The sequence below is a fragment of the Streptomyces sp. NPDC050287 genome (genome assembly GCF_044459385.1).
Lineage (GTDB): Bacteria > Actinomycetota > Actinomycetes > Streptomycetales > Streptomycetaceae > Streptomyces.
This window is the reverse complement of sequence record NZ_JBITIY010000005.1, coordinates 283,233-398,575: the sequence shown is the minus strand read 5'-3', so window position 1 is coordinate 398,575 and position 115,343 is coordinate 283,233. Positions and strand designations below refer to the sequence as shown.

The following is a 115,343-nucleotide window of genomic DNA, read 5'->3' as shown; positions in this document are numbered from 1 at the left end:
GGCGGTCGGCGCGCATCGCCTCGTGCACCAGGGCCTTCACCACCAGGATGGCAGCCGCGGAGGTCGGCCCGCCGGCGCCCCCGGCCTTGCGGAAGGCGTCGGCCAGCGCGAGCGTCCAGGCTTCGGCGGCGGCCTTGGCTGCGGCGTACGCGGCGTTGCCCGCGCTGGGCTTCGTGGCGCCGGCCGCGCTGATGAGCAGGTACCGCCCGCGCTCACTGCGCTGAAGGGGCTCGAAGAAGGCCAGCGAGGTGTGCTGCACGGTGCGGATGAGCAACAGTTCCAGGAAGTCCCAGTCGTCCAGGCTGGTCTTGATGAACGTCTCACTCCCGCGCCAGCCGCCGACCAGGTGGACCAGGCCGTCGATCCGGCCGAACTCCTTCTCGGTACGCACGGCCCAGTCATGGGTCGAGTCCAGGTCGAGCAGGTCGACGGTCTCGCCGGTGACCATGGCGCCGCCTGCGCTGTAGCGGGCCGCGTCGACGGCCTCCGCCAGCCGCTCGGGATCGTTGTCCGCGCCGACGACGGTCGCCCCCGCCTCGGCGAGCCTGAGCAGTGTCGCGCGCCCGGCGGGTCCGCCCGCGCCGGCCACCGCGATCACCGCGCCGCTGAGAGCCCCGTTCCTCATGTCCTTCGCCTCCTGAGCAGTGTTCTCGGTACGCAGGTCGCTCACGCGGCGATCCGCTCGGCACTCTCCGCCGTGATGCCCTTCGTGGAGGCGATCACGTTCTTCAGCTTCTTGGAGAGGGCCTCATAGAACATGCTCAGCGGAAACTCGTCCGGAAGCACCTCATCGACGAGTTTCCGCGGCGGCAGGCTCAGGTCCAGCGCGTCGGGACCCTTGGCCCACTTGGATCCTGGGTGCGGGGCGAGGTAGGTGGCGACCAGCTCGTAGCCGGCGAACCAGTGCACGAGCTTGGGGCGGTCGATGCCGTCGCGGTAGAGCTGCTCGATGTCGGCGCACAGCTGGTTGGTGACCTGCGGGGCGCGCTGCCAGTCGATGAACAGCTGGTTGTCGGTCCAGCGGACGACATCGTGCTTGTGGAGGTAGGCGAAGAGCAGCTGGCCGCCGAGGCCGTCGTAGTTGCGTACCCGCTCCCCGGTGACCGGGAAGCGGAACATGCGGTCGAAGAGCACCGCGTACTGCACGTCACGGGCCTGCGGGACACCGTCCGCCTGCAGCTTCACGGCCTCCTTGAAGGCGGTCAGGTCGCAGCGCAGCTCTTCGAGGCCGTACATCCAGAACGGCTGGCGCTGCTTGATCATGAACGGGTCGAAGGGCAGGTCGCCGTGGCTGTGGGTGCGGTCGTGGACCATGTCCCACAGGACGAAGGCCTCCTCGCAGCGCTTCTGGTCGTGGACCATCGCGGCGACGTCCTCGGGGAGGTCGAGGCCCAGGATGTCGACGGCGGCCTCGGTGACCCGGCGGAAGCGGGCGGCCTCGCGGTCGCAGAAGATGCCGCCCCAGCTGAACCGCTCGGGAGCCTCGCGCACGGCGATGGTCTCGGGGAAGAGGACGGCGGAGTTGGTGTCGTAGCCCGCCGTGAAGTCCTCGAACGTGATGCCGCAGAACAACGGGTTGTCGTATCGGGTGCGTTCCAGCTCGGCCAGCCAGTCGGGCCAGACCATGCGCAGCACGACCGCTTCGAGGTTGCGGTCCGGGTTGCCGTTCTGCGTGTACATCGGGAAGACGACCAGGTGCTGGAGGCCGTCCGCGCGGTGGGCGGCGGGCTGGAAGGCCAGCAGCGAGTCGAGGAAGTCCGGCACCTGGAAGCCGCCCTCGGCCCAGCGGTGCAGGTCCTTGACGAGAGCCTGGTGGTAGCCGCCGTCGTGCGGGAGCAGCGGGGAGAGCTCCTCGACGGCACGCACGACCCGCTGCACGGCGAGTTCCGCGACCTCCGGTTCCGGGGCGCCCTCGGCGTCGAAGTCGATGGAGCCGTCCTTGGACTGCCAGGGCCGGATCTGCTCCACGGCATCCTTGAGCACGGGCCAGGCCGGGTGCTCCACCACCCTGACCACGGGAGGAACCTGCTCCTCCGAACCCACCTGCACAAGAATTTCCGTCATGACCCATCCTCCACGGGAGAACCTCGCGTAAGGAGACCGTATACATACGCGGTTTCGGTCAGCAAGTGCAGGATCGGGAGATTATCCGGCACACACTCATCGTCACAGAACTTTTTCCTGCCGGATACCCCACCGACAGCTGCTTCCGCTTCACCCGCCCGCTTCCGGCGCAGGTGCGGGTTCATCGCGGGGCGAGGCCGTTAGGCTGCTGCGGACCTGCCCGCGCGGCCGTCCGCCCCGGCCCGCGCCGGGAGCCGAGCCGCCGTCGACGGAAGCGAGTCGAACGTTGAACTTCCTCACCATCGGTCACCGCGGAGTCATGGGTGCCGAACCCGAGAACACCCTCCGGTCCTTCGTCGCCGCCGAACAGGCCGGCCTCGACGTCATCGAACTCGATCTGCATCTGAGCAAGGACGAGGCCCTCGTCGTCATGCACGACGCCGACGTGGACCGTACGACCGACGGAACCGGCCCGATCGCCGAGCAGACCCTCGACGAGCTGCGCGCCCTGGACGCCGGGCGGGGCGAGCGGGTCCCGGTGTTCGAGGAGGTCCTGGACGCCGTACGGCTGCCGTTGCAGGCCGAGATCAAGGACGTGGCCGCGGCCCGGGCACTCGCCGAGGTCATGGAGCGCCGGGACCTGACCGGACGGGTGGAGGTGTCCTCGTTCCACGACGAGGCGATCGCCGAGATCGCCCGTCTGCTGCCGGGCGTCCGCACCGCGCTGATCGCCAGCCGGTACGGCACCGACATCGTGGACCGCGCGGTGGAAGCAGGCGCCGCGACCGTCTGCCTCAACATCCGCCGCCTCACGCTGGAGGTCGTGGAGCTCGCCCGCAAGGCGGACCTGAGGATCATCGGCTGGGTCGTGAACACACAGGAGCACCTGCGGCTGGTGCGCGCGCTGGAGCTGGACGGCGCGACCACCGACTACCCGGAGATCAAACGCACGGGCCGCTTCACCGCGTGACGGCCGGCTGAGCGCGGTATCGCCTACGCGAGCTCCTTGACCAGCAGCTCGAACTGCAGGTCGTCGCGCTGCGGAATGCCGAAGCGCTCGTCGCCGTACGGGAAGGGCGTCGTCTTTCCCGTACGGCGGTAACCGCGGCGCTCGTACCAGGCGATGAGCTCCTCGCGTACGGAGATCACCGTCATGTGCATCTCCGTGGCGCCCCAGGTCTCACGGGCCTGCCGCTCCGCCTCCGCGATGATCAGCTTGCCGAGTCCGCCGCCCTGCTGCGCGGGGCTGACCGCGAACATCCCGAAGTAGGCGTGGTCGCCGCGGTGTTCGAGCTGGCAGCAGGCGATGACCTGCCCGTCGCGCTCGACCGTGAGCAGTCGGCTGTCGGGCGCCTTGATGACCTCCAGCACACCCTCCGGGTCGGTCCGCTGCCCTTCGAGGATGTCCGCCTCGGTGGTCCAGCCGCCGCGGCCGGCGTCCCCTCGGTACGCCGACTCGATCAGCGTGACCAGTGCGTCCACGTCGGCATCGGTGGCGTCACGGAAGGTCAGTCGGGTGGCGGTGGTTCCCATGGCTCGGTTCTCCGGTTCTACGGCGCGGCTCGGGCACCGATGAGAGTAGCGCTGCCACTAGGCTCCGGGTGCATGGTGCACGTACTGAGTGGCCGGACCCTGTTGCGGCCCACTGATCCCGAACGGTCCCGTGTCTTCTACGGCGAGCAGCTGGGGCTCGCCGTCTACCGCGAGTTCGGCGAGGGGCCGGAGCGCGGCATCGTGTACTTCCTCGGCGGCGGGTTCCTGGAACTCTCGGGGCGGTCGGAGGTCCCGCCGTCGCCGGCCGTGCGGCTGTGGCTCCAGGTGGCGGACGTGGCCGCGGCCCACGAGGAGCTGCGGGGCAGGGGCGTCGAGATCACGCGGCCGCCGGTGAAGGAGCCGTGGGGGCTCATCGAGATGTGGATCACGGATCCGGACGGCACACGGATCGTCCTGGTGGAGGTGCCGGCCGACCATCCGATCCGGTACCGGCCCGGGATCTGAGCTCAGCCCGCCTGGTACTCCCAGCGGCGGTCCATCGTCGCGGCGGAAGCGGCGCACCGTGAGCGCGGACCTGCGGGGACCTCCGGGCCCTGAGTGGTGTGCGCTGGAGGCCGCCATACGGTGCGGTTTGGACGAGGGTACGGCGGTCCGCGCGCCGCGCGTCGCCCTGTCGCCGCCGGATGGCCGCGGCCGTGGCCCGGGCTTAGCGTGCTGGAGGGGGCCACAGAGGGACTCGCTGCGGGAGGAACGCCATGAAGTTCGACAAGCCGGTGACCGGCGGCCCCTGCTGGACGGAGCTGGGGACCGACGACATGGAGGCGGCCAAGCGGTTCTACACGCAGCTGTTCGGATGGCGCCCCGAGACGGATCCGCGTACGGAGGCCGGGGGCTACACCGTCGCGCACCTCGGCGACGCGGCCGTCGCGGCACTGACCCCGCTGTACCAGGAGTCGCAGCCGGTGGCCTGGAACGTGTCGTTCGCGGTGACGGACGCCGACGCCGCCGCGCGGAAGGTCACCGAGGCCGGCGGCACGGTCCTGGTCGGCCCGATGGACGTGCTCGACGTGGGCCGTTTCACCGTGGCCCTCGATCCGGCCGGCGCGGCCTTCCAGCTCTGGCAGGCCCGGTCCTTCCCGGGCGCGGGCCTGTTCAACGCGCCCGGTTCGCTGGGCTGGGTGGAGCTTCTGACCCGGGCCCCCGAGCGGGCCGAGGCCTTCTACACGACGGTGTTCGGCTGGAGCGTCAACGCCTCGGAGCACTACACCCAGTGGGGTCTCGACGGCGCCGACTTCGGCGGCATGGTGACCATGGACGACAAGTTCCCGCCCGAAGTGCCGCCGCACTGGCTGCCGTACTTCGCCGTCGAGGACGTGGACGCCACGACGGCCACCGCGACCTCGGCGGGCGGCACCGTCCTCATGGAACCCACCTCCGTTCCCGACGGCCCCCGGATCGCCGTACTGCGGGACCCGCGGGGAGCGGCGTTCGGCGTGTACCTCGCGGGGGACGAGGGTTGAGAAACGGGGCACCGACAAAGGGATGCGGACAGCCGCCGAGGCCGGATAACGTCTCAGGCGTGCGTTGATCCTCGGTGCGGCGGCACACGGCCCGCCGCAGACGGAGCGGCCACCCTCCCGTCGACGTGACGGCGAGGGCGGTCCGCGTTTCCTGCCCCGTCGCACCCGGGAGATCCCCCATGACGCACATGACGCACCGACCTCCGCTGCCCTACGACACGTTCCTCGCCCGTGCCACCGCCGACCCGGCCGTCGCCGGCCTCCTTCTGAAGGGCTCACGCGCCCACGACGGCATGACCACCGAGCACTCCGACCACGACGTGTACGTGATCCTCGCCGACGGGCCCCCGAGCGAGCTCGCGGCACTCGACGGCCATCGCTCCGCGGACCTCGATCTCGTCGTCACCACGGTCGACGCTCTGCGCCGGCTCGGCGGCTGGGAGCGGTACGCCCTCGCCCGGGCCCGGGTCCTGCTCGACCGGCTCGACGGGGAGATCGCGGCCATCGTCGCGGCCAAGGCGCTCCTGGGCGAGGACGAGGCGTTCGACGCGGCGGCCGGCTCGCTGGACGCCTACGCCAACTCGCTCTACCGGTCCGTCAAGAACGCCCGCGACGGCCATCCGCTGGCCGCCAGGCTGGATGCCGCCGACAGCATGGGGCAGCTGCTGGAACTGCTGTTCGCACTCGACCGGCGTCCACGGCCCTACAACAAGTACCTGGTGTGGGAGCTGGAGCGGTTCCCACTGCCCGGGTGGGAGACGGACACCCTGCTGGATGCCATCGGACGCATCGCGGCCACCGGTGAAGCGGGGCCGCAGCAGCGGCTGTTCGCGCGGGTCGAGGAGGTGGCACGGCGGGCCGGTCACGGCCCCACGCTCGACGCGTGGGGTGAGGACCTCCGGCTCATGCGGCCCCAGGAGCCCGGGCCTGGAACAGCCGCGTCACCGTCGCCCGGTCGATGACGGGGGCGTACGCGGAACGCTGACCGGCGGCACGTCGCCCGCGAGACCTGCGGAACCGGAGGGCGCCACAGTCGCTCAGGGGCGCAGAACTCCCGCCAGGCCCTCCAGCCGGCCCAGCAACCCCGCGAGCAGCGAGGCCAGTTCGTCCTGCTGGGCGGGGTCGATGCCGGACAGCACCGAGGTCTCGTAGGCGAGTTGCTCGGGCAGGATGCCGTTGACCAGGTCACGGCCGGCGTCCGTGAGGCGGACGTGGGCGACGCGGCGGTCACGGGCGTCGCCGCGTCGCTCGACCAGGCCGCGCTCGGTCAGGGCCTTGAGCCGCTTGGTGACCGCGGCGCCCGAGGAGAAGGTCTCGCGGGCCAGTTCGCCGGGGGTCAGCTCGTGTCCGGTGCGGCGCAGCGCGCCGAGCAGGTCGAACTCGGGGCGGCTGAGGCCGGCCCGGCGCAGTGGGGCGTCCTCGGCCTGCTGGAGGAGGGCCGCGCAGCGGTTGACGCGGCCGATGATCTCCATGGGGCCGGTGTCGAGGTCGGGGTGGACGGTCTGCCACTGCCGGACGACCGCGGCGACCGTGTCGTTTCTTCTCACGTCCTGTGTCGTGGTCGGCCGTCCGTCGGTCCCCGTCATGGCCGTACGCCCTCCGTCGTGTCCGTGTGCCGGTCCGGGTTCGGTCCCTGGCGCCGAACCGTCGCCGCGAGCGTACGGTGTCCGGACTGTTCGGCGCGCAGGACCCTCTCGTGCGGCAGGGCACGCTGCCACCACTCGCCGGACGCGGCCTCGACCGTGCCGCGCAGCTCGACCAGGGCGGCGGCCAGGCTCCGGCGGGCCGCCTCGATGGCGGCGGGGGCGGGGTGCGGCTCCGCCAGGAGCCGTGCCGCACGTTCGCGGGCCCGCTCGACGCCGGTCAGGGCGTGGCCGACACGGTCGCCCGCGCGTCGGTTGGTGACGGCGACAGCCGCGACCAGCCCCACCAGGGCGCCGACAACGGTGTCCGCGGCCCGCTCGACGATCAGCCGACCGGGCTGCTGGTAGCCGGCGAACTCGGTGATGAGCAGCGCCATCGGGGTCACGCAGACACTGCCGAGCCAGTAGTTGCGGCTGATCAGCGCCTCCGCGCCGAAGTTGAAGGCGAGACAGCACAGGACCAGCGCCGCCGGGCCGAGATGGGCCAGCGGGGCGACGGCGGCGAAGAGGAGGACGCCGACCAGGTTGCCGACGACACGCTGGACACCCCGGCTCCAGGTGAGGGTGAGGTTCGCCTGGTAGAGCGAGGCGGCGGTGACCAGGGCCCAGTACGGCCGGCCGGCACCGAGGGCGAGGGAGACGTAACCGGCCAGGGCGCAGCCGAGCGCGGTGCGCAGGGCCAGCGGGGCCAGGGGGCCGAGGCGGGTCCACCACGGGCGGCCGGGGGCGGCGAGCTCGGCGTCCAGACCGAGGAGTTCGGCGGCCTCGTCGGACGTCGTCCGGACTCCGGCAGCGGGCTTCCCCCGCTTCTCACCGGACATCGGTCCGGCTCCGGGAAGGCTCTCCTCACGGTGCTCGTCGGACTTGCCGGACATCGGCCCGGCACCGGCAGGGGTCTTTCCTGGCTGCTGGTCGGCCTTGGCCGGTGCTCCGGCGGTCGGCTCGTTCTGCGCCTCGTCCGGGCGGGCGCCCGCCCGCGGGACCGGTCCGGCGCCGCGCAGGGCGCGGGCCCAGGAGCGCAGCCGCTCCGGGTCCGTGTCGGCGGGGGCGGCGAGGGCCACCTCGGCGCGGACGAGGAGTCGTTCGAGGGTGCGGTGGGTCGCGGTGCGGCCGCCGGCGGACAGCAGGGACTGCCAGGCGGCCTGCACGGCGGCGGCCGCGGCGGCCCGGGCCCTGGCGTGGCCGTCGCCGGTGCCGCCCGTGTCGGCGTAGGCGGCGGCCGTGTTCAGGGCCTGCGCGGTGGCACGGCGCTCCGGGCCGTGCGGACGCAGCAGCCCGGGCGCCATGCCGACGGCCCAGGCCCACAGGCCGGTCGCGGCGGCCAGCCCCAGATGGCCCGGCACCTGTCCGAGGGTCTGCGGCGCGAACAGCGCGGCGGAGCTGATGAAGGTGAGGACCACGTTCCCGGGCGGCCCGACGCGGGTGGCGTCGCACAGCGTCTTCTGAACTGCGGCCAGGACGGCACCGACGGTCACCAGGACGATCGCGCTGCCGGTGAGCGAGGCCGCGACCAGGGCCGTACCGAGACCGCCGAGCATACCGAGGACGACCCACGCCAGGGCACGGGCCCGGGCGGAGTACGGGCGGTTGTGGGCGTACAGGGCGCACAGAGACCCGGCCATCGTGTACATCGCCAGGTCGAGCCGGCCGAGCGCCAGGAGGATCAGATTGGGCGGCGCGACCGCGACGACCACGCTCAGGGCGGGCTTGAACCAGATGTCGGAGGGCCGGCCGAGCCGCAGCACGCCGACCAGCGGAAGTCGGCGGGCGGGCGGGGCGTCGGTGGCGGGGGTGGCACGGCTCATAAGAGAAAGTTTAGCAGGTATTTTACATGTAAAACATATCCCCCGGGTCACCTCCCGGATCACGTTCCGGATCACGTACCCGAAATGCCCGCCGCCTTGCCGTGCTCCGTCGAGTGCTCCCCACGTACACCCTTGCGCTCGCTTGCGCGCCGCGCGGCCCGGGCATCCCTTGACCGACCGTCGAGCGATCGTCGAGCGGGGAGGTGGGCGTGCACGGACCGGCTTCGTCAGGCTGGCTGCTGGTGGCGTTGTGCGCGGCGACGGGGGCGTACTGCCTGCTGCGGATGCGCAGCCGCGTGGAGGAGCAGCGCCGGGCCGCGGGCGGCGAGGCGCTGATGGGGTTCGGGATGGCCGCGATGGCCGTACCGGCGGCCGTGTTCACACCGCCGTCGTGGACCTGGCCCGCCTATGCCGTGGTGTTCGGCGTGGCGGCGCTGCACGCCCTGTGGGCGGCCCGGGCGTGCACCCGTCATCTGCACCACCTGGTGGGGGCCTCGGCCATGGTCTACATGGCGGCGGTGATGGCCGCCTCCACCGGACAGCACTCCGGGCACGGCGGCGCCGGGATTCCGCTGGTGACCGGGACGCTGCTGTTCTACTTCACGGGGTACGTGCTGCTGTCCGGCGTACGGCTGATACCGGCCGCCACGGCGGGCGGGGCCGTGGGATGGGGGGACCGGCCGGAGCTGGCGCGGGCGTGCCGGCTGTCGATGGGGATCGCGATGGTGGCGATGCTGCTGACGCTGTGAGGCGGGACGCCGGGGATCCCGAGACGCCGGGGATCGCGAGACGCGGAGGATCACGGCTGGACTCCGGGGAGCTGGTACTGACCCTGTCTTCGTACGCGACCGTTGCCTGCGTCACTTCGGCGTCGCGGTCCGTACCCCTGAGCGGCTCGGCGCTCATAAGCTGCCTTCATGATGCTCCCCGCGGCACTGTTGCTGCTCGGCGCCCTGACCGCCGTCGTCGCTCCCCGGCTGCTGGCCCGGGCCGACTGGACGGACCGCGAACCCGTCCTCGCGCTGTGGGTGTGGCAGTGCGTGGTGGCAGCCGTCCTGCTGTGCTGCGCGCTGTCGATGACGCTCAGCGCGGCGGTGGCCTGGCAGGCGGTGCGGGGCCAGGTCTTCGCCCCGGCTCCGCGCGCCGTGGTGGGGGCGTACGCGCTGGGTACGGCCGGTCCGTGGGCCGCGCCGACCGCGGTGGTGCTGGCCTGCGGCGGGGTGTGGAGCGCGGTGATGCTGGTGCGTGAGGTCGTACGGGCGCGGGCCCGGCGTCGGCTGCGACGCGCCGAACTCCTCGTACGCGCGCCGCTGTTGCCCGGCGAGGATCCGGGCAGCCGGCTCGTGGTGCTGGAGGGTGAGCGGTCCGACGCCTGGTGGCTGCCTGGTGCGGCACCTCGCCTCGTCGTCACCACGGCCGCGTTGCGGCGTCTGCGGGGGCGACAGTTGGACGCCCTCGTCGCGCACGAGGAGGGGCACGCCCAGGCCCGGCACGACTGGCTGCTGCACTGCTCGGCCGCGCTGGCCGGCGGGTTTCCGCAGGTTCCGGTGTTCGCCGCGTTCCGTGACGGGATGCACCGGCTGGTCGAACTGGCCGCCGACGACATGGCGTCCCGCCGCTTCGGCCGGCTGACCACCGCGCTCGCCCTGGTCGAACTCAACGAGGACCGGGGTGTGTTCGGCCCCGCCCCGACCCCGCACGCCCATCTGCCCGAGCGGGTGCACCGGTTGCTCGCTCCCCCGGACCGGCTCACGGCGGCCCGCCGCCTGCGGCTGACCGCCACCGCCGCGCTGGTCCCGGTCGTCCCGCTGCTGGTGGCGTTCATGCCGGGGCTGCGGGCGCTGGGGTGACCGCCGGGGCACCCCAGCGCAGGAGTGCGGATATCGGGCGCCGTGTCAGGGCCCCCGAAACAGACTCTCCGCAGCAGGGCCTTCGCATGCGGCCCTCCGAATGCGTACCCCCGAATCAGGCCTCCGCATCAGGCCGTCCGCATCAGTAGCCCCGAATCAGGAGGCCAGACGCTTCCGGTGACACTCCGACGTCATCCCGCGGCCGCCGCCATGTCGATCCGGCGTTGCACGGGATTGGCCTCGCGCCCCACGGGTCGGCGAGGATCGCAGCATGCACACCCCGCACGTCGACTCCCCGCCCCGCCGTCCGGCGCACCGCGCCGCCGCCCGCGCGGCCGGTGCCCTCGCGCTGTGCTCCACGCTGCTCCTGGTGCTGGTCGCGGCCGCGTGGCCGCCCCTGATCAGCTTCGACGGGGACATCGCCCGCACCACCCACCGCTGGGCGGTCGACGAGCGCGGCGTCACCCACGCCTTCCGCATCCTGACGGACTGGGTATGGGACCCGTGGACGCTGCGCATCGTCGTCGCGGCCGTCGTGGTGTGGCTGGTGTGGCGGCGGGCCGACTGGTGGACGGCCGCGTGGCTGACGGTGACCTGCGCGCTGGGCACGCTGCTGCAGCAGTTCCTGAAGGCCGCGGTCGGGCGCTCGCGGCCTGTCTGGTCCGACCCCGTCGACACGGCCCACTACGCGGCCTTCCCGTCGGGCCACGCCATGACCGCCATGGTGGTGTGCGGTCTCCTGCTGTGGCTGCTGCACCGCCACGGCGTCGCCCGCGCCCTGTGGCTCACGGCCCTGGCCGTGTCCGTGGTCTGCGTCGTCGGCGTCGGCATGACGCGGATCTGGCTGGGCGTCCACTGGGCCACGGACGTGATCGGCGGCTGGCTCCTCGGCGCTCTGACGGTGGCCCTCGCGGTGCTGGCCCAGCTGCGGTGGCGGCCCTGACCGGCTCGTAGGATCACGCCATGCCTGCCGTGTTGTTCGACTTCTCAGGAACCCTCTTCCGCATCGAGTCCAGCGAGTCGTGGTTGCGAGCCGTCCTGACGGAGGCCGGACTCTCCCTCGCCGAAGCCGAGTTGCTGCGGGCCGCGCGGGCCCTCGAGGACCTGGGTGCCCTGCCCGGCGGGGCCCCCGCCCCGCAGCCGGTCCCCGACGACCTCGCCTGCGTCTGGGAGATCCGTGACCAGAGCTCCGAGCTGCACCGGGCCGCTTACACCGGACTCGCCCGGCACGTACCCCTGCCCGACCCGGCGTTGCACGACGCGCTGTACGACCGGCACATGACCCCGGCCGCCTGGTCCCCGTATCCCGACGCCGTCGAGGTGCTGCGCACTCTGCGCGAACGCGGGATCGCCGTCGGCGTGGTCAGCAACATCGGCTGGGACCTGCGACCGGTGTTCCGCGAGCACGGGCTCGACGCCTACGTCGACACGTACGTCCTGTCGTACGAACACGGCATCCAGAAGCCGGACCCGCGGCTGTTCGAGAAAGCCTGCACGGCCCTCGACGTGGATCCCCGGGAGGTCCTCATGGTCGGCGACGACCGGCGGGCGGACGGCGGCGCGGCGGCCCTGGGCTGTGCGGTGCACTTCGTGGACCACCTGCCGGCGCCGCAGCGACCGGACGGACTACGGCCGGTGCTGAACCTGGTCGGCTGACCCGGGTGCCCCTCGGGTGGGGCTCGTGACGGTGGGCTCGGTCCGGCTCGGCGACGTCGCCCACCCGTGCCCCTCGGCGACGTCGCCCGCCCGTGCCCCTCCGCCACGTGCCGTCGAGCGGCGCCGTGCCACGATCAGTCCACCCCACCAGGCCCCGAGCGGCACCTCACGTGACCGTAGACGCATGACCTCCACCACAGCCGTCATCGTCTACCCGCCCGCCGAAGACGGCGGCCGGCGCGTCCGAGTGGGCGGCCACTTCGTCGGGATCGCGTACGGGCTGGTGGACATCGCCGCCTTCCTCCAGGAAGCCGGCCTGCAGGACTGGGACGAGATGGACGTCGTCCGGTCCCCGCTCATCGAATGGCGCGGCGGCGGGCCCGACGCGTGGGAACACTGAGGCGGCGCTGTCAGCGCCGGCGGCGATGGCGTCGAGTCGCAGACAAGCAGGACGTCGGCCGTGGACCGGCCCCGTGGATCCCCTGTACGACTCGGAGGGCGCCCGCCGCATCCGGGCAGCGAGCGGATGCGAGGCTGGTCGGGCCCGTGGCCCACCTTGCCTCGCCCACCCTGGACGATCCCCCGCGTCGCCCAGGGCAGACGGCAACCCGGGCAGTTCCGCTGAGGAACCGCCCCGGGTGTCCTGAGTATAGTTGGCTGGCAGCCAGTCAACACAGGAGTTACAGCATGTCTCCGCGCAGCGCCTCGGTCAATGAAGAGTTGCGCCGGCGTTCCCGGGAGCGGCTCCTGCAAGCGGCGGTCGAGCTGGTGAGCGAGCACGGGTACGAGGCGACGACGCTCGGCGACATCGCGGACCGGGCCGGATCGGCGCGCGGCCTGGTGTCGTACTACTTCCCCGGCAAGCGCCCGCTGGTCCAGTCCGCCGTCCACCGGCTGATGCACCGCACGCTGGAGGAGGCGCTGGAGCGCGAACCGCGCACCGAGGACGGCCGGGAGCGGATGGCGCGGGCCATCGACGCGATCCTGGGCCTGGCGCGGGAGCGGCCCGTCCTGATGCGCCAGCACATGGCCGGGCTGCTGCAGGCGGAGGGTTTCGTACCGTGCCCGGAGCAGCGGCGGCTGGCCGAGCTGCTGCGCGACACCGTGGAGCGCAACGGCTCGCAGGATGTCGACACCGACTACCCGATGCTGCGCGCGCTGCTCATGGGGGCCGTCTACGCGGCGCTGCTGCCCGGCGCGCCGATGCCCGTGCCGGAGCTGCGGGCCGAGTTGTTCAAGCGCTACCGGATCGACTGGGAGCAGGGGGTCCCGCCGGACACCACGGCGGTGTCCGGCGGGGCCTGCGACACGGATCTGTCGAGGTTCTTCGCGACCGGGGCCGCACCGGAGTACGGCCCGGGCGGTCAGTCGAAGTAGTCCGGCTGCGTCTGGACGTTGAGCTCGCCCAGCCGGACCCGCTTGGCCGGGTCGGTGCGCCGGTCGCTGAGCTTCAGCACGTCGAAGCCCTTGGCGATGTCGTTCGAGTAGATGTAGCCGTTGTAGTAGTACGCCGACCAGGAGCCGCCGACGGTGAGCGCGTCGGTGGTCAGCGGGCCGCGTTCGAAGTAGGCGATCTCCTTGGGCTTCGAGGAGTCGGTGAAGTCCCAGACGGAGACGCCGCCCTGGTACCAGGCCTGGACCATGAGGTCCTTGCCCTTGACCGGGATCAGCGAGCCGTTGTGGGCCACGCAGTTCTCGGTGGCGGCCTGGTGGCGGGGGATCTTGTAGTAGCTGCGGAAGACCAGCTTGCGGTGGTCGCCCCGGCCGACGATGTCGTAGATGCCGTCGGCACCGCGGTTCGGGCCGATCTCCGCGTTGCAGGTGGCGGCGCCGCCGCCGCCCAACTCGTCGGTGAAGACGACCTTGTCGGCCCTCTGGTTGAAGGTCGCCGAGTGCCAGAACGCGAAGTTCACGTTGTCCTGGACGCGGTCGATGACCTTGGGATGCTCCGGGTCCTTGATGGAGAACAGGATGCCGTCGCCCATGCAGGCGCCCGCCGCCAGGTCCTTCGAGGGCAGCACGGTGATGTCGTGGCAGCCGGTGGTCTTGGAGACGCCCGGGTTGGTGGGCGAACCGGGGTTGCCGCCGCCGTCCGGGCCCTCACCGGGGAAGAGCACCGGGAAGTTCACGACCGCCGCCTTCTCGGGGGCGCTGCGCGGAACCTTGATGACCGAGATGCCGTCGTGCGGCGGCTGGCAGTCGGGGTACGTGGCGCTCGGCGAGTACGAGGAGACGTAGACGTAGACGTTCCTGCGCTCGGGCACCAGCGTGTGGGTGTGCGAGCCGCAGGCGGTCTCGACGGCGGCGACGTACTTCGGGTTGGTCTTGTCGCTGATGTCGAAGACCTTCATGCCCTCCCACGACGACTTCTCGGTCGCGGGCTGCGTGGTGCTGTTGCAACTGCTGTCGCTGCGCGAGGAGTCCGTGGACAGGAACAGCAGGTTCCCGGAGACGGAGATGTCGTTCTGCGAGCCCGGGCACAGGACCTGGGCGACGGTCTTCGGCGCCTTCGGGTTGCTGATGTCGAAGACGCGGAAGCCGTCGTAGTTGCCGGCGAAGGCGTACTTGCCCTGGAAGGCGAGGTCCGAATTGATGCCGGGCAGCACGTCCTTGGGGACGTTCACGAGGTGCTCGATGTTGGCGGAGTGGACGACCTCGCCAGGGGCCGGTATCTCGTCCTCGGCGATCGCCGCCCGGACCTGGGCCTCGACGCTCTTGGACACCTCTTTGCCCGCGGCCGGAGAATCCCCGGGGTCGGGGGTCGCGGCCGCCGGAACAGCCGTCAGCAGCGCGCCGAGCAGGCCTGCCGCCGCCGCCACAACTCCCAGGCGTCTGCGCCGCGTTCGGGGGTTGTTCAACAAGATCACTGCTTCCTCTCTGGTTCCGTTCAGTGTGAACGGATCATCCACCCCGCAGTATCGTCTTCACCATGCACATATCAACAGAGGGCAACGAACCTGTAATGAAGGTTTTCGATCATTCACGCGCTCAAGCGTGCTAGGACGGTCGTCAGCACTCACGCGGTGCCCCTCATCCCGCCTGCCACAGGAGGTCGTTGTGCCCTTCCACCGCGCGTTGCGCGTCCCCCTCGCCACGGCCGCGCTGACCGCCCTCGCCACGCTCGCGCTCGGGGCCTGCGACGCCGGCCCGGACGACCCCGCGCAGGCCGCCGCCGGCGGCCCTTCGGTCCTGGTGCCCGGCAAGCCCGGCGAGGCCAACCGGACGATGTCCGCCGAGGACGCGCAGGCGCAGCGCGTCGACGACGACACCCCCAACACGGCGGATGTCGACTATGCCCGCATGATGATCGCCCACCACACCCAGGCCCTGGAGATGACCGAACTCGTCCCGGACCGCGGCCGGTCCACGACCGTTGAGGCGCTCGCCGACCGGATCGCGGCCGCGCAGGGCCCGGAGATCAGCAGCATGCGGGGCTGGTTGAAGGAGTACGGCAAGGACGAGACAGCGGGGAACGGTGAATCGGGCGAGAACGGCGAGATGGAGGGGCACGGTGAGAAGGGCGAGAGCCACACGCACACCCCGATGCCCGGCATGGCGACCGAGGCGCAGCTGAAGAAGTTGCGCGCGGCCCGGGGCGCGGCCTTCGACCAGCTCTTCCTCACCCTGATGATCACCCACCACGAGGGGGCGATCAGGATGGCCACGGACGTCAAGGGCCAGGGCAACAACGTGCGGATCGAGGAGATGGCCGACGACGTGATCGCTCAGCAGACTAGCGAGATCACGCGGATGCGGACCATGCTGTGACCTGTCGCTTCACAGCGACCGACTGCGGTGCAGTGGTCGGCGAGTCCCCAACGACCCTGCTCAGCGCCGAGCATGACGTGGCGTCAGGAAACCCTCGTCCCGCGCCTGCGCGATCAGCCTGAGGGACTTGCGGCGGCTGTGTCCGGTCGCGGACATCACCGCGACGACGGGATCGGCGCCCCCCTCCTGGGCCGCCCGGTACTCCCGCGCGACGAGCCACCGCCCCTCGACGCCCCGCGGCCACGCGGGGCGGGCCCTGCGTGGCCCGGACGTCTCGCCGGGCGCGGGCCCGATGCCGCAGGCCTCGCAGAGGGGCCCCTCGATCCAGTCGGCGAGGACGGACAGGTCGTCGAGCGAGAGCGCGGGCCGGGCCCGGACGTCCTCGACCGAGAGGCCCTCGCCGGACACCACGGCGAGCGCGTCGACCCGGGCACCGTCGGCGAACTCCAGCCGGACGTCGAACCACGAGGTCGCCGCCCCGTCCTCCCGCACTTCCCACGCGCGCCGCACGGACACGGCGCCGTCCGTCGGACAACGATCAGAAAGATGAAGAAAGGATGCGTCTAGCACACACGCAACGTAACCGCATGATCACATTCCATACGAACGGACACGCGTGTCCGCACCGCGCGCGGCACCCTGACAGCGGAGCGGCGACGGTGCGATCCTGGGAGCGTCAGCGATCTCCTGCGGATCCACGGGATCCCTCAGATTAGGAGTCGGCCGTGCTCCGTGTCGCCGTCGTGGGTTCCGGGCCGAGCGGGTGCTACACCGCCCAGGGCCTGGTCCAGCAGGATCCCGAGGTGCTCGTCGACGTCCTGGACCGGCTGCCGTGCCCCTACGGGCTGGTGCGGTACGGCGTGGCACCGGACCACGAGAAGATCAAGTCGCTGCAGAACAATCTGCGCACGGTCCTGGAGCACGAGCGCGTGCGGTTCCTGGGGGGCGTGCACATCGGCCCCGACGGAGTACCGGCCGCGCGGCTGCGGGAGCTGTACCACGCCGTCGTGTACTGCGTGGGCGCCGCCACCGACCGGCATCTGGGCATTCCCGGGGAAGATCTGCCGGGCAGCTGGTCGGCGACGGAGTTCGTGTCCTGGTACAGCGCGCATCCGGACTCCGCGGCCGACGGTTTCGTCGTCGGAGCCCGCTCCGCGGTGGTCATCGGCGTGGGAAACGTCGCCGTGGACGTCACCCGGATGCTGGCCCGGGGCCTGGCGGAGCTGAACCCGACCGACATGCCGCAGGGGGCGCTGGCCGCGCTGGCGGCGAGCCAGGTGACCGAGATCCACATGGTGGGCCGGCGCGGCCCCTCCCAGGCCCGCTTCACCACCAAGGAACTGCGTGAGCTGGGCGGCCTGCCGGGCACCCAGGTGACGGTCGATCCGCAGGAGCTGGCGCTGGACCCGGGCTATGAGGATCCCTCCGGGTTGCCCGCCACGCAGCGCCGCAACGTGGAGGTGCTGCGGGGCTGGGCGAACGCCCCGGCCCAGGAGGCCGCGTCCCGCCGGATCCGGCTGCGGTTCTTCCTGCGGCCCGTCGAGCTCCTCGCCGAGCGGGGGCGGGTGGGCGCGGTGCGCTTCGAGCGGACGGTTCCGGACGGGCAGGGCGGGGTGACGGGCTCGGGGCGGTTCGAGGAGATCGAGGCGCAGTTGGTGCTGCGCTCGGTGGGTTATCGCGGGGTGCCGCTGAAAGGGCTGCCGTTCGACTCGAGGAACGGGACGGTGCCCCATCTGGCCGGCCGGGTCCTGCGGCAGGGCGTGGTCGCGCCCGGCGAGTACGTGGCCGGCTGGATCAAGCGGGGTCCGACGGGTGTCATCGGCACCAACCGGCCGTGCGCCAAGGAGACGGTCGCCTCACTGCTGGAGGACGCCCCCGCCCTCGTACACAAAGATCTTCCCGAGGACCCTCTGGAGGCACTGCGCGCCGACGGGATCCAGCCGGTCGAGTGGGCGGGATGGCAGGCGATCGAGCGGGCCGAGGCGCAGCTCGGGGCCTCGCTGGGGCGAAGCGTGGTCAAGCTGCCGGACTGGGAATCACTGCTGACAGCGGCGCGGTCCATGGCTCCCGAGCGGCGCGGTCCATGACCCCTCAGCGGTGTGGCGCAGACTCCACAGCGGCGCGGCGGGCAACTGGGTGGGCATGACACATATCGGCAACACCACCGACATCAACAAACTGTTCAAGACCTTTACGGTCTCGTGCTGTTCGCATGTTCCCAGCCATCCGCCGCTCTGGAGTCCCCATGGCAACCACCGCATCCGTGCATCCCGTGGACGAGGTCCCACCCGTACGGCAACTCGCCGCCTTCGGCCTCCAGCATGTGCTCGCGATGTACGCGGGCGCGGTGGCCGTGCCGCTGATCGTCGGCGGGGCGATGAAGCTGTCGCCGGCGGACCTGGCGTATCTGATCACCGCCGACCTGCTGGTGTGCGGGATCGCCACGCTCATCCAGTGCATCGGGTTCTGGCGTTTCGGCGTACGGCTGCCGATCATGCAGGGCTGTACGTTCGCGGCCGTCTCGCCGATGGTGCTCATCGGCACCACGGGCGGCGGCCTGCCCGCGATCTACGGGTCGGTGATCGTAGCGGGGCTCGCGATCATGCTGCTCGCGCCGGTCTTCGGCCGGCTGCTGCGGTTCTTCCCGCCGCTCGTCACCGGCACGGTGATCCTGATCATCGGTATCTCGCTGCTGCCGGTCGCGGGAAACTGGGTCGCGGGCGGCGCCGGGGCCAAGGACTTCGGCGAGCCGAAGAACATCGCGCTGGCGGCCTTCGTGCTGGCGGTGGTGCTGGGCGTGCAGCGGTTCGCGCCGGCGTTCCTGAGCCGGATCGCCGTGCTGATCGGCATCGCCGTGGGCCTGGCGGCCGCCGTCCCCTTCGGCTTCACGGACTTCGGCGGGGTCGGGGACGCCGACTGGGTCGGCATCAGTACGCCGTTCCACTTCGGCGCGCCCGCCTTCGAGGCGTCGGCGATCATCTCGATGCTGGTCGTGGCCCTGGTGACGATGACCGAGACGACCGGTGACCTGATCGCGGTCGGCGAGATGACCGACCGGAAGGTCGAGCCGCGCTCCCTGTCGGACGGTCTGCGCGCCGACGGCCTGTCCACCGTCCTGGGCGGCGTCTTCAACACCTTCCCGTACACGGCGTACGCGCAGAACGTGGGCCTCGTCGGCATGACCCGGGTGCGCAGCCGCTGGGTCGTGGCCGTCGCGGGCGGCATCCTCGTGCTGCTCGGGCTGCTGCCCAAGCTGGGCGCGGTGGTGGCGGCGGTACCGGCGCCGGTGCTGGGCGGTGCGGGCCTGGTGATGTTCGGGACGGTCGCGGCGAGCGGCCTGAAGACCCTGGCCCAGGTGGACTTCAAGGGCAACAACAACCTGACCGTGGTGGCCGTCTCGGTGGCGATGGGTGTGCTGCCGGTCGGCGTGCCGACGATCTACGAGAAGTTCCCGGACTGGTTCCAGACGGTGATGAACAGCGGCATCAGCGCGGGCTGCCTGACCGCGATCGTGCTGAACCTGCTGTTCAACCATCTTCCGGCGAGGGCGGATTCAGGCGTCCCGGAGCCGGACGGCCTGCCGGTCGGCGGCGGCGAGCAGGGCGTCGAGAAGTCCCGGGAAGAGATCGTCTAGGTCGTCCCGGCGCAGGCCGTTCATCTTGGCCGTGCCCCGGTAGACCTGTCGGATCACCCCGGCCTCCCGCAGCACCCGGAAGTGGTGGGTGGTCGTCGACTTGGTGACCGGCAGGTCGAAGTGCGAACAGGAGAGCTCGTCGCCGTCGGCGGCGAGCTCTCGCGCGATCCGCAGCCGCACGGGGTCGGAGAGCGCGTGCAGCACGCCCTCCAGCCGGATGTCCTCGCGCACCGGATGCGGCAGGTCGCGGCTGCTGACGGCGGGGGTGGTCACGGTGGCTCCACTCGCTCGGGGGATCTCATTGTACGAGAGTCATCGTAGTTTGACATCCGGCGTACTACGATGCCTATCGTACGAGTCGTGCATCGCCCCGCGACGATTGGAGCAGCTCACCATGAGCGCCCTCTTCCAGCCCCTGAGCCTGCGTGACGTGACCATCCCGAACCGGGTCTGGATGCCCCCGATGTGCCAGTACTCGGCAGCCCCGGAGGGGCCCGACACGGGCGCCCCGAACGACTGGCACTTCGCGCACTACGCGGCCCGCGCGGTCGGCGGTACGGGGCTGATCATCGTCGAGGCGACCGGTGTCAGCCCCGACGGCCGGATCTCCCCGTACGACCTCGGCATCTGGAACGACACCCAGGTCGAGGCGTTCCGCCGGATCACCCGCTTCCTGGTGTCCCAGGGCACGGTGCCGGGTGTCCAGTTGGCCCACGCCGGCCGCAAGGCCTCGACCGGCCGGCCCTGGAAGGGCGGCGCGCCGGTCGGTCCAGAGGAGTACGGCTGGCAGCCGCTGGCGCCCAGCGCGCTCGCCTTCGACGAACGGCACCCGGTCCCGACCGAGTTGACGCCCAGTCAGATCCAGGAAGTCGTCGGCCGGTTCGCGGACGCGGCCGGTCGCGCCCTCGCCGCCGGCTTCGAGGTCGCTGAGATCCACGGGGCCCACGGATACCTGATCAACGAGTTCCTCTCCCCGCACTCCAACCACCGCACCGACGCTTACGGCGGCTCGTACGAGAACCGCACCCGCTTCGCCCTCGAGGTCGTCGACGCCGTGCGCGAGGTGTGGCCGGACGACAAGCCGTTGTTCTTCCGCATCTCGGCGACGGACTGGCTGGAGGACGGCGGCTGGACCCCCGACGACACGGTCCGCTTCGCCCGCGACCTCCAGGACCACGGCATCGACGTCCTCGACGCCTCCACAGGCGGCAACGCCTCCGGCGTCCGCATCCCGACCGGCCCGGGTTACCAGGTGCCCTTCGCCGCTCGCGTCAAGGCGGAGACGACTTTGCCGGTCGCCGCCGTCGGCCTGATCACCGAGGTCGAACAGGCCGAGAAGATCCTGGTCAACGGAGAGGCCGACGCGGTGCTGCTCGGCCGGGAGCTGCTGCGCAACCCGTCCTGGGCCCGGCACGCGGCACGTGAGCTGGGGGCGGAGGTGCATGTGCCGGACCAGTACCACCGGTCCGTGTGACCCGAGAGCCGCGTTCACGCGTGTGGTCGGAGAGCCTGGGCGTCGGGTGATCCGAAGGCCTGGGCGTTATGGGATCCGAGGGCCTGGGCGTCATGGAATCCGCGGGCCTGGGCGTCATGGAATCCGCGGGCCTCGGGATCCTCGTGCTCCACGGAACCCGGCGGCGGAGTGACCCCGGAACCAGCACCGGAGTCACCTCGCTCGGACCTCAACTCACCGTGCACGCCGTCCCGTTGAACGTGAACGCCGTCGGTGCCGCGCTGTTGCCGGAGTGGTTCGCCTGATAGCCGATGGTCACGCTGCCGTTCGGGGCCAGCGTCGCGTTGTACGCCGCGTTCGTCGCCGTCACCGCACCCGACGCCGGGGCGTAGGTGGCGCCCCAGCCGTTGGTGATGGTCTGGCCGGCCGGGAGGGTGAACCCGAGTTGCCAGCCGTTGACCGAGGTCGTGCCGGTGTTGGTGAGGGTCACCGAACCGGTGAGGCCGGTGCTCCAGGCGTTGGTCGTGGCCGTCACCCTGCAGGCGCCCGGCTGTGGTTGGGGCGCGGGGCCGGAGCTGTCGAGGCCGAAGAAGGTGAGGGCGCGGGATGCCATGCCGTCGGCGTAGAGGTTGTGGCCGACGCCCTGGAGGCTGATCGCCTCGACGGGGGCCCGGTCACCGGTGGCGCCGTAGCGGGTGCGGGTCCAGCCGGAGACGGGTGAGTCGGTGGCGGCCGGGGTCTGGCCGGCACCGAGCACGTTCGTCCACTGCTTGATCTCCTCGCCGAAGTTGGGATAGCGCAGCACGTCGTCCTCGGTGCCGTGCCACACCTGCATCCGCGGCCGGGGCCCGGTGTAGCCGGGGTAGGCGGAGCGGACCAGGTCGCCCCACTCCTGCGGGGTGTGGGTGACCGTGCCGTTCGCGCAGGCACTGTTCCACTCGGAGCCGTCGGTGGTGGCGAAGCAGCCGAAGGGCACGCCGGAGAAGGCGGCGCCGGCCGCGAACACGTCGGGGTAGTCGCCCAGCAGGACGTTCGTCATCATCGCGCCGGAGGAGATCCCGGTGGCGTAGATCTTCGACGTGTCGGCGCTGTAGGTGCGGGTGACCCAGTCGATCATCGACTTGATGCCGACGGGATCGCTGCCGCCGCCCCGCTTCAGGGCCTGCGGCGAGGCGACGTCGAAGCACTTGCTGGCGCGGGTGACCGACGGGTACACGACGACGAAGCCGTAGCGGTCGGCCAGTCGGGCCCATTCGGTGCCGTTGTACATGGCCGGTCCGGAGCCGGTGCAGTAGTGCACGGCCACCACGACCGCCGGGTGCGCGGTGACGCTGTCGGGCACGTACAGGTACATCTGGAGGTTGCTCGGGTTGGTGCCGAAGTTCGTGACTTCGGTGAGGGCCGCGGTGGGGGCCGCGGCGGCCTCCCGGGGGCGGGCGGTGGCCGCCGGAGCGGTGAGGACGGTGACCGCGAGCAACGGCACCAGCGCTCCGAGGAGCGCCACGAGCACCGAACGCAGCGGTCTCCGTGCGGTGTTGCGGGGGGTTGCGCGGGGGGTGTCGTGAGCGGTGGTGGACACGTCCTTGCCCCTTTCTCAACAGGTTGGGTTCGTCCTGCCTCGAAGCTCACCTTGTGGGCTCGACGGCACGACGGCGGTGTCGCGGAAGCCGCTCGGGAACTCGGCGAGCGTGGCGGTGCCGGCGGTCGTGGCGCAGACGTGCCAGCGGTTCCCGCATCGGAAGACCGCCGGATCCTTCACCGGGACCATCGGGTGCGTGGCGTCCGGCTCGAGGCTGATCGGCGGACCGGTGGACGCCGAGCTGAAGGAGTCGGGCAGCGGCCCCTGCCGGCCGGGGCGGGAGTCCTCAGCGGCGGCCGGGCCGGGCGCCAGGGCGGTCAGACCCACCGCGAGTGACACCGGGACCAGCCCGCTGATGAACGTACGCATACGTGGAGACGTCATCGACTCGCCCCTCTCGAAGGGAAGCGCCCGCCGAGCATCGTGGCATGCACATGGCCGCCATGGAAGCGCTCCCACGCTTCGAAAGAATTCGCTCCCGCGCTCGCCAGGCGTGGCCGAAAGTGTTCTGCACGAGGCGTTGACTAGAAAGCGCTTGCCCTCTACGTTCCGTTCAGCAGTGTGACCGACCGGCGCCACCTCACCCCCACATGGTCACTCTGCTCACGCGCAGCGATCAGAATGGAGAACAACGTTCATGTACTGGGCCAGGTAGGTACTTTCAGGCACCTTTGAAGGGACGCACCCGCAATGCGCACTCTCCCCCCACGTACACATGCGCAAAGAAGGCACCGGCAGCCGGCGCGGCCACTCTCGCCCCTGCACGGAAACGACCTGGGTGGAGCCGCCACCGAGGTCTCGCGGGTCGGCACCTTCACCACCTCGCCCTCCAGCTGCTCCGCCGAGCCCGCTTCCTCCGTCGTCGCCCCGGTGACGAACGGTGCGGGCACCGGAAAGCTCTGACCGTCCCCCACACAGGAAGAAGGAACAGGGACATGACTTCTTCAGCACGTCCGCGCGTCCGCATGCGCGCGCTGACCGGCGCGATGGCCGCCCTCGGCCTATCGGTTGGCATGATCATGACTAGTGGAGCCCTGACCCCGGCGGCCGCCGCCACCTGGCCCACCGCGAACGGCAGCCAGGGGGTGTCCGCCACCATCTCGGTCTCGGGCACCAAGGACTACGGGATGAAGCGCCTGTACGGCACCGGCGCACTGGGCAGCGACAGCCAGGACGAGGACCAGGGACCGATCCTGGAACTGGCCGCCGGTGCCGTGCTGAAGAACGTCATCATCGGCGCCCCGGCGGCCGACGGCGTCCACTGCAAGGCCAGCTGCACGCTGCAGAACGTGTGGTGGGAGGACGTCGGTGAGGACGCGGCCACGTTCCGCGGCTCCTCGTCCTCCAACGTGTACACGGTCTCCGGCGGTGGCGCGAAGGAAGCCAGCGACAAGGTGTTCCAGTTCAATGGCGCCGGAACGCTGAACGTGTCGAACTTCGCCGTGAAGAACTTCGGCACCTTCGTCCGCTCCTGCGGCAACTGCTCGACGCAGTACAAGCGGACGATCAACCTCAACACCATCGAGGCGACCTGGCAGGGCAACAAGCTCGTCGGTATCAACACCAACTACGGCGACAGCGCGACCCTGAGGGGCATCACGATCGTCGGAGACAGCAGCAAGAAGATCATCCCGTGCCAGAAGTACATCGGCAACAACTCGGGCAAGGAACCGACCACCAACGGTTCCGGCCCCGACGGCACCTACTGCAAGTACTCCACCTCGGACGTCACCTACAAGTGATCCGTCGAGGTCACGTGTGAGGTGAGAGGCGGCCGTACGAAGCGTCCCTGCACGGCGCTTCGTACGGCCGCCGCGTCATGGGGGCAGAGAGTGCCGCCCTCGCCGTGCGCGCGGGGGCACGGGTCGCGTCATGCGCCACGCGCGACCTGGGGCACCGTGTCCGCCAGTTCCTCCTGGTAGTCCGTGTACGCGGTGCGCAGTTCCGTCCCCGGCCAGTCCTCCGGCAGGAGTGCGGGAGGCAGGACGGGATCGGCGAGCAGATGGCGTACGACGGCCGCGAACGCGGTGAGCCGGTCGGCCGGCCGGTCCGTACGGGCCACGTGGGCGAGCAGGGCACGGGCTGTTGCGGCCCAGATGTCCAGGGGCCACAGGCTCGCCGCCAGCTCGGACGCGGGCCGCTCGGGACGGGCCGTGTAGCACTGGGCCACCGGGGCGAGGTCGGCCGGGAGCGGTCGGCGCAGGTTGGCGGGCCGCAGCCAGACTCCCTCGCGGAGTTCGGCGAGCCGGAGCGCGGTCAACCGGGCGCGCAGCTCGGCGCGTTCGGCGGGGCCGCGGCCGGTCGCGGTGACCACCACCATCTCCCAGTCGCCGTCCCACGCGCGCGTGCGGGGGTGTACGGCGTCGTCCTGACGGCGCTGACGCGCGAGCAGGCGGTCACTGAGGCGGTGCACGGAGTCCGTGCGCTGCAGATCACCGGCGGCCACCATCCGGCTGAGCGCGGCCCGCAGCGTGGATCCGCCGACACCGAAGGGCTCCACCGCCCGCACCAGGTCCTTCACGGCGAGCTCCGGTGGATGCGCGCCGAGCAGCAGGCTCAGCACGACCGACCGGGCGGACAACGGCCGCAGGTCGACCTCCCCCGGCTCCACCGACACGTTCCTCCGCATGGTCACGTACTGTACGGGCGCCTCTTGTGTTGCATCATTGCTACAACCGCAGCGAGAGTGCAACATGGATTCCATGGTCTCGATTCCCGTGCACGAGCATGCCGCCACCCACGACGTCACCAACCAGCCCCCTTTGCTCGCCCCGTACGACGCGTCCGCGGACACAGCCCTGCTGGAGGGGCTGCACCGGGAGGGCGCCGGCTGGGCCGAGGAGGACATCCGGCGGCTCGGGCTCAGGTCCGGCAGCGCCGAGGCCCAGGAGTGGGGTGAACAGGCCAACACCCACGAGCCCGTCCTGCGCACGCACGACCGGTACGGCCACCGCGTCGACGAGGTCGAGTTCCACCCGAGCTGGCACCACCTGATGCGGGTCGCGGTCACCGAGGGACTCGCGGGAGCACCCTGGGCGGACGCCCGGCCCGGAGCCCACGTGGCGCGTACGGTGGGCGGCCTGGTGTGGGGGCACACCGACGCCGGGCACGGGTGCCCGACGTCGATGACGTACGCGGCGGTCCCCGCGCTGCGCAAAGAGCCGGAGCTCGCGAAGGTCTACGAGCCCCTGCTCACCGGCCGCGCGTACGAGCCGGAGCTCAAGGTGCCGACCGAGAAGCGCGGCCTGCTGGCGGGCATGGGGATGACCGAGAAACAGGGCGGCTCGGACGTCCGGACGAACACCACGGCGGCCACACCCACCGCCGAGCCCGGCATGTACACGCTGCGCGGGCACAAGTGGTTCACGTCGGCGCCGATGTGCGACCTTTTCCTGGTGCTGGCGCAGGCTCCGGGCGGCCTGTCCTGCTTTCTCGTGCCGCGTGTCCTGCCGGACGGCAGCCGCAACACCTTCCGCATCCAGCGGCTCAAGGACAAGCTGGGCAACCGGTCCAACGCCTCCTCCGAGCCCGAGTTCGACGGGACCGTGGCCTGGCTGGTCGGGCCGGAGGGCCAGGGCGTCAAGACGATCATCGAGATGGTCAACTGCACGCGCCTGGACTGCGTGATGATGTCGGCCACGCTGATGCGCAAGACGCTCGTCGAGGCCGGACATCACGTGCGTCACCGCAGCGCTTTCGGGGAGCGGCTGCTCGACCAGCCGCTGATGCGCAACGTCCTGGCCGATCTGGCGCTGGAGTCCGAGGCGGCGACGACACTCACCCTGCGGCTGGCCGGAGCGGCCGACCGTGCGGTGCGCGGGGACACCGGGGAGCAGACCTTCCGGCGGATCGCCACCGCCGTCGGCAAGTACTGGGTCACCAAACGGGGGCCGGCCTTCACCGCGGAGGCCCTGGAGTGCCTCGGCGGCAACGGCTACGTCGAGGAGTCGGGCATGCCACGCCACTACCGCGAGGCTCCCCTGCTGTCGATCTGGGAGGGCTCGGGAAACGTCAACGCACTCGATGTTCTACGGGCGTTGCGGCGACAGCCGGAGGCCGCCGACGCCCTGTTCGGCGAACTCGCCCTGGCGCAGGGGGCGGACGCCCGACTGGACGCGGCCGTGACGCGGCTGAAGGGGCAGTTGACGCAGGCGTCGGAGGGGGGTGCGCGGCGGCTGGTGGAGCTGATGGCCCTCGCCCTGCAGGCCTCCCTCCTGGTGCGGCACGCCCCGCCCGCCGTCGCCGACGCGTTCTGCGCGACCCGGCTCGGCGGCGACTGGGGCCACGCCTTCGGCACCCTTCCCGAGACGGCCGATCTGGACGGGATCCTGGGGCGGGCGCTGACCTTCGGACACTGAATCCCTGCACACCGTCACGCACCGGTTCCGCTTCGTTGTCAGTGCCGTGGTGAAGACTCACGATCAGGTGGTACTTCGCCTGGGGAGGACAACGTGTTCACGGGGATCGACGACGTCGACTGGGCCGCGCTGCGCCATGCGCACGGCAGCGCGGAGGACGTGCCCGGACTTCTGCGGGGGCTGGCCTCGCCGGACCCGGCCGAGAGGGGGGAGGCGCTGGACCGGATGTACGGCACGGTGCACGACCAGGGCACCGTGTACGACTCGACACTGGCCTGCGTTCCGTTTCTGCTCGCGCTCGCGGGCAACGAGACCGTGCCGGAGCGGGACGGGATAGTCGAACTGCTGGTGAGCATGGGGACCGTGGGCCAGGAGGCGGAGGTCGGTCCGGAGCGCGGGAGCGGTGGGCCCCCGGGGCAGCTGAACGGGTTCAGAGGCAGCGGGGCGTCGGCTGCTCGCGTGATCCGGGCCGGGGCCGAGGTCTTCGTGCGGCTGGCCGGGGACGCGGACGCCGCGGTGCGCCGGGCTGCCGCGGGCGCGCTGGTGCGGTTCCTCGACGAACCGGCCCGGGTCCTGGATGTGCTGCGGAAGCGGATCGCGGCGGAGCGCGACGACGGAGTGCTGCTCGCGCTCACCGAGAGCCTCGGAGTGTTCGTACGACGGCACCCCGCGTACGCCGGTGAGGCGCTGGAGCTGCTGGTGGCGCGGTGCGGGCCGCCGTACCAGCCGGGGCTGCGGCTCGCGGCGCTCGGTCAGCTCGTGGGCTGTGCTCCCGACCGGGCCCCGTCCGACCTGGTGCCCCTCGCGGTCCGGCTGCTCAGGGAACGCTCAGCGCGGCGCACCGTGCGGCGGGAGGTGGCCGGCGGATCCGGCAAGGAGACGCTCGCCCGCCGTCTGTACCGACTGCGGCCGGTGGACGAGGAGGGCTCCCATCTGCTGCGCTCCCTGCACACCGCGCTCGACGACCGGGTGGCCGACCGGATCGCCCTCCTCGACGGGCAGTTGACCAGCCCGGACCCGACCGACCGCTGCAACGCCGTGTGGATGGCGGCCGGGTTGCTGCGCGAGTGGCGGACCGGCCACAGCGGCCTCGTCACCCTGATCGGGGCCCAACTGGACGAAGAGGTCGGCTGGTTGTCCGATGCGGCGGTGTCCGTCCTCATAGATCTGTTCGGCCTGGCCGCGCTGGCCGCCGATCGTCTCGCCGCGCTGGTGGCTTCCCGGCCCGACCGGTGGGTGCGGCGATGTCGGTGCGGGACGCTCCTGCTCGGCGACCCGCTCAAGGCCCTGGCCAGATGCGGGGATCCGCGGGCGGTGCCGGTTCTCGCGGAGGTGCTGGCGGGGCCGGTCGTCCCCGGTGATCTGGGGCAGGCGATCGGCCACCTGGGCCGGGCAGCGGCGTCTCTCGCGCCCGTGGTGCGGCGCCGGCTCGGCGCGATACCCCTCGGTTCACCGCGGGCCCCGGACCTCGCCGTACCTCTTCTGTCGGCGCTTCTCACCCTGGGTGACCGGGATGCCCTGCCGGAGGTGATGCGGCTGGTGCGCGGACCGTCGGACGGGCTCCGGCCGGACGACGCGCACCTGGGGCACCTGGTCCGCGCGCTGGGCCTGTTCGGGCCCGCCGCGCGGGAGGCGGTGCCGGTGCTGCGGGGGCTGCTGGACACCGAGCGGGCGAGCGCGGCGGCGGGTGCGTTGTGGGAGGTGGAGGGGGAGGCGGCCGTCGTGCTGCCCGTCCTGCTGCGGGAGATGGCGGGTGGGGACCACCGTCGTCGCCGGCAGGCCGTGGAGGTGCTGTCGCGGATGGGGCCGGCCGCCCGTCCGGCACCGGCCGCGCTGCGAGGCGCCGTGGCGGACGGGCCGGTGCGGGAGCGGGTGGCGGCCGGGTGCGCACTGTGGCGGATCGACGGGGACGCCGAGCCCGTCCTTCCGGTGCTGCGGACGGGCTGGACGGAGCACCCGCACACCCGCGCCGACGTCGCCGAGTGCCTCGTGGACATGGGACCGGCCGCCGCGCCGCTACGAGACCTGCCGGAGGCGGAACTGGCCTCGCGGCGACGCCACCTCGCGCTTCCCGGCGGTCACGGAAGCCACGACATCCCCAAGGACGAGCGGCTGGTCGGACTGTGCCGGGCGGCACTGGCGGGCGGGTAGGACAGCAGCACGGGTGCCGCCTCCCGTCGACAGCGAGTGGCCGACTCCCTGGCGACAGCGGGTGACCGACTCCCCCGACAGCGGGTGGCGGTCTCCCTCTCCCTCGGCAGCAGGCGATGGACTCCCGCTCAGCCCGTCGTGCGCCCCCACAGGGGACCGAACCGTGCCCACTCGGCGTCCCACTGATCCATACGCCGGCGTTCCAGGCGCCCGCGCAGCACACGGCCGCCGACGAAGGGCATGGCCGCGGCGCCGACACCGATCAGGACGCCGGTCAGGGCGGCCCGCAGACGGGCCTGGCCGGCGGTGGCGGGCTTGGTCACCAGGCGGCCCTCGGGGTCCGTCCAGACGGCGACCGCAGTCCCGGGGCTGCTGCCGGGGTCCACGCGGGCCTGGCCCGTGTGTTCGGAGCCGTCCGGCGCCGTCCAGCGCACCTTGGCCCACACTCGCTCGCCGCTCGCCCTGCTGGAGGGCGCGGCCGCCGTTCCCGGCGCCTTTTCGCTGAGGTGCGCCATGACCGAATGCCACTCGACGCGTTCCCGGGCCAGGCTGTGCTCCACGGTCCGGGCGACGCCCAGACCCGCGAGCACGCCGGCGACCACGGTGAGCGCCCAGGCACCGAGCACAAGCCAGGCCTCCACCGCGTCGGCGCGCCGCTTGAGCGGATTGCGCCGCCAGCGCCACAGCCACACCTTCGGACCACGGAACGCCATCGCAGGCATCCTCCTCATCAGCGCACGAACATGCCGGACCGCCCTCCCATACGGGAGCCGGGTCCTGGATGCTCACGGCGGGTTTCCCGACTGGACGGTCGCGCGCGTCCCGATCCCGCGCGACACCTTCGCGAAAACGGCCCGCGGGTTCCGCGGCACCGTTACCATCGCCGCGCTGACCTGCGGCGGAGCCGGTTCCGGGGGTGACTGTCAGTGGTGGGGTGCAAACTGTCGAGTGGCTGGGACAAAGACGTCGCGGAGGTGACCGGCATGACCGAGGTACTGCTCGCCGTAGGCACGCGCAAAGGCCTGTTCATCGGGCGCAGACGAGGTGCGGCCTGGGAGTTCGACGAAAGCCCTTACTTCAACGCACAGGCGGTGTATTCGGTCGCCATCGACACCCGCGGGGACCGTCCGCGGCTGCTGGCCGGCGGTGACAGCGCGCACTGGGGCCCGTCCGTCTTCCACTCGGACGACCTGGGCCGGACCTGGACCGAGCCGGCCCAGCCGGCGGTCAAGTTCCCGCCCGACACAAAGGCCTCGCTGGAGCGGGTCTGGCAGCTGCACCCGGCGGCCGCCGAGCCGGACGTGGTGTACGCGGGCACGGAACCGGCAGCGCTGTACCGCTCCGAGGACCGCGGGGAGAGCTTCGACCTGGTCCGACCCCTGTGGGAGCACCCCACGCGGTCCAAGTGGGTGCCGGGCGGCGGCGGCGAGGGTCTGCACACCGTCCTCACCGACAAGCGGGATCCGCGCGCGGTCACGGTGGCCGTGTCGACGGCGGGGGTGTTCCGCACCAAGGACGGCGGCGTGAGCTGGGAGCCCTCCAACTCCGGTGTCTCCGCGGTGTTCCTGCCGGACCCGAACCCGGAGTTCGGCCAGTGCGTGCACAAGGTCGCACGGGACGCGGCCACCCCGGACCGGCTGTATCTGCAGAACCACTGGGGCGTGTACCGCAGCGACGACGCGGGCGCGCACTGGACGGACATCGGCAAGGGACTCCCGTCCACGTTCGGCTTCGCGGTGGCGGCGCATCCCCGTCGCGGCGACACGGCCTATGTGTTCCCGATCAACGCCGACGCGGACCGGGTGCCGGCGGGCCGGCGATGTCGGGTCTTCCGGACGGCGGACGCGGGCAAGAGCTGGGAGCCGCTGACGGCGGGCCTGCCCCAGGAGGACCACTACGGCACGGTGCTGCGGGACGCGCTGTGCACGGATGACGCCGACCCGGCCGGCGTCTACTTCGGCAACCGCAACGGCGAGGTGTTCGCGTCGGCCGACGACGGTGACAGCTGGCGGCAGTTGACCTCGCATCTGCCGGACGTGCTGTGTGTGCGGGCCGCGGTGGTCGGATGAGCCTGAAGCGCTTACCGCCCGGCCCGCCGTGCGGCCTTGGCCACCGGTTGATCTCCGTTGCCCGTACGGCTGTAGGTGGCGCTTGTCCCGGTGGGCGGCCTGGTCCTCCTTCTCCGGGACGACTGCCTTGATGTGTGGCGTCAGCGCAGGTGCGCGCAGTTGCCGCGGGGCGAGTACGCCGGGTCCTGGAGAGCGAGTCCTCCACCCGGTTCGCAGACCCTCGACGTCGACCATCGCGTCGCGAGGCGCCGTGGGCCGCTGTGCCGGACCCGTTCGGGTGGCCCGCACCAGCTCTGGACCCTGGCACGTGGTCATGCCGGACCAGGATCGGGCTCCCGCCCTGCGTCGTTTCCCCTTCTGCGCGGGCGCATGGCTCGTTCCTGTCCGCACAGCCGGGCCGGTTGCCCGTTGATCCACATCCGTAGCGGGTAGTCGGGTCCGCATGGCTGAAGTCGTTCAGGCAGGACTGTGGGGGCTGGTGGCGGGCTCGGCGCTGCTGCTCGGTGCCGCGCTGGGATACGGGCTACGGGTGCCGCAGAAGGTGATCGCGACCGTGATGGCCTTCGGTGCCGGGGTGCTGATCTCAGCGGTCTCCTTCGAGCTGGTCGGGGAAGCGTACGAGCAGGCGGGGCTCGCTCCCGCGGCTGTCGGCACGCTCGTCGGCGCGCTGGCCTACACCGGGGGCAATGTGTGGCTGGCCCGCCGGGGCGCCCGGCACCGCAAGCGCTCCGGTAACGCACGGGCACAAGCGCAGCCCTCAGAGACCGAACAGGGCGGTTCCGGGACGGCGCTCGCACTCGGTGCCCTGCTCGACGGCGTACCGGAGTCCGCGGTCATCGGCGTCAGCCTGCTGGACGGCGGTGCGGTCAGCCTGGTGACCGTGGCCGCGGTGTTCATCAGCAACGTCCCTGAGGGTCTGTCCAGTTCGGCGGGGATGAAGCAGGCCGGCCGCACCAAGAGGTATGTCTTCGGCGTCTGGGCGGCGATCGCCGCAGCCAGCACGGTGTCGGCCGTCCTCGGTTACACGGTGGTCGGTTCCTTCTCGCCCGCCGTGATCGCCGCGGTGACCGCGGTCGCCGCCGGTGCGATCCTCGCCATGATCGCCGACACGATGATCCCCGAGGCGTTCCAGGACGCCCACCTGGCCATCGGACTGATCACCGTGAGTGGCTTCCTCGTCTCGTTCGCACTCTCCCACACCTGACCGCTGGGGTTGGGGCGGGTGGACCGTGCGGTGGCGCTGTGGTCGACGGCACGGATCTGGTCCGTGGTCACCCACGCGAGTCCATGATCGCCCGGCTCTTGTCGATCAGCCCCGGGTGTGGCTGAGCTGGGCGGACGGCTTGAGCGTGCAGTTGATCCGGACGCTCGGGGCACCCCCGCCCGGCTTCACGCCCGGGGCGGGGAAGGCGGCTTCCACCGGCCGGCCGCCTCCCACACCGAGAAGGCGGGGGTACCCAAGAACCAAATCCGGACCAGGAGCGGGCCAACTCGGGTTCTTTCCCTGCCTTCCAGCCGTTGGCGCAGGTCCGACGCGGCCGCCCCGGCGTACCCCCAGCAGACGAAGAACCGCCGGCACTTCGGAAAGAGACCAGGCCTTCGCAACCGCGTTGCCCTACGGCAGCCGCCAGTCCACCGGCTCGGCACCCTGCCCGGCCAACAGGTCGTTCGCCCGGCTGAACGGACGCGAACCGAAGAAGCCGCGGTCCGCCGACATCGGGGACGGGTGAGCGGACTCGATCGCCGGAAGATCCCCGAGCAATGGCCGCAGATTACGCGCGTCACGCCCCCACAGGATCGACACAAGGGGCTTCCCGCGTCCGGCCAGGGCGCGAATGGCCTGCTCGGTGACCTCCTCCCACCCCTTGCCCCGGTGCGCCCCCGGACTGCGCGGCGCGGTGGTGAGCGCCCTGTTCAGCAGCAGCACCCCCTGCTCCGTCCACGGCGTCAGATCACCGTTGGACGGCCTGGCCAGCCCCAAGTCCGTGTGCAGTTCCCGGAAAATGTTCTCCAGACTGCCCGGCAACGACCGCACCTCCGGCGCCACCGCGAAACTCAGCCCGATGGCCATCCCCGGTGTGGGATAGGGATCCTGACCGACGACCAGGACGCGGACGTCATCGAACGGCTGCTGGAAGGCCCGCAGGACGTTCGCTCCGGACGGAAGGTAGGTCCGGCCGGCCGCTATCTCGGCCCGAAGGAAGTCCCCCATCGCAGCGATACGTTCGGCCACAGGTTCAAGGGCCTTCGCCCAGCCTGCTTCAACAAGTTCATGCAAGGGTCGTGGTGCCACAGCGCGTCACCCTACTGGCACACCCCGGGCTTCCGCACAGATGCGGAAGCCACCACGCACGGACGCCGCCCTCGGCGCTACTCTTCCTCCGGATCAAGGTCATCGAGCCGGTCCCGCAGCTCGCGCAGTCGGTCACCCGGAAGGAGGGGAGCCTGTTGCCTCCAGTGATCAAGCCACTCCGCCATGGGCGTCGCGCCTCGCCAACCCCTCGTGGCGGGAACAGAGGTCTCGGAACTCTCGCACGTGCGGCGGGGCCGTCGTTCTCGGTCGCGCACGAGGTGCGTCCGCTGCCGGGCAGCCTGACCGACATCATCCGGGAGCCGACCGCCGCACCGCGCAATCCGGGGGCGCACCGGGACACGGGCCGGCGCTTCAGCCGGGCCGACGGCCTGTTGATCGGCCAGGGCGGACAGCCGGTGGACAGGCGTCTGCCGTGACCGGTGCGGCGGACGGGTTCCTCGCCGTCGACTCCGGCGGCTCCGGCCTCCGTGCCGTCGTCGGTACGGCCGCGGGCACCCGGCGGGCCGAGCGGCAGGCCCGGGAGCCGGTGCGCACGGGTGACCGGGGTATCGACCCGGTGCACTTGATGGAGCAACTGGTGCCCCTGGTCCGCGCGTTGACCAGCGAGACCGGGATCGGCGGGCTGGGCACCGCGGTGATCGGTGCCGCCGGTCTCGCCACCCTGGGTGAGGCGCTGCGTGCCGAGCTTCCCGGCGCGCTGGCGCGGGAGTTCGGTGTCCGTCAGGTCGCGCTCGTCGCCGACGCGGTCACCGCCTACACCGGTGCGCTGGGAACACGGCCAGGTGCGGTGGTCGCCGCGGGCACGGGGCTGATCGCGATCGGTACGGATCTGACCCGCTGGCACCGGGCGGACGGCTGGGGGCATCTCCTCGGCGACTGCGGCGGCGGCGCCTGGATCGGGCGGGCCGGACTGGAGGCGGCGCTGCGGGCCCACGACGGTCGGGAGGGCGGCTCCGCTCGGCTGCTGACCTGCGTCGAGGAGGTGTTCGGGCCCGCCCGGGAGCTGCCCGGCAAGCTGTATCCGCGTGCTGACCGTCCCGCCGTGCTGGCGTCCTTCGCGCCCCAGGTGGCGGCCTGTGCCGCCGACGATCCCGTCGCCGCGGACATCCTGCGTGCCGCGGCCCGGCACATGGCCGACTCCGCGGCCGCCGTCTGCCCGCCCGCCGGCGCACCCCGGGTCGCCCTCACCGGGGGCCTGTTCAGGATGGGTGACCCGCTGGTCGTACCCCTGGAGGAGGAACTGGCGAGGCGGCTGCCGCATGCGCGGCGGGTGGCCGCCGAGGGCGATCCGTTGCGAGGGGCGGCCCGTATCGCCGCGGCTCTGGCCACCGGCTCGCTCGCTCTGCCGCGTGATGAGGCGATGCTGTCCGTGGTTGACACAAAAGGGGAAACTGCGCCCGGAACAACCGCTGATCAGTTTTGATCCGTACGTAACTCATCAGACAAAACAGGACGGATACCGCTCACCTGCACCCTCCCCGAACAGGGGAGCCCCATATGCCAGTAACATGCGACGCCATGAGCTCCCCCACTGGGCCCGCGTCCGGCCTGCCAGTACGAATGCCGCGACCTCGCCAGCCCGGGCGGCACCGCCGACCCGAGCCGCTGGCGGCTCCCGAGGGCGCCCCCGCGCTGGTTCTGGCGGTTCCGGGCACCCCGGGCGCCGCCACGCGCAGTCTTGCCGACGAGGTCGTGAGCATCGCACGCTCCGAACTCCCCGGCCTCGACGCCCGGATCGGGTACCTGGACGGGGACGACGCGGAGTTCCCCACCCTGCAGGCCGTGCTGGCGCACGCCGCGGAGGAGCGCACCGGCCGGTACGAGCAGGCCCGGGCCGCCGGTCTGGACGTCAAGGAGCCCGACGGGCCGGTGGCCGTGGTCGTGCCGCTGCTCGCCGGTCCGGACAGCGCGCTGTTGCGCCGGGTCCGCCAGGCCGTGATGGAGAGCCGGGTCGCGGCCGACCTCACCGATGTGCTGGGCCCGCACCCGCTGCTCGCCGAGGCGCTGCACGTACGGCTGTCGGAGGCCGGGCTGGCCCGCGCCGACCGCGCCCGGCTGTTCACGGTGGCGACCGCCGCGGACGGCATCATCCTGGCATCCGTGGGCGGTGACGAGGCGGTGCAGGCGGCCGGGATCACCGGCATGCTGCTCGCCGCGCGCCTGGCCGTGCCGGTGATGGCGGCCGCGCTCGACCAGGACGGCTCCATCGCGTCCGTCGCCGAGCAGCTCCGTTCCTCCGGTTCACAGCAACTGGCGCTCGCGCCGTACCTGATAGGGCCGGAGATCGAGGCCGGTCTGATCGAGGAGGCGGCCAGGGAGGCGGGCTGTTCCGCCGCCGAGGCCCTCGGCCCGTACCCGGCGATCGGCAAGCTCGCCCTGGCCAAGTACACGACCGCGCTGGGCATCGCGCCGCAGCAGCCGCAGGGCGCGCCGGTCCGCTGACGCGCACCGCACGTCGGTACGGCGAAAGGGCCCGCTCCGCGCAGGAGCGGGCCCTTCGCCGTGCGGGCGCCGGGCCGGTTCAGCCGATGACCACGCAGGACACGGCGGTCACCTCGATCGAACCCTCGAAGCGCGGCAGTCCGGTCGCCGGATCGACGGCGAACCAGGCGACGTCGCCGGAGCGCTCGTTGGCGACGTAGAGACAGCCGTCCGCCTCGGTGAGCGCTCGAGGCCAGCGGCCGCCGCAGGGCACCGTGCCGACCAGCCGCAGACCCTCACCCTCGCCCTCGACGGCGAACGTGGAGACGACGTCCTCGCCCCGGGTGGCGGTCCACACGAAACGGCCGTCGGGTGAGGCGACGATGCCCGAGGGGTAGGCGTCGCCGGCCGGGGCGCCGGGCAGGACCGGAGTCTCGGCCAGCGGCTTCAGCGTGCCGTCCGCCGCGTCCCAGCGGCAGACGGTGACGGTCGGGACGAGCTCGTTGACGACATAGGCGTACGAACCGTTGGGATGGAAGACCAGATGGCGCGGGCCGGAGCCGGGCCGCAGGGGCGCCTCCCGGTGGAGTACGAGGCCGCCGTCGGTCAGCGTGCAGACGCGCACCGAGTCCGTGCCGAGGTCGACGCTGACGACCCAGCGGCCGGTCGGATCGGACTGGACCTGGTGGGCGTGCGGGCCCTGCTGGCGGGGGGTGTACGGGCCCGAGCCGGTGTGCCGGAGCACGGCGGACGGGGCGGCGGCGAGGGCCCCGTCGGGGCGAAGCGGCACCGCTGTGACGCTGCCGGAGCCGTAGTTGGCGGTGAGGACGTGGCCCGCGTGGACGCCGAGGTGAGTGGGGCCGTCCCCGTCGACCGGCACCGGAGAACCGGTCGGCTCGGGCTGGTCCTCGGTGACGCGGTACGCGGCCACGGCACCCTCGGCCGTCTCGCTCACCGCGTAGAGCGTGCCGCCGTCGGGCGCGAGGGCCACGTAGGACGGGTCGGGGAGATGGTCCAGAGTGCTGAGCAGGGTCAGCGCGCCGCTGCCCTCGTCCACGGCCGCCGTCACGATGCCGGGCCCTCCGGCCGCCGTGAAGGACCCGATGAAGGCCCGCCGTCCCCGCCTGCCGCCGTATGTCACCGCGGTCCCCTTTCGGTGCTGTGCCGGTGCAGTGCCAGTGCCGCGCCGTCGGGGTGACCGTAGCAGTCGATCACGCAAGGTCTAGACCAGATGGGGGAGATTCGGCTGCCGTCCGCGCTCGTAGGCCCTCCTCGGGGCCGGAATCACTCCCGCCACGCCGCCGCGCCGCCATGCCCAGCCCCGCCATGCAGAGCCCCGCCCCGGGCGGGCGTCTCAGGCGCCGACGAGCGGCGAGCCCGAGGGGGCCCGCAGGGGTGTGGCCAGTTCCGCGAGGGCGCGCTCCAGGCCGTGCAGGTGGGCCAGCGCGGGTAGTGGGGCCCGGCCGCCTTCTCCCTCCGCACCCGGCACACCGCCGTCCGCCCGAGCGCCCTCGGCCACCCCACCTCCGGTGAGCGCCTCCACCGCCCTCTCAACCCGTCGGCACGCCATGGCCAGGCGGGCGTCGTGGGAGGCCTCCGGGTGTGCGGCGATGGTGGTCAGCCCGTGGATCTCGTGGGCGCAGGCGTCGAGGAGGGCCAGGACTCGGCGGGCGCGGCATTTGCGGGCGCGCATCGGGTTCAGAGGGTGGACCAGCGGGGCGGTCGAGAGGCGTACACGGCCGAGGAGCCGCTCCAGTTCGGCCACGCGGGGTGCGGGGTCGGCCGTGGGAGAGCCGGCCAGGCGGGCCGCCGCCTCGGCCGTGCAGGCGTGGACGCAGTGCAGGGCCCGCTGGATCCAGGCGTCGGTGACGGTGTGCGTGGAGATGGGCAGGACGAGGAGCACCGCGAGCCCGGCACCGACCGCGCCGACGCCGGTCTCCGCCAGGCGGAGGGCCAGCAGGCCTGGCTCCAGGACGCCCAGGAGGCCGTAGAGCAGCTCGGCGAGCAGGGTCACGCAGAGCATCATCCAGGTGTAGGACACGGCGGCTGTGTAGAAGATTCCGAAGACGCAGGCGGCGAGGAGCACGGCCGTCGGGACCGGGGCCCCGGCAAGCGGGACGGCCATGAGCAGGCCGAGGCCGATGCCGATCACCGTGCCGAGGACCCGGCGGAAGCCGCGGACCAGGGTCTCGCCGCGCGAGGTGGTGTTGACGAAGATCCACCAGGTGGCGCCGACGGCCCAGTACCAGCGCTGCCCGGACACCAACTGGCCCACGACCAGGGCGAAGCCCGCGCCGCTGGTCGCCTGGATCGCCTGGCGGGTGGTCACGCGGGCGAGGCCGGTGCCGCCCGGCGGGGCGGGTGCGGGGGCGGGCGGGAGGCGGCGCTCGTAGCACCACAGGCCGAAGCGGGTCGCGGCGGCGGTGAGGACGGACAGGACGACGGCCGCGTACAGCTCGGGCAGTTGGCCGGTGGTGGCGTGCAGGAACTGCGCCACGAAGAAGGTCATGAAGGCGAACACGCCGAGGCTGTGCCCGCGCGGGCCCCAGCGCCGCGCGTACACGCCCGCGCCGACCACGGCGAGGAAAGTGAGGTCGCGGGCGACGGGCTGGTCGTGCAGGGCGGCCGCGGCGGCGAGCACGGGCAGGCCGACTGCGGGCAGCAGCGCGGTGGTGACGGCCTGGCCGCGGACGGTGGCGTCCGTGACGGTGAACAGGGCGAGCAGGGCGGCCAGTCCACCGGTGACGGCGCCGATGAGCGAGTGTCCGGCGAGCCCGCACAGGACCACCGCGAGCCAGATGCCCAGCACGGCCCGCGCGGCGAACCGCAGCCGCACCCGCCCCGGGTCCGGCGCCACGAACGTCCGCTTCAGCACTGCTTCCCGCCCCTTCGCCCCTGGCATGCAAAAGGCGCCGCGGGGTCCGCAGCGCCATCGACGCACCCATTGCAGCACCAAGTCCTCACTTGGCTCAAGCGGTGCGTGAGATGCTGGGCCATTGGTACAGGAACAACGGTACTGGCGCGTCCATCGGCGGGCCAACGGACCATGGACGAGGAGGCCGGCGCGATGTCCGTGGACGAGCTGGACACCCGCATCCTGCGGCTGCTGCTGGAGCAGCCGCGTACGAGCGTGCGCGAGTACGCCCGGATCCTCGGGGTCGCCCGCGGCACGCTGCAGGCCCGTCTCGACCGGCTGGAGCGGGAGGGGGTGATCACCGGTACGGGACCGTCCCTGTCCCCCGCCGCGCTCGGCCACCCGGTGCTCGCGTTCGTGCACATCGAGGTCACCCAGGGGCATCTGGACGACGTGGGGGACGCGCTGGCCGCCGTACCCGAGATCGTGGAGGCCTTCTCGATCACCGGCGGCGGCGATCTGCTGACGCGGGTCGTGGCACGTGACAACGCGCAGTTGGAGGACGTGATCCAGAAGCTGATCAGCCTGCCGGGAGTCGTTCGCACCCGTACCGAGGTGGCCCTGCGCGAGCGGGTCCCGTACCGGCTGCTGCCGCTGGTGGAGTCGATGGGACGAGCGGCCCGGAAACCCGGAAAAGATCTTTGACATCCTGGAACCATGAGCAATCTCGGCGACACCGCGGTCATCTTCGATCTCGACGGAACGCTCGTGGACAGCGAGCCGAACTACTACGAAGCGGGCCGGCAGGTCCTCGCCACGTACGGCGTCTGTGACTACACCTGGTCGGACCATGAGCGGTTCGTCGGCATCAGCACGCTGGAGACGGTCGCCGTCTGGAAGGACGAGTACGGTCTGCGGGCGTCCGTCGACGAGATCCTCGCCGCCAAGAACCGTCTCTATCTGGAGCTGGCCCGCGCCTCCACGCGCGCCTACCCCGAGATGCGCGCCTTCGTGGAACTGCTCGCGGCGGAGGGCGTCCCGACGGCGGTGGCCTCGGGTTCGTCGCCCGAGGCCATCGCGGCGGTGCTGGCCGGGACCGGCCTGGGCGCCTATCTGCGGACGTCCGTGTCGGCGGACGAGGTCGCCCACGGCAAGCCCGCTCCGGACGTGTTCCTGGAGGCGGCCCGCCGGCTCGGCGCGGCCCCGGCCGACTGCGTGGTCGTGGAGGACGCGGCGCCGGGCGCCGCCGCCGCGTACGCGGCCGGGATGCGCTGCATCGCGATCCCGTACGTCGCCGCGCAGGCCGGCGGTCCGGAGTTCGCCACCGCGGATCTGCTGGTGGCGGGCGGTCAGGCCGCGTTCACGGCCCGGACCGCCCACGACTGGCTGGTGCGCACGGTGCCGGTGGCGTGACCGTGCTCCCGGTTCAGGGGCGCGGCCCCGGCGCCGGCCGGATGTTCTGGTTGAGATGGAAGAGGTTGTCCGGGTCGAGGTCGGCCTTGACGGCGGCCAGGCGGTCGTAGTTGCCGCGGTAGCTTGCCCGGACGCGTTCCTGGCCCTCGTCCATCATCATGTTGACGTAGGCGCCGCCCGCCGAGTACGGGTGCAGGGCGTCGAAGTAGTCGACTGTCCACCGCCTGACGAGCTCGGCGTTGGCCGGGTCGGGGTCGACGCCGGCGTAGACCGAGGCCCAGGTGGAGTCGCGGTAGGCCCAGGGGGTCTCGTCGGGGCCGACGTCGTGGGCGGCGCCGTCGATCGGGTAGAGGTGCATCGTCGACTGCATGGTGGGCACCTCGGCGCCGAACTTGGCGTGGAGTTGGACGGCGTCGTCGGGGATGGTGTCGACGAAGTCGGCGCGCCAGTACCACTGGTGTCCGGGCGGGTAGAGCCCGTCGAACATGGCCTGCATGTCGGGGTGCGGCATCGCCGACGGCGCGTGCAGCAAGGGCGTGGGCAGGGCGTCGAGCAGCGGGGCCATCTGCCACGCGGCCGCCTCGGGGTCGTCGCCCGTGTGGCACCAGACCACGCCGGCGATCTTGCGCAGCTGGATGTCCTCGGGGAACGGCGGGGCGGGCGGGACCGTGCCGTGCAGGAAGAAGGCGTTGAGCTCGCGGGGTGCCTGCGGGAGGAAGTCCCGGTAGGCGGCGAGAACGTCGGCGCTGGTCTCGACGGGCCAGAAGGTCGGTCCGGCGATCACCGTGCTGACGTCGTGCAGGCGGAACAGGAACGAGGTGACGACGCCGAAGTTGCCGCCTCCGCCGCGGATCGCCCAGAACAGGTCGCGGTTCTCGTCGGCGTTCGCCCGCACCCGGCTGCCGTCGGCGAGGACGACGTCGGCCTCCAGCAGGTTGTCGATGGTCAGGCCGCACTTGCGGGTGAGGTGGCCGAGCCCGCCGCCGGTGGCGATGCCGCCGACGCCGGTGGTGGAGATGATGCCGCTGGGGGTGGCGAGGCCGTGGGCGTGGGTGGCGCGGTCGACCTCGCCCCAGACGCAGCCGCCTCCGACCCGGACCGTGCGGGCCTCGGGGTCGACGTGTATGTCCTTGAGCGGGGAGAGGTCGGCGACCACTCCCCCGTCGACGGTGCCGAGTCCGGCGCCGTGGTGGCCGCCGCCCCGGACCGCGAGCGGCAGGGCGTGCGAGCGGGCGAAGCCGATCACGCGGGCGACGGCGTCCGCGTCGGCGCAGCGGGCGACGAGGGCGGGGCGCCGGTCGATCATCGCGTTGTAGACGGCGCGGGCCTCGTGATAGGCGGAGTCGTCCGGGCCGATCAACTCGCCGGTGAAGTCGGTGAGTTCACGGCGAGCGGCGTGGACGGGTGTGCTGGTCATGCGGGTCCCCCGTTGTCGTTTCGGGTCGATCCGCCCGTTCTATCCGCTCGCACCGGTGCGGGTATCCGTGGCGGTCACCCAGCTCGGGCCCGCCGCATACCTACGTTTCGCGGCCGTCGATCAGTCCGAGTTCCGTGGCGCGGACGGCGGCGTGGCGCCGGGTCGGCGCGTCGAGTTTGTCGAGCACCGCACGGACGTGATTGTCGACCGTACGCACCGACACCACGAGCCGTTCGGCGATCTCGGCGTTGGTCAGTCCCTCGGTCAGCAACCGCATGACCTCAAGCTGGCGTTCGGTGAGTCCGGCGGGATTGCGACGGGTCGCCGCGAGCGGGCCGCGGGGGATGTGGGGCACGCCGAGGCGGCGCAGGTCCGCGCGGACCAGCCGGGCGGCCGGTTCGGCTCCGAGCGCGTCGAAGGCGGCGAGCGCGGTGAGCTGGTCGGCTGCCTCCGGGCTCTCCGCGAGCGCGGCGGCGTGTTCGTAGGGGCAGCCCGCCCGCTGCCAGAGCGCGGCGGCCCGCCGCCACTCGCCGCGAGCCTGGAGCGCGTACGGATGGTCCGAGTCGTCGGTGCGGACCGGGTGGCCGGCCTTGGTGAGCCAGTAACCGAGTTCGTCGCGGTGCGGGGCGCCGGGCAGTCGGCTCGCCTGGGCGTGGACCGGTTGGGCGGCGGCGACCACAGCGGCCGGGTCCCCGCACAGCCAGGCCGCCTCGGCCCGGGCGGCCGCCACCGGCCCGGTGCGCTGCAGTTCCTTGGTGCGTACGGCGATCTCCCAGGCCTCGGCGAGGAGTTCACCGGCGCCGGGCAGACCGCGGCGGGCGCGGATGCGGGCGAGGACGGTCAGGGCGGGGCAGCGGGCCGGGACGAAGTCGTGCATGCCGAACTCGGCGTGCTTCTCGGCCTCGTCCCAGTCGGCGGCGGCCAGGCGTCGCATGGCCAGTTCGACGTGCAGGTAGTTCAGGAATCCGAGGTGTCCGGCGCGGTCGGCCAGGTCCATGGCCGGGGGCAGGAAGCGGTCGGCCTCGGCGAACCGGAGGCCGTCGAGCAGGTTCCAGATGATGTTGGCGTAGGCCCGGCAGGCGTGTTCGACCTCGCCGGCGGCGAGCGCGACCTCCAGGCTCTCCTCCAACTGGTGGCGTCCGGCCGGCTCGCCGCCGCGCCAGCGGGCCGTGCCCACGTTGTTGAGGGCGTGCGAGAGGATCGCCGGATCGTCGACCTTGCGCGCCAGGACGATGGCGCGCTCACCGTGTTCGACGGCCTCGGCGTACCGCTCTGACAGCATGCGCAGTTGGGCCGTGTTGCTGTGGGCGAGGGCCAGCAGCCGGTCGTCGCCCGCGTGTTCCAGGACGGCCACGGCCTCGCGGGCCGCCTCCTGCGCGTGTTCGGCGTCTCCGGCCCACCAGTGGATCCGGGACAGCCAGCGCAGGTCGGCGCCGAGGGCGAGGGTGTCACCGAGGGTGCGGCGCAGGGCGACGGCTTCCCGCTGGGCGGGCACGGCCGCGGCGGTGTCGGCGATGGTGTAGCTCTCCACGGCGTACCGTTCGAGCAGCCCGGCGAGTTCGGCCGGGGCGTAGCGGTGCCGTTCACGCAGGACGAGCCGCAGGTGGGCGGCGGCCTCGCGGTGGGCGCCGGCGCCGGAGGCGTCCTGGGCGGCGTCGGGTCCGTAGCGGGCGACGGCGTCCTGGTCGCCGGCCTGTGCGGCGTGGTGGACGAGGCGGGCGGCGTCGGTGCCGGGGCGGGTGACGAGGGCCGCGAGGACGGTGCGGTTGAGCTCGATCCGCCGGGCGGCGGGCAGGGAGTCGGCCACGGCCCGCCGGATCAGCTCGTGCCGGAACGTCACCCGTTCCGGGGTCACGGTCAGCAGTCCGCGCTGTTCGGCCGGCGCCAGCACGGCAACGCCCTCCGTCAGCAGGGCGTCGACGAGCGGGCGTTCGACGGCCGAGGGGACGACGGCGAGCCGCTCCAGTGCGGCCAGGGCGGCGGCGTCCAGTCCGCGCAGCCGGGCGAGTACGGCGTCGACGACCGTCGGGGGCACGTCCCCGGTGTCGCCGGCGGCCACGACCTCGGTGACGAAGAAGGGGTTGCCCGAGGTCACCTGGTGGACGTGCGCCGCGTCGAGCCGCCCGGTGGCGCTGAGGGTGCGTACGGCGTCGAGGGAGAGCCGGGCCAGGGGCATCCGGTGCATCCGGGCTGCGCGGGAGACCTGTCCGAGCAGGTGGCGCAGGGGGTGCCCGGTGCTCAACTCGTCGTCGCGGTAGGTCAGGACGAGCAGTGCGGGCAGCCGCTCGATCCGCCGTACCAGGAAGCGCAGGGCGTCCAGGGACGCCTCGTCGGCCCAGTGCACGTCCTCGATGACGAGCACCGCCGGATGGGGGGCGCCGGCCAGCTCGGTGTGCAGGGCCTCGTGGACGCGGTACCGGTCGCCGCCCTCCAGGACGGCCCGCGCCAGCTCGCTGCCGACACTGCCGACGAGGTCGCGGAACGGGCCGAGGGGGCGGCGGGTGTCCAGGTCGTCGCAGGCGCCGACGAGGATCCGGGCACGGTCGGGCAGCACCTTGGGCATGGCCCGGACCAGGCTCGACTTGCCGATGCCCGCCTCGCCGAAGACGAGGACCACGGAACCGGCCCCGTCGGCCGCCTCCCGCGCCGCCCGGGCCAGTCGTTCCAGCTCGGGCTCCCGCTCGAGGATCCCCTGGTGCACGGCCCAGATTCTGCCACTCGCGGGACCGCCCCGGACCGTGCACGACCGGACGCCTGTGCACTGCCGGCAGGACATCGGGCTGCGAACGGCCGGAACTGGTGGCTCGTGTCCCTCGGCACTCTTCTGATCCCTTGGCGCTCTTCTGTCCCGGGGTGGCTCTCCCGTCCCGCCCACGGTCTTTCGCCGCGTTCTCCGGTGGGACCGACGCCGGTGTGGCCCACCCCGCGCAGGCGGACGGGACGACCCCCACGGGGGCATGGGTGGCCATGGCACTGCTCGGCGCGTCGGGCGGACAACGGGTTGTGCGTACGGCGCAGAGGGCCACGTACGCGCAGTGACCCCGTCGGGAGACGGCCGCCCACGGGCAGTGACCGCATCGGGAGGCAGCGACGTACGCTCCGTGAGGCATCGGGACGGCCGCCCGCGCGCGCCGAACGATCGGGTCGGCGGGCCGCCCGCGCCCCGGGTGACCGCGTCAAAGACGGCGACCGGTGATCTGCGCAGCCGCCAGGAGGACCTCGTACCCGTCACGCCGCGCTCGGCGCCTGCTGACCCCGCCCGACGCTAGGAACGGCGGCGGGGCTTGCCGCGTCTGCCTCCGGTCGCGCCGCCGGAACCGCCCCGCGGGTTGCGGGCCGTCGCCTTGCCGGGCACGGGCTTGCGGCGGGCGGGGGGCTTGTCCTTGGCCTTGGCCTTCTCCTTGGGCTGCGCTGCCTGCGCCGGACGGCCCCGGGTACTGTTGACCGTGCGGCCGCGGACGATGCCGATGAACTCCTCGACCAGGTCGGTGGTCGCGTCCTCCGGCCAGGAGAGAGCGACGCCGGACTCGGGGGCGTCGACGACCGGGCGGTAGGTGAGGTCCCGGCGGTGGTGAAGGCGGGCCAGGGACTGGGGGACGACGAGGAGGCCGATGCCGGCCGCCACCAGTTCGACGGCGTCGGCCGCGGTGGCGGGCCGCTCGAACGCGGGCTCTCCCGGCGGCGCCTCCCAGTCGAGGACGTCGTCGAGGGGGTGCAGCACGGTCTCGTCCGCGAGATCGGCGCACTCCACTTCGTCCGCCGCCGTCACGACGTGGTCCTTGGGGACCACGACGACCGTCGTCTCGGTGTAGAGGGGGATCGCGCTGAAGACCGTACGGTCGACGGGGAGCCGTACCAGCGCCGCGTCCGCGCGGCCGTCGCGCAGCACGTCAGGTGCCTCGGCGGCCGACACCGCGACCAGCTCCAGGGGGACGTCGGGCAGGCGTTCGTTCCATATCCGCACCCACTTGCCGGGGGTGACTCCCGGGACGTAGGCGAGCCGGAAGGAAGGGGATGCCGCAGTGCCTGTCACCTGGCCAGGCTACCGGGCGTGGTCTCAGGGCTCGTGCGCGGTCGTTAGTCTGGACACCATGAAGTCGCACCAGACCACCCAGACGATGAAGCCCGCGACCGCGGCGAAGAAGCTGGGTGTGTACCTCCCGGCCACCCCCGCAGAGTTCCAGGAGGGCGTCGTCACCCGCGCCGAGCTGAACGAGCTCCAGGCGAACCCGCCCGAGTGGCTGCGGGAGTTGCGACGCACCGGACCGCACCCGCGCCCCGTGGTCGCGGCGAGGCTCGGTGTCTCCATCGCCGGGCTCGCGCGCGGCGGCGTCACCGAACCGCTCACCACCGAGCAGATCGACGCGCTCAAGCAGGAGCAGCCCGAGTGGCTGGAGAAGGAGCGCGCCACGCAGGCCGACGTCCGCAAGGAGGCGGCGCGCATCAAGGAGAAGAAGGACGCCGAGCGCGCCCAGTCCTCCTGACCTCGGCGTAGGCTGCCGCCTCCCTCTCTTGTTCCCGGCGCGGAAACTCCCGTGCGCCGGCGCCCGTCGTCCTGCGACCATGCCGGGATGGGCCACCCTCTGGAACCGCTGGTCGTCCGGCACACCCACCGTCTCCCCTCCCCCGCGGGACCCGCCGGGGAGGGCACCGTCGCGGCGCGGCAGTTCGACGCGGCGCTGATGTCCGTGGGCTTCAAGCTCTCGACCGAACTGCTGGAGCAGTTGTCGGCGCTGTCGGAGGGCACGGTCGTCGACACCGCCGCGCGCACGCTGCGTATCGTCCGCGAGATGGTCGGCGACCACGTCCGCCACAACGCCTACTTCGTCGACTTCCCGGCCAATGTGCCGGACACGCTCGACTTCTGGATGCGCTGCATGCGCGAGGCCCTCGACGACGAGTCCACCCGCGCCGGCACGCTCGAGCAGCTGAGCCGCGGCGTCGTGAACCTGCTCACCCTGCCCTCGTACGGCCGCTACCAGCACACGTACGCCGAGATGCTCGCCGCCCACGACGAGCTGATCGCCGCCGCGGGTGACCGGCTGACGGTTCTGCACCCGGGCGGCGCGGCGGACGACGAGGTGAGCGCCCTCTACCTGGCGCTGGCCGGCAGCGTGACCCCGCTGGGCGAGGAGGTCCTCGCCGACCTGACGGCGCTCGCGGCACACTGCGCGGACGGACCGCAGCCGGAGTCGATCCCGGTCCGGGAGAACCGCGCGGTCGTCAACGAGGCCCGGCTGACGGTGGGCGCGAGCCCGCTCCTCGACACCGTCACCGATGTGCTGCGCCTGGCGTGCGCGCTGTCGGGCGGCGACGTGACCCTGCGGGAGCCGACGCGGTTCCGGGCGCTGTCCCGGCCGGTGCGGCGCGCGTTGATGGCCGGGCTGGACGACGTCGTGGCCGCGGCTCCCGCCAAGCTCGCGGACGTCCTGGCGCACCGCGAGGCCTTCAAGCGGCTCGGGGAGCGGCTGCACCCGCACGAGTACCCGGACCGGCCGTACGCGGCCCAGGTGTTCGCCGTCGCGCGCGGCGAGCGAAAGGTCCGTTCGTTCGAGAGCCAGGTGGAGGAGCTGCTCGACCGGGACGAGGTCACCGCGGCGGCCGAGTTGCTTGCGTCGGCCCCCGGCAAGCTGCTGCGTTCGCTGGACCGGCTGCTGCGCAGGGCCGCCACCGCGGGTGAGCGCGATGCCGTCGTGGCCGCCGTCGAGCGGGCCGCGCCCTCGGTCTCCGGCCGGGTCTTGCTGTCGGTCCGCGAGCACCTGCACAACCGGGACCGGGAGACCGGCGAGCGGCGCGTGTTCATCAACCGCCTGGGCCGGGCCTGGGTCGCTTCCGATGACCGTGCGCCCGTACCGGCGCCGGACCGGGAGCGTCTGACGGCCGCGCTCGACGCGGAAGTCCGGCGCCGGCTCCCGGCGCCGGACACGCTGTTGATCGACCCCCAGGTCCTCGACGTGGCGCTGCCGCTGAGCGGGCGGGCGACCGCGGCCGGTCTCGGTGTGCTGCCGCGCGGGTCGGTCTCCCCGGTCGACGGTGAGCTGCTGCGTTTCTTCGTGTACTGGAAGCAGACCGAGGAGACCACCGACTACGACCTGTCGGCACTGATCTTGGACGCCTCCTACAAGACCGTCTCGTGGCTGTCGTACACCGAACTGTCCAACCTGGACGGCGAGCACTCCGGCGACATCGTCGAAGCGCCCGAGGGCGCCTCGGAGTTCATCAACCTGCCGCTCGGTGCTGTGCGCGGCACGTTCGTCGTCCCGCAGGTCAACATCTTCTCCGGGGAGGGCTTCGAGGAGGTCGAGGAGTCGTTCTTCGGCTTCATGCTGCGCGAGGCCGAGCAGCAGGGGCGGCCGTTCGAGCCGCGGACGGTGCGGATGAAGTCGGAGCTGCGCGGTCCGGGGCGGGTGGCGCTGCCGCTGGCGTTCCGGCGCGGCGACGACGGTCGGTGGCACGCCAAGTGGCTGCACCTGTATCTGAAGGGGATGCCGACGTCCAACCGGGTCGAGGAGAACCGGGTGTCGGTGGCCACGCTGGTGCGGGCCGTCGTCGAGCGTGAGCAGCTGACGGTGCGGTACCTCGCCGACGTGTTGGCCGACGGCTCGGTGGGGGTGACGCTGTGGGACGGCTGTTCCGTCCCGGACGGGCCCGTCACCTATGTCGGTCTCCAGCGCCCGGAGGGGCTGCACCCGGACTCCCAGGTCATCACCCTCGAAAATCTGCGCGACTTGATCCCGGACTGACTGTTACCGTTGATCACGGCGAGGCCATGAAGGGGCTTCCTTCTCTCAACTCTGCAAAAGTTCCGTAGTCCCTTCGCTTTCCTCGCATCGATCTCGGATCGGACGGCCCTGCGGCGCGGCTCAGCGCGCCAGGGCCGTTCGTGCTTCCGCGAGTGCCTGTTCCGCGTATCCGCGGCCGAAGAGCACGGCGTGCACCAGGAGCGGGAAGAGCTGGTGCAGACCGATACGGTCCCGCCAGCCGGCGGCGAGCGGGGCCGCCTGCTGGTAGCCCTCCAGCACCCGGTCCAGGTGGGGGCAGCCGAAGAGGTGGAGCATCGCGAGGTCGGTCTCGCGGTGGCCGCCGTGCGCGGCCGGGTCGATCAGCCGGACCTGGTCGTCGTCGCCCCAGAGCACGTTGCCGTTCCACAGGTCGCCGTGCAGCCGGGCCGGCGGTTCCGCCGGTCCCGCGAGCTCGGGCAGCCGTACGCAGACCTCTTTGACGACAGCGGCTTCGGCGGGGCGCACCGTGCCGTCGTCGACCGCGTGGCGCAGGTACGGCAGCACCCGGTGTTCGGCGTACCAGGCGGGCCAGTCGGTGCCCTCGATGTTCCGCATCGGGGCGCGTCCGATGTACGCGTCCGTCGGGCCGCCGGGCGGTGGGGCGCCGAACGCGGGTGCGCCACAGGCGTGCAGGGCGGCCAGGTCCCGGCCGAACCGGACCGCCGCGCCGGTGCTCGGCCGTCCTTGCTGCACCCGGCCGATCACCAGGTGGTGCGGGTCCTCGCCGTGCAAGGTCGGCACGCGGACGGCTCCGGCCTCGGCCAGCCAGCGCAGCCCGGCGGCCTCGGCCTGCACAGCGCCGGGGCCGTCACCCCGCTTGACCACGACCGACCGGCCGTCATCGAGGGTGACTTCGGCGAGCCCGCCGGACAGTGGCCGTTCGCCGGTCACCGGCCGTCCGGTGAGCCGGGCCGCCACGGCGCCGGGAGTCTCATCGCCGTCGGGCGTCGTACGAGTGGTCATGCGGTACCGAACCATGTCTCGGCGAGCGCGGGAAGCGAACCGTCCGCTCCTGCCCGCGTCAGCCTCTCGTCGGGGACGATCGCGTCCCGCCCCTCGTCCGTCTCCACCACAGACAGCATGATCCGGACCGTAGGCACACGGCTCGCCGACGGACAAGGGCATTCCCGAGGAACGTCTCCCTCGTGTGGGGCATCGGTGAATTGTTCCAGCCATGTCTTGACATTCTGATGAAACGATTCGTAGCTTGGGCGATCATTTAGATTCGTGAAGAAAGTTCATGAATGTGAACGGAGGGTGTCCATGGGCGATCGCCGACGACGCCGCCGCCTGGCCGCCGTGGCCGCCGTCACGGGATTGATGTGCGCAACGGCCGCCTGTGGCCCGGGGTCCGAAAGCGCCGGTGCCGGTGACCCGAACACACTGGAGGTGTGGACCCGGAGCAATCCGGACGACGCCGCCACCTACGACCGGGTGTTCGCCGCTTTCACCAAGAGGACCGGGATCAAGGTCGACTACCAGCCGGTCGTCAACTTCGACCAGCAGCTCCAGAGCCGGGCGTCCACCAAGGACCTGCCCGACGTCATGATCAACGACACGGCTCTGATGGGCAGTTACCAGAGCCAGGGCCTGCTCAAGCCGATCGATCCCGCGTCGATCGCGGGCGGCGACCAGATCACCGGCAAGAGCTGGTCGTCCACGGTGGGCATCGACGGCAAGCACTACGGCATCCCGTACTCCCGCCAGGCCATGACCCTGATGATCCGCAAGGACTGGCTGAAAAAGCTCGGTCTCCAGGCGCCGACGACCTGGCTGGAGATGCTCACCGTCGCCAAGGCCTTCGCCACGCGGGACCCGGACGGCGACGGCAAGGCCGACACCTACGGCATGGTCGTCCCCGGCAGCGCCCAGAACGGCTACGCCGCCTGGTGGGGCGCCAGCTACCTCTGGCAGGGCGGCGCGAAGATCATCGAGTCGGACGGCCAGGGCGGCTACCGCCCCGCCATGGATTCGGCGGCGGCGGTGAAGACCGTCACCTGGCTGAAGGACAACCTCTTCTGCGGCGCCAAGAACGTCGTCCAGCCGGGCGCGCTCACCGCCGTCACCGGCAACGCCACCAACTTCCAGGACGGCAACGCCGGCATGTACCTCACCGGCCCCTACAACATCACCACATTCGACGCGACGCCCGGCAAGAACACGTACGAGGTCGTCCCCGCCCCCTCCGGCCCGGCCGGGTCCGATGTGCTGGCCGAGGGCGAGAACGTGTACTTCGGCGCCAGGACCGGCAAGACCGAGCAGGAGCGGACGCTGGCCGCGTTCCTCGTCTCCCCCGAGGGTCAGCGAATCGCCATGACCAGCGTCGACGGCCACCAGCCGGTCGTCCGTATCCCCGTCAACTCCACACTGGACGCCGCCGAGGTGCGCGACGACGCCCGCTGGAGGGTCGTGCAGAAGGCGTACGAGGAACGCTCGGAGCAGTTCCCGAACGCGCCGGACTTCGCCCCGGTCAAGCAGGACACCGCCGACAGTCTCAACGCGATCTTCACGTACTGCGGCAGCGACGTCCGCTCGGGCCTGAAGGAACTCAACGACACCCTTGCCGGTGACCTCAAGGACCAGGACCTGTTGAAATGACCGCGACCGTCACCGCGCCCCAGCGGCGCCGAGTGCTCAGCAAGCGGGCGGTGCTGCCCTGGGTGTTCCTCGCCCCCGGACTGCTGCTCGCCCTCGTCTTCAAGTTCCTGCCCATGGGCAAGGGCATGTGGCTCAGCTTCTTCAAGGTCCGGCCGTTCCTCGGCGACCAGTGGGTCGGGCTCGACAACTACACCCGGGTGCTGACCGACCACCGCTTCCAGGAAGCCATCGGCCACACCCTGGTTCTCGGCCTCGGCCAGTCGGTCGGCGCGATCGTCGTCGGCTTCCTGCTGGCACTGCTCCTCGAAGGCCAGGCCCGCTCGCTGAAGATCATGCGTACGGCCGTCTTCCTGCCGGTCGTCACCGCGACCGCCGTCGTCGGCGAGTTGTGGCGGCTCATGTACTACCCGACGTCCGACGGCCTGATCAACCACGGTCTGAGCTTCCTCGGCCTCGGGCCCGTGCAGTACCTGGACAACCCCAGCACCGCGCTGTGGGCGACGATGGTGATGAGTATCTGGATGATCGCCCCGTACAACATGGTGATCATCCTCGCCGGTCTCGCGGGCGTCGACCGGACCCTGTACGAGGCCGCCGCGATGGACGGCGTCTCCCTGTGGCAGCGGCTGCGGTATGTGACTCTGCCCGCGATCCGCCCCGCGCTCGGCATCGTCCTCACCCTCGCCGCGATCCGCGGACTGCGCGTCTTCACCGAGGTGTACGTGCTGACCGGCGGCGGACCTGCGGGGTCCACGGAGGTCTGGATGACCCGCGCCTACACCCTCGGCTTCACCCGCAACGACATCGGCGGCGCCTCCGCGGCCTCCGTGGTGCTGCTCTGCGTGACCCTGCTGCTGACCGTCACGGTCAACTACTTCCGCAAGAGGGGAGACGTCCGATGAGCGCACCCGCCATCGAGCCCGTCCGGGCCCCGGCGCCGTCCGCCGCGACCGGCAAGGCCGCCGCCTCCCGGCGCGCCACCCCCGCCCGCTTCGACACCGCCCTCGGCTGGAGCGACCGACCCGGCGTCTCCTGGGCGCTGAGGATGCTGCTCTGCGCGATCGCACTGGGCGTCTTCGCGGCGCCGTTCCTGACGATCCTCTCCGGCGCCTTCACCGCGCACGCCAGCGGCTCCTCCCTGTCCTTCCTGCCGCACGACAGCACGCTGCAGAACTTCGAGGTGGCCGGCGAACGCGGGATCTGGGACTACTTCACCAACTCCCTGGTCATCGCGGGCGGTGCGCTGCTGCTCCAGCTCGCGGTGTCGGTGCTCGCCGCGTACGCGCTGGCCCGGCACAGGTTCCGCGGCCAGGCCCTGATCCTGACCCTGTTCATGCTGACGATGATGCTCCCCGAGGAGGTCATCGCCATCCCGTTGTCCCTGGTCCTCGGGCACGTCCCGGTGGTCGGCCTGGATCTGAAGGGCACGGCCTGGGGTGTGATCCTGCCGCTCGGAGCCTGGGGCTTCTCCGTGATGCTCCTGACCGAGTTCATGAAGGACGTCCCCACCGAGATCGAGGAGGCCGCCCGTCTCGATGGCGTCGGCGAGTTCCGGATGCTGTGGCAGGTCGTGCTGCCGCTGTGCAAGCCCGCCCTCGGCGTGGCCGGCGTGCTCGGTTTCGTCATGATCTGGGACCAGTACCTGCTGCCCCTGATCGCCTCCAAGGACCCCACCGACTACACGGTCACCGTGGCCCTGTCCATCCTGCGCACCGACCCCGAGGTCGGGTCCGGAGTGGTGCTGGCCGGTGCGGTCATCGCCCTGGTCCCCAGCCTGATCGTCTATCTGCTCCTCCAGCGCTCGCTGGTCACCGGAATCGCCGCCGGTGCCACCAAGGGCTGATCCCGCCCCCACCTTCGAGGGAGACATGAAGTTCCAAGGAGTGCTGTTCTTCCCGGTCACACCGTTCGCCGCGGACGGTTCGCTGGACGAGGAACGGCTCGGCCGGCATATCGAGGCCGGTGTCGCCGCCGGCGCGGGCGGCGTGTTCGTCGCCTGCGGGACCGGCGAGTTCCACGCCCTGACACCCGACGAGATCGAACGGGCCACGCAGGTCGCCGTCGACACCACCGCCGGTCGCGTACCCGTCCTGGCGGCGGCCGGCGGCCCGGTCCCGGTCGCCCGCGACCAGGCCGCCCGTATCGAGCGGGCCGGCGCCGACGGCATCCTGCTGCTGCCGCCGTACCTGGTGACCGCTCCGCAGCGGGGCCTGGTGCGGTACGTCGAGGAGATCACCGCGGCCACCGGCCTGCCCGTGATCTTCTACCAGCGCGGCACGGCACGGCTCACCGAGCCGACGGCCGCCCAACTCGCCGCCCTGCCGCACGTCGTCGGCCTCAAGGACGGCATCGGTGACATCGAGCGGATGCACCGCATCGTCCGGGCGGTCCGGGCCGTGCCGGGCGCGGAGGACTTCCAGTTCTTCAACGGCCTGCCCACCGCCGAGATGACCGCGTCCGCCTACCGCGCCATCGGCGTCGGCCTGTACTCCTCGGCGGTCTTCGCCTTCGCCCCGGAGATCGCCCTGGCCTTCCACCGGGCGCTCGCCGAGAACGACGAGGCGCTCCTCACCACGCTCCTCGACGAGTTCTACGGCCCTCTCGTGGCCCTCCGCGACGAGGTCCCCGGATACGCTGTGGCCCTCGTCAAGGCCGGAGTGACCCTGCGCGGCCTGGACGTGGGCGGTGTACGGGCGCCCTTGCTGGATCCGACACCGGAGCATGTCGCCCGGCTGGCGAAACTCCTCGACCACGGCCTGGAGGTGATCGGCGCGTGAGTTCTACCAGGAACGGTATGAATCCCACCAGGATCAGGGAGCTGATCGTCACCCCGATCGCCTTCGGCGACCCGCCGCTGCTCAACTCCAACGGCGTCCACGAACCCCTCGCCCTGCGCGTGATCCTCCAACTCGTCCTGGAGGACGGCACGGTGGGCCTCGGCGAGTCGCCGGGCGGCACCGAGCGGCTGGAGCGGCTTCAGGTGGCGGCGAAGGTGGTCGTCGGCATGGACGTCTTCGACACCACGGCACTCGCGGCCGCGATCGACGCCGTCCTGCTGCCGACCGTGCCCAGCTCCCACGAACGCGGCTGGACCACCTCCGCGGTGGAGGTGGCCTGCCTGGACGCGCAGGGCAAGCTGCTCGGGCGGCCGGTCAGCGACCTGCTCGGGGGCACGGTCCGCGACTCCGTGCCGTTCGCCGCGTACCTCTTCTACAAGTGGGCCGAGCACCCCGCCCTCGACGGCCGCGCGGCCGTCGGCGACGACTGGGGCGCGGCCCTGGACCCGGCCGGGATCGTCGAGCAGGCCCGCCTCATGCAACAGCGCTACGGCTTCCGCTCCTTCAAGCTGAAGGGCGGTGTCTTCCCGCCCGACGAGGAGATCGCCGCGATCAGGGCGCTGGCGGAGGCCTTCCCCGGGCAGCCGCTGCGGCTGGACCCCAACACGGCCTGGACGGCGGAGACCTCCACGTACGTCGCCCGCGAACTCGACGGCGTGCTGGAGTACTTGGAGGATCCGACCGGGGGCATCTCCGGGATGGCGGAGGTGGCGAAGGACTCGCCGCTTCCGCTCGCGACCAACATGTGCGTGATCGCCTGGGAACACCTGAAGCCGGCGATCGAGCAGAACGCGATCCAGGTCCTGCTCACCGACCACCACTACTGGGGCGGGCTGCGCCGCACGCGGGAACTGGCCGCCGTCTGCGAGGCGTTCGATCTGGCGCTGTCGATGCACTCCAATTCGCACCTCGGGATCAGCCTCGCCGCCATGACCCACGTGGCCGCGGCCATCCCGAACCTCGACCACTCCTGCGACACGCACTACCCGTGGAACTCGGCGGACGACGTGATCGTCCCCGGCGTTCTGGAGATCCGCGACGGCGAGGTCAAGGTCCCCACCGGTCCCGGTCTCGGCGTGGAGCTCGATCACGACGCCCTCGACCGGCTGCACCGGCTGTATGTGGACTCCGGTGTGCGGTCGCGGGACGACACCGGGTACATGCGGCGGATCCAGCCGGAGTACGAGCTCAGACTGCCTCGGTGGTGAGGATGGCCGGGGCCGCGGTGAGGCGCGGGGCGCGCCGGTGTCTCAGCCGGCGTGCAGGGCCGTACGCAGGGTGCTGCTCGCCTGCTTGACGGCGGCCTCGGCGGCGCGCGTCCCACGCAGGGCGTCGAGCATCACGAAGTCGTGGATGATGCCCTGGTAGCGGACCGCGGTGACGGGGACGCCGGCCTCGCGCAGCTTGCCCGCGTAGGCCTCGCCCTCGTCGCGCAGGACATCGGCCTCGGCGGTGATGACCAGGGCCGGGGGCAGTCCGGTCAGCTGCTCGGTCGTGGCGCGCAGCGGGGACGCGGTGATCTCGGCGCGCTGCTTCTCGTCGGTCGTGTACTGGTCCCAGAACCACTGCATGCCGTCGCGGCGCAGGAAGTAGCCCTCCGCGAACTGCCGGTAGGAGCCGGTGTCGAAGGCGGCGTCGGTGACCGGGTAGAAGAGCACCTGGTGGACCAGCGGCACGTCACCGCGTTCCTTGGCCATCAGGGTCAGCGCGGCGGCCATGTTGCCGCCGACCGAGTCCCCGGCCACCGCGATCCGCGTGCCGTCCAGGTAGTGAGCGGTCCCTTCGGCGACGATCCACTGGGCGACGGTGTAGTTCTGCTCGACGGCGACCGGGTAGCGGGCCTCGGGCGAGAGGTCGTACTCCGGGAAGACCACGGCGGCGTCGGCGCCCACGGCGAGTTCGCGGACCAGGCGGTCGTGGGTGTGGGCGTTGCCGAAGACCCAGCCGGCGCCGTGGATGTAGAGGATGACCGGGAGGACACCGGTGGCCTTGGCCGGGCGGACGACCCGGACGCGGACGCTGCCCGTGGGCCCGCCGGAGACGGTGATCCACTCCTCGTCGACGGCCGGCTTCTCGATCTCGCCGGACTGGACCTCGTCGACCGCCTTGCGGCCCTCGGCGGGCGGCAGGTCGAAGAGGTACGGCGGGTTCGCGGTGGCCTCGGCGAAGGCCTGTGCGGCGGGTTCCAGAACGGGGCGGGTGCCGGTCATGGCGATCTCCTCGGATCGGGTGCCGCGGTGGCCTCCGGCGGGGGTTCCGGACCGGAGGAGCGGCACACCAAGGACAGTAGCGCCCGACTAAGTCGTGCGCAACTTATTTGGCCTCGATAGAATCGAGGGGACTCGAAGGATAGGGTGGTGTTCGTCATGTCGAGCACGTTGAGCACAGAGACCGGGAGCCGCACCGTGGAGGCAGCCGCTGAACCGGCCGAGGGGTCACTGCTCCTGGACGACCAGCTCTGTTTCGCCCTGTACGCCGCCTCCCGCGCGGTGACCGCGCGCTACCGGCCGCTGCTGGACGAACTGGGGCTCACCTATCCGCAGTACCTCGTCATGCTCGTGCTGTGGGAGCAGGACGAGATCTCGGTGCGCGAGCTGGGCGCCGCGCTGCAACTGGAGTCCAGCACCCTGTCGCCGCTGCTCAAGCGCCTGGAGGCGAACGGCCTGCTGCACCGTGAGCGGCGGGCGGACGACGAGCGGTCCGTGTCGATCCGGCTGAGCGAGGCGGGGGCGCGGCTGCGGGAACGGGCGGGCAGGGTTCCCCTGGCCATCGGAGCGGCCATGGGGCTCACACCCGAACAGGACGCCCTGGCCAAGCAGTTGCTCCGCCTGCTCACCGCGAACGTCAGCGCCGGCTGAGGGCGCGCTCGCTGAGTGCGGGCGGAGCAGTCGTACCGCTGATGGGTCACGGGGTGCGGATGGCCTTACCCCGTCACTGCCTGCGGAACTCCTCCGCTCACTCGTTGCGCAGTACCTCCGCCACCGGGCCGCTCTCCAAGCCGGGATGTACGCGCCCAGGACCGCGATCGTGACGCCCGTGGACGCCAGAGCGAGCGGGGCGGCGCCCTGCCAGACGTCCGTCATGTACGCGGCAGGGTGATGTCGATCGCCTCGGCCGTCCTCGGGACGACCAGCCGGTGGCCGACCATACCCAGCGGGATGCCGAGCAGGGAGCCGCACGTGCCGAGGACCGCCATCGATGTCACCGTCATCACCTGTCGAGCGCCGACAGGTCGTCGACCAGGTTGAAGAACTGGAAGACCATGCCGATGCGGCGCCGCCGGTACAGCGCGAGGCCCTTCTCGCTCGACTCCCCCACGTTCTCTCCGTGGACGACGACCGTGCCACCGCTCAGCCGGTCCAGCCCGGCGATCATGTTGAGCAAGGTCGACTTGCCGAACCCCGAGGGCCCCATCACGGCGACCGCCTCCCCCGCCCGGATCGCCAGCGTGACGCCGTCCAGCGCGGTCGTCTCGGCCGTACTCCTTGCGCACACCGTCGAGTCGTGCGACGGCCTCTCCCCTGCTCTCCCAGTGATCATGTCCAAGACGCTACGGAGGAGAGCGCTGCCTGAACATCCCTCCGGGGATGGCAGAGGGCCGGGCGTTTCGCAGTGCGCGCAGTCCATCGTGGTATGCGCGGGGTGGACCAGGCGGACGTCCCGCCCGTGCTTGCGGCCCATCTCGATCAGGGCGGCCTTGGTGGCGCCGATGGCGGCGTCGGCGGCCTTGCGGGCCATGGTGGTCCTGGCGAGGAACCTCGGGCGAAAGTCCTCGACCGCGATGGCGTCGTGGTCACGGACCACCTTCTTGGCCCACTTACGGCCGGTGTCCTGACGCTGCCTGGCGACCTTCTTGTACGCCTTCGCCCGCAGTCTCTTCGCCTCGCGGTAGCCCTTCGACGCCGGTTGTCCCTTCTTCGGCTTGCGGCGGGCCATCATCCGGTCGTACCGGGTCAGCTTCGCCCGGGCCTTCTGGCCGTGCCCGGCGTGTGGCAGGTCGTGGGTGTCGGAGGTGGTGGTCGCGGTCTGTTTCACGCCCCAGTCGACGCCGAGTGCGCGGCCGGTCTGCGGCAGGGGCTGGACCTGGGCGGGGACGACGAACGAGGCGTACCAGTGCCCGAGGCTCCGGGCAGCCGCGCCCGCTGCCGCAGGGCATCGACGTGACGGCGTACCGCATCGTGCAGGAGGCGCTGACCAACGCGCTCCGGCACGGCGACGGCGGCAAGGCCGAGGTCACCGTGCGGTACGCCGACCACGCGCTGCGGGTGGAGGTGCTGAACACCGGCCCGAGCGTCCTGACCGGCACCGCTCCGGCGCGGACGCGACCACGCCACGGGCAGGGTACGGGACGCGGGCTGCTCGGACTGCGCGAGCGGGTCGCGGTGTACGGCGGGGACCTGGACGCCCGCCGTCGCCTCGGCGGCGGCTACCGGGTCCGGGCGCGCATCCCCCTGGACCGCCCGTGACGGCGCCCCGCGTCCTCGTCGCCGACGACCAGACCCTCATCCGGACCGGGTTCCGGCTGATCCTGAACGCCCGCGGCATCGAGGTGGTGGGCGAGGCGGCCGACGGCGTGGAGGCGGTGACGCGGGCCCGCGAACTGAAGCCCGACGTCGTGCTGATGGACATCCGCATGCCGGCCATGGACGGCCTGGAGGCCACCCGGCGCATCCTCGGACAGGCGCCGGACTGCCGCGTGCTCATGCTGACCACCTTCGACCTGGACCGCTACGTCTACACCGCCCTCTCGATCGGGGCCAGCGGCTTCCTGCTGAAGGACGTCACCCCGAGCATCTGGCGGCAGCCGTACGGCTGGTCGGCACCGGTGACGCCCTGCTGGCCCCGTCCATCACCCGGCGTCTGGTCGAGCGCTTCGCCTCCGACCCCGGCCGCCCGCCGGCCGTGCACGCCGACCTCGCCGCCCTGACCCCCCGTGAGCTGGAGGTCCTGACTCTGCTGGCCCGCGGCCTGTCCAACTCCGAACTCGCCGCCGAACTGACCTTGAGCGAGGCCACGGTGAAGTCCCACGTGGCCCGCGTCTTCGCCAAGCTGGCCCTGCGGGACCGCGCCCAGGCGGTCGTCCTCGCCTACGAGACGGGGCTGGTCCGGCCGCGCGGGCTCAAGGAACGGTGATCCGCGGTCTTCCCCGCGCGGCGGTGGCCTGCCTAGCGTGCCTGTCATGGATCACCGACCCGAGCAGTCCGTACGGCACTTCGACCACTGTCCCTGGCTGTTCGCCGACGAGGCGAACGGGGACCAACGGCTGGCCCAGCGCAGGCGGCAGGAGGCGATCGGCGGGGACAGCGAGATCGGTGAGCGGTGTTACGTCGCCGAGTCGGCGGCGGTGTTCCCGGAGCGGCTGCGGCTCGGGGACGGGTCGTACATCGCCGCTCACGCCTATGTCACCGATGAGCTGACCACGGGCACGGACTGCACGCTGAACCCGTTCACCACCGTGCGCGGTGCCGTCGCGCTGGGCAGCGGGGTCCGGATCGGGGCCCACAGCTCGCTGCTCGGCTTCAACCACTCCATGGCTCCCGACCGGCCGGTCTTCCGACAGCCCCTCACCAGCCGGGGGATCAAGGTCGGGGACGACGTGTGGATCGGCTCGCACGTGGTCGTGGTGGACGGGGTGACCATCGGGGACCACTGCGTGATCGGGGCGGGCGCGGTGGTCACCAGGGATCTGCCGGCGTGGTCGGTCGCCGCGGGGAATCCGGCGCGCAGGATCCGCGACCGGCGGGACATCGGGGCGGACCGGCGGGACGATGGAGCGGACCGGCACGACAACGGGGCGCCTCGTGCGGCCGGTCCTGCGCCGGGCCGCCTCGGCGCTGATGCGGGCGGTACGGAGTCGAGCCGCTCCGGCGGTCCCACGGGCGGTACGGAGTCGAGCCGGTTCGGCGGAAACACGGGCGGTACGGAGTCGAGCCGGTTCGGCGGAAACGCGGGCGGTACGGACCTGAGCCGGTCCCGCGGAAACACGGGCGGTACGGAGTCGAGCCGGTTCGGCGGAAACGCGGGCGGTACGGACCTGAGCCGGTTCGGCGACACCGCCCGCGCTCAGGCCGTCGAGATGCTTGACCGGTGCTGGGACGGCGACCGCTACGCCGACCGCCCTGGGACCGCCCCCACCGTACGCGCGCACTGCGACGCCGTGGAGATCGCCGACCTCCTGCTGGGCGCGGCGCCCGGACAGCTGACGGCCGACGAACACGTCCGCCGCCTGGCCGCGCTCCAGGATCAGGGCACCGGACTCGTCCCGGAGTTCGGCGAGGGCCTGCCCGAGGACGGCTTCCCCCGTGAAGGGGCCGCGCTCTACCACATCCTCTGTGTCGGCTACGCGCTCGACCTGCTGGGCTCCTCCTTTCCCCATCCGGTGTCCGCCGCAAGGGATATGGCGGTGGGTCAACTGATCTCCCGCCTCGACGCGTTGCCGTGGCGTGACGGTGCGTGGGGCGCCGGCGCCTGGATCGACGCCTGGGCCACGGCGGCCCACTGGAACGCACGGCACGCCGAGGTCGGCAGCGCGGAACCGGGCGCGCCGGAGGCGCTCTTCGGGTGGCTGCTCACCCGTGCCGACCCGTGGACCGGGATGTGGGGGGTCCGCTCGGCCGAGGCCGGGCGGTTGCAGGTGGTCAACGGCTACTACCGGCTGACGCGGGGCTCGTTCGCCCAGTTCGGGCTGCCGGTGCCGCATCCGGAGCGGGTCGTGGACACGGTCCTGGACCACTCCCGGGACACGCGGTACTTCGGCGCGGGCCAGGAGAACGCCTGCAACGTCCTGGACGTCGCCCACCCTCTGTGGCTGTCCACCAGGCAGCTGGGAACGGGCGGCGCCGCGGGTTACCGTACGGCCGACATCCGCGCGTGGGCCGAACGGCAGCTGGCCGCGGCCCTCCCCCGCTGGCGGGCCGGCCGGGGCTTCGGCTTCGGCCCCGGCGCCTCGGGTCCCGGCCCGGAGCCCGGCCTCCAGGGCACCGAGATGTGGCTGGCCATCATCTGGCTCCTGGCCGACCTGCTGGGCCGCTCCGACGAACTCGGCTACCGCCCCCGTGGCATCCACCGCCCCGAGCCGGCCGGACCGCGCACCGAGAACTCCCACCACGGCCGTTGACCATTTCCCTCCGGCAGTCGACCATTCCCTTCCGGCAGGAGCGTGCCCGACCCGGTCCGAGGGCGCGCGGATCGTCGTGGTCCGGGACCGACCGGTGAGCGGGACTGAGGAGTGAAGCGTGGGCGAAGTCCGGGAGACGGCCGTGCTGGTGACCGGCGGCAGCGGTTTCGTGGGCGGTCACCTGGTCCGGCGGCTGCTGGAGCGGGGGTACCGCGTCCACACGACCGTACGCAGTGTCACGAACACGGCGAAGGTGCGGCCGCTGCGGGAGATGCAGAAGGCGTTCCCCGGCCGACTGGCTCTTTTCGAGGCGGACTTGCTGCGGGAGGGGTCCTTCGACGAGGCGATGACCGGCTGCCGGGTGGTCTTCCATGTGGCCTCGCCGTTCTTCATGCCGGAGAAGATCAAGGACGGCCGCCGGGACATGGTCGACCCTGCCCTGCTCGGCACCCGCAACGTGCTGGCGGGCATGGAGCGGACGCCGACCGTCGAGCGGCTGGTGTTCACCTCCACCGTGGGCGCGATCTTCGGCGACTACGCCGACGTCCTGGAGATGGACGACCAGGTGCTGTCGGAGAAGTACGTCAACACCACGAGCACGGTGGAGAACAACCCGTACCACTACGCGAAGACGGTCGCGGAACAGGCCGCCTGGGACGCGGAGGCGGTCCAGGACCGCTGGCGGATGGTCTCGGTCAACCCCGGCCTGATCCTGGGCCCCTCGCTCTCCCCCGCCTCGGAGTCGGGCAGCCTCTTCCTGCTGGAGGAGCTGTTCAAGGGCTACTTCTTCTACGGCGCCCCGGACTTCAGCTTCACCACGGCGGACGTACGGGACGTGGCCGACGCGCACATCGCGGCGGCGGAGAACACCGACGCCAAGGGTCGTTACATCGTCGCGGCACCGATGATGACGTCCTTCCACGAAATGGCCCGCATCATCCGCAGCCGGTATCCCCGCGACCTCCGCCTCCCGCGCACCGCTCTCCCGCACTGGCCTGTGCGGCTCCTGGGCCCGGCCTTCGGGCTCACCCAGGACTACATCCGAAAGCACCTAGGCATCCGGTTCCGCGTGGACAACAGCAGGAGCATGCACGAACTGGGCCTCTCCTACCGCCCGATCGAGGAGACTGTGCTCGACCACTACGAGGCGTGGCGGCAGCGGCAGGCAGCGGTAAAGGGATGAAGGTCACAGATACGTATCGGGCATTTAACACGTCAATCTTCACACCAGCCACACAAGTTGGTTTAGTTTGACCGGCAGGCCATACGACTCCCCCGGCGAACCCGCCGAGTCGAGCGGCCCAGGTACGGAAGGAGTACGGCTCCCATGGCGCCGGAACGAACCTCGCGCCCCGGAGGCAACGGCCTCCCCGGCATGCGCAACTCCGCGCTCGCGACGGCGGCTCTCACCTCCGTGGCCCTGCTCTCGCAGACCCCGGGAGCGGCGGCGACAGGGGACGACGGGCCGAGCCGCGACGAGGTCCGGCAGCGGGTCAACAGCCTCTACGACCAGGCCGAGAGCGACACCGGGACCTACAACGCCACCCGCGCGGCCGCGATCCCGCGCCAGCGCTCCGGCGCGTCGGCCACCGGCGAGCGCCGGGGCGCCGGTTCGGCGGCCGGCACCTCCCGTGAGACCCCGGATCCCGCGCTCGCCGACGTCGCCCGGCAGTGGTTCGACGTGGCCCGCTCCAAGCTGGGTCCCACCGTCCCGGCGGCCCTGCCGGCCGACCGGATCCCGGCCCGTCCGACCCGCACTCCCGAGGCCCGGCCGGCGCGCCCGGCGGAGCGCGCCACGGACGCCCTCGCCCTCACTGGGCCGAAGACGGCCGACCGGACCACGCCGGAGCTGACCACGCGGTCGGTCCCGGAGCTGACCGGCGGATCCGCCCCGGCACTGCCGGGCGCTGCGGACGCCACCGCGCAGGACACCGCCGAGGCACTGCCCGCCGCCTCCACCACCGAGTCGGGGCCGTCGTCGCTGCGGATCACCAAGCAGCGGAACCAGCGGAAGCTCGCCCGAGCGCGCGAGGTGCTGGCCGCCGCGCGCAACGCCCAGCTCAGCAGCCCGCTCGCGGCGATCGAGTCCCGGCCGGCCGAGGACACGTGGCGCACCCCGGCGGAAACGGCGCTCGACAGCACCGGGGCGCAGTGGCAACTGCCGCGAACCGACCTCACGCCGGATCTTCCGGTCACCCCGGACTTCCCGGTCACCCCGGACTTCCCTGTGGCCCCGGAGTTCGGGCCCACCCCTGACCTCCCGGTCGCCCCCGCTTCCATCCTCACCGCGGCTCAGCCCGTATCCCCCGTGTCCGTGGACCCGGCGCCCATGTTCGCCCCCGGTCTGCCGACCCAGCCGGCCTCGGCCTTCGTGACGGGCCTGCCCGGCGACCCGACCTCGACGTACGCCACGGGCCTGCCCACCACCCCGACCCCGACGTACGCCACGGGCCTCCCGACCACTGCGGTCCCCACGTTCACCACAGGCCTGACGACCGACACGACCTCCACACCGGCCCACGGCACACCGGTCCAGGCCACACCGGCTCACGGCACGCCGGTCCACGCCACACCAGCCCACGGCACACCGGTCCACGCCACACCAGCCCACGGCACACCGGTCCACGCCACACCGGTCCACGCCACACCAGCCCACGGCACGCCGGTCCAGCAGGTCACCGCGTTCGAGACGAACACGCCGGCCGCCCCGACTCCCGCCCCCACCGCACCTGTCGCGCCCGCCCAGCCCGTGGACGCGGGCTACGACCTCAAGGCCGCCAAGGTGCTCGCCTTCGCCCGTGCTCAGATCGGTCGGCCGTGTGTCTGGGGTGCCGCCGGGCCGGGTTCGTACGACGCCTCCGGTCTGACCCAGGCCGCCTGGAAGACCGCCGGAGTCGAACTCCCGCGCGCCGCACGGGCCCAGGCCGGCGTCGGCACCGCGGTCCCCCTCACCGACGTCCGGGTCGGGGACCTGGTCTTCTTCTACGACGACCTCAGCCACGTGGGCCTCTACGTCGGCAACGGCATGATGATCCACGCGCCGGGCCCGGGAGCGTACATCCGCGAGGAGTCGGTCTACTACGCCGGCGAGTCCGCGATCCGCGGCGCGATACGGCCCGCCTGAGACCCCTGAGGCCCCGATGCCCTGAGGCCCCCGATGCCGTGAGGCCGGCTGCCGGGCAGAAGCCAGCACACTGGCGTCTGCCCGGCAGCACCGGTTCGGGACCCGGCAGCCTCAGTTCGGGACCAGGTGGAAACCACGGGGCCAGGCACTCTTGGCCCGGCGGGCCCACCCACGCCCGCACACCGGCGGCCCCACCCACCCCCGCACACCTCTGGACGCTCTCTCCGCACCTGATCTAGGCTGCACAGCAAGCGCTTTCTAGCCTGCTCATGCCAACTCCTGCGCGCGTTCTCCTCGAAAGGAAGCGTCTCGTGCCGCACCACGAACCGCAGGTCCCGTCGCTGCCGCCCGTCCCGCCGCCCACCCGCAAGTCGTTCCTGCGGGGCATGGCCGCCGTAGGAGCCGCGCCGCTTCTCCCGGCGGTGCTCCCCGCCACCGCCGAGGCCGCGCCGTCCGGCCGGCCGGAGTTCCCGCTGGTCCGGGACGGCGCCGCCGTCGACGTGTTCGTGGACGCGGCGGACGACCCCGCCGTGGTTCGCGCGGCCGGGGACCTCCAGGCTGACGTGGAACGGGTCACCGGCATCCGCCCCCGCCTGCGGCACACCGTGCCGGAAAAGGCCGCGCTCCTGGTCGTGGTGGGCACCCTGGGCGCGAGTCCGGTCGTCGACCGGCTGGTCGCGGACCGGCGCCTGGACGTCTCCGGCGTGAAGGGGCACTGGGAGGCGTCGGTGACCCAGGTGGTGGACCGTCCGCTGCCGGGGGTGGACCGCGCCCTGGTGATCGCCGGAAGCGACCGACGTGGCACGGTCTACGGCGTCTACGACACCTCGGAGCGCATCGGGGTCTCCCCCTGGCACTGGTGGGCCGACGTCCCCGTCGTGCGCCGCGACACCGTGACGGTCCCGGCGGGCCCTCTCAAGCGGTTCGAGCCGTCCGTCCGTTACCGGGGCGTCTTCATCAACGACGAGCAGAACCTGACCACTTGGTCGCACCGCACCCAGGAGCCGGACAAGAACATCGGGCCTCAGACGTACAAGCGGGTCTTCGAGCTGCTGCTCCGGCTGAAGGCCAACTACCTGTGGCCCGCGATGCATCCGTACTCCGACTTCTTCAACAAGTACCGCGAGAACCCCGAACTGGCCGACCAGTACGGCATCGTCGTCGGCTCCAGTCATCCGGAGGCGCTGCTGCGCAACGGCGTCCACGAGTGGGAGCCGTGGGCGCGGGAGCATCTCAACTCCGACGGCAGCCTGCCGGTGTACGACTACACGGTGAACCCCGCCGTCATCTCCGACTACTGGAGAGCCCGGGCGAGACAGAACGCGGCGTACGACAGCAGCTGGACCCTGGGAATGCGGGGACTGCACGACACGGCGCTGGAGACGAAGTACGCGACCACCGTCCCGGAGAAGGTCGCGGTGATGAACGACATCATCGCCGAGCAACGCCGGATCCTCACGGAGGAGGTCGGTACCGGGGCCGAGCCGCAGATCTTCATCCCGTACAAGGAAGTGCTGGAGCTGTACAACGCGGGCGTCCAGGTCCCCGAGGACGTGACGCTGATCTGGCCGGACGACAACCACGGCAACATGCGCCAGTTACCGAACGAGGCGGAGCGTGCCCGCTCCGGCGGCAACGGCATCTATTACCACCTCTCCTACTGGGGCCGTCCGCGCAGCTACCTGTGGCTGGACACCACCCAACTGTCGAAGGTCTGGCAGGAGCTGCGCCGGGTGTACGAGCACGGCACCGACCGGATGTGGATCTTCAACGTGGGGGATGTCAAGTCGATCGAGACGGGTCTGTCCTTCGCGATGGACATGGCCTGGGACGTGGACCGGTGGGGTGCCGACCGCGTCGAGGACTTCCTGGCCGAGTGGTACGGACGGCAGTTCGGGCGTCGGCACGCCCCGGAGATCGCCGCCGTCCGTACCGAGTACTACCGGCTCGCGGCCGAGCGGCGGCCGGAGTTCATCGACCGCCAGATGTTCTCCGTGGTCCACCACGGCGACGAGGCCGGGCGCCGGCTGGCCGCCTACGACCGGCTGCTGGACCGGGTCCGCGTGCTGGGCGCCAAGCTGCCCGAGGCCTACCGGGACGCCTACTTCGAGCTCGTCGAATACCCCGTGCACGGTGCGTACTTGATGAATCTGAAGTACTACTGGGCGGACCGCAACGCCCTGGCGGTCCGGCAGGGGCGCGGGGCCGGGACCAACCGTTTCGCCGACCTGGCCGAGGCGGCCCACGCCGATGAGGCGGTGATCACCCTGCGGTACAACAGCGAGGTGGCGGGCGGGAAGTGGGACGGGATCGTCAACCCGTACCCGTCGCAGATCCCGAAGGCACCGGGCCGCCCGGCCGTCACCCGGGTCACCCGGACCCAGACCTCCGGGCTGGGCGTGGCCTGTGAGGGCAACGAGACGGGGACGGCCCGGCCGCTGTCCTTCTCCTCCTTCACCCGTGACCGGAGGTTCGTGGACGTCTTCAACACCGGTTTCCTGACGGTGGACTGGACGGCCGAGGCCAGTCACCCGTGGGTGCGGTTGAGTGCGTCAGGCGGCTCGCTCACCGAGCAGGTCCGAGTGTGGGTGGAGGTCGACTGGGCGCGGGTGCCGGAGGGCACGTACGAGCCCACGGTCACCGTCAGCGGGGCCGGGCAGCGGGTCGAGGTGCCGTTGCGGGTGGTCAACGCCGGGGAGCGGGCGCGGGACCGGGCGCGGGGGTTCGTCGAGGCGAACGGGTATGTGTCGATCGACGCCGCGCACACCGAGCGGCGGGTGGCGCGCGGCGGGGCCCGCTGGCGGACCGTGCGCGGGCTGGGCCGTCGTACCGGAGCCGTGGAAGCGGTGCCGTCGACAGCGGTGCCGGTCACCGGGGACTTCGCCGGCCGGGCGCCCGAGCTGCGGTACCGGGTGCGGTTCACGAGCGCCGGAACCTTTCCCGTGACCGTCTTCCGCCTGCCCTCCCTGGACGAGCGCGGCCTGCGCCGGGTGGCGGTCGCGCTCGACGACCAGCCGGCGGCTGTCCTGTCCGGGCAGGCGATCGCCACCGGCAACCGGGGGGACGCCTGGGCCCGCAACGTGGAGGAGGGCATCGAGAAGCTGACCGCCGGCGTGACCGTCGCCGTACCCGGTGAGCATGTCCTGCGGGTGTTCATGGTGGACGCCGCGATCGCCGTGGACCAGATCGTCATCGACACCGGCGGCCTGCCCGCCACCTACCTCGCGCCGCCGGAGAGCTACCACCCTCGGTTCAACCCGGACCCCTGGTACACGCCGGGCCTGGATGCTCGGGCCCGGTAGCCCCCGGCTCGGGCTCGCTCGCGGGCCGGCACGACCGCCGGTCCGACCGTCCTTCTCGTTCACCTGCGCCCTGACGGCGGCCACCATGGGCCGCCGCCCGGGCGTCTGGGGCCGTACGGTCCACCAGCACATCGCGGCGCATCGCCACCGTCTACCGCAAGCTCGGCACGGACGACCGCATCGGTACGGTGCTCCGCCCCCAGGGGCCGGGGCTCGTCGCCGCGCCGTCCGTCTCCTCCTCGTGGTGAATCGGCGTACCCGAACCGGTCAGTGGCGTGCCGGTCCCGCCCCGCCGGGTGGCGACGATCTCCGCCGCGATGGACAGGGCGGTCTCCTCCGGTGTGCGGGCACCGAGATCGAGGCCGATCGGCGACCGCAGCCGCGCCAACTCCGCGTCGGTCAGGCCCGCTTCACGCAGCCGTCGGTCCCGGTCGGCGTGCGTGCGCCGGGAGCCCAACGCGCCGACGAAGGCGACCGGCATCCGCAGAGCCGTTTCCAGCAGGGGTACGTCGAACTTGGCGTCGTGGGTGAGGACGCACAGCACCGTGCGCGCGTCGGTCGTGGTGCCCCGCAGGTAGCGGTGCGGCCAGTCGACCACGACGTCGTCGGCCTCGGGGAAGCGGGCCTCGGTGGCGAAGACGGGGCGGGCGTCGCACACGGTCACGTGGTAGCCGAGGAACTTGCCCACCCGTACGAGTGCCGCGGCGAAGTCGACCGCCCCGAAGACGATCATGCGGGGCGGCGGCACCCTCGCCTCGACGAGCAGGGTCAGTCCGCCGGGGCAGCGCGAGCCGTCCGCCGACAGTTCGACCGTGCCGGTGCGGCCGGCGTCCAGCAGAGCGCGGGCTTCGGAGGCTGCCGTACGGTCCAGTTCCGGGTGACCGCCGAGGCCGCCTTCGTATCCCTTGTCGGACCGTACGACGAGGGGCCTGCCGAGAAGTTCGGCGGGGCCGCGTACGACGCGGGCGACGGCGGTCGGCTCGTTCCGGGCGGCGGCCGACAGGGCCGACCGGAGCACCGGCCGCGCGGGGGCGTCCGTGCCGACCGGGGTGACCATGATGTCGATGACCCCGCCGCAGGTCAGTCCGACCGCGAAGGCGTCCTCGTCGCTGTATCCGAACCGTTCGACGACCGTCTCACCGTTCTGGAGCGCCTGGACGCAGAGGTCGTACACCGCTCCCTCCACGCAGCCTCCGGAGACCGAACCGATCACCGTGCCCTCGCTGTCGACGGCGAGGGCGGCGCCGGGTCCGCGCGGGGCGCTGCCGCCGACGGCCACGACAGTGGCGACGGCGAACGCGCGCCCCTCCTCCATCCAGCGGTGCAGTTCCTCGGCGAGGTCAAGCATGGACGCCTGCCATCAGGACACGGTCGGGGCGGATCGGCAGGTCCCGGTGGCGTACGCCGGTCGCGTGCCAGACCGCGTTGGCGATGGCCGCCGCGGCGCCCACGATGCCGATCTCGCCGATGCCCTTGATGCCGACCGGGTCGTCGGGGTCCGGGTCGTCGATCCAGTCCGCCTCGATGGGCGGGACGTCGGCGTGGGCGGCGACGTGATAGCCGGCGAGGTCGGCGCCGTAGTGGCCGCCGGAGGCCTGGTCGCGGACGGCTTCCTCGTGCAGGGCCATGGAGATGCCCCAGGTCATGCCGCCGACGAACTGGTTGCGGGCGGTGAGCGGGTTGACGATCCGGCCGGCCGCGAAGATACCGAGCATCCGGCGCACCCGGACCTCGCCGGTGGCGGGGTCGACGGCGACCTCGGCGAACTGGGCGCCGAAGGAGTGCCGTTCCTTCTGGGCGAGTGCGCCGATGGCCTCCGTGGTGTCGGACCGTACGGTGATCCCTTCCGGCGGGATGTCGGCGCCGAGGGCGAGCCGCTCCCGCAGTTCGCCGGCGGCGATCGTGACCGCCCAGGCCCAGGAGCGGGTGCCCATGGAGCCGCCGGCGATGAACGCGGGACCGAGGTCGCTGTCGCCGATACGCACCCGGATGTGGTCCGGTGCGGTCTCCAGGGCGTCGGCGGCGACGAGGGTGAGCGCGGTCCGGGCGCCGGTGCCGATGTCGGCGGCGTTGATCCGCACGGTGAAGGTGCCGTCCGCCTCCGCCGTCACGGCAGCCGTGGACGGGCCGGCACCCGCGGGGAAGGAGGCCGCGGCCGTGCCGGTGCCGAGCAGCCAGCGTCCGTCGCGGCGCAGGCCGGGGCGCGGGTCACGGCCGGCCCAGCCGAACCTGCGGGCGCCTTCCCGGAAGCAGGCGATCAGGTTGCGTCCGCTGAACGGCAGCCCGGACACCGGGCCCGCCTCGGGGTCGTTGCGGGCGCGCAGTTCGATCGGGTCGAGGCCGCACTTCTCGGCGAGTTCGTCGAACGCCGACTCGAGCGCGAACGACCCCGGTGCCTCGCCCGGCGCGCGCATCCAGGTCGGGGTCGGCACGTCGAGCCGTACGAGCCGGTTGGCGGTGTGGTGGGCGTCGGCGCCGTACATGGTCCGGGCCGGGCCGGCGGCCGACTCGACGAACTCGTGCACGGTGGAGGTGGCGCTCAGGGAACGGTGCTCCAGCGCGCGCAGCCGGCCGTCGGCGTCGGCGCCGAGGCGCAGGCGCTGCCGGGTGGGGCTGCGGTAGCCGGCGAGTGAGAACATCTGCCGGCGGGTCATGATCACGCGGACCGGGCGGTGCAGTTGGGTCGCGGCCATCACGGCGGCCACCTGGTGCGCGCGGACTCCCTTGCTGCCGAAGCCGCCGCCGACATGCTCGGAACGCACCCGGACCGAGGCCGGGTCGAGCGAGAACATCTTCGCGAGTTCGCTCGCGACCCAGAAGGTGCCCTGGTTGGAGTCGACGAGTTCGAGCCGGCCGCCGTCCCAGCGAGCCGTCGCCGCGTGCGGCTCCATCGGGTTGTGATGCTCTTCCGGGGTGGTGTACTCGGCGTCCACGACGACGGCGGACGCGGCGAGTTCGGCCTCCAGGTCGCCCTTCTCGATCACCGCCGGCCCATGGCTGTCGACCGTGTACGCGTCGGGGTGCTCGCCGGTGAAGTCGACGTGGTGCGGCTCCTGTTCGTAGTGCACGACCAGCGCCTCGGCGGCCTCCCGGGCCTGTTCGGAGGTCTCGGCGACGACCAGCGCCACCGGCCAGCCCGCGTGCGGCACCCGGTCGTGCTGGAAGACGGCCGCGGTCGGGTCCGGGACGCCCAGCAGACCGACGTACCCGGTCTCGACCCGCGGGGCGTTGCCGTGGTGCAGGACGGCGACCACACCGGGCATGGCGAGGACGTCGGCGGTGTCGACGGAGCGGATGCGGCCGCGGGCGACCGTGGACAGCACCAGCCAGCCGTGCGCGAGGTCGGCGAACGGGATCTCGCCGGCGTAGCGGGCGGTTCCGGTGACCTTGTCGCGGCCCTCCACGCGGGTGTGCGCGGTGCCGACGGCGTTGGTGCGTGCCGTGGGGGCGGTGGTCATCGGGCGGCCTCCTCGGCCAGTTCGGTCAGCACGGCCACGACGAGGTTGCGCATGAGGGTCACCTTGTATGCGTTGTGCGGCAGCGGTTTCGCCGCCGCGAGTTCGGCGTCCGCGGCGGCGGCGAAGGTCTCGGCGTCGGCAGGCGCCCCGGTCAGGACGCGCTCGGCCGCTGCTGCCCGCCAGGGCCGGGACGCGACCGCCCCGAAGGCGAGGCGCACCTCGCGTACGACGCCGTCCTGGACGTCGAGCGCGGCGGCGATCGAGCCGATGGCGAAGGCGTACGAGGCACGCTCGCGCACCTTGCGGTAGCGGGAGCGGGCGGCCACCGGAGCGGGCGGCAGGGTGACGCCGGTGATCAGTGCGCCCGGCGGCAGCGCGGTCTCGCGGTGCGGGGTGTCACCGACCGGCAGGTAGAAGTCGGCGAGAGGCAAATCGCCGGGTCCATCGGCGGTTTCGTACGAGACGACCGCGTCGAAGGCGGTCAGCGCGACGCCCATGTCCGAGGGGTGGGTCGCCGCGCAGTGCTCGGAGGCACCCAGGATGGCGTGGTTGTGGTGCTCGCCCTCGATCGCGGGGCAACCGCTACCGGGCACGCGCTTGTTGCAGGGCTTGGTCACGTCGGCGAAGTATCCGCAGCGGGTGCGCTGGAGCAGATTGCCGCCGACGGTGGCCATGTTGCGCAGCTGACCCGAGGCGCCGGCCAGCACGGCCTGGGTCAGCGCGGGGTAGCGGCGGCGTACTTCGGGGTGGGCGGCGAGGTCGCTGTTGGTGACGGTGGCGCCGATGCGCAGGCCGCCGTCCGCCGTCAGCTCTATGCCGTCCAGCGGCAGTTCACGGACGTCGACCAGGCGGGTGGGCCGCTCGACGCCGGTCTTCATCAGGTCGACGAGGTTGGTGCCGCCGCCGAGGAACCGGGCGTCGGGGTCGGCGTCGAGCAGGGCCAGGGCTCCGGAGACGTCGAGGGCCCGGTCGTAGACGAACTCCCTCACGCTGCCGCCTCCTCGGTTTTCGCTTCCGCTGCCCGGGCCACGGCCTGGACGATCGACACGTACGCGCCGCAGCGGCACAGGTTCCCGCTCATCCGTTCCCGGATCTCCTCGGCGCTCAGGGGTGGTGGTCCGGCCTCGGGGCGGACGTCCTCGGTGACGGCGCTCGGCCAGCCGGCCGCGTGTTCCTCGATCACCGCGATCGCCGAGCAGATCTGGCCGGGTGTGCAGTAGCCGCACTGGTAGCCGTCCAGGTCGAGGAACGCCTGCTGTACCGGGTGCAGTCGGTCGCCCTCGGCCATGCCCTCGATGGTGGTGATCTCGCGTCCCTCGGCGGCCACGGCGAGTTGCAGACAGGACACCGCCCGGCGCCCATCGAGCAGCACCGTACAGGCGCCGCACTGCCCCTGGTCGCAGCCCTTCTTGGTACCGGTCAGGTCGAGGCGCTCGCGCAGGGCGTCGAGCAGGGTGGTGCGGTGGTCGACGGGCAGGGTGTGCTTCTCGCCGTTGATGTTCAGGGTGATGTCGCTGGACGTCGACGAGGGGGCTGGGGCCATGTTCAGCCTTCTTTCACATATCCCGGACACGTCGGGCATCAGCGCGACGCTAGAGTGAGCTCAAGCGGACAACTGTCCGCTATCAGTTCTGAACGTAGTGGACAGCTGTCCGGTTATCAAGGACGGCTTTCGGACCCGAGCCGGCGAGGAGGACGAGTGCGGCAGAAGGACGACACGCACCTGCGCTCGGACGCCCAGCGCAATCGCGAACGCATCCTGGCAGTGGCCCTCGCCGAGCTTTCCCGGGAAGCCGGCACCCCGCTGAGCGCGATCGCCAAGAAGGCGGGCGTCGGTCAGGGCACGTTCTACCGGAACTTCCCCAACCGCGAGGCGCTCGTACTCGAGATCTACCGCCACGAGGTGCAGCAGGTCGCCGACACTGCGTCCGTGCTGCTGGAGACCGGGGAACCCGACCGCGCGCTGCGCGCCTGGATGGACCACCTGGCAAGGTTCGCGATGACCAAGGCCGGCCTGGCGGAGGCGCTCCGCCAGGCCCGCAGCACCACGTCGGGGCACGTGGCGAAACCGGCCTACACCCCAATGACCGAAGCGGCCGAACTCCTGCTCCGCGCCTGCGAGGAGGCGGGCACGATCCGCCCCGGCGTCACGACGGACGACTTCATGCTGGCCATCGCCGGCCTGTGGCAGCTCACGCCCCACGAGAACTGGCAGCCACAGGCGACCCGCCTGCTGGACCTCGTCATGGACGGATTGCGCGCGGGGGCGCCCGGACGCTAGGAGCTGTCCGGGCGATCACGGTCTGGTGCGCAAGGCCGGGTTGCTTGTCGGCGCAGTCCCATAGCCTGCGCTCATGACGACCGCTGAGTCCGGATCTCTTTCGAGTGTGGCCCTTGAGGAGTACCTCTCCTTGATCGACGAGCTGCTTGCACAGCCTTTCCCACAGGTGAACCTCTATGACCACACCGGGTGCGGTGGCCCTCAGCATCGCGTGCGCATCCTGCGGGCCAGTCAGGAGTTCTGGGATGACGATGACGGCGAGGCGGCGCGCGAGGCTGGAGCAGAGCTGCGGGCCTACCTGGACGCCCTGATCGCAGCTCTTACGGCACGCTGGGGCGAGCCGCTCGTCGTTGACCTGTTGCCGTATCTGCGGGCCGGCCTCGAGGGGGAGGCGGTGTCCGAGCCGATCAACTGCCTGAGCCAGCTGGCTGGAAGCGTGCAGGCGTGGCCGCACCCGGATCTCGGCCGCTGGCTCGGGCTCGCCGTCGGACAGGGGGACAAGGAGTTGCCGCTCGAACTGCTCGCGGCGGTTGGCCAGACCCTTCCGCCTGAGCGGAGCGTCCGGTCGGTCGGTCGGTCATGAGCGAAGCCAGATGATCGTTGCTGCCACAGTGATCGTTCCGAGGAGGACATAGCTGCGCTTGTCGTAGCGAGTGGCCACGGCCCGGGACTGCTTGAGCTTGTTGATCGCCCGCTCGACGGTGTTGTGTTTCTTGTAGCCGGTCTTCGTCGAAGCCTGGCGGCCGTCCGCCTCGTGAACCTTTGCGGAGGCGCCCTCGACGTCACCAGCAGCTGGCATCATGCCCGGCTATGGCAAAGAGAGACGAAAGCGACGAGGCATACGTCGTCGACCTGTGCAGCCAGGTGCTCGGTGAGACGGCCCTGACCCAGCACAAGTTCGACTGGCTCCTGGGGGACCCCGGCCAGAGCGGACGCCGGGCCAAACTGCCCGTCGACGCCTACTGGCCCGGCCACCAACTCGTCGTCGAATACCGAGAGGTGCAGCACGAGCGGCCGGTGCCGCACTTCGACAAGCCGGACAGACTGACCATCAGCGGCGTCCACCGGGGCGAGCAGCGGGCCCTGTACGACGCCCGGCGCGAGGCCGAGATTCCCGCCCACGGCCTGCGACTGGTGGTCATCCACCCAGCCGACCTGGAGGCGGACAGCCGCGGCCGCCTGCGCCGTAACCCGGAGACGGACCTCCCGGCGCTGAGGAGGATCCTGGCGCACGACAGCGATGAGGACCGGGTCACGGACTCCTTCCGCACCTGGCTGCTGGCCCAAGGCTGGACACCGGTGAACCCGACGGACCGCTGGACCGATCTCGAGGCGGTACGCGGGAGCGAACGCCTGATATGCGAAGCCAAGGGGCGAACCAGCGAGAAGGGCATCGACGCCGACATCGCATACGGGCAGCTCCTGCGCCGTATGACCAGCGCATCAGCCGACATACGGTACGCGCTGGTCGTGCCGACCTCATCGGTCAAAGCCGCCGAGCGGGTCCCGGAGCACGTACGGCGGTTGCTGCGAATCGGCCTGTACGAGGTGACGGACGACAACCAGGTGCGTCCGCTGTCGTAGCCGCCCTCCGCTCTGGCGGGCGTGTCGGCCGTGCTGGCGCTGCGTCAGGGCTGGTTGATGGGGAGGGCCTTCGGGCACGGGCCGGGGATACGCGGGGCGCCCGGCCGGCACGCCCGCAGCCGGCGGTGGCCCCGTCAGCTCGCGGTCGCGGGTGTGGTGGGCAGGGTGCCGGCGCAGGTGGCGCGGCCGAACGTGCCGCTGGCGGTGGCGCTTTGGACGTAGCGGCCGCGGATCGCGAGGGTGCAGCGGGCCTGCCCGCCGTTCTCGCACAGGGTGATGCTGACGGTCGGGGCCTGGCCGAGGGGAACGTCGACGGTCTTGCGCCAGGGCAGGGCCGCGGCTTTGACGACGGTGGCCTTTCCGGCTTCGCTGCGGGCCTGGAAGGTGATGTCCGCGGTTCCTTGGCCGGACACCTCGGGGCCACGGCCCGCGGCTTGGCATTCGGCCCCTTTTCAGAAAGGATCAGAAGCTCGTGCACACCACCCCCGCCCCCGACGTGGACATCACAGCGATCATCCCCGACCTGTCAGAATGGCGCAGAATCACCGTGCGCCTGCATCCCCGGCCGGGGAACCCCCGCGAGGTCGACAGTCACATAGGCGGCCCCGTGCTCGACGTCGAGGGAAGCGCGCGCCCCACCTGTGAAGAGCATCCGATGGATTACGAAGGTCGGGACGTGCCGCGCCCGATGGAATCCGTGGCACAGTTCTTCCGGCGCGATTTTCCCGAGATTCCATATCCGGCCTAATGTGATCTCTTGCAAGTTTACTGGTGCCGAAATGATCACTACATGGAATATGCTGACTCGGATTACGAGGGCCCCGCAGTCTCACTTGAGTGGCTTGATTTCGTGAATGCAGCGCAAGGCGCCAGGGAAAATCCCTTCCATCGAGTTCAGCCCTGCAACGAATGCTCGTTCGCCGTGCGGGGGCGGTGTGGGTGGACTGCGACGCCGACCAGCGCGTCTACTTCGGCCAGCCGGTCGGGGTGCGGATGCCGGACCGCCGGGTCTGGAACCCGCTCGGCAAGGTCCACAACCGCTTCGACCTCGGCGGGCCTGGGGAATCGCTGCAGACCTTCTATCTGACGCGGCGCGGCCGGGCCAAGGGCCGTCGCGCGAGAAGGACCTCTGCCGTGCTGGCGGTTGCCGTTCAGAACGGTGGCTGTTCTGTGGAGCCTTCAGCCCCTCACCGACCGTGGCCATATGCGCATCCGGGGCCGCGTTTCTGCCCTCACGGTCGGCCCTTGCCGGGTGCCGGCTCGATCGTCGACTTCAGCAGGCCCCAGCTGTTGACGGCGTGGACGCCTCCGTGTTGTTCCAGGCTGAGCTGGCCTTTGAGGGTGTCGAAGACCGCCTCGATCCACTGGCGGACACGGGTCAGGCGGCCGTGCCGGACGGGCTCGTCCTTCCGGTCCGGCCGCACCAGATGGACGCCCAGGCGCTCGGTGGCTGGAGCAGCCGCCCCACCGTCCAGCCGGCCGCGCGCCGGCGGTCCAGGCCGAGCGCCTCGGTGACCGGACCGTCAACCGGCCGAGCAGGGCGCCCCGTCGAGCGTGAACCCGGTCGGTGCCGTGTTGGTCGCACCCTTGCTGCCGGTGAAGCCGACGGTGACCGAACCGCCGGCGGCGATGGTGGACGTGTACGAGGCGGGGGTCACGCTCACCGAGCCGCCGCTCTGGTTCGGGGTCCCGCCCCACATGTTGGTGACGCTCTGGCCGTCCGGGAAGGTGAAGGCGAGCTTCCAGCCGGTGATGGCGGCGGTGCCGGTGTTGCGGATGGCGATCTCGCCCTGGAAGCCGCCCTGCCACTCGCCGACGATCCGGTAACCGACGGAGCAGGTCCCGCTCGGGGCGCCGGCCGTGGTGACGTTCACCGTGGCCGAGCGCGCCGAGCGGTTGCCGGCCGCGTCCCGGGCGTAGACGGCGAAGGTGTACGGCGTGGCGGCGGTGAGGCCGGTGACGGTCACGGAGGCGGTGGTCGAGGCCGCGACCTTGGTTTCCGTGCTGCCGCTGACGCGCACGACGTCGTAGCCGGCGACGCCCACGTTGTCCGTGGCGGCGGTCCAGGCGAGGGTGGCGGACGTGGCCGTCACGGCGGAGGCGGCCGGGGTACCCGGAGTCGTCGGCGCCTGGGTGTCACTCGGGTTGCCGCCGCCGAAGACCGTCGCTTCCTCGGCGGTCTCGGCGATGCCGTTCACGCCGTGGAAGATGCGCTCGCCCCAGGAACTCAGCTGCTTCGGGTCGAAGTTGGTCGCCAGGTCGAGGATCGGGTCGGTGTTGCCGCTCCAGGACCAGGCCAGGTAGCCGAGCTTGAGCTGCTGGGCGGTGGCCATCATGGTGTCCTCGTCGGGGTCGCCCCACTGGTCGGCGGGGCCGCCGAACTCGCCTATGACGATGGGGAGTCGGGCGTCGACGAAGGCGTTCAGGTAGTCCGTGATCTCCGTCGCGGTGTCGAAGACGCTGTACATGTGGATCGAGAAGATCAGGTTGCCGGTGGTGTCGGCGGCGTACACGGACCGGGCGTTGGCGCGCATGACGCCCTGCCAGTCCTGGCCCCAGTTGGGTGCGTCCACCATGATCGTGTGCTCGAATCCGGCGGCGCGCAGCTTCTTCACGGCGGCGGTCGTGGGCTCGGTCCAGCCCGCGGGGTCGGTGTTTCCCCAGGGCTCGTTGCCGATGTTGATGATGATGTAGTTCTCCTGGCCGGCCAGTACGTCCTTCAGGCTGATCCAGTAGTCGGCCGCGTGGTCGAGGGTGCCGGCCGCGGCCTCCTCGCCGTATCCGGTGGTGTCGTGCACCTCCAGGACGCAGATGAGCCGGTTGGCCTTGCACTGCGCGACGACGTTCGCGACGTCGGCAGCGCTGTTCTTGGCCCAGCGGTAGCCGTCGGAGAGGACCACGCGGACGGTGTTGGCGCCCAGCGCCTTGATGTCGGCCAGCGACTGCGTCTGGTTGGGGTACCAGGTGTGGGCGTGGTTGACGCCCCGCATGACGAAGTCGTTGCCGTTGCCTTCGACCAGCCGTCCGTCGCTGATGTGCAGGCCGGTGGCCGCCTGCGTGCCGGACGACTCGGCGTGGGCCACGGCCGGGCACAGGGCGCCGACGACGGCGAGTCCGACGAGGGTCGCGAGTGCGGCCAGCAGCGTGGTCAACGGGTTCCGTCGTGTCGTGCTTCTTGTTCTTCTCACTGCGGCTCCAGGGAGGGGTGAGCGCCAAGAAACTCAGGCAATGGATTGAGGCATGGGAGCGCTCCCATAAAGCCATCACGTCGGGTACACGTCAAGACATCGCGCAAAGCTGTGCGCCCCGGGGCGCGGTCTCAGACCGGGAGGGAGAGCACGTGGCAGCCCCAGCCGTCCAGGTCGACGTACAGTCCACCGTCGGTGAGTTCGCCGCCGTCGCGGTCGTACGTCCGCCCGGTGAGCAGGTCGCTCAGCCGGTGCTCCCGCCCCCGCAGGTCGTCCCAGGGCAGGGGCACGCGTGCCTGGGCCGGGTGGCCGGAGTAGTTCACGACGATCAGGTGCCGCGCGTCCTCGTCGGTCCAGGTCCAGGCCAGCAGGTGGCGGTGGGTGTCGTTGTCCGGCCAGCCCGCCGGGTCCGCCTGCCGCCAGGTGCCGCGGCGTACGGCGGACGCGGCCGGCAGCAGACGGCCGTAGAACTCGCGCGTCTCCTCGTCGACCGCTTCCCGCGGCCTGCGGGTGAGGAACACCGGTGGGCGCACCCTGCGGCCCTCGAACTGGCCCTCGTGCCAGAGCGTCGCGCCGGGCAGGGTGGCGACGGCCACGGCCGCCGCCCGTCCCCGCGCGCCGGGCACGGCCGCGGCGGCCCTCGGCTCGTCGTGGTTCTCCAGGAAACGGACGAGACCCTGCTGGTAGGCGAGGTCCGCCCGGAGATGGGCGCGGACGGATGCGGCGTCCTCGTGGAGGAGGCGGTCGTAGAGGCGTTTGTCGTAGCAGTGGTCGAAGCCCTGTCGCTGGAGGGCACTTTCGAGGTCCCAGTAGGCCTCGGCGACGAAGAGGAGGCCGGGGTGGCGCTCGCGGACGCGCGGGACGACGTACGGCCAGAAGTCCTCCGCGGGCGGCCGGCCCGCCCGCTCTCCCCAGGTCTTCGCGAAGATGTCGTTCATCATCAGCATCGCCATGTCGCAGCGCACGCCGTCCGCCTGGTCGCCGATGGAGACGAGCGTGTCCACGGTGGCCGCGCGCAGGTCGTCGCTGAACGCGTTGAGCTGGACCACGTCCGGCCAGGGCGGGAAGTACGGGTCGCGGCCCCGGGCGTAGATCCGTCCGCCGGTCTCGACGAAGGCGTCGGGTGCCTGGGCGAGGTCGTCCGTCGTGCCCTGGATCAGGCGGTCGGGGCGGTCGGTGAGCCAGGGGTGGTCGGGGGCCACGTGGTTGGGGACGTAGTCGAGGATCAACCGCAGTCCGCGCGCGGCCAGTTGGGCGCGGGCGGTGGCCAGGCCCTCAGGTCCTCCGAGACAGGCGTCGACGACGTAGGTCCGTACGCAGTACGGGGATCCGGTGACGTCCGCCCCGGTGAGATCGGGCAGGGCCTCGTGGAAGGAGGCGAGGAGCCGCTCGTCGCGCAGGGCGATGCGCAGTCCGGCCGGGCTGCGCTCCCACACCCCCATCAGCCAGACGGTGTCGACGCCGGGGCGGGCCACGTCGTCCCAGACCTCGCCGGGCACGTCACCCAGGCCGATCGTGCGGCCGTACCGCCTGCTCAACTCGCCCAGCCACACCAGGGTGTTGATCTCGAAGACGACCGTCATGACAGCGGCTCCTCCCACTCGTGCGTGGGCTTAAGGGAGTCCCGGCCGCCGCGGTGCCAGTCGTCGGCGCTGATGGTGTGGAACAGCGTCGCGGTGGCCGCCACCAGACCCGTCCAGCCGGTCTGGTGGGAGGCGCCGAGGCCCGCCCCGTTGTCGCCGTGGAAGTACTCGTAGAAGAGGATCAGGTCCTTCCAGTGCGGGTCCTTGGCGAACTCGGGCCGGCTGCCGTGCACCGGGCGGTGGCCGTCGGGGTCGCGCAGGAAGGTGGAGGTGAGCCGGCCGGCGATCTCGCGGGCGACCTCGTACAGGTTCATCCGCCGGCCGGAGCCGGTCGGGTACTCCACGGTGAAGTCGGGGCCGTGGTAGCCGTGCAGGTTCAGCAGGGCGCGGATGAGGAGGATGTTGACCGGGAACCACACCGGGCCGCGCCAGTTGGAGTTGCCGCCGAACATGCCCGAGTCGGACTCGGCGGGAAGATAGCCGACGCCGTACGTCCGGCCGTGCACCTCGAAGGTGTAGGGGTGCTCGGCGTGGTGGCGGGAGAGTGAGCGGATGCCGTGCGGGCCGAGGAACTCGTCCTCGTCGAGCATGCGGGCCAGGATGCGGCGCAGCCGGTCCTCGCCGAACAGGGCGAACAGATAACGGCCGTCGACGGTGGGATCGGTGGTGGCGTGCCGCGAGACGTACGCCTCGACGGCCGGGTGCCGCCCGACGAACTCCTGGGCCCCCTCGACCAGTTCGGGGAAGACGCGGTGTGCCCGGCCGCCGATCACGCTGGTCGCCGCGAGCGGTATCAACCCGACGAGGGAACGCACCTTCAGCGGCGTCGCGGTGCCGTCGGGCAGCCGCAGGACGTCGTAGAAGAAGCCGTCCTCCTCGTCCCACAGGCTGGAGTTGTCCTTGCCGATGCGGTTCATCGCGACGGCGATCCACGCGAACTGCTCGAACAGCATCTGCGCCTGCTCGACGTAGACCGGGTTGTCGACGGCGAGTTCGATGGCGATGTCGAGGAGGTTCTGGCAGTACAGCGCCATCCACGCGGTGCCGTCCGCCTGGTCGAGGTGGCCGCCGGTGGGCAGCGGGGCGCTGCGGTCGAAGACGCCGATGTTGTCGAGGCCGAGGAAGCCGCCCTGGAAGACGTTGTTGCCGTCGACGTCCTTGCGGTTGAGCCACCAGGTGAAGTTCTTCATCAGCTTGTGGTAGGCGTTCTCCAGGAAGGCCCGGTCTCCGTGGCCGGTGCGGTGCTTCTCCAGTTCGTAGACGAAGAGCACCGCCCAGGCGTGCACGGGCGGGTTGACGTCCCCGAAGTTCCATTCGTACGCCGGGATCTGGCCGTTGGGATGCAGCAGGAGGCGCCGCAGCAGGAGCGCCAGCTGGCCCTTGGCGAAGCCGATGTCGACCATGGACAGCGGAACGGTGTGGAAGGCGAGGTCCCAGGCCGCGAACCACGGGTACTCCCAGGTGTCCGGCATCGACATGACCTCGTCGTTGACCATGTGATACCAGGCGCTGTTGCGGACCCGCGGGTCGGCGGAGAGCGGGTCGACGCCATGTTCGGCGAGCCAGCGCTCGACGTCCAGGTAGTAGTACTGCTTGCTCCAGAGCATTCCGGCCAGCGCCTGCCGGACCAGGTGTCGCTGTTCCTCGTCCACGCCGTCGGGGGTGACGTCGTCGTAGAAGGCGTCGGCCTCGGTGCGGCGGATGTCCAGGGTCGCTTGGAACTCGCCCCAGGGGTCGGGGAGTTCGGCGTCGGTCAGGCGCAGGCGGATGGTGGCGCTCGCGCCTGCGGGGACGGTCAGGACGTGGTGGACGGCCGCTTTTGTACCGGTGCGCTCCGGGTTGACGGCGTCCGTCTCGCCGTGGACGACGTACCGGTCGATGCCGTCCTTGACGTACGGCGTGGTGTTCGCGCTGTTGAAGATGCGCTCGTTGTTGGTCTCGTTGTCGGTGAAGAGGGTCTCGGCGCCCTCGAAGTAGAGCCTGCGGGTGCCGAGCTCGTCGTGGTCGGCGCGGACGGCCCCGTCCTCGGCACGCAGAGTCGGCACCGCCGAGCCGCCCGCCCACGACCAGGTGTGCCGGAACCAGAGCGTCGGCAGCAGGTGGAGAGTGGACTCGTCCGGGCCGCGATTGTGCGCGGTGATCTCGAGGAGCAGGTCCTCCGGTCCGGCCTTCGCGTACTCGACGAACACGTCGAAGTAGCGGTCCTCGTCGAAGACGCCGGTGTCCAGGAGCTCGTACTCGGCGTCGTGGCGGTCGCGGGACCGGTTGGTGTCGACGAGGTCGGCGTAGGGGAACGCGCCCTGCGGGTACTTGTACAGGAACTTCATGTACGAGTGCGTGGGCGTGCTGTCGAGATAGAAGTAGTACTCCTTGACGTCCTCGCCGTGATTGCCCTCAGCATTGGTCAGGCCGAACATCCGTTCCTTGAGGATCGGGTCGCGGCCGTTCCACAGGGCGAGGGCGAGGCACAGGCGCTGTTTGTCGTCGCTGACGCCGGCGATGCCGTCCTCGCCCCAGCGGTAGGCGCGGGAGCGGGCCTGGTCGTGGGTGAAGTACGACCAGGCGTCACCGTCGGGGCTGTAGTCCTCCCGGACCGTGCCCCACTGGCGCTCGCTCAGATACGGGCCCCAGCGCCGCCAGGGCGCCGAGCCCGCGTCGGCCTGAGCCAGCCGTCGCCGCTCGGCGTCCGGTGCGCCCGCGTCACTCGCCATCGCCCGCTCTCCTCACTGCCCGGCAGCACATGCGTCAATACGTCCACGCGTCAGGACTGCGTCGGTCCCGGACCGGGCCGCGATGCCGAAGGGCCGTGAGGAAACGGGCGACGGCTTCCGCCAACCTACGCGATTTCGACGAGCAGGTCGCCGCCCTCCACCTGCTGGATCTTGTTGATGGCCAGCCGGGACACGCGTCCGGCCTTCGGGGCGGTGATCGCGGCCTCCATCTTCATCGCCTCGATGGTGGCGACCGTGGCCCCGGCGTCCACCTCGTCGCCCTCGGCGGCCGTGAGGGTCACGACCCCGGCGAAGGGCGCGGCCACGTGCCCGGGGTTGGCGCGGTCGGCCTTCTCGGTGACGGGGAGGTCGGAGGAGGCGGCGGCGTCGCGGACCTGGATCGGCCGCAGCTGGCCGTTCAGGGACGACATCACGGTGCGCAGGCCGCGTTCGTCGGCCTCGCCGATGGCCTCCAGCGCGATCAGGAGGCGGACGCCGGGTTCGAGGTCGACGGCGTACTCCTTCCCGGGCCTGAGGCCGTAGAAGAAGTCCTTGCTGTCCAGGAGGCTGGTGTCGCCGTAGGTCTCGCGGTGCGTCTCGTACTCGCGCGTCGGGCCGGGGAACAGCAGCCGGTTGAGCGTGCCGCGCCGGTCCTTCTCCAGGCCGGTGCGGTCCTCGGCGGTCAGTTCCTGTACCGGCTTGGCCTCGGCGCGGCCCTGGAGCGCCTTGCTGCGGAACGGCTCCGGCCAGCCGCCGGGCGGGGTGCCCAGCTCGCCGCGGAGGAAGCCGATGACGGAGTCGGGGATGTCGTACTTGTCGGGTGCCGCCTCGAACTCCTTCGGTGACACGCCCGCGCCCACGAGGTGCAGGGCGAGGTCGCCGACCACCTTGGAGGACGGGGTGACCTTCACCAGGTGGCCGAGGATGCGGTCGGCGGCGGCGTACATCGCCTCGATGTCCTCGAAGCGGTCGCCGAGGCCGAGGGCGACGGCCTGGGTGCGCAGGTTGGAGAGCTGGCCGCCGGGGATCTCGTGGTCGTAGACGCGTCCGGTCGGGGAGGCGAGGCCCGCCTCGAAGGGGGCGTAGATCTTGCGGACGCTCTCCCAGTACGGCTCCAGGTCGCCGACGGCCTTCAGGTCGAGGCCGGTGGGCCGTTCGGAGTAGTCGGTCGCGGCCACGATGGCCGACAGCGACGGCTGCGAGGTGGTGCCCGCCATGGAGGCCACCGCCCCGTCCACGGCGTCCGCGCCGGCCTGGATCGCCGCGAGGTAGGTGGCGAGCTGGCCGCCCGCCGTGTCGTGGGTGTGCAGGTGCACCGGCAGGTCGAACTCCCGGCGCAGGGCGGAGACCAGTTTCGCGGCGGCGGGTGCCCGCAGCAGGCCGGCCATGTCCTTGACGGCGAGGACGTGGGCGCCCGCGTCCACGATCTGCTCGGCCAGGCGCAGGTAGTAGTCGAGGGTGTAGAGCTGCTCGTTCGGGTCGGACAGGTCGGAGGTGTAGCAGAGGGCGACCTCGGCGATGGCCGTCCCGGTGGCGCGTACGGCGTCGATGGCCGGGCGCATCTGGCCGACGTCGTTGAGCGCGTCGAAGATGCGGAAGATGTCGATGCCGGTGTGCGCGGCCTCCTGCACGAAGTGGTCGGTCACCTCGGTGGGGTATGGCGTGTAGCCCACGGTGTTGCGGCCGCGCAGCAGCATCTGCAGGCAGATGTTCGGGACGGTCTCGCGCAGGGCCGCCAGGCGCTCCCACGGGTCCTCGGCGAGGAAGCGCAGCGCGACGTCGTAGGTGGCGCCGCCCCAGCACTCCAGGGACAGCAGCTCGGGCAGGGTGCGTGCCACGACCGGGGCGACGGCGAGCATGTCCTTGGTGCGGACGCGGGTGGCGAGGAGCGACTGGTGGGCGTCGCGGAAGGTGGTGTCGGTGACGCCGATGGTCGGCGACTCGCGCAGCCGGCGGGCGAAACCCTCGGGACCGAGTGCGGTGAGCAGTTGCTTGGAGCCGGCGGGGGGCTCGGTGTCGGTGACCGGCGGCAGTTTGGTGCCGGGGTCGATCAGGTCGGGCCGCTCGCCGTGCGGCTTGTTCACCGTCACGTCGGCCAGATAGGTCAGCAGCTTGGTGCCGCGGTCGGCGGAGTGACGGGAGGTGAGCAGGTGCGGGCGCTGCTCGATGAACGACGTGGTGACCCGGCCCGCCTGGAAGTCCGGGTCGTCGAGGACGGCCTGGAGGAACGGGATGTTGGTGGACACGCCCCGGATGCGGAACTCGGCCACGGCACGCCGGGCGCGGTTGACGGCGGTGGTGAAGTCCCGGCCGCGGCAGGTGAGTTTGACCAGCATCGAGTCGAAGTGGGCGCTGATCTCCGTACCGGCGTGGGTGGTTCCGCCGTCGAGCCGGATGCCGGAGCCGCCCGGTGAGCGGTAGGCGCTGATCCGGCCGGTGTCCGGGCGGAAGCCGTTGGCGGGGTCCTCGGTGGTGATACGGCACTGGAGGGCGGCGCCGCGCAGGGTGACCGTCTCCTGGGTCAGGCCGAGGTCGGCCAGGGTCTCGCCGGCCGCGATGCGCAGCTGGGCCTGGACGAGGTCGACGTCGGTGACCTCTTCGGTGACCGTGTGTTCGACCTGGATGCGCGGGTTCATCTCGATGAAGACGTGGTTGCCCTGGCGGTCGAGGAGGAACTCCACGGTGCCCGCGTTGCGGTAGCCGATCTCCCGGGCGAAGCGCACCGCGTCGGCGCAGATCCGCTCGCGCAGCGCCGGGTCGAGGTTGGGCGCGGGTGCCAGCTCGATCACCTTCTGGTGCCGGCGCTGCACCGAGCAGTCACGTTCGAAGAGGTGGATGACGTCGCCCTGGCCGTCGGCGAGGATCTGCACCTCGATGTGCCGGGGTTCGACGACCGCCTTCTCCAGGAAGACGGTGGCGTCGCCGAACGCGGAGGCCGCCTCGCGGGCCGCCGCCTCGATGGACTCCCGCAGCTGCGCCGGCTCCTCGACCCGGCGCATGCCGCGCCCGCCGCCGCCGGCGACCGCCTTGACGAAGACGGGGAAGCCGATGTCGTCGGCGGCTCGGACCAGTTCGTCCACGTCGCTGGAGGGCGCCGAGGAGCCGAGGACCGGGACACCGGCGGCGCGGGCGGCGGCCACCGCGCGGGCCTTGTTGCCCGTCAGCTCCAGGATCTGTGCGCTCGGTCCGACGAAGGTGATGCCCGCCTCCTCGCAGGCGCGCGCGAGGTCGGGGTTCTCGGACAGGAAGCCGTACCCCGGGTAGACGGCGTCGGCGCCGGCCTGGCGGGCTGCGCGGATGATCTCCTCGACGGAGAGGTAGGCCCGTACGGGATGCCCCGGTTCACCGATCTCGTAGGCCTCGTCGGCCTTGAGCCGGTGCAGTGAGTTGCGGTCCTCGTACGGGAAGACGGCGACGGTCCGCGCGCCCACCTCGTATCCGGCGCGGAAGGCGCGAATCGCGATCTCACCACGGTTGGCGACCAGTACCTTGCGGAGCATTCCCGATCCCTTCGGCCTGCCGGTGAAGGACACCATGGTCCCGGCTATACCCCGACCCTGCCATGAGACCCGGGTCACGTCGAAGGAATGTCACGGGCTGGAAAATGCCAGACGCGCGGAATGGGACGGGCAAGGAATGACACGGGCGGCGCATGGGGCGGGCTCAGACCGGTCCGGGACCCGCCCCGCCCTTCAGACGCTCCAGATCCGAGGGGCGGACCTGGATGACCAGGAGGGCGATCAGCGCGGCGACCGCGGCGAAGACCGCGGCCACGACGAAGGCCGCCGAGACCCCTGAGGTGAGGACCTCGTCGGACCAGGGGCTCGGGAGCTGCCCGGTGTGCTGGAAGCGCAGGCGCTCGGCGGGGGTCGCCTCGGACAGGAAGCGCGGCACCTGTGCGGCGGCCTCGTCCGTGCTGGCCGTACCGAACATCGTGACCAGGATGGACAGCCCGAGCGAGCCGCCGACCTGCTGGGTGGCGTTGAGGAGTCCGGAGGCCGCGCCGGTCTCCCGGGGCGAGACGTCGGACAGGGCCATCAGGGTGAGCGAGACGAACTCCATGCCCATGCCCAGGGCGAAGACGAGGATCGGGCCGAGGAGGCTGCCCGCGTAGGTGGAGTGGACGTCGGTGAGGGTCAGCCAGGCCAGGCCCGCGGCGGCCAGGAGCGCGCCGCCCACCATGAAGGGCTTGGGGCCGTACGTCGGCAGGAACCGCGAGGCCAGCCCGGCGCCGACCGCGATGACCGCGCTGACCGGCAGGAAGGCGAACCCGGTGGCCAGCGGGCTGAAGTTCAGCACGTCCTGCACGAAGAGGGTGAGGAAGAAGAACATGCCGAAGATCGCGGCGGCGAGGCAGAGCATGATGCCGTAGGTGCCGGCGCGGTTGCGGTCGGCGAACATGTGCAGTGGCGTGATCGGCTGCGTGGACCCGCGTTCGACCAGGATGAAGGCCGCGAGGACGACGACGGCCCCGGCGAACGAGGCCAGCGTGAACGGGTCCCGCCAACCCTCCTGCGCGGCCCTGATGAACCCGTACACCAGCAGGACCATGCCGGCGGTGGAGGTCAGCGCGCCGGCGATGTCGAAGCGGCCCGGGTGGCGTTCGGACTCCCTGATCCAGCGGGGCGTGGCGAGGGCGATGAGCAGCCCGATCGGGACGTTGACGAACAGGACCCACCGCCAGTTCAGCCACTGCACGAGCATGCCGCCCGCGAGCAGCCCGATCGCGCCGCCGCCCGCCGAGACCCCGGCGAACACCCCGAAGGCCCGGTTGCGTTCGGGGCCTTCGCGGAAGGTCGTGCTGACCAGCGAGAGGGCGGTCGGGGAGGCGATGGCGCCGCCGACGCCCTGGAGGGCGCGTGCGCCGAGGAGTTGGGCCTCGTTCTGGGCGAACCCGCCGAGCAGGGAGGCGAGCGCGAACAGCAGCACGCCGAAGACGAACACGCGCCGTCTGCCGAGGATGTCGCCGGTGCGGCCGCCGAGCAGCAGCAGGCCGCCGAAGGTGAGGGTGTAGGCGTTGACCACCCAGGCCAGGCTGGTGGTGGAGAAGCCCAGGGAACGCTGGATGTTCGGCAGCGCGATGTTCACGATGGTGATGTCCAGGACCACCATCAGCTGACACGAGGCGATGACCAGCAGGGCCATCGCGTGTCCGCCACCGCCCGGTTCCCGGGTGGTGGCCTGGGGCGCGGAGGTCGGCTGCGGGCTGCTGCTCATGGGGTGCCGTCTCTCGGGGGCTCAGGCCCTCGCGACGCATGGGTGGACGTGGCGTCCACCGTTCGACCGTACGCCGGTGCTACGGGTCTCACCACTCGAACGCCGGGGCCGGGACGGGTCACTCCCAGACGACGACATTGCGCCGCACCGGCACCGTGGAGGCGTCGGCGGCGAACAGTTCCGGCGAGTGCGCGCGGATGCGTTCGATGTCCTGGAAGACGGCCCGCAGATGAGTGCGCATGGCGGTGCGGGCGAGCGGGACGTTCCCGCCGACGACCGCGTCGAGGATCTCGTGGTGCTGGGCGGCGAACACGGCCGGGGACACGTTCTCGTGCAGGCCGAGACGCCGGGCCCGGTCGAGGTGGCCCTTGGCGGCGGCGACGGTGGTCCAGACGTCGCCGTGGCCGCTCAGCCGCATCAGGCCGTGGTGGAAGGCCTCGTCGAGGGTGAAGAACTCCTCCAGGTCGAGGTCCGCGTGCCGCTGGCGCTTGAGGTTGTCCCGCAGTTCGTCGACGAGTGCGGCGTCGAGGTCGCCGGGCAGGTCGTCGAGCGAGGCGAGTTCCACCGCCTCCCGCAGGAACTGCGCGTCGGCGACCTGCGCCGGGTCCACCCGGGAGACGAACGACCCGATCTTCGGGAAGACCTGCACCAGGCCCTCCTGGCTCAGCAGGATCAGGCTCTCTCGCACCGGGGTGCGGCTGACGCCCAGCGAGGCGGCGAGCTCGTTCTCCGACAGGGCGGCGCCCGGGGCGAGTTCGAGGGTCAGGACCATCTGGCGCAACTTCAGGTAGATGTCACGCCGACTCGTCCGCCGGCCGTTGGTAGGAGCCATGGGCCCATCGTACGTAGACCGGCGACCAAGTATTGCCCTGCTCCACGACAAGTGCTTGTATACAAGTACTTCGCGACCGAGAAGGCGAACGAGAAGCCGCCCGCGAAGCCGACCGAGGAGTCCGCCTCGGAGCACTCGAAAGGGTCCGCCGAGGAGTCCGACCAAGGAGCCGCAGTGAGCAGGATCGAGCGTGTGGAGGTGTTCGTCGCCTCCCCCGGCCGCACCTTCGTCACCTTGCGCATCACCACAACCGACGGCGTGACCGGACTCGGTGACGCCACCCTCAACGGCCGTGAACTGGCCGTGGCGAGTTATCTCCGCGACCACCTGGCCCCGCTGCTGACCGGCCGGGACCCGGCCCGCATCGAGGACATGTGGCAGTACCTCTACAAGGGCGCCTACTGGCGGCGCGGGCCGGTCACGATGACCGCGATCGCCGCCGTCGACACCGCCCTGTGGGACATCAAGGGCAAGGTCGCCGCTCTGCCCGTCTACGAGCTCCTCGGCGGCCGCTCCCGGGACGGCGTCCTGGTCTACTCCCACGCCAGCGGCACCGACGTGCCCTCCCTCCTGGACGACGTCGAGCGCTATCTGGAGCTGGGCTACAAGGCCGTCCGGGCGCAGGCGGCGGTTCCCGACATCGGCGGGACGTACGGGGTGCGCAAGGGCAAGGTCTACGAGCCCGCCGCGACCGAACTGCCCGAGGAGCAGCCCTGGGACACCGAGGCGTACCTCGGCTTCGCGCCCACCTATCTGGAAGCGGTACGGGAACGCTTCGGCTTCGGTTTCCATCTGCTGCACGACGTGCACCACCGGCTCAGTCCGATCGAGGCGGCCCGGTTCGGCAAGAGCGTCGAGGGCTGCCGGCTGTTCTGGATGGAGGACCCCACCCCGGCCGAGAACCAGGAGGCGTTCCGGCTGATCCGGCAGCACACCACGACGCCGATCGCGGTCGGCGAGGTGATGAACTCGATCTGGGACGTCCAGCACCTGATCACCGAGCAGCTCGTCGACTACGTCCGCACCACCGTCGTGCACGCCGGCGGCATCACCCACCTGCGGCGGATCTTCGACCTCGCCGCCCTGTACCACGTACGCACAGGCTCCCACGGGGCGACCGACCTCTCCCCTGTCAGCATGGCCGCCGCCGTCCACCTCGACCTGACCGTGCCGAACTTCGGCATCCAGGAGTACATGGGCCACCCCGACGAGACCGCCGAGGTGTTCCGTTCCGGGGTCACCTTCGCCGACGGGATGCTGCACCCCTCCGAGGAGCCGGGCCTGGGCGTCGAGTACGACGAGAAGGCGGCCGAGCGGTTCCCCTACCAGCGGCGCTATCTTCCGGTCGCGCGCCGCCTCGACGGGTCGGTGCACGACTGGTGAGCGCTCTGCTGAACCGTACGGCGGCCGGCCGGCTCGCTCCCGGGCTGCGGCCCGCGGTCGATCCCGCCGCGCTGCGCACCCGGGTCGTCCACTTCGGTCTCGGCGCCTTCCACCGGGCGCACCAGGCGGTGTACACCGAGCGTGCCGCCGCCCTCTCCGGCGAACCCTGGGGCATCACGGCGGTCGCACCCCGGTCGGCGCAGACCGCACGTGCCCTGCGGGACCAGGACTGTCTGTACTCGGTCACCGAACGCCGTCCGGACGGGCACCGCACGCGGGTCGTGGGTTCGGTCGTGGACGCGCTGGCCATGGGACCCGACGCCAAGGCCGTCGACGCCCTGCTCGCCGACCCGGAAGTGACGGTGGTGACGCTCACCGTCACCGAGAAGGGCTACCACCGCTCCCCCTCGACCGGCGGACTGGACAGCGCGGCCCCGCCGGTCGCCGCCGACCTCGCGGCGGCCTCCTCCGGGCCGCTCGGCACGGTGGTCGGGCGCCTCGCCGCCGGTCTGGCGGCGCGGATGCGGGCCGGCGCGCCGCCGATCAGTGTCGTGTCCTGCGACAACATGGCGGACAACGGTGGCGCGCTGCGCCGGGTCGTCCACGACTTCGTCCGGGCGTCCGCCTGGCCGGACCGGGCGCGGGTCCTGGACCTGATGGCCTCGTCCGTCGCCTTCCCCGCGACGGTCGTGGACCGGATCGTGCCCGCGACCGCCGAGTCGGACCGGGCGGCGGCACAAGCCGCTCTCGGTGTACGCGACGCCCTGTGCGTGGCGGCCGAGCCGTACCGGCAGTGGGTGCTGGAGGACTCCTTCGCCGCGCCCCGGCCGCCCTGGGAGCGGGACGGCGCCCTGTTCGTCCCGGACGTGACGCCGTACCAGCTGACCAAGCTGCGGCTGCTGAACGGCTCCCACTCGGCGCTGGCCTACCTCGGCACGGCCGCGGGCCTCACCACGATCGCCGAGGCGATGGCGGCCGACTGGGGCGAACGGCTCGTGCGGGCGCTGTGCGCGGAGGTCGCCCCGACGCTCCCCGCGGGCCACCCCGATCCGGCGCGGTACGCCGAGGACCTTGTCGTACGGTTCCGCAATCCCGCGATGCGGCACCTGCTGCGGCAGATCGGCACCGACGGATCCGTGAAGATCACGGAACGCTGGCTGCCCGCACTGAGGACTCTGCGGGCCCGTGGTACGAGCACGCCCGTGCTGGAACTCGCCGTCGCCGCCTGGGTGTTGAGCACCCGCCCGGCCGACGGCACCCTCCCCGACCCGGCGGCCGAGGCGCTCGCCGGCTGCTGGAAGACCGGGGAGCCCGCCGCCCGCCCGGCCGAGACGGTACGCGCGGTGTTGCGCGTCCTCGGTGCGGCGGACCTGGCGGCGGACGACGCCCTCGTCGCCGCCGTCGCCGACCGGCTGCCCGCACTGCGGGCCGGACGCGTCGAGATCTGACCCCGGACCGCCTCTGTACCACCCCGTGTCCCCAGCCACCTCCCACGTCTGAGCCACCTCCCACACAAGAGCCGCGACCGCACTTCCCGAACAACGGAGTTCACGATGAAGGACAGCGTCACAGCCGCTCAGCAGACGCAACCCGCACAACGCAGCACCCGCGATCTGGCCAGGGCCGCCGTCTCCGGCTGGCTCGGCACGGCCATGGAGTTCATGGACTTCCAGCTCTACTCGCTGGCCGCCGCCATCGTCTTCGACAAGATCTTCTTCCCGGACGTCAGCCCGGCCATCGGACTGATCGCCGCGATGGCGACCTACGGCGTCGGATACGTCGCCCGGCTCGCCGGCGCGGTCTACTTCGGCCGGATGGGCGACCGGATCGGCCGCAAGAAGGTCCTGTACCTCACCATCCTGCTGATGGGCGCCTCCACCACCCTGATCGGCGCCCTGCCCACGTACGCCACCATCGGCATCCTCGCGCCTGTCCTGCTCGTCGTGCTGCGGCTGGTGCAGGGCTTCGGCGCCGGAGCCGAGATCGCGGGCGCGACCGTGCTGCTGGCCGAGTACGCCCCCGTCAGGCGGCGTGGCCTGATCTCCTCGCTGGTGTCGCTCGGCACCAACTCCGGGACGCTGGCCGCCTCCGGCCTGTGGGCGATCCTGCTCGCGGTGCTCAGCGAGGAGCAACTGCTGTCCTGGGGCTGGCGGTTGCCGTTCCTGCTGAGCTTCGCGCTGATGCTGTTCGCGGTCTGGCTGCGGCGCGGCCTCAAGGAGAGCCCGGTCTTCGAGGAGCGGCCCGATGTCGTCGACGGGGTGGCGCTCGCCAAGGACGAGGTGGAGACCGCGATCATGACGGCCGACGAGCGGGAGGGCGGCGTCCTGGCCGCCGGGATCCGGCAGCGCAAAGGCAAGGCGTTCTTCCTGGCGCTGGGGCTGCGCTTCGGTCAGGCGGGCAACTCCGGGCTGGTGCAGACGTTCCTCGTCGGATACATCGCGAGCAACCTGGCGGTGGGCCGGTCCGTCCCGACGGACGCGATCCTGTACGGCTCGCTGCTGGGATTCGCCACCGTGCCGGTGATCGGTCTGCTCGGCGACCGCTTCGGCCGCCGCGTCGTCTACCTCGTGCTCACCGCGCTGACCGTGGTCATCGCCTTCCCGGTGATGCTCCTCATCACCTCCGGCTCGACCCCGGGCGTGATGCTCGGCATGGTCCTCGGACTGAACGTCGGTGTCCTCGGCCTGTTCTCGCTGGAGAGCGTCACCATGGCCGAACTCTTCGGCTCCCGCACCCGGTTCACCCAGCTCGCCCTCGCCAAGGAGATCGGCGGCATCCTCGCCACCGCCATCGGCCCGGTCCTCGCGGCCACCCTCACGGCCGTCACCGGGAGCTGGTGGCCCATCGCGGCGATGCTCGTCGTCTACTCCCTCATCACCTTCGTCAGCGCGCTGCTCGCGCCCGAGACACGCGGACGGGATCTCGTCCGCCTGGAGGACGCCGTATGACCACACTCACGCGGCGAGGCCCCGCGCGGCCCGCGACCGGCCCGATGAAGGCGGTCGTCGTGCACGGCGCCGGCGACCTGCGCATCGACCGACGCGACCGGCCGGTGCCCGGACCCGGCGAGGTGCTGCTCGCCCTGGAGTGGGGCGGGATCTGCGGGTCCGACATCGCGTACTGGAAGAAGGGGGCGTCCGGGACGGCCTCGCTCGCCCATCCACTCGTGCTCGGACACGAGGTCGCGGGCCGGATCGCCGCGCTCGGCGACGGCGTCACCGGACTCCAGGAGGGGCAGGCGGTCACCGTCCACCCGGCCCGACTCGTCGGCGACGGCGTCCTTCCCGAACGCATCGCCGGCCGGACCAACCTCCACCCGTCCGTCCGCTACTTCGGCTCCGCGGCCTTCGAGCCGCACACCGACGGCGGGTTCAGCGAGTACCGGACGGTCCCCGCGCCCCAGATCCGGCCGCTCCCCGACGGGGTCGACACCCAACAGGGGGCCCTCGCCGAGCCGTTGGCCGTCGCCCTGCACGCCGTCGGCCGGGTGCCGCAGCTGCGCGGCCGTACGGTCCTGGTCAACGGCTGCGGGCCGATCGGCTCGCTGGTCGTCGCCGCCGCCCGGTACCGGGGAGCGGGCAGGATCGTCGCCGCCGACCTGGCGTCCTCGTCGCTCGCGGTCGCCCGCGCCATGGGCGCCGACGAGACACGTGACCTGTCCGGCGGCGACGGCCTGCCCGAGGAGGTGGACGTGGTCTTCGAGGCGTCCGGCGCCCCGGCCGCGCTCGGGCCGGTGCTGCGGGCCACGGCCCGCGGCGGCACCCTCGTCCAGGTCGGCAACCTGCCCGGTACGGCCGCCCAGGCCGTGCTCGGCGACCTGGTGACGCGGGAGATCACCTGGATCGGCTCGTACCGCTTCGTCGACGAGATCGACGACGCGCTGCGCGCCCTCGCGGACGGCCTGGACGTGACCCCGCTGATCACCCACCGCTTCCCCCTCGACCGGGCCGAGGAGGCGCTCACCGTCGCCGCGGACCCGGGCAGCGGGAGCAGCAAGGTCATGCTGCGGCTGACGGGCGAGGCGTGACGGCTGGGGAGCGGGGCCGGGGGGGGCGCCGCCGCCGAGTCCGCGGGTCCGCGCTACTGCGCCCGGCGGCTGAGGCACGACCTCCGTCACGCCGGACTGCCGAGCGGCCTGGTCGGCTCGGGGACCACTCCGCCGGCGCCCCCGCCCGGCCCCGTTCGGAGACTGCGGCCCCATGATGGAATGGAGTGGAGGGGAACAGGAACTCGGCGCCTCCTGCGCGAGCCTGAGGAGACCAGACCATGACCACTCATCCCGCTCAGCCGGTTCATCCCGTTCACCCCGCGGGTCAGAGCATCCGTACCACTCCCGAGGGCCTCCTGTGGGAGCCCAGCGAACGCTGGGTGCGCGGGCGCAAAGGCGATGTCACCGTCGTCGACAGCAGGCATCCGCTGCTGGTCTGGGAGCCGGGCGTTCCGGTGCCGCTGTACGCCTTCCCGCGCGAGGAGGTCCGCGAGGACCTGCTGCGCCCGGCCCGGCAGCCCCGCACGGGCAGCCACACCGGATCGCAGGTCTTCTACGACCTCGACGCCGGCGGAGAGGTGGTGCAGAACGCGGCCTGGACCTTCCCCGCCGACGACCTGGCGGGGTACATCGCCTTCGAGTGGTTCCGGCACCGGTACAGCGGCCTGGACCACTGGTACGAGGAGGAGGAAGAGATCTTCGTCCACCCCCGTGACCCGCACAAACGCGTCGACGCCCTCCCCAGCAGCCGCCACGTCCAGGTGGAGGTGGCCGGCATGCCCGTCGCGGACACCCGTCGGCCGGTGCTGCTGTTCGAGACCGGCCTGCCGACGCGGTACTACATCCCCCGTGAGGATGTCCGCCTCGACCTGTTCGAGCCCACCGACCACCACACGGCCTGCCCCTACAAGGGCACGGCCCGCTACTGGACGTGGAGCGGCGAGGGAGACATGCCGCGCGACATCCTCTGGAGTTACCCGGACCCGCTGCCCGCGGTGGCGGCCGTGAAAGACCTGCTCGCCTTCTACAACGAGGCCGTGGACATCACCGTGGACGGCGAAGGCCTGGAGCGCCCGGTCACGCCGTTCACCGCCACCCTCAGGGCCTGACCGGCTCTCGGACACCGCGCCCGGTCAGGAAAACGCCGGTCCTCGAAATGTTCGATCACCCGACGGTCCGCCCGTAGGCTCAACTTCGTTGGTGAGCGGCGATTTTGGTGGCGGCGGTGTCACCGCACGGGCCGGAGGACGGGAACATGACGCACGACGCCGAGCTGATCCGGCCGTTGGCTCAGCTGTTGAAGACCCACGCCGGGAGGTCGCCGTCCCGGGTGGCGTTCGCCGACGACCATCGCGCCGTCACCTACGCCGAGTTGGAGCGCCGCACCGGTCGACTGGCCGCCCATCTCGCCCGGACGGGCCTTCGGCGCGGCGACCGGGTCGCGATCTGCCTCGGCAACCTGGTGGAGATGGTCGAGAGCGTGCTCGCCACCGTCCGGGCGGGCGCGATCGGCGTGCCTCTCAACCCCCGCTCCTCCGACGTCGAACTCGCCCACTTCCTCGAGGACAGCGGCGCCTCGGTGCTTGTCACCGACACCGCGCACCTCGCCCGGCTGCACCGCCTGGGCCCCGAACACGGTCGTACCCGCGTCCTGCTCACCGGCGAGGGACCGATTCCCGGGGGCGCCCCCGACGGCACGGTCCTCTTCGAGAGGGTGGCCGGCGGGACCGTGGCCGACGCCGAGTCCCCCGAGCCGCCCCGGGACGACCTCGGGCTCGACGAGCCGGCCTGGATCCTCTACACCTCCGGCACCACGCACCGTCCCAAGGGCGTCCTGTCCACCCAGCGCGCCGCCCTGTGGTCCCCGGCGGCCTGCTACGCCCCGCTGTTCGGGCTCTCCGCCGAGGACCGGCTGCTCTGGCCGCTCCCCCTCTTCCACAGCTTCGGTCACTCCCTGGCCATCCTGGGCGTCACCGCCGTCGGTGCCGGAGCCAGGATCACCGGCGAACTCCTTCCGCCCGAAGGCCTGTTGCGTGAGCTGCGCGCACCTCACCCGGTCCTGGGCGGCCCCTACACGGTCCTTGCCGGGGTGCCCGCCACCTACCACCAACTGCTGGCGGCGGCCGGGGCGACCGAGTCCCCGCCGGGCCTGCGGACCTGTGTCGTCGCGGGCGCGCCGAGCACGCCGGAACTGCGCCGGGCCGTGGAGTTGTCGCTGGGCGCCCCGCTGCTCGACGCGTACGGCAGCACCGAGACCTGCGGGATGATCGCGGTGAACCGTCCGGGCGGGCCACTCGTCGACGGGTCCTGCGGATCCCCCGTCCCGGGGATGGAGGTGCGGATCGTCGACCCGGGCTCCGGCAACGAGGTCGCGGACGGTGCCGAGGGCGAGATCTGGGTGCGCGGGCCGAGCCTGATGACCGGGTACCACAACCGGCCCGAGGAAACGGAGGCCGCGCTGCGGGACGGCTTCTACCGCACCGGTGACCTCGGCCGGCGCGTCGCACACGGCCATCTCACCCTCACCGGCCGGGTCAGCGAACTGATCATCCGCGGCGGGGAGAACATCCACCCCGAGGAGGTCGAGCAGGCCCTGCTGCGCTGTCCCGGGGTACGGGACGCGGTGGTGGTCGGCGTACCGCACGTGGTCCTCGGCGAGGTGCCGGTGGCCTACGTCGTACCGGGACCCGACGGGATCGACCCGCGGCGGATCCTCGCGGCGTGCCGGTCCCTGTTGGCCGCGTACAAACTCCCCGTCGCGATACGGGAGATCGCGGCCGTGCCGCGTACGGCATCCGGCAAGATCGCCCGCCATGCCGTCGTACGGGAGACGGTCTCGGGCGACGCGGTCGTACGGGAAGCGGTCGTACGGGAAGTCGGCCCCGCCCCCACGGCGGCCGACGGGGCCCTGCGCCGACGGCTGCTGGCGCTGCCGCCGGAGGGCCGCGAACGCGCGCTGCGCGAGGCGGTGCTCGTCGAGACGGCCGCGGTCTGCGGCGACGGACCGCACGAACCGCTCGCCGCCGAACAGGCCTTCGCCGATCTCGGTCTGACCTCGGCGGGCGCCGTCACCCTGGTCGACCGGCTCGGCGTGGCGACCGGTCTGCGGCTCCCCTCGACGCTGGTCTTCGACCACCCCACACCGGCCGCCCTGGCCCGGCATGTGCACGGCATACTCTTCACCCCGGCAGCCGTGGCGGGGGCCTCGGCCGCTGACCCCGTCACGGACATGACGGCGGCCGATCCGGTGGTGATCGTCGCGATGGGCTGCCGGTATCCGGGTGATGTCGACTCCCCCGAGGACCTGTGGCGGCTGGTGTCGGAGGGCCGGGACGCCACCTCGGACTTCCCCACCGACCGGGGCTGGGACCTGGCCGCCCTCCACGACCCCGACCCGGACCGCGTCGGGACCTCGTACACCCGCCGCGGCGGGTTCCTGCACCGGGCCGCGGAGTTCGACGCGGGCCTGTTCGGGATCGCGCCGCGGGAGGCGCAGGCGATGGATCCGCAGCAGCGGCTGCTGCTGGAGACGTCGTGGGAGGTGTGGGAGCGGGCCGGCATCGACCCGGCCGGGCTGCGCGAGAGCGACACCGGCGTGTTCGTCGGCGTGATGCACGGCGACTACGCCGCCCGCTTCGGACAGCACGAACTGGAGGCCCACCTCGCCCTGGGCTCGGCGGGCAGCGTGGCCTCCGGCCGGATCTCCTACGTGTACGGCCTGCGCGGGCCCTCGATCACGATCGACACCGCCTGCTCCTCCTCGCTGGTGGCGCTGCACTGGGCGGCGCGGGCACTGCGCTCGGGCGAGTGCTCCCTGGCCCTGGCGGGCGGGGTCACGGTGATGGCGACGCCCAAGCCGTTCACCGCGTTCAGCCGCCAGCGGGGCCTGGCGCCCGACGGGCGCTGCAAGTCGTTCTCGGCGTCCGCGGACGGCACCGCCTGGGGCGAGGGCGCGGGTCTGGTGCTGCTGGAGCGGCTGTCCGACGCCCGACGGCACGGTCACCCGGTGCTGGCCGTGCTGCGCGGCTCGGCCGTCAACTCCGACGGTGCCTCCAACGGGCTGACGGCCCCCAACGGACAGGCCCAGCAGCGGCTGATCGAAACGGCGTTGGCGGAGGCCGGGCTGCGTCCGCAGGACGTGGACGCGGTGGAGGCGCACGGTACGGGCACCACACTCGGCGACCCCGTCGAGGCGCGCGCCCTGCTCGCCACGTACGGCCAGGGTCGCGGTGCGGACCGGCCGCCGCTGCGACTGGGCTCGGTGAAGTCCAACCTGGGGCACACCCAGGCGGCAGCCGGGGTCGCCGGGGTCATCAAGATGGTGCAGGCCATGCGACACGGGGAGCTCCCCCGGACCCTGCACGCCGGCACACCCACCCCGCACGTCGACTGGTCCGCCGGCCGCGTGGAGCTGCTGACCGAGGCCCTGCCGTGGCCGGCGACACCGGCCGGGCCCCGCCGGGCCGGTGTGTCGGCCTTCGGCATCGGCGGGACGAACGCGCACGTGATCCTGGAGGAGCCCCCGCAGCCGGCCGGTACCGGGCCCGAAGTCCCGGCGCCGCCGATGCCCTGGCTGCTCTCCGGCGCCGACGACAGCGCCCTGCGCGCCCAGGCGGCCCGACTGGCGGACCACCTCGCGCACCGCCCCGACCTGTCGGCGACCGACGTCGGTTTCTCCCTGGCCGTGTCGAGGCCGGCTCTGGCCCACCGGGCGATGGTGCCGGCCGGCGACCGGGCGCGGATGCTGGCCACGCTGACGACACTCGCCGAGGGCGGGACCGGCGTCGACTCGATCCGGGCCGTCGCGGATCCGGGCATCCGCACGGCCTTCCTGTTCACCGGCCAGGGAGCCCAACGCTCCGGTATGGGCGGTGAGTTGCGCGTGGCTTTCCCCGTCTTCGCCGCCGCGTTCGACGAGGTCTGCCGGGAGCTGGACGCCCGTCTCGAACGGCCGCTGGGTGTCGTGCTGTCCGCCGATCCGGGATCGTGGGAAGCCGCGCTGCTCGACCGCACGGACTTCACCCAGGCCGGACTCTTCGCCTTCGAGGTGGCGCTGTTCCGGCTGCTGGAGACCTGGGGCGTACGGGCCGACTTCCTGGCCGGCCATTCCGTGGGGGAGCTGGCGGCGGCCCATGTCGCCGGTGTCCTGGACCTTCCCGACGCGGCGGCACTCGTCGCGGCCCGCGGCCGGCTGATGCAGGCCCTGCCCCAGGGCGGGGCGATGGTGGCGCTGCACGCGACGGAGGACGAGGTCCTCGACGCCCTGGCCGACCGCGGTGACCGGGTGGCGATCGCCTCCGTCAACGGGCCGCGCTCGGTGGTGGTTTCCGGCGAGCGGGACGCGGTGCTGGCTCTCGCGGCGGGGTTCGAGGCGCGCGGCCGCCGGACCGTACGTCTGCGGGTGGGCCACGCCTTCCACTCGCCACTGGTGGAGCCGATGCTCGACGACTTCCGCCGGGTCGCCGAAGGGCTCGCCTTCCGGCCGCCGCGGATCCCGGTCGTCTCGACCGTGACGGGCCGCCCGGCCGAGGCCGAGGAGCTGTGTTCCCCGGAGTACTGGGTCCGGCACGCCCGGCTGCCGGTACGGTTCGCCGACGCCGTGCGCCGGCTGCGGGACAACGGGGTCGGGGCGTTCCTGGAAATAGGCCCCGGTGCCACACTCACGGCGGCCGCCGAGGACTGTCTGACCGGTGCGGACGGCGACGGCCCTCTGTGCGCCGCCACGGTTCGCGGCGGCGAACCCGAGCCGGACTCCCTCCTGTCCGCCGTGGCCCGGCTCCAGGTGCGCGGGGGCCGTACCGACTGGCCCGCCGTGTTCGCCGGGAGCGGGGCACGGCGGGTGGACCTGCCGACCTATGCCTTCCAGCGGCGCCGGTACTGGCTGGAGGCACCGCGCACCCCGGCCGCGACGGCCGCCGCCCACGGGCATCCCCTGCTGGGTCCGGCGTTCGCGGTGCCGGACACCGACCGGACGGTGTTCTCCGCCCTGCTCTCCACGACGACCCACCCGTGGCTCGCCGACCACGTGATCGCCGGGTCCCTCCTGGTGCCCGCGACGGTTTTCGTGGAGTTGGCCGTGCGCGCGGGCGGGGAGGCCGGGGGCGGCGCGCTCGACGAACTGGTGATCCTGACACCGCTCACCCTGTCCGGGGACGGTGCGGTCCGGCTCCAGGTAGTGGTGGGCCCTGCGAACGGCTCCGGCAAACGCCCGGTCGACCTCTACTCCCGCCCCGACGAGCCCGCCACGAACGGGCCCGAGCCCACCCCGGACGGGCCCGAGCCCGCCTGGACCCGGCACGCCACCGGGCTCGTCGGGACCCTGGACAGCTCACCCGCGGACCCGGAACAGGTGGTGTGGCCCCCACAGGACTCGACCGAGGTGGACCTCACCGACGCCTACGACCGCCTTGCGGACGGCGGCCTCGCCTACGGGCCGGCCTTCCGGGGCGTACGGGCCGCATGGCGGCGCGGCGACGAACTGTTCGCGGACGTACGGCTGCCCGAGCCCGAGTCGACGGTGGCGGACCGGTTCGGGATCCATCCGGCGCTGCTGGACGCGGCACTGCACGCGCCCCTGCTCACCGGGGCCGGATCCGGCCCGATCCGCGTGCCGTTCGCGTGGAACGGTGTACGTCTGTACGCGGCAGGGGTGCCGGAGGTACGGGTACGGGTCTCCCCGGCCGGGGCCGACACGGTCTCGGTGACCCTCACCGACCCGAAGGGCCGGCCGGTGGCACGGGTGGCGTCCCTGACCACCCGCGAACTGCCGCGCACAGCAGGGCCCGACGGGGGGCGGCACGCTCTGCTGCGCCCCCACTGGACAGCCGTGGCCCTGCCCGACGACGGGCAGGCCGAGGGCGGCGGACACTGGTCGCTCGTGGGCCCGGACCAACTGGGCCTGGCCGGGTTTCTCCCCGGCCTGGTCGCGAGCACGGTGTCCGCACCGGACACCGTCGTCGTCACGGCCATCGGCCTTTCCGGGGACGCCGACCCACTGTCCGACGTACGCCTGCTGACGGGCAGGGTGCTGCGCGCGGTGCAGGACTGGCAGGACGACCCGCGGACGGCGGGGGCGCGCCTGGTCGTGGTGACGCGCGACGCGACCGCGCCGGAGCCCGATCTCGCCGGTGCCGCAGTGTGGGGGCTGGTGCGGACGGCCCAGTCGGAGCTGCCCGGGCGGGTCGTCCTCGTCGACGTGGACGGGCGGTCCGAGTCCCTGCGGCTGCTGCCCGCGGCGGTGGCCACCGGTGAGCCTCAACTGGCGATCAGCGCCGGACAGTTGACCGTCCCCCGGTTGGTCCCGGCACCTCAGGAGGCACCTCGGCGACGCCAGGACGGCGACCCCCGCGCCTTCGGCCCGGACGGCACGGTGCTGATCACCGGCGGTACCGGTGCGCTGGGTGCGGAACTGGCCCGCCATCTGGTCACCTCGCACGGCGTACGACACCTGCTGCTCACCGGAAGGAAGGGGCCCCAGGCTCCCGGTGCGGAGGAACTGCGCGGTTCCCTCGAGGAGTTGGGCGCCGAGGTGCGGATCGTGGCCTGCGACGCGGCCGACCGTGCCGCGCTCGCCGAGGTGGTCAAGGGCTGTGCGCCCGCGCTGACCGGTGTGGTGCACGCGGCCGGCGTGCTGGACGACGGCGTACTGGCCGCGCTGACCCCTGAGCGGATGGCCGCCGTGCTCCGGCCGAAGGCGGACGCGGCCTGGCATCTGCACGAGCTGACCCGGGACCTCGGCCTGTCGGCGTTCGTCCTGTTCTCGTCGGTGTCCGGGTTGCTGGGGCGCGCCGGCCAGGCCAACTACGCGGCGGCGAACTCCTTCCTGGACGCCCTGGCCCGGCACCGCACCGCACGGGGACTGCCGGCGGTCTCCCTGGCGTGGGGCCCGTGGGAGGCGGGCGGTGGGATGGCCGCCGGGCACCTCCGTGCGGAGAGGTCCGGTGACGTGCTCCGTGCGCTCTCCGTGGAGCAGGGTCTGGCCCTGTTCGACGCGGCGCTCCAGGCGGACCAGCCCGTGCTGGCTCCCCTCCTGCTGGACCGGGCCGTCCTCCGTTCCGCCCCGGGCCCCCTGCCGCCCTTGCTGCGCCGACTGGTGAGCCGGCGCGGCCCCGCCGCCCGAACGGGGACCCCCGATACCGCGACGACCTCCGCGTCCGGCGACGGGCAGCCGTGGGAGCCGGGGGCCTGGCGGAAGGTGCTGGCCGCACTGCCGGCCGGGCAACGCGAAGGCAGACTCGCGGAGTTGATGCGCGGTGACGTGGCGGCGGTGCTCGGATATCCGGACGCCGGGGCGCTGCCGGCCGGCAAGTCCTTCGTCGAGCTGGGTTTCGACTCCCTGATGGCGGTCCAGGTCCGCAACCGGCTGAGCATGGCCCTGCGGCTCCGGCTGCCCGCCGCCGTGGTGTTCGAGCACCCGACGGCACCGCAACTGGCCCGGCACGTCCTCGGCCTGCTCGACGACCTGCCGGTGACCGCCGAGGAGCAGGACCCGGCGGACAGCCGGCCCGCGCCGACCCTGTCCTCGCTCTACCGCCGTCTGTGCGAGATCGGCCAGGTGGTCCCCGCGATGCGCATGCTGGTCTCGGCGTCCCCCGCGGTGCCGACCTTCGACCTGGCCGGCAGCCGGGAGCACGCTCTCCCGCCGCTGCGGCGGGCCGAGGGCTCGGGCGAGGGCCCGGTGGTCGTGTTCTTCACCGCGTACCACCCGCCCTTCGCCGCCCCGAGCGGGGAGTTCGCCCGCTTCCACGACTGCTTCCGGGGTGAGTGGGACGTCCTCGAGTTCCCGCACCCCGGCTTCGGCACGGACGACGCCGTACCGGCCGACCGGGACACACTCGCCCGGACCCATGCCGAGACGGTGCTGCGGCAGGTCGGCGACCGGCCCTTCGTGATCGTCGGCGCCTCCACCGGAGGTGTCGTCGCCCACGCCGTCACCCGGCGCCTCGAAGCCGTGGGAGCCGCTCCCGCCGGGCAGGTGCTGCTCGACACGTATCTCATCGACGACGGCAACAAGGACAAGGACTGGCTGCTGTCCCTGCCGGCCGTCATCGCGCCCCGCCTGGGCGGGGACCAGTTCGCCGGGGACGAGGACGCCGGTGTGGCGGCGCTGGGCGCGTACACACGCATGTTCCTCGACTGGCACCCGGAACCCGTCGACACCCCCACCCTGCTGGTACGGGCCGCACAGCCGACTCCCGAGATGGCGGCCGGAGCGGGCCCGGACGAGTGGCGTACCTCCTGGCCGCTGCCGCACGCGCGCGTCGAGGTCCCCGGCGACCACTTCTCGTTCCTTCAGGAACACGCCCCTACCACGGCCCGGGCCGTCCGCGCCTGGGTCGCCTCCCTCAGTCACCCGGACGCGCCCTCGGCGCCGACCGCGGAAGGAGCACCATGAACCCCCTCGGTGAGCAGACGCCGGTCGAGGAGTGCGACGTGGTCGTCGTGGGCGGTGGCCCGGCGGGCGCCACCGCCGCCGCGGCCGTCGCGATGCGCGGCCACCGCGTGCTCCTGCTGGAGCAGCAGACCTTCCCGCGCTATCAGATCGGCGAGTCGCTGCTGCCCAGCACCGTGCACGGCGTGTGCCGCATCCTGGGCGTCGAGGACGAGGTCGCCCGGGCGGGCTTCAGACTGAAGCGCGGCGGCACCTTCCGGTGGGGCCGCAACCGCGACCCGTGGCAGTTCTCCTTCGCCCTGTCGCCCCGGCTGGCCGACCCGACCTCGTTCGCCTACCAGGTCGAGCGCTCCCGGTTCGACGCGATCCTCCTGGACAACGCCCGCCGGGTCGGCGTGGACGTGCGCGAGGGCTGCCGTGTGACCGGCGTGCTCGCCGACGGGGAACGCGTCCGGGGCGTGGGCTGGACCGGCCCCGGCGGCGAACTGAGCGAGGCCCGGGCCCGGTACGTCGTGGACGCCTCGGGCAACGGCAGCAGGATCCACGGCGAGGTCGGCGGCGGGCGGACGTACTCCGACTTCTTCCGGAACATCGCGGTGTTCGGCTACTTCGCCGGGGGCGCGCGGCTGCCGGAGCCGAACGACGGCAACATCTTCTGCGCCGCCTTCGACGAGGGCTGGATCTGGTACATCCCGCTGCGGGACGACCTCACGAGCGTGGGTGCGGTGGTGAGCCGGGAGACCGCCGCCGAGATCCAGCGGGACCCCGTGGCGGCCTGGCGGCGGCTGATCGGCTCGTGCCCCGAGATCCGCGACCTCCTGCACGGGGTGCCGCAGTCCACCGAACCGCCGTACGACCGGGTGCGGGTGCGCAGGGACTGGTCGTACTGGAAGTCCCGGCTGTGGCGGCCCGGCATGGTGCTGGTCGGAGACGCGGCCTGCTTCGTCGACCCGGTGCTGTCCTCCGGGGTGCACCTCGCCACGTACGGCGCCCTGCTCGCGGCCCGGTCCCTCAACAGCGGCCTCGCCGGAACCCTCGCCGAGGACCGGCTGTTCGACGAGTTCCAGGCCCGCTACCGGCACGAGTACAGCCTCTTCTACGAGTTCCTGGTCTCCTTCTACGACATGCACCAGGACGAGCGGTCGTACTTCTGGAAGGCCCGCAAGGTCACCAACGTCGGCGCGACCGAACTCGAGGCGTTCGTGGACCTGGTGGGCGGCCTGGCCTCCGGCGACGCGTCGCTCGCCGGCGCCGAGGACGCGGGTACCCGGCTCGCTTCGGCCTCCTCGGCACTCGACGAGGCCGTGGGGCGGCTCCCCGGCTCCGACGGTCTGCGCAACCCGCTCTTCGAGACCGCCAGCGTCCGGCAGGTGTTCCAGGAAGGGGCCGTCCTCCAGGAACGCGGCGTGTTCGGGGGCCCGTTGGAGAACGAGACACCGCTGCGCCCCGGCGGCCTCGTGGCCTCGGAGGACGGATTGCTGTGGAGGGAACCCGGCCGCTGAGCTATGCTCTGCGGCGATGACGACTCACTCTGTTGGCAGAATGGGGGTCCCGTCCGCGCAAGGTGAGTGCTGATGCTCACTGACACCGCATATGGGGATTTCCGCCTTTCCTTCTGGTCGCGCGTGCGCGAGTTCGCCGTGCCACCTTCAATGATCGAGACTGCGACCGCCCGGCGTTCCGTCGGGGACTGGGCGGGAGCGTGTGCCGCCGCAGGCATCGACGTCGATCTCGACCTACGATCCGTCGCGCTGACACACGGCCGGGAGTTCGCGGCCCGAATCCGCGCAGATCTCCGGCACTTGGCGCCCGACCTGCTGCGCTGGCACCTGCCGAGGATCGCTCCCGACGGACTGCTGCGCCCGGGGCTGACGCTGGCGCTGGCCCGGTACGGGGCAGCGGGGCGCGACGGTCCGGTGCACCTCGTCGTGCGGACCCCGCCGGCCTGGGCCGACGCCGGTCAGCGGTTCAGCCTCGCGCTGTGGGGCGGCTCCCGCGCCGAGGCCGGCGACCGCCGGCATCCGCATCCCCGGCCCAGCCGGCGGTTCCGTCTCGACCTGCACCGCCACCTCTGGGACGCCCGCAGGACCGACGAGCTGCGGACCCGGTCCGGCGCGGACCGGCCGCCCGACGCCTCTCCCCTGACGGACCCCGATCTGTTGGCGAGGGTTCCACAGGGGCACGGGCGCCGCTGTGCCGTCGGCCGATGGGCGGCCGAGGCGGAGCTCCTGCTCCACGCCGAGGGGCGGCCCACCGGCCCCGTCGCCGTGCGGCTCGGTGCCCGGCAGCGCCTGGTCCTGGACCTGGTCACGGACGACAAGGGCCTGGGACCGCCCACGGTACGGATCGCGGCGTCCCCGGAGGGCGATGCCTCCGCGCTGCCGGTCCTGCCCGATGCGGCGACCTGGGTGCCGCCCGATCTGGAGCTGCTGCGCGCCGGTGCGATCGAGGCCGAGCGGCTGCACCCGCTGGTCGCGTCGGCACTCGTACCGGACCGCTCACCGGCCGGCCCGGCCAGGCTTCCGGACCGGGCCGGACAGCCGCGGCTCGTGGAGTGTCGGGGAGCGCGGCACCGGATCGGGCTGGTCGACGGGGTGCTGGCCGCACTGGACCACGACCCGGCCGAACTCCGGCGCGAGGAACTGCTGGTGGCCCTGACCGGCACGCCGCTCCCCTGTCTCCAGGCGATCGACGACGCACACCGTCATCCGGAGTGCCTCACCGACGTCCGCGAACGCCTCGCCCACGGCGACATCGCCGGCGCGCTGGCCGTCGTCGAGGGGCTGCTGGGCCCCGACGCGGTGCTGCGCGACGGGGCGCTGCGGGACGAGCTGGAAGCGGCCGCACGGCGCCGGATCACCTACGGCCTGTTCAGGGCGGGCATGATCGGGCCCGGCCCCGGCCACATCGGCCTGTACGAGGAGCGCCGCCGTCCGAGTACCGGCCGCACGCGGACGCGGTACGGCACACTCCGCTGAGATCCGGGAGCCTCTGTTTCCGGCCGACGTTGCTTCCGACCGGCCCGGAAGCTCCGGTTTCCGGACCACGTCCCTCTCCACCGACCTGGAAGCTCCGGTTTCCGGACCACGTCTCTTTCGTCTGGCCCGGGAGTTCCTGCTCGCGGCCCACATCGTCTTTCACCGGCCCGGGGCCTCGTGTCCCGTGCACCACCGCACTTCTCACCCACCCCGGGCGCTCCGGCCCCACTCACTCGGCTCACCCCCGAACCCAAAGGTGCTCACACATGCCCACACGCACCCCGTCCATCGCTCTCACCACCCCCACCCCCGCCGACCCGGCCCCCGCGTCCCAACTAGACCTGGCCGGCGAGTTGTTGGCCCTGTTGCGAGACTCGGCCACCGAACCGCGCCCCGACATCCAGCTGGAGGCGCTGACGCTGGCCGTGGCCGCCGATCTGCCCGTGCTGCTGTGGGGTGAGCCGGGGATCGGCAAGACCGCGGCGCTCACCCAGCTCGCCGCGGCCCTGGACCTTCCGCTGACCACGGTGATCGCCAGCGTGCACGAGCCGTCCGACTTCTCGGGGCTGCCCGTCGTAGGAGACGATCCCGCGCACCAGGGTGTCCCGATGGCCCCGCCGGACTGGGCCGTGCGGCTGGTGCGGGCCGGGCGGGGACTGCTGTTCCTGGACGAGCTGTCCACCGCGCCGCCCGCCGTGCAGGCGGCGCTGCTGCGCCTGGTGCTGGAGCGGCGGATCGGTTCCCTCCAACTGCCGCCCGGCGTGCGCATCGTGGCCGCCGCCAACCCGCGGTCCTCGGCGGCCGACGGCTGGGAGCTGAGTCCGCCCCTGGCCAACCGGTTCGTGCATCTGCAGTGGACCCACGACCACGAGGTCGTCGTACGCGGCCTCGGCGGTACCTGGCCCCGGGCCACCCTGCCCCGGCTCGACCCGGCGAGGCTGCCTCAGGCCGTGGACTTCGCCCGCCGTGCGGTGTGCGGGCTCCTTGCGGCGCGCCCCGGGCTCGTGCACCGGCTGCCCAGCAACGAGACGCGCCGCGGCGGTCCCTGGCCCTCACCCCGCAGCTGGGAGATGACGCTGTCCCTGATCGCCTTCGCGACTGCGGCCGGCTCCTCCCGGGAGGTGCTGTCCCTGCTGGTCCGGGGCACGGTCGGGGACGGTCCGGGGCTGGAACTGCTGGCGAGCCTGGACCGGCTGGACCTCCCGGACCCGGAGGTGCTGCTCGCCGACCCGGCCGCCGCCGATCTGCCCGAGCGGGGGGATCTGCGCCAGGCCGTGCTCGACGGGGTGGTGGCGGCGGTGCGCAAACGGCCGGAGCGGACCCGCTGGGACGCGGCATGGGCGCTCCTCGTCCGGGCACTGGAAACCGGCGCCCCCGACCTGGTGGTCGTCCCGGCGACCACCCTCGCCACGCTGCGCCGCGAGGACTGGGACGTACCGGAATCGATCGAGCGACTCGCCGGGGTGGTCTCCCTGTCCCGGCACGCGGACCAGGCGGCCGCCAGGGCCGAGGCCGCGGCGAAGGGCCGCCGATGACAACAGGCACACCGGTGACAGCACCGATGACAACAAGCACCCCAGGGACGACGGACACGCCAAGGACGACGGACAGGCCAGGGACGTTGGACCTCGACAAGCTCTTCGCCGCGCGGTTGCAGGCCGCCCGGGCCCGGCCCTATCTGGCGACTGCCCTCTTCGCTCTGCACCCGGTCGAGTCGCGGCGGGTTCCGACGATGGCCGTCGACCGGCACTGGCGGTGTTATGTCTCCCCGAGGTTCGTGGACCGGACGCCGGTGGAGGAACTGGCCGGGGTGTGGGTGCACGAGGTGTCCCATCTGCTGCGCGACCATCACGGACGCAGTGACCGGGTGGCGCGGGAGCGCGGGCTGACCGGGGCCGGGGAACGGCTGCGGATGAACATCGCCGCGGACTGCGAGATCAACGACGACGTGTTCGGCGACGGACTGGTGCGGCCGGAAGGCGCCGTCGTGCCGTCGACCCTGATGCTGCCGGTGGGGCAGCTCATGGAGGACTATCTGCGTCAGTTCCGGCTCGGGCCGCGTCTGGGGGACCTGGCGTGGCTGGACTGCGGCAGCGGCGCCGACGGGCTGGACCGGGAATGGGACCTGGGCCCGGACGGCGCGCACGGCCTCAGCGCGCAGGAACGGGACGCCGTCCGCTTCCGTGTGGCGCAGGGCATCACCGCCCGGCCGGGGCATGCCCCCCAGGGGTGGCAGCGGTGGGCGGAGGAGGCGTTCCATCCGCCGCAGCCCTGGCGGGAGTTGCTGGGAGCGGCGGTCCGCTCGGCGGCCTCCGGTCCCGGCGCGGGCGAGGACTACACGTACGGCCGGCCGTCGCGCCGCTCGGCCGGTGTGCCCGGCGCGGTCCTGCCGAGCCTGCGGCGCAGGCCGCCCCGGGTCTGTGTCGTCATCGACACGTCCGGCTCGGTCAGCGACGCCGAACTGGGCAGCGCGCTGCTGGAGGTCGCCGCGATCTCCCGGGCCGTGGGCGGCCGCCGCGACCTGGTCACGGTGGTGCCGTGCGACGCGGCGGCCGACGTGGTGCACCGGCTGTGCCGCGCGGAGGGGATCCCGCTGACCGGAGGTGGCGGTACGGACCTGCGCGCGGGCTTCGCCAGAGCCCTCCGCGCCAGGCCCCGCCCCGACGTCGTCGTGGTCCTGACCGACGGCCAGACCCCCTGGCCGGACAGCAGGCCGCCCTGCCGGACCGTGGTGGGGCTGTTCCCCCGGCAGCACGGGGGCGACTCCTGGGACGAGAACGACCCCGACTACGTACCGGACTCACCGCCCGTGTGGGCACGGGTCGTCGATATCGGGTAGCACCGCACCCTTGCGGTCCGCGCTGAGCCGGAGCCGCCGGGTGCGGTGGCTCCGGCCAGGGCCGGCCCCTGCGCTCAGGTGACGGAGAAGCCCTCGAAACCGGCGATCCCGCGGGTGTCGGTCCAGCCGTTGGCGGCCGTCATGAAGACGCCGATGTCCTGGGCGTCGGCGGCGCCGCCCGGTGTGGCGGTGCCGACCTTCGTCCAGGAGACCCCGTCACGGCTGCACTCGCCGGTGTACGTGGCGCCGGAGCGCGTCAGCCGCAGGTGCACCGGGGCGGTCAGGGAACCGGTCAGTTCGATGGCGTCGAACTGGCCGTTGCCGTCGGAGTCCCAGGACAGGGCACAGCCGTTGGACGGGGTCACCGCCAGGTTGACGTAGCCGGCCGAGCCGCTGTCGGAGAGGTCGTTGCGGACGATCAGGCCGGCGCGGGCCCAGCCACCGGTGGTGTCCTGTGAGGTGACCTGGACCGTGGCGGTCGAGGAGGACCCGAAGGCGGCGGGCCGGTAGACCGTGCCGAACTCGTTGGTGGCGCCCCACAGGTCGGCGCCCGCGCCCTCGATGGCGATCGCGTCGCCCGACTGGCCGAAGACCGCGTCGTTGAAGGAGGCGGTCCGGTAAGGCTCTTGGACACCGGTGCCCGCCATCAGCCGTACCGCCGCCGAGGCCGAGCCGCGTGTGCCACCGGTCCGGTAGGACGCGCGCACCGGCACCCGGGAGATCAGCGCTCCGGTGGCCTTCGTGAGGGTGAGGGTGAAGGTCGCCGAGAAGGTGTCCCCCGGCGCGACCGACGCCGTGCTGGTCCGGCCGCCCGGTTCGGCGGTCATGCCATCCGGTGCGTCGAGGGACAGCGTCACGTCCGTCGCCGGCGCGAAGCCGTTGCGGTTGGTGAACGACACGGTGACCGTCACCGGGCGGCCCTCCGCCACCGCACCCCGGTCGGCTCCCCCGGTCAGCACCACCTGGTCGGTGTTGGTGGCCAGGGTGTCCCGTACCTGCCGGGCCAGCTTGTGGATGTCGCCCGACGTCTTCACCGGGTAGCTGTCGTGCTGGTGGGCCCAGCGGTCCTCCAGCACGAACCAGTCGATCTGGGTGGGCTCCCGGCCGGCCGCGAGCGCCGCGGACAAGTCGGCGAAGTACGTCTTCCAGCGCGTGTGGTAGAGGCCGCCGACCAGTCCCGCCCATTCCCGGTTCGCGTAGTCGTGCAGCCCTTCCTCGCTGCTGGCCCGGCCGCCCCAGGTGGTGATGATCGACCGTGCGTCGTACTCCAGTTGATCCTTCTCGGCCCTGGTGGCGCCCCAGGACCGGGCGTCCGTCAGCCACCGTCCGAGCAGGTGCTGCGGTGACGTGGCCAGCACCTTGTCCATCAGCTGCATCCAGCTGAGCCAGGTCCGGGTGAGCCGGTCGAAGCCGGCGCGGTCCCCGGCCTCGTACGCCGCCTTGATCCGGGGCAGCAGCACGCGGCTGCGGTTGGACAGCACCTGACGGGTCACGTCGGTGAGGTCGTAGGCGTAGGCGGAGCTGTCGCGCAGCCGCGGTGCCACCTGGAGCAGCTCGGTGAGAGCCGTGTCGAAGACCGTGGTGTCGTAGCGGTCGGCCTCCGGGCCCCAGGCGGCGGCCTTGTTGGCACCGAGACTCGGCCGGGCGCCGAACAGCCCGTCGGGCGCCTCGCTCCAGGAGTCCTTGCGGGTCATGTTGTACGCGGTGTCGCGGATCGCCTTCCAGGCCGCGACGGCGTGCGGGTCCTGGCCGCCGTACCGGGACACGGCGTACGAGGCGAACCAGGCGTCGAGGTCGACGGTGCCCGGCGTCCAGGCCAGCTCCGTGAGCAGGGCCATCGCGGCGGGGTTGTTGTCGGCGCCCTCGGGCATCATCGCGATCCCGGCGAGCGCGCTGTTCTCCTTGTCGCGCCACTTCGGGTACTGCTCCACCCAGTCGGGGGCGTTGGCACCGATCGGGGTGTGGCCGCCGAAGTTCCAGATGCTGCCGAAGGCGTACGGGGTGCCGTCCCAGTCGCTCTCCCGGTCGGTGACCGTGGTGTAGCGGTCGGACAGGCCGTCGACGACGAGCATCCTGCTCTTGTCGACCGCGCCGAGGATCTCCCGGCTGGGGTTGTTCTGCCAGCCCAGGATGGCCCACATCGCCCCGGGGTGGGCCTTCCGAAGGGCGGCCTCGACGCCCTTGGCGGCCTCGCCGACCGGCACGTCACCGGGGTTGCCGCCCTCGTGCAGCAGGTCCATCTTGAACATGGTGCTGTCGCCGAAGCGCCGGCGTTGGTTGCGGTAGAACGCGGCGGCGACGTCGGCGAACAGGTCGGTGCGCGGATCGAGCCAGTCGGGCCGCTTGAAGGCGCCCCAGGTTCCCTGCGCGACCAGGGACGCGCCGGGGTTCTTGGCCTGGAAATCGTCCGGGACGGTGCCGAAGTAGCCGGGCAGCACCGGAGTCATGCCCAGCTCGCGCACCCGCTGGATGATCTTCTGCGCGAGGTCGGCGCGCTGGTCGATGAGGTGCTTGGACACCGGGCCGCCGAACGCCGACATGTTCTGCAGCAGCCACCAGGGCTGGTGCGAAGGGGCGGGGATCCAGGCCCGGAGTTCGGCGTCCGAGTAGCCGAACTGCCGGAAGGTGTCGTAGTAGACGGCGTCGGCACCGATGTAGACGAGCACCTCGTTGATGCCGTGCAGCGCGAGGACGTCGATCTCCCGCTCCCACGCCTCCCAGTCCCGGTAGGCGCCGGTGTAGCCCTCGTTGGTGTCGTTGAAGGCGAACCGGTGCGGCACGTTCGCCGTTCCCGTGATCTCCCCGGCGGGCGCGGGAAGCGTACGCGGGAGGTTCAGCTGCTCGCCGGTCCAGGAGACGGAAGCGTGCGCGGTCCGCCGCAGGTAGGTGTGGAGGCCTGTGAGCAGCACGGCGGGACTGGTGCCCTCCACCGTGATCTGCCCGGCCCGGCCGGTGACCCGGAAGCGGTCGGTGTCGGCGTCGACGGCCCGCAGGGTGAGCTGCCGGCAGTGGTCGGGAAGCAGACGCTTCAGCGCGGCCGCGGCGGGCGCGGTGTCGAACGGGGCGCCGGCGACCGCGTGGGCGCCCTGCGGGCGGGCCAGCAGCGCGGCGCCGCCCAGCGCGACCGCGCCCGTGAGGATCCGTCTGCGGGTGACGCCTGGGAGGTCGAGGTCGCCTCGGTTGTCGTGCATGAACGTCCTTCCGGCAGGGCTCAGTTGATCGTCATGGAGAAGATGTGCAGGGCGGCGGCGCCCGACTGGAGGCCGTCGCTGACCTTGGGCAGGACCAGGGAACGCAGTTCCTTGCCGGCTGTCAGATCGACGCCGAAGGTGAACAGGCTGACGGGGTTGTCGTCCCGGCCGCTGATGATGTGGCGGTAGGGCAGCACCACCGCGGCGGAGGAGTTCGCCCCGTACCAGTCGGGGACGGCGACCGAGAACGCCTGCTCGGTGCCGTCGGCGTAGACGACCTTCCCGTCACCCTTGCCGTCGCCCCAGGTGCTGGTGCCGAGGAAGGACAACCGGGAACCGGAGCCGGACAGCAGCACGGTCTGGCCGGAGGAGACGACGTTGTCCTTGCTTCCTGGCCGGACGTCCGGCCAGGTGAAGGGCACCCCGTCGAAGGTGACCGTGGCGCCCGGCGTCAGCCCCACCGACGCCAGCGCCTCGGCGGACAGGCTGGAGTTCGAGCCGTCGATGTTCGCGACGGTGAGGGCGTCGTCGGAGGCGATCCCCGCGTTGTCGAACGCCCCGGGCAGCGAGCGGTACGGCAGCAGGACCGAAGAGGTGGCGCGGGCGCAGTCGGAGCCGTGGCGGTGCACGTCGAAGAGGGCGTGCGCGGTGAACACGATCCGGCCCTCGGCGTCGTCGGCGAGCCGGGTCCGCCAGGTGCGGGCCACCGACCGTCCGGGCGTGAGGGTGCCCAGGCTGTCCGGTGTCCCGGTGTCCTCCACGGCGAGATAGAGCACGGTGCCACGCAGCGGGATCGAGGCGGTGTTGGTGAGGGTGGCCGTCAGGGTCACGGCCTTTCCGGCCTCGGGTGCGGACGGGGTGACGGTGAGCGAGACGGGCGGCGGGAGGAAGTCCTCCTCGGGGCGGTAGGCGCTCATGACGTCTCCACGGTGAACTGGTCGAACACGGCCTGGACGGTCGTACCGGGGTAGTTGAGGTTCACCGCGCTCGTCACCACGCCGGCGTCCAGGGCGCCGCTCGCGGAGGGCACGATCGCCCGCGCGATCTCGGACCAGGACAGACCGTTGTTGATGCTGCTGTACGCGATGTACGTCGTGCCGTCACGGACCAGGCGAAGCAGGGCGGGATGGGTGGACCCGCCGCCGCCGGCCCAGGTGTCGAGGTGTCCGTTGCCGTCGCTGTCGGTCATGAACTCCAGGCCGTACGACTTCGACATGGTGAGTACGGCGTAGCCGCCCTTCTCCGGGGCGGTGAGGTCGTTGGCGACGGCGATGCCGTACTTGGCGGTGGGGTTCTCGCTGCCGGTGAGGCTGACCGTCTTGACCTGCACCACGCTCGACTCGGCGGCGGAGCCGGGAAGGAGGATGCCGCCCTTCTCGTCGGTGCCGCCGGAGAGGTCGCGGCCGCCCGCCCAGATCACCAACTGGCTGCCGTACTGGGCGAACTCGGCGTCGTCGGTGGTGGCGAACGTCCGGTACGGGTCCCGCACCTCATTGGGCTCGTAGGGCACGGTGAACGTCCTCGCGGACCGCGCGCAGTCGCTGCTGTGCCCGTCGACGTCGAAGACCACGTGCGCGGTGAACGACACGTTCCCGGCCACGTCGGCCGGCATCGCCGTCTCCCAGCGCCGGGTTGTCTTCGCGCCTCGCCGCAGGTCGCCGAGCGGGATGGTCTTCGCCGCCGTGGTGGCGCCGGGGTTGATCAGATACAGCACGGCGTTGCGGAGGGGGAAGGGACAGTCGTTGGTGAGGACCGCGGTGGCGGTGACCGTGTCACCGCCGGCCGGCTCGGCGGGTTCCGTGGTGACGGTGAGCGTGGGCCCCAGGGTGTCGAACTGGGTACCGTTACGGATTTCCATGCCGGTCACCGGGCCCAGTCGACGGTGAAGACGTTGGCGATGTCGCTGGGCAGGGAGGACGGGACGGTGATGTTGATCTTTCCGTCACGGCGGGTCCACCGCAGACTGCCGCTCGTGCCGAGCAGCCGGATCCGGGACGTGGCGCTGATGGGGATGTCGCCGGGCACCGAGAGGGTGCCGCTGGGCGCTCCCAGCACGATGATGTTGAACTTGCCCGGGGAGACCGTGTAGCGGACGCCGAGCGGGCCGCCCTCCTCCTCCGCCCGCACCCAGGGCGTCGACCCGTAGATCGCGGGGCCGTTGACCTTCAGCCAGGCGCCGATGTCCTTCAGCCGCTCCTGCATGATCTCGGGGATCGTGCCGTCCGGCCTGGGGCCGATGTTGAGCAGCAGGTTGCCGTTCTTGCTGACCACGTCGGCGAGCAGCTGGATCAGGAACTCCGAGGTCTTGTAGTCCTCGTCCGGCTCGTGCTTGTTGTAGCCCCAGGAGTAGCCGATGGTCATGCAGCATTCCCACTTCTGCGGGTCCATCGTGGGGTTGGTGCGCTGCTCGTACGTCGCGAAGTCGAAGTGGGTGTCGAACCGGTCGTTGATCACGACGCCCTTGGGGTGCTTACGGTTCTTGGCCTGGTTGTAGTAGTGGGACAGGGGTTCTTCGCTGCGCCACGGCGGTTCGCCGGTGGGCCGGAACCACTGTCCGTCCGCCCACAGCAGCTCCGGGTCGTAGCGGTCGATGATCTCGTAGAGCTGCTTGAGCTCGTAGTCTCCGACGTAGTCCTGGACCGGCTTGTAGCCGGTCATCGGGATTTCCTTGTCGGTGTAGAAGTTGCGCATCGGCCGGCCGAGCGCCGGGTTGAAGAACTCGCCCAGCGAGTAGTACAGGCCGGGCCGCACGGTGCCGCGCCTGCGGGCCGCGGTCATCAGCTCGCCGACCAGGTCACGCTTCGGGCCGTAGGCGACGGAGTGACGGTTCGTCACCTCGCTGGGAAAGAGGGCGAATCCGTCATGGTGCTTGCTGGTCAGCGCGAAGTACTCGGCGCCCGCCTGCTCGAACAGCCTCACCCAGGCGTCGGGGTCGTACTTCTCGGCCTTGAACTGCGGGATGAGGTCGTCGTAGGTGACGTCCTCGCCGTAGGTGTCGCGGTGGTACTTCCACTCGGCGCTGTCCTTGGTGCTCTGGTACCACAGGTACCACTCGGAGGCGCTTCTCGGCGTCGCGCCGCCGATCACCGAGTAGATGCCCCAGTGGACGAAGATGCCGAACTTGGCGTCCTTGTACCAGCGCGGCACGGGATGGGTGTCGAGGGACGCCTTGGTGGGCCGGTAGTCGGGGATGCCCGCGCCTCCGGGCACCGCCGCGCCGGTGAGGGCCTGGGCGGTGCCGGGCGGTGCGAGGAGCACGGCGCCGCCGACGGCGGCCGCCGTGGTCATGAAGTGCCTGCGATTGACTGCCATGGGGAGGCCTCTCACTCGGTGACGGAGAAGGAGTCGAACAGGGCGGTGGTGGTCTGGCCCGGGTAGTTGAGGTTGACGGCGCTCGCGACCAGTCCGGCGTCCCCGGTGCCGCTCGCGGAGGCAACGGTGGCGGTGGCGACCTGCTGCCAGGCGGTGCCGTCGGAACTGGCGTACGCGGTGTAGG

General features: G+C 72.0%; 88 protein-coding genes and 6 pseudogenes (2 of these 94 cut by a window edge). 52 read left to right on the top strand and 42 right to left on the bottom strand.

The features are described 5' to 3' along the window. Positions 1-625, bottom strand: partial view of an SDR family NAD(P)-dependent oxidoreductase gene (locus ACIBK3_RS20390; RefSeq protein WP_399367809.1) — the 5' portion only. The gene continues 122 nt to the left of window position 1, outside the view; only the first 625 of its 747 coding nucleotides appear in the window; the start codon lies at positions 623-625; the stop codon falls past the left edge of the window. A 41-nt stretch (positions 626-666) separates the two neighbouring features. After that, positions 667-2,064 carry a DUF6421 family protein gene (locus ACIBK3_RS20385; protein ID WP_399367208.1) on the bottom strand — a complete coding sequence of 466 codons (1,398 nt, stop codon included), beginning with the start codon at positions 2,062-2,064 and terminating at the stop codon, positions 667-669. Between the two features lie 286 nt (positions 2,065-2,350). On the opposite strand from ACIBK3_RS20385, the gene ACIBK3_RS20380 reads away from it, so the two are divergent. After that, the gene (locus ACIBK3_RS20380) at positions 2,351-3,034 is read left to right on the top strand and encodes a glycerophosphodiester phosphodiesterase (RefSeq protein WP_399367206.1); all 684 of its coding nucleotides are present in this window, start codon (positions 2,351-2,353) and stop codon (positions 3,032-3,034) included. A gap of 23 nt (positions 3,035-3,057) precedes the next feature. Here ACIBK3_RS20380 and ACIBK3_RS20375 read toward each other — a convergent pair whose 3' ends face one another. Then, positions 3,058-3,597, bottom strand: coding sequence for a GNAT family N-acetyltransferase (locus ACIBK3_RS20375; protein ID WP_399367205.1), 540 nt, complete (start codon positions 3,595-3,597; stop codon positions 3,058-3,060). A gap of 72 nt (positions 3,598-3,669) precedes the next feature. On the opposite strand from ACIBK3_RS20375, the gene ACIBK3_RS20370 reads away from it, so the two are divergent. The 3 genes from ACIBK3_RS20370 to ACIBK3_RS20360 all read left to right on the top strand — a co-directional run bounded on the left by ACIBK3_RS20370 (position 3,670) and on the right by ACIBK3_RS20360 (position 6,040). Next, a complete protein-coding gene (locus tag ACIBK3_RS20370; RefSeq protein ID WP_399367203.1) occupies positions 3,670-4,062 on the top strand; it encodes a VOC family protein in 393 nt (130 codons plus the stop codon). 251 nt (positions 4,063-4,313) lie between these two features. Beyond that, complete coding sequence (locus ACIBK3_RS20365; RefSeq protein ID WP_399367201.1) at positions 4,314-5,078, top strand: VOC family protein; 765 nt, start codon at positions 4,314-4,316, stop codon at positions 5,076-5,078. Between the two features lie 188 nt (positions 5,079-5,266). Beyond that, positions 5,267-6,040 carry a hypothetical protein gene (locus ACIBK3_RS20360; protein WP_399367807.1) on the top strand — a complete coding sequence of 258 codons (774 nt, stop codon included), beginning with the start codon at positions 5,267-5,269 and terminating at the stop codon, positions 6,038-6,040. A gap of 75 nt (positions 6,041-6,115) precedes the next feature. On the opposite strand, the gene ACIBK3_RS20355 is transcribed toward ACIBK3_RS20360, so the two are convergent. Both ACIBK3_RS20355 and ACIBK3_RS20350 read right to left on the bottom strand, forming a co-directional pair. Then, positions 6,116-6,664, bottom strand: coding sequence for a MarR family winged helix-turn-helix transcriptional regulator (locus tag ACIBK3_RS20355; RefSeq protein WP_399367198.1), 549 nt, complete (start codon positions 6,662-6,664; stop codon positions 6,116-6,118). Then, a complete protein-coding gene (locus ACIBK3_RS20350) occupies positions 6,661-8,526 on the bottom strand; it encodes an FUSC family protein (RefSeq protein ID WP_399367196.1) in 1,866 nt (621 codons plus the stop codon). The genes ACIBK3_RS20355 and ACIBK3_RS20350 overlap by 4 nt, the downstream gene beginning before the upstream one ends. Positions 8,527-8,735: 209 nt before the next feature. Here ACIBK3_RS20350 and ACIBK3_RS20345 point away from each other — a divergent pair, with 209 nt between their 5' ends. The 6 genes from ACIBK3_RS20345 (at position 8,736) to ACIBK3_RS20320 (ending at position 13,409) form a co-directional block, all read left to right on the top strand. Next, positions 8,736-9,275 (top strand): DUF5134 domain-containing protein, encoded by a 540-nt coding sequence (locus ACIBK3_RS20345; RefSeq protein ID WP_399367194.1) that lies wholly within the window; start codon positions 8,736-8,738, stop codon positions 9,273-9,275. 168 nt (positions 9,276-9,443) lie between these two features. Continuing rightward, positions 9,444-10,376 (top strand): M56 family metallopeptidase, encoded by a 933-nt coding sequence (locus ACIBK3_RS20340; RefSeq protein WP_399367193.1) that lies wholly within the window; start codon positions 9,444-9,446, stop codon positions 10,374-10,376. A gap of 271 nt (positions 10,377-10,647) precedes the next feature. Then, entirely contained in the window at positions 10,648-11,319 is a 672-nt protein-coding gene (locus ACIBK3_RS20335) for a phosphatase PAP2 family protein (RefSeq protein WP_399367191.1), read from the top strand. Positions 11,320-11,339: 20 nt separating this feature from the next. After that, positions 11,340-12,032: an HAD family hydrolase gene (locus tag ACIBK3_RS20330; protein ID WP_399367189.1), complete on the top strand. Its 693-nt coding sequence runs from the start codon at positions 11,340-11,342 to the stop codon at positions 12,030-12,032. Positions 12,033-12,216: 184 nt separating this feature from the next. Beyond that, complete coding sequence (locus ACIBK3_RS20325; RefSeq protein WP_399367187.1) at positions 12,217-12,432, top strand: hypothetical protein; 216 nt, start codon at positions 12,217-12,219, stop codon at positions 12,430-12,432. A 287-nt stretch (positions 12,433-12,719) separates the two neighbouring features. Continuing rightward, entirely contained in the window at positions 12,720-13,409 is a 690-nt protein-coding gene (locus ACIBK3_RS20320) for a TetR/AcrR family transcriptional regulator (protein WP_399367185.1), read from the top strand. Here the strand turns inward: ACIBK3_RS20320 and ACIBK3_RS20315 are convergent. Beyond that, a complete protein-coding gene (locus tag ACIBK3_RS20315) occupies positions 13,397-14,899 on the bottom strand; it encodes an LVIVD repeat-containing protein (RefSeq protein ID WP_399367183.1) in 1,503 nt (500 codons plus the stop codon). The two genes, ACIBK3_RS20320 and ACIBK3_RS20315, sit on opposite strands and share 13 nt — an antisense overlap. Before the next feature lie 190 nt (positions 14,900-15,089). On the opposite strand from ACIBK3_RS20315, the gene ACIBK3_RS20310 reads away from it, so the two are divergent. Beyond that, on the top strand, positions 15,090-15,800 hold the full coding sequence (locus tag ACIBK3_RS20310) for a DUF305 domain-containing protein (protein ID WP_399367182.1): 711 nt from the start codon (positions 15,090-15,092) through the stop codon (positions 15,798-15,800). Positions 15,801-15,860: 60 nt separating this feature from the next. Here the strand turns inward: ACIBK3_RS20310 and ACIBK3_RS20305 are convergent, their stop codons facing one another. Continuing rightward, entirely contained in the window at positions 15,861-16,316 is a 456-nt protein-coding gene (locus tag ACIBK3_RS20305; protein WP_399367180.1) for a DUF6214 family protein, read from the bottom strand. 209 nt (positions 16,317-16,525) lie between these two features. On the opposite strand from ACIBK3_RS20305, the gene ACIBK3_RS20300 reads away from it, so the two are divergent. Both ACIBK3_RS20300 and ACIBK3_RS20295 read left to right on the top strand, forming a co-directional pair. Continuing rightward, the gene (locus ACIBK3_RS20300; RefSeq protein ID WP_399367178.1) at positions 16,526-17,887 is read left to right on the top strand and encodes an FAD-dependent oxidoreductase; all 1,362 of its coding nucleotides are present in this window, start codon (positions 16,526-16,528) and stop codon (positions 17,885-17,887) included. Positions 17,888-18,045: 158 nt separating this feature from the next. Then, positions 18,046-19,434 carry a nucleobase:cation symporter-2 family protein gene (locus ACIBK3_RS20295; protein WP_399367176.1) on the top strand — a complete coding sequence of 463 codons (1,389 nt, stop codon included), beginning with the start codon at positions 18,046-18,048 and terminating at the stop codon, positions 19,432-19,434. On the opposite strand, the gene ACIBK3_RS20290 is transcribed toward ACIBK3_RS20295, so the two are convergent. Further along, positions 19,354-19,707, bottom strand: a complete 354-nt coding sequence (locus tag ACIBK3_RS20290; protein WP_399367174.1) for an ArsR/SmtB family transcription factor — start codon at positions 19,705-19,707, stop codon at positions 19,354-19,356. The two genes, ACIBK3_RS20295 and ACIBK3_RS20290, sit on opposite strands and share 81 nt — an antisense overlap. A 121-nt stretch (positions 19,708-19,828) precedes the next feature. Between ACIBK3_RS20290 and ACIBK3_RS20285 the strand changes: the two genes are divergently transcribed. Further along, positions 19,829-20,908, top strand: a complete 1,080-nt coding sequence (locus ACIBK3_RS20285) for an NADH:flavin oxidoreductase/NADH oxidase (protein WP_399367172.1) — start codon at positions 19,829-19,831, stop codon at positions 20,906-20,908. A gap of 208 nt (positions 20,909-21,116) precedes the next feature. On the opposite strand, the gene ACIBK3_RS20280 is transcribed toward ACIBK3_RS20285, so the two are convergent. Both ACIBK3_RS20280 and ACIBK3_RS20275 read right to left on the bottom strand, forming a co-directional pair. Then, complete coding sequence (locus ACIBK3_RS20280) at positions 21,117-22,466, bottom strand: PHB depolymerase family esterase (RefSeq protein ID WP_399367170.1); 1,350 nt, start codon at positions 22,464-22,466, stop codon at positions 21,117-21,119. 15 nt (positions 22,467-22,481) lie between these two features. After that, complete coding sequence (locus tag ACIBK3_RS20275) at positions 22,482-22,850, bottom strand: hypothetical protein (protein ID WP_399367168.1); 369 nt, start codon at positions 22,848-22,850, stop codon at positions 22,482-22,484. A gap of 375 nt (positions 22,851-23,225) precedes the next feature. Here ACIBK3_RS20275 and ACIBK3_RS20270 point away from each other — a divergent pair. Beyond that, positions 23,226-23,369 (top strand): annotated as a pseudogene (locus tag ACIBK3_RS20270) (pectate lyase); the annotation flags it as partial. Between the two features lie 32 nt (positions 23,370-23,401). Next, positions 23,402-24,208, top strand: coding sequence for a pectate lyase (locus ACIBK3_RS20265; RefSeq protein ID WP_399367166.1), 807 nt, complete (start codon positions 23,402-23,404; stop codon positions 24,206-24,208). A gap of 128 nt (positions 24,209-24,336) precedes the next feature. Here ACIBK3_RS20265 and ACIBK3_RS20260 read toward each other — a convergent pair whose 3' ends face one another. Next, positions 24,337-25,095 carry a PaaX family transcriptional regulator C-terminal domain-containing protein gene (locus ACIBK3_RS20260; protein ID WP_399367164.1) on the bottom strand — a complete coding sequence of 253 codons (759 nt, stop codon included), beginning with the start codon at positions 25,093-25,095 and terminating at the stop codon, positions 24,337-24,339. A 64-nt stretch (positions 25,096-25,159) separates the two neighbouring features. On the opposite strand from ACIBK3_RS20260, the gene ACIBK3_RS20255 reads away from it, so the two are divergent. After that, positions 25,160-26,824 carry an acyl-CoA dehydrogenase family protein gene (locus ACIBK3_RS20255; RefSeq protein WP_399367162.1) on the top strand — a complete coding sequence of 555 codons (1,665 nt, stop codon included), beginning with the start codon at positions 25,160-25,162 and terminating at the stop codon, positions 26,822-26,824. A gap of 93 nt (positions 26,825-26,917) precedes the next feature. After that, the gene (locus ACIBK3_RS20250; RefSeq protein ID WP_399367160.1) at positions 26,918-28,975 is read left to right on the top strand and encodes a HEAT repeat domain-containing protein; all 2,058 of its coding nucleotides are present in this window, start codon (positions 26,918-26,920) and stop codon (positions 28,973-28,975) included. A gap of 128 nt (positions 28,976-29,103) precedes the next feature. Here the strand turns inward: ACIBK3_RS20250 and ACIBK3_RS20245 are convergent, their stop codons facing one another. After that, positions 29,104-29,688: a hypothetical protein gene (locus tag ACIBK3_RS20245; protein ID WP_399367158.1), complete on the bottom strand. Its 585-nt coding sequence runs from the start codon at positions 29,686-29,688 to the stop codon at positions 29,104-29,106. Positions 29,689-29,958: 270 nt separating this feature from the next. On the opposite strand from ACIBK3_RS20245, the gene ACIBK3_RS20240 reads away from it, so the two are divergent. Together ACIBK3_RS20240 and ACIBK3_RS20235 are read left to right on the top strand one after the other, a co-directional pair. Continuing rightward, positions 29,959-31,044, top strand: coding sequence for a WD40/YVTN/BNR-like repeat-containing protein (locus ACIBK3_RS20240; protein ID WP_399367156.1), 1,086 nt, complete (start codon positions 29,959-29,961; stop codon positions 31,042-31,044). A gap of 442 nt (positions 31,045-31,486) precedes the next feature. Beyond that, complete coding sequence (locus tag ACIBK3_RS20235; protein ID WP_399367154.1) at positions 31,487-32,248, top strand: ZIP family metal transporter; 762 nt, start codon at positions 31,487-31,489, stop codon at positions 32,246-32,248. 411 nt (positions 32,249-32,659) lie between these two features. Here ACIBK3_RS20235 and ACIBK3_RS20230 read toward each other — a convergent pair whose 3' ends face one another. Continuing rightward, entirely contained in the window at positions 32,660-33,337 is a 678-nt protein-coding gene (locus tag ACIBK3_RS20230) for a uracil-DNA glycosylase (protein ID WP_399367152.1), read from the bottom strand. A gap of 433 nt (positions 33,338-33,770) precedes the next feature. Here ACIBK3_RS20230 and ACIBK3_RS20225 point away from each other — a divergent pair, with 433 nt between their 5' ends. Continuing rightward, positions 33,771-34,781, top strand: coding sequence for an N-acetylglucosamine kinase (locus ACIBK3_RS20225; protein ID WP_399367150.1), 1,011 nt, complete (start codon positions 33,771-33,773; stop codon positions 34,779-34,781). A gap of 95 nt (positions 34,782-34,876) precedes the next feature. Next, complete coding sequence (locus ACIBK3_RS20220) at positions 34,877-35,800, top strand: sirohydrochlorin chelatase (RefSeq protein ID WP_399367148.1); 924 nt, start codon at positions 34,877-34,879, stop codon at positions 35,798-35,800. 79 nt (positions 35,801-35,879) lie between these two features. Here the strand turns inward: ACIBK3_RS20220 and ACIBK3_RS20215 are convergent, their stop codons facing one another. Both ACIBK3_RS20215 and ACIBK3_RS20210 read right to left on the bottom strand, forming a co-directional pair. Next, positions 35,880-36,920 (bottom strand): lactonase family protein, encoded by a 1,041-nt coding sequence (locus ACIBK3_RS20215; RefSeq protein ID WP_399367146.1) that lies wholly within the window; start codon positions 36,918-36,920, stop codon positions 35,880-35,882. 213 nt (positions 36,921-37,133) lie between these two features. Then, complete coding sequence (locus ACIBK3_RS20210) at positions 37,134-38,654, bottom strand: FUSC family protein (protein WP_399367144.1); 1,521 nt, start codon at positions 38,652-38,654, stop codon at positions 37,134-37,136. Between the two features lie 192 nt (positions 38,655-38,846). Here ACIBK3_RS20210 and ACIBK3_RS20205 point away from each other — a divergent pair, with 192 nt between their 5' ends. Next, on the top strand, positions 38,847-39,338 hold the full coding sequence (locus ACIBK3_RS20205) for an Lrp/AsnC family transcriptional regulator (protein WP_399367142.1): 492 nt from the start codon (positions 38,847-38,849) through the stop codon (positions 39,336-39,338). Positions 39,339-39,350: 12 nt separating this feature from the next. Then, positions 39,351-40,046 (top strand): HAD family hydrolase, encoded by a 696-nt coding sequence (locus ACIBK3_RS20200; RefSeq protein WP_399367140.1) that lies wholly within the window; start codon positions 39,351-39,353, stop codon positions 40,044-40,046. Positions 40,047-40,059: 13 nt separating this feature from the next. Here ACIBK3_RS20200 and ACIBK3_RS20195 read toward each other — a convergent pair whose 3' ends face one another. From ACIBK3_RS20195 to ACIBK3_RS20185, 3 genes are all read right to left on the bottom strand, one after another. Continuing rightward, entirely contained in the window at positions 40,060-41,463 is a 1,404-nt protein-coding gene (locus tag ACIBK3_RS20195; protein ID WP_399367138.1) for an FAD-binding oxidoreductase, read from the bottom strand. Positions 41,464-41,563: 100 nt separating this feature from the next. Further along, a complete protein-coding gene (locus ACIBK3_RS20190) occupies positions 41,564-44,164 on the bottom strand; it encodes an ATP-binding protein (RefSeq protein WP_399367136.1) in 2,601 nt (866 codons plus the stop codon). Between the two features lie 564 nt (positions 44,165-44,728). After that, positions 44,729-45,496, bottom strand: a complete 768-nt coding sequence (locus ACIBK3_RS20185) for a LysR substrate-binding domain-containing protein (protein ID WP_399367134.1) — start codon at positions 45,494-45,496, stop codon at positions 44,729-44,731. A gap of 58 nt (positions 45,497-45,554) precedes the next feature. On the opposite strand from ACIBK3_RS20185, the gene ACIBK3_RS20180 reads away from it, so the two are divergent. Both ACIBK3_RS20180 and ACIBK3_RS20175 read left to right on the top strand, forming a co-directional pair. Next, entirely contained in the window at positions 45,555-45,947 is a 393-nt protein-coding gene (locus ACIBK3_RS20180; RefSeq protein ID WP_399367132.1) for a DUF5997 family protein, read from the top strand. 87 nt (positions 45,948-46,034) lie between these two features. Then, on the top strand, positions 46,035-48,206 hold the full coding sequence (locus tag ACIBK3_RS20175) for a hypothetical protein (RefSeq protein ID WP_399367130.1): 2,172 nt from the start codon (positions 46,035-46,037) through the stop codon (positions 48,204-48,206). A 120-nt stretch (positions 48,207-48,326) separates the two neighbouring features. Here the strand turns inward: ACIBK3_RS20175 and ACIBK3_RS20170 are convergent, their stop codons facing one another. Both ACIBK3_RS20170 and ACIBK3_RS20165 read right to left on the bottom strand, forming a co-directional pair. Continuing rightward, positions 48,327-49,208 (bottom strand): fructosamine kinase family protein, encoded by an 882-nt coding sequence (locus ACIBK3_RS20170; protein ID WP_399367128.1) that lies wholly within the window; start codon positions 49,206-49,208, stop codon positions 48,327-48,329. Further along, positions 49,205-49,327, bottom strand: coding sequence for a hypothetical protein (locus ACIBK3_RS20165; protein ID WP_399367126.1), 123 nt, complete (start codon positions 49,325-49,327; stop codon positions 49,205-49,207). The genes ACIBK3_RS20170 and ACIBK3_RS20165 overlap by 4 nt, the downstream gene beginning before the upstream one ends. Before the next feature lie 181 nt (positions 49,328-49,508). Between ACIBK3_RS20165 and ACIBK3_RS20160 the strand changes: the two genes are divergently transcribed. The 5 genes from ACIBK3_RS20160 to ACIBK3_RS20140 are packed head-to-tail and all read left to right on the top strand — an operon-like array spanning position 49,509 to position 54,888. Then, positions 49,509-50,843 (top strand): extracellular solute-binding protein, encoded by a 1,335-nt coding sequence (locus ACIBK3_RS20160; protein ID WP_399367124.1) that lies wholly within the window; start codon positions 49,509-49,511, stop codon positions 50,841-50,843. Then, positions 50,840-51,745 carry a carbohydrate ABC transporter permease gene (locus ACIBK3_RS20155; protein WP_399367122.1) on the top strand — a complete coding sequence of 302 codons (906 nt, stop codon included), beginning with the start codon at positions 50,840-50,842 and terminating at the stop codon, positions 51,743-51,745. Before ACIBK3_RS20160 ends, ACIBK3_RS20155 begins: the two co-directional genes overlap by 4 nt. After that, a complete protein-coding gene (locus ACIBK3_RS20150) occupies positions 51,742-52,686 on the top strand; it encodes a carbohydrate ABC transporter permease (RefSeq protein WP_399367120.1) in 945 nt (314 codons plus the stop codon). Before ACIBK3_RS20155 ends, ACIBK3_RS20150 begins: the two co-directional genes overlap by 4 nt. A gap of 25 nt (positions 52,687-52,711) precedes the next feature. Then, positions 52,712-53,620, top strand: a complete 909-nt coding sequence (locus ACIBK3_RS20145; RefSeq protein ID WP_399367118.1) for a 5-dehydro-4-deoxyglucarate dehydratase — start codon at positions 52,712-52,714, stop codon at positions 53,618-53,620. Positions 53,621-53,637: 17 nt separating this feature from the next. After that, positions 53,638-54,888 (top strand): glucarate dehydratase family protein, encoded by a 1,251-nt coding sequence (locus tag ACIBK3_RS20140; protein ID WP_399367116.1) that lies wholly within the window; start codon positions 53,638-53,640, stop codon positions 54,886-54,888. Positions 54,889-54,930: 42 nt separating this feature from the next. Here ACIBK3_RS20140 and ACIBK3_RS20135 read toward each other — a convergent pair whose 3' ends face one another. Further along, on the bottom strand, positions 54,931-55,890 hold the full coding sequence (locus tag ACIBK3_RS20135; protein WP_399367114.1) for an alpha/beta hydrolase: 960 nt from the start codon (positions 55,888-55,890) through the stop codon (positions 54,931-54,933). 156 nt (positions 55,891-56,046) lie between these two features. Here ACIBK3_RS20135 and ACIBK3_RS20130 point away from each other — a divergent pair, with 156 nt between their 5' ends. Beyond that, positions 56,047-56,538 carry a MarR family winged helix-turn-helix transcriptional regulator gene (locus tag ACIBK3_RS20130; protein WP_399367112.1) on the top strand — a complete coding sequence of 164 codons (492 nt, stop codon included), beginning with the start codon at positions 56,047-56,049 and terminating at the stop codon, positions 56,536-56,538. A gap of 221 nt (positions 56,539-56,759) precedes the next feature. Here the strand turns inward: ACIBK3_RS20130 and ACIBK3_RS20125 are convergent, their stop codons facing one another. From ACIBK3_RS20125 to ACIBK3_RS20115, 3 genes and pseudogenes are all read right to left on the bottom strand, one after another. Beyond that, positions 56,760-56,885, bottom strand: coding sequence for a hypothetical protein (locus tag ACIBK3_RS20125; RefSeq protein ID WP_399367110.1), 126 nt, complete (start codon positions 56,883-56,885; stop codon positions 56,760-56,762). An 11-nt stretch (positions 56,886-56,896) separates the two neighbouring features. After that, a pseudogene (locus ACIBK3_RS20120) lies at positions 56,897-57,173 on the bottom strand (ATP-binding cassette domain-containing protein); the annotation flags it as partial. A gap of 116 nt (positions 57,174-57,289) precedes the next feature. Then, positions 57,290-57,808, bottom strand: a pseudogene (locus tag ACIBK3_RS20115) (RNA-guided endonuclease InsQ/TnpB family protein); the annotation flags it as partial. A gap of 32 nt (positions 57,809-57,840) precedes the next feature. On the opposite strand from ACIBK3_RS20115, the gene ACIBK3_RS20110 reads away from it, so the two are divergent. The 6 genes and pseudogenes from ACIBK3_RS20110 to ACIBK3_RS20085 all read left to right on the top strand — a co-directional run bounded on the left by ACIBK3_RS20110 (position 57,841) and on the right by ACIBK3_RS20085 (position 67,223). Beyond that, positions 57,841-58,146, top strand: a complete 306-nt coding sequence (locus ACIBK3_RS20110) for an ATP-binding protein (protein ID WP_399367108.1) — start codon at positions 57,841-57,843, stop codon at positions 58,144-58,146. After that, positions 58,143-58,813 (top strand): annotated as a pseudogene (locus tag ACIBK3_RS20105) (response regulator). Before ACIBK3_RS20110 ends, ACIBK3_RS20105 begins: the two are co-directional and overlap by 4 nt. A 46-nt stretch (positions 58,814-58,859) precedes the next feature. After that, a complete protein-coding gene (locus ACIBK3_RS20100) occupies positions 58,860-60,797 on the top strand; it encodes an acyltransferase (protein WP_399367106.1) in 1,938 nt (645 codons plus the stop codon). A 118-nt stretch (positions 60,798-60,915) separates the two neighbouring features. Continuing rightward, positions 60,916-61,980 carry an NAD-dependent epimerase/dehydratase family protein gene (locus tag ACIBK3_RS20095; RefSeq protein WP_399367104.1) on the top strand — a complete coding sequence of 355 codons (1,065 nt, stop codon included), beginning with the start codon at positions 60,916-60,918 and terminating at the stop codon, positions 61,978-61,980. A 144-nt stretch (positions 61,981-62,124) separates the two neighbouring features. Then, positions 62,125-63,921, top strand: a complete 1,797-nt coding sequence (locus ACIBK3_RS20090; protein ID WP_399367102.1) for an NlpC/P60 family protein — start codon at positions 62,125-62,127, stop codon at positions 63,919-63,921. A gap of 386 nt (positions 63,922-64,307) precedes the next feature. Continuing rightward, positions 64,308-67,223, top strand: coding sequence for a glycosyl hydrolase 115 family protein (locus tag ACIBK3_RS20085; RefSeq protein WP_399367805.1), 2,916 nt, complete (start codon positions 64,308-64,310; stop codon positions 67,221-67,223). Between the two features lie 151 nt (positions 67,224-67,374). Here ACIBK3_RS20085 and ACIBK3_RS20080 read toward each other — a convergent pair whose 3' ends face one another. Genes ACIBK3_RS20080 through ACIBK3_RS20065 form a run of 4 tightly spaced genes read right to left on the bottom strand, consistent with a single transcriptional unit; the run spans position 67,375 to position 72,224 of the window. Continuing rightward, positions 67,375-68,571: an XdhC family protein gene (locus tag ACIBK3_RS20080; protein WP_399367100.1), complete on the bottom strand. Its 1,197-nt coding sequence runs from the start codon at positions 68,569-68,571 to the stop codon at positions 67,375-67,377. Further along, positions 68,564-70,681, bottom strand: a complete 2,118-nt coding sequence (locus ACIBK3_RS20075) for a xanthine dehydrogenase family protein molybdopterin-binding subunit (RefSeq protein ID WP_399367098.1) — start codon at positions 70,679-70,681, stop codon at positions 68,564-68,566. Before ACIBK3_RS20075 ends, ACIBK3_RS20080 begins: the two co-directional genes overlap by 8 nt. Then, positions 70,678-71,670: an FAD binding domain-containing protein gene (locus ACIBK3_RS20070; protein WP_399367096.1), complete on the bottom strand. Its 993-nt coding sequence runs from the start codon at positions 71,668-71,670 to the stop codon at positions 70,678-70,680. The genes ACIBK3_RS20075 and ACIBK3_RS20070 overlap by 4 nt, the downstream gene beginning before the upstream one ends. Beyond that, positions 71,667-72,224 carry a (2Fe-2S)-binding protein gene (locus ACIBK3_RS20065; RefSeq protein WP_399367094.1) on the bottom strand — a complete coding sequence of 186 codons (558 nt, stop codon included), beginning with the start codon at positions 72,222-72,224 and terminating at the stop codon, positions 71,667-71,669. The genes ACIBK3_RS20070 and ACIBK3_RS20065 overlap by 4 nt, the downstream gene beginning before the upstream one ends. Positions 72,225-72,380: 156 nt before the next feature. Here ACIBK3_RS20065 and ACIBK3_RS20060 point away from each other — a divergent pair, with 156 nt between their 5' ends. Continuing rightward, positions 72,381-72,962 (top strand): TetR/AcrR family transcriptional regulator, encoded by a 582-nt coding sequence (locus tag ACIBK3_RS20060; protein ID WP_399367093.1) that lies wholly within the window; start codon positions 72,381-72,383, stop codon positions 72,960-72,962. Positions 72,963-73,035: 73 nt separating this feature from the next. Next, positions 73,036-73,545: a hypothetical protein gene (locus ACIBK3_RS20055; protein ID WP_399367091.1), complete on the top strand. Its 510-nt coding sequence runs from the start codon at positions 73,036-73,038 to the stop codon at positions 73,543-73,545. Here the strand turns inward: ACIBK3_RS20055 and ACIBK3_RS20050 are convergent. Beyond that, positions 73,540-73,744 (bottom strand): annotated as a pseudogene (locus tag ACIBK3_RS20050) (IS5/IS1182 family transposase); the annotation flags it as partial. The gene ACIBK3_RS20055 and the pseudogene ACIBK3_RS20050 sit on opposite strands and share 6 nt — an antisense overlap. A gap of 28 nt (positions 73,745-73,772) precedes the next feature. On the opposite strand from ACIBK3_RS20050, the gene ACIBK3_RS20045 reads away from it, so the two are divergent. Further along, entirely contained in the window at positions 73,773-74,546 is a 774-nt protein-coding gene (locus ACIBK3_RS20045; RefSeq protein ID WP_399367089.1) for a hypothetical protein, read from the top strand. Positions 74,547-74,680: 134 nt separating this feature from the next. Here the strand turns inward: ACIBK3_RS20045 and ACIBK3_RS20040 are convergent, their stop codons facing one another. Then, entirely contained in the window at positions 74,681-74,959 is a 279-nt protein-coding gene (locus tag ACIBK3_RS20040) for a hypothetical protein (protein WP_399367087.1), read from the bottom strand. A 59-nt stretch (positions 74,960-75,018) separates the two neighbouring features. On the opposite strand from ACIBK3_RS20040, the gene ACIBK3_RS20035 reads away from it, so the two are divergent. After that, entirely contained in the window at positions 75,019-75,294 is a 276-nt protein-coding gene (locus tag ACIBK3_RS20035; RefSeq protein WP_399367085.1) for a hypothetical protein, read from the top strand. Between the two features lie 556 nt (positions 75,295-75,850). Here ACIBK3_RS20035 and ACIBK3_RS20030 read toward each other — a convergent pair. From ACIBK3_RS20030 to ACIBK3_RS20000, 7 genes and pseudogenes are all read right to left on the bottom strand, one after another. Next, positions 75,851-75,994 (bottom strand): annotated as a pseudogene (locus ACIBK3_RS20030) (IS982 family transposase); the annotation flags it as partial. Positions 75,995-76,069: 75 nt separating this feature from the next. Continuing rightward, positions 76,070-77,734, bottom strand: coding sequence for a cellulase family glycosylhydrolase (locus tag ACIBK3_RS20025; protein WP_399367084.1), 1,665 nt, complete (start codon positions 77,732-77,734; stop codon positions 76,070-76,072). Between the two features lie 131 nt (positions 77,735-77,865). Continuing rightward, positions 77,866-79,317, bottom strand: coding sequence for an alpha-amylase (locus ACIBK3_RS20020; RefSeq protein ID WP_399367082.1), 1,452 nt, complete (start codon positions 79,315-79,317; stop codon positions 77,866-77,868). Beyond that, positions 79,314-82,028, bottom strand: a complete 2,715-nt coding sequence (locus ACIBK3_RS20015; protein ID WP_399367080.1) for an MGH1-like glycoside hydrolase domain-containing protein — start codon at positions 82,026-82,028, stop codon at positions 79,314-79,316. The genes ACIBK3_RS20020 and ACIBK3_RS20015 overlap by 4 nt, the downstream gene beginning before the upstream one ends. Positions 82,029-82,153: 125 nt before the next feature. Further along, on the bottom strand, positions 82,154-85,528 hold the full coding sequence (locus ACIBK3_RS20010; protein ID WP_399367078.1) for a pyruvate carboxylase: 3,375 nt from the start codon (positions 85,526-85,528) through the stop codon (positions 82,154-82,156). Between the two features lie 163 nt (positions 85,529-85,691). Then, positions 85,692-87,173: an MFS transporter gene (locus tag ACIBK3_RS20005; protein WP_399367803.1), complete on the bottom strand. Its 1,482-nt coding sequence runs from the start codon at positions 87,171-87,173 to the stop codon at positions 85,692-85,694. A 190-nt stretch (positions 87,174-87,363) separates the two neighbouring features. Beyond that, positions 87,364-88,077: a GntR family transcriptional regulator gene (locus tag ACIBK3_RS20000; RefSeq protein ID WP_399367076.1), complete on the bottom strand. Its 714-nt coding sequence runs from the start codon at positions 88,075-88,077 to the stop codon at positions 87,364-87,366. A 174-nt stretch (positions 88,078-88,251) separates the two neighbouring features. On the opposite strand from ACIBK3_RS20000, the gene manD reads away from it, so the two are divergent. The 10 genes from manD to ACIBK3_RS19950 all read left to right on the top strand — a co-directional run bounded on the left by manD (position 88,252) and on the right by ACIBK3_RS19950 (position 108,656). After that, on the top strand, positions 88,252-89,460 hold the full coding sequence (manD, locus tag ACIBK3_RS19995; protein ID WP_399367801.1) for a D-mannonate dehydratase ManD: 1,209 nt from the start codon (positions 88,252-88,254) through the stop codon (positions 89,458-89,460). Next, a complete protein-coding gene (locus ACIBK3_RS19990) occupies positions 89,457-90,908 on the top strand; it encodes a mannitol dehydrogenase family protein (protein ID WP_399367074.1) in 1,452 nt (483 codons plus the stop codon). Before manD ends, ACIBK3_RS19990 begins: the two co-directional genes overlap by 4 nt. Before the next feature lie 105 nt (positions 90,909-91,013). Continuing rightward, on the top strand, positions 91,014-92,408 hold the full coding sequence (locus ACIBK3_RS19985; RefSeq protein ID WP_399367072.1) for an MFS transporter: 1,395 nt from the start codon (positions 91,014-91,016) through the stop codon (positions 92,406-92,408). Further along, positions 92,405-93,487: an L-idonate 5-dehydrogenase gene (locus tag ACIBK3_RS19980; protein WP_399367069.1), complete on the top strand. Its 1,083-nt coding sequence runs from the start codon at positions 92,405-92,407 to the stop codon at positions 93,485-93,487. Before ACIBK3_RS19985 ends, ACIBK3_RS19980 begins: the two co-directional genes overlap by 4 nt. 239 nt (positions 93,488-93,726) lie before the next feature. Continuing rightward, positions 93,727-94,557, top strand: a complete 831-nt coding sequence (locus tag ACIBK3_RS19975) for a DUF427 domain-containing protein (RefSeq protein WP_399367067.1) — start codon at positions 93,727-93,729, stop codon at positions 94,555-94,557. Positions 94,558-94,703: 146 nt separating this feature from the next. Next, positions 94,704-102,842, top strand: coding sequence for an SDR family NAD(P)-dependent oxidoreductase (locus ACIBK3_RS19970; RefSeq protein ID WP_399367065.1), 8,139 nt, complete (start codon positions 94,704-94,706; stop codon positions 102,840-102,842). Beyond that, positions 102,839-104,341 (top strand): tryptophan 7-halogenase, encoded by a 1,503-nt coding sequence (locus tag ACIBK3_RS19965; RefSeq protein ID WP_399367063.1) that lies wholly within the window; start codon positions 102,839-102,841, stop codon positions 104,339-104,341. Before ACIBK3_RS19970 ends, ACIBK3_RS19965 begins: the two co-directional genes overlap by 4 nt. Positions 104,342-104,413: 72 nt before the next feature. Next, positions 104,414-105,817 (top strand): hypothetical protein, encoded by a 1,404-nt coding sequence (locus tag ACIBK3_RS19960; RefSeq protein ID WP_399367061.1) that lies wholly within the window; start codon positions 104,414-104,416, stop codon positions 105,815-105,817. Between the two features lie 266 nt (positions 105,818-106,083). Beyond that, positions 106,084-107,352: an AAA family ATPase gene (locus ACIBK3_RS19955; RefSeq protein ID WP_399367059.1), complete on the top strand. Its 1,269-nt coding sequence runs from the start codon at positions 106,084-106,086 to the stop codon at positions 107,350-107,352. A 26-nt stretch (positions 107,353-107,378) separates the two neighbouring features. Beyond that, positions 107,379-108,656, top strand: coding sequence for a VWA-like domain-containing protein (locus tag ACIBK3_RS19950; RefSeq protein WP_399367057.1), 1,278 nt, complete (start codon positions 107,379-107,381; stop codon positions 108,654-108,656). 74 nt (positions 108,657-108,730) lie between these two features. Here the strand turns inward: ACIBK3_RS19950 and ACIBK3_RS19945 are convergent, their stop codons facing one another. The 5 genes in view from ACIBK3_RS19945 to ACIBK3_RS19925 are tightly spaced (at most 20 nt apart) and all read right to left on the bottom strand, a layout consistent with a single transcriptional unit that may run on beyond the window. Continuing rightward, complete coding sequence (locus tag ACIBK3_RS19945) at positions 108,731-111,847, bottom strand: alpha-N-acetylglucosaminidase TIM-barrel domain-containing protein (protein ID WP_399367055.1); 3,117 nt, start codon at positions 111,845-111,847, stop codon at positions 108,731-108,733. 20 nt (positions 111,848-111,867) lie between these two features. Beyond that, entirely contained in the window at positions 111,868-112,764 is an 897-nt protein-coding gene (locus ACIBK3_RS19940; RefSeq protein WP_399367053.1) for a beta-glucosidase, read from the bottom strand. Further along, on the bottom strand, positions 112,761-113,705 hold the full coding sequence (locus tag ACIBK3_RS19935; RefSeq protein WP_399367051.1) for a hypothetical protein: 945 nt from the start codon (positions 113,703-113,705) through the stop codon (positions 112,761-112,763). Before ACIBK3_RS19935 ends, ACIBK3_RS19940 begins: the two co-directional genes overlap by 4 nt. Positions 113,706-113,710: 5 nt before the next feature. Next, a complete protein-coding gene (locus ACIBK3_RS19930; RefSeq protein WP_399367049.1) occupies positions 113,711-115,159 on the bottom strand; it encodes an alpha-L-fucosidase in 1,449 nt (482 codons plus the stop codon). 11 nt (positions 115,160-115,170) lie between these two features. Then, positions 115,171-115,343, bottom strand: the 3' end of a protein-coding gene (locus ACIBK3_RS19925; protein ID WP_399367047.1) for a GDSL-type esterase/lipase family protein. Its footprint extends 1,975 nt past the window's final position; 173 of the gene's 2,148 nt are visible here — the last part of the coding sequence; its start codon lies off the right edge, out of view; the stop codon is at positions 115,171-115,173.

What these genes read in the sequence shown, in the direction of transcription:
- ACIBK3_RS20385 (WP_399367208.1), bottom strand. Translation starts at nt 2,064, where the DNA reads ATGACGGAAATTCTTGTGCAGGTGGGTTCGGAGGAGCAGGTTCCTCCC.
- ACIBK3_RS20375 (WP_399367205.1), bottom strand. Translation starts at nt 3,597, where the DNA reads ATGGGAACCACCGCCACCCGACTGACCTTCCGTGACGCCACCGATGCC.
- ACIBK3_RS20370 (WP_399367203.1), top strand. Translation starts at nt 3,670, where the DNA reads ATGGTGCACGTACTGAGTGGCCGGACCCTGTTGCGGCCCACTGATCCC.
- ACIBK3_RS20365 (WP_399367201.1), top strand. Translation starts at nt 4,314, where the DNA reads ATGAAGTTCGACAAGCCGGTGACCGGCGGCCCCTGCTGGACGGAGCTG.
- ACIBK3_RS20360 (WP_399367807.1), top strand. Translation starts at nt 5,267, where the DNA reads ATGACGCACCGACCTCCGCTGCCCTACGACACGTTCCTCGCCCGTGCC.
- ACIBK3_RS20355 (WP_399367198.1), bottom strand. Translation starts at nt 6,664, where the DNA reads ATGACGGGGACCGACGGACGGCCGACCACGACACAGGACGTGAGAAGA.
- ACIBK3_RS20350 (WP_399367196.1), bottom strand. Translation starts at nt 8,526, where the DNA reads ATGAGCCGTGCCACCCCCGCCACCGACGCCCCGCCCGCCCGCCGACTT.
- ACIBK3_RS20340 (WP_399367193.1), top strand. Translation starts at nt 9,444, where the DNA reads ATGATGCTCCCCGCGGCACTGTTGCTGCTCGGCGCCCTGACCGCCGTC.
- ACIBK3_RS20335 (WP_399367191.1), top strand. Translation starts at nt 10,648, where the DNA reads ATGCACACCCCGCACGTCGACTCCCCGCCCCGCCGTCCGGCGCACCGC.
- ACIBK3_RS20330 (WP_399367189.1), top strand. Translation starts at nt 11,340, where the DNA reads ATGCCTGCCGTGTTGTTCGACTTCTCAGGAACCCTCTTCCGCATCGAG.
- ACIBK3_RS20325 (WP_399367187.1), top strand. Translation starts at nt 12,217, where the DNA reads ATGACCTCCACCACAGCCGTCATCGTCTACCCGCCCGCCGAAGACGGC.
- ACIBK3_RS20320 (WP_399367185.1), top strand. Translation starts at nt 12,720, where the DNA reads ATGTCTCCGCGCAGCGCCTCGGTCAATGAAGAGTTGCGCCGGCGTTCC.
- ACIBK3_RS20295 (WP_399367176.1), top strand. Translation starts at nt 18,046, where the DNA reads ATGGCAACCACCGCATCCGTGCATCCCGTGGACGAGGTCCCACCCGTA.
- ACIBK3_RS20285 (WP_399367172.1), top strand. Translation starts at nt 19,829, where the DNA reads ATGAGCGCCCTCTTCCAGCCCCTGAGCCTGCGTGACGTGACCATCCCG.
- ACIBK3_RS20275 (WP_399367168.1), bottom strand. Translation starts at nt 22,850, where the DNA reads ATGACGTCTCCACGTATGCGTACGTTCATCAGCGGGCTGGTCCCGGTG.
- ACIBK3_RS20265 (WP_399367166.1), top strand. Translation starts at nt 23,402, where the DNA reads ATGACTTCTTCAGCACGTCCGCGCGTCCGCATGCGCGCGCTGACCGGC.
- ACIBK3_RS20260 (WP_399367164.1), bottom strand. Translation starts at nt 25,095, where the DNA reads ATGCGGAGGAACGTGTCGGTGGAGCCGGGGGAGGTCGACCTGCGGCCG.
- ACIBK3_RS20255 (WP_399367162.1), top strand. Translation starts at nt 25,160, where the DNA reads ATGGATTCCATGGTCTCGATTCCCGTGCACGAGCATGCCGCCACCCAC.
- ACIBK3_RS20245 (WP_399367158.1), bottom strand. Translation starts at nt 29,688, where the DNA reads ATGGCGTTCCGTGGTCCGAAGGTGTGGCTGTGGCGCTGGCGGCGCAAT.
- ACIBK3_RS20240 (WP_399367156.1), top strand. Translation starts at nt 29,959, where the DNA reads ATGACCGAGGTACTGCTCGCCGTAGGCACGCGCAAAGGCCTGTTCATC.
- ACIBK3_RS20235 (WP_399367154.1), top strand. Translation starts at nt 31,487, where the DNA reads ATGGCTGAAGTCGTTCAGGCAGGACTGTGGGGGCTGGTGGCGGGCTCG.
- ACIBK3_RS20220 (WP_399367148.1), top strand. Translation starts at nt 34,877, where the DNA reads ATGAGCTCCCCCACTGGGCCCGCGTCCGGCCTGCCAGTACGAATGCCG.
- ACIBK3_RS20205 (WP_399367142.1), top strand. Translation starts at nt 38,847, where the DNA reads ATGTCCGTGGACGAGCTGGACACCCGCATCCTGCGGCTGCTGCTGGAG.
- ACIBK3_RS20200 (WP_399367140.1), top strand. Translation starts at nt 39,351, where the DNA reads ATGAGCAATCTCGGCGACACCGCGGTCATCTTCGATCTCGACGGAACG.
- ACIBK3_RS20195 (WP_399367138.1), bottom strand. Translation starts at nt 41,463, where the DNA reads ATGACCAGCACACCCGTCCACGCCGCTCGCCGTGAACTCACCGACTTC.
- ACIBK3_RS20180 (WP_399367132.1), top strand. Translation starts at nt 45,555, where the DNA reads ATGAAGTCGCACCAGACCACCCAGACGATGAAGCCCGCGACCGCGGCG.
- ACIBK3_RS20175 (WP_399367130.1), top strand. Translation starts at nt 46,035, where the DNA reads ATGGGCCACCCTCTGGAACCGCTGGTCGTCCGGCACACCCACCGTCTC.
- ACIBK3_RS20170 (WP_399367128.1), bottom strand. Translation starts at nt 49,208, where the DNA reads ATGACCACTCGTACGACGCCCGACGGCGATGAGACTCCCGGCGCCGTG.
- ACIBK3_RS20165 (WP_399367126.1), bottom strand. Translation starts at nt 49,327, where the DNA reads ATGCTGTCTGTGGTGGAGACGGACGAGGGGCGGGACGCGATCGTCCCC.
- ACIBK3_RS20160 (WP_399367124.1), top strand. Translation starts at nt 49,509, where the DNA reads ATGGGCGATCGCCGACGACGCCGCCGCCTGGCCGCCGTGGCCGCCGTC.
- ACIBK3_RS20155 (WP_399367122.1), top strand. Translation starts at nt 50,840, where the DNA reads ATGACCGCGACCGTCACCGCGCCCCAGCGGCGCCGAGTGCTCAGCAAG.
- ACIBK3_RS20150 (WP_399367120.1), top strand. Translation starts at nt 51,742, where the DNA reads ATGAGCGCACCCGCCATCGAGCCCGTCCGGGCCCCGGCGCCGTCCGCC.
- ACIBK3_RS20145 (WP_399367118.1), top strand. Translation starts at nt 52,712, where the DNA reads ATGAAGTTCCAAGGAGTGCTGTTCTTCCCGGTCACACCGTTCGCCGCG.
- ACIBK3_RS20140 (WP_399367116.1), top strand. Translation starts at nt 53,638, where the DNA reads ATGAATCCCACCAGGATCAGGGAGCTGATCGTCACCCCGATCGCCTTC.
- ACIBK3_RS20135 (WP_399367114.1), bottom strand. Translation starts at nt 55,890, where the DNA reads ATGACCGGCACCCGCCCCGTTCTGGAACCCGCCGCACAGGCCTTCGCC.
- ACIBK3_RS20130 (WP_399367112.1), top strand. Translation starts at nt 56,047, where the DNA reads ATGTCGAGCACGTTGAGCACAGAGACCGGGAGCCGCACCGTGGAGGCA.
- ACIBK3_RS20100 (WP_399367106.1), top strand. Translation starts at nt 58,860, where the DNA reads ATGGATCACCGACCCGAGCAGTCCGTACGGCACTTCGACCACTGTCCC.
- ACIBK3_RS20090 (WP_399367102.1), top strand. Translation starts at nt 62,125, where the DNA reads ATGGCGCCGGAACGAACCTCGCGCCCCGGAGGCAACGGCCTCCCCGGC.
- ACIBK3_RS20085 (WP_399367805.1), top strand. Translation starts at nt 64,308, where the DNA reads ATGGCCGCCGTAGGAGCCGCGCCGCTTCTCCCGGCGGTGCTCCCCGCC.
- ACIBK3_RS20080 (WP_399367100.1), bottom strand. Translation starts at nt 68,571, where the DNA reads ATGCTTGACCTCGCCGAGGAACTGCACCGCTGGATGGAGGAGGGGCGC.
- ACIBK3_RS20075 (WP_399367098.1), bottom strand. Translation starts at nt 70,681, where the DNA reads ATGACCACCGCCCCCACGGCACGCACCAACGCCGTCGGCACCGCGCAC.
- ACIBK3_RS20065 (WP_399367094.1), bottom strand. Translation starts at nt 72,224, where the DNA reads ATGGCCCCAGCCCCCTCGTCGACGTCCAGCGACATCACCCTGAACATC.
- ACIBK3_RS20055 (WP_399367091.1), top strand. Translation starts at nt 73,036, where the DNA reads ATGACGACCGCTGAGTCCGGATCTCTTTCGAGTGTGGCCCTTGAGGAG.
- ACIBK3_RS20045 (WP_399367089.1), top strand. Translation starts at nt 73,773, where the DNA reads ATGGCAAAGAGAGACGAAAGCGACGAGGCATACGTCGTCGACCTGTGC.
- ACIBK3_RS20020 (WP_399367082.1), bottom strand. Translation starts at nt 79,317, where the DNA reads ATGACGGTCGTCTTCGAGATCAACACCCTGGTGTGGCTGGGCGAGTTG.
- ACIBK3_RS20015 (WP_399367080.1), bottom strand. Translation starts at nt 82,028, where the DNA reads ATGGCGAGTGACGCGGGCGCACCGGACGCCGAGCGGCGACGGCTGGCT.
- ACIBK3_RS20010 (WP_399367078.1), bottom strand. Translation starts at nt 85,528, where the DNA reads ATGCTCCGCAAGGTACTGGTCGCCAACCGTGGTGAGATCGCGATTCGC.
- ACIBK3_RS20005 (WP_399367803.1), bottom strand. Translation starts at nt 87,173, where the DNA reads ATGGCCCTGCTGGTCATCGCCTCGTGTCAGCTGATGGTGGTCCTGGAC.
- ACIBK3_RS20000 (WP_399367076.1), bottom strand. Translation starts at nt 88,077, where the DNA reads ATGGCTCCTACCAACGGCCGGCGGACGAGTCGGCGTGACATCTACCTG.
- ACIBK3_RS19985 (WP_399367072.1), top strand. Translation starts at nt 91,014, where the DNA reads ATGAAGGACAGCGTCACAGCCGCTCAGCAGACGCAACCCGCACAACGC.
- ACIBK3_RS19980 (WP_399367069.1), top strand. Translation starts at nt 92,405, where the DNA reads ATGACCACACTCACGCGGCGAGGCCCCGCGCGGCCCGCGACCGGCCCG.
- ACIBK3_RS19975 (WP_399367067.1), top strand. Translation starts at nt 93,727, where the DNA reads ATGACCACTCATCCCGCTCAGCCGGTTCATCCCGTTCACCCCGCGGGT.
- ACIBK3_RS19970 (WP_399367065.1), top strand. Translation starts at nt 94,704, where the DNA reads ATGACGCACGACGCCGAGCTGATCCGGCCGTTGGCTCAGCTGTTGAAG.
- ACIBK3_RS19965 (WP_399367063.1), top strand. Translation starts at nt 102,839, where the DNA reads ATGAACCCCCTCGGTGAGCAGACGCCGGTCGAGGAGTGCGACGTGGTC.
- ACIBK3_RS19960 (WP_399367061.1), top strand. Translation starts at nt 104,414, where the DNA reads ATGCTCACTGACACCGCATATGGGGATTTCCGCCTTTCCTTCTGGTCG.
- ACIBK3_RS19955 (WP_399367059.1), top strand. Translation starts at nt 106,084, where the DNA reads ATGCCCACACGCACCCCGTCCATCGCTCTCACCACCCCCACCCCCGCC.
- ACIBK3_RS19950 (WP_399367057.1), top strand. Translation starts at nt 107,379, where the DNA reads ATGACAACAAGCACCCCAGGGACGACGGACACGCCAAGGACGACGGAC.
- ACIBK3_RS19945 (WP_399367055.1), bottom strand. Translation starts at nt 111,847, where the DNA reads ATGCACGACAACCGAGGCGACCTCGACCTCCCAGGCGTCACCCGCAGA.
- ACIBK3_RS19940 (WP_399367053.1), bottom strand. Translation starts at nt 112,764, where the DNA reads ATGAGCGCCTACCGCCCCGAGGAGGACTTCCTCCCGCCGCCCGTCTCG.
- ACIBK3_RS19935 (WP_399367051.1), bottom strand. Translation starts at nt 113,705, where the DNA reads ATGGAAATCCGTAACGGTACCCAGTTCGACACCCTGGGGCCCACGCTC.
- ACIBK3_RS19930 (WP_399367049.1), bottom strand. Translation starts at nt 115,159, where the DNA reads ATGGCAGTCAATCGCAGGCACTTCATGACCACGGCGGCCGCCGTCGGC.